At 72.0% G+C, this 113,217-nt stretch carries 116 protein-coding genes, 1 tRNA gene and 1 pseudogene (1 of these 118 only partly in view); 34 read left to right on the forward strand and 84 right to left on the reverse strand.

Annotated features, from left to right (window positions below; all coding sequences use genetic code 11):
* Positions 1-128: 128 nt before the first annotated feature.
* Complete coding sequence (locus AB1673_01965; GenBank protein MEW6152742.1) at positions 129-383, forward strand: site-specific integrase; 255 nt, start codon at positions 129-131, stop codon at positions 381-383.
* 137 nt (positions 384-520) lie between these two features.
* Here AB1673_01965 and AB1673_01970 read toward each other — a convergent pair.
* Positions 521-694 (reverse strand): annotated as a pseudogene (locus AB1673_01970) (TMEM165/GDT1 family protein).
* Between the two features lie 61 nt (positions 695-755).
* On the opposite strand from AB1673_01970, the gene AB1673_01975 reads away from it, so the two are divergent.
* Complete coding sequence (locus AB1673_01975) at positions 756-965, forward strand: hypothetical protein (GenBank protein ID MEW6152743.1); 210 nt, start codon at positions 756-758, stop codon at positions 963-965.
* A gap of 37 nt (positions 966-1,002) precedes the next feature.
* On the opposite strand, the gene AB1673_01980 is transcribed toward AB1673_01975, so the two are convergent.
* The 3 genes from AB1673_01980 to AB1673_01990 are packed head-to-tail and all read right to left on the reverse strand — an operon-like array spanning position 1,003 to position 4,939.
* Positions 1,003-2,268, reverse strand: coding sequence for an MFS transporter (locus AB1673_01980; protein MEW6152744.1), 1,266 nt, complete (start codon positions 2,266-2,268; stop codon positions 1,003-1,005).
* A gap of 2 nt (positions 2,269-2,270) precedes the next feature.
* A complete protein-coding gene (locus AB1673_01985) occupies positions 2,271-4,721 on the reverse strand; it encodes a heavy metal translocating P-type ATPase (GenBank protein MEW6152745.1) in 2,451 nt (816 codons plus the stop codon).
* Positions 4,718-4,939 carry a heavy-metal-associated domain-containing protein gene (locus tag AB1673_01990; GenBank protein MEW6152746.1) on the reverse strand — a complete coding sequence of 74 codons (222 nt, stop codon included), beginning with the start codon at positions 4,937-4,939 and terminating at the stop codon, positions 4,718-4,720. Before AB1673_01990 ends, AB1673_01985 begins: the two co-directional genes overlap by 4 nt.
* Before the next feature lie 84 nt (positions 4,940-5,023).
* Between AB1673_01990 and AB1673_01995 the strand changes: the two genes are divergently transcribed.
* A complete protein-coding gene (locus AB1673_01995; GenBank protein ID MEW6152747.1) occupies positions 5,024-5,515 on the forward strand; it encodes a heavy metal-responsive transcriptional regulator in 492 nt (163 codons plus the stop codon).
* 623 nt (positions 5,516-6,138) lie between these two features.
* On the opposite strand, the gene AB1673_02000 is transcribed toward AB1673_01995, so the two are convergent.
* The 5 genes from AB1673_02000 to AB1673_02020 form a co-directional block, all read right to left on the reverse strand.
* Positions 6,139-6,215, reverse strand: a tRNA-Met gene (locus AB1673_02000).
* A 27-nt stretch (positions 6,216-6,242) separates the two neighbouring features.
* On the reverse strand, positions 6,243-9,143 hold the full coding sequence (locus tag AB1673_02005) for a DivIVA domain-containing protein (GenBank protein ID MEW6152748.1): 2,901 nt from the start codon (positions 9,141-9,143) through the stop codon (positions 6,243-6,245).
* Between the two features lie 49 nt (positions 9,144-9,192).
* Entirely contained in the window at positions 9,193-10,425 is a 1,233-nt protein-coding gene (locus AB1673_02010; GenBank protein MEW6152749.1) for a hypothetical protein, read from the reverse strand.
* Positions 10,422-13,034 carry an ATP-binding protein gene (locus tag AB1673_02015; GenBank protein ID MEW6152750.1) on the reverse strand — a complete coding sequence of 871 codons (2,613 nt, stop codon included), beginning with the start codon at positions 13,032-13,034 and terminating at the stop codon, positions 10,422-10,424. Before AB1673_02015 ends, AB1673_02010 begins: the two co-directional genes overlap by 4 nt.
* A 169-nt stretch (positions 13,035-13,203) precedes the next feature.
* Positions 13,204-14,211, reverse strand: a complete 1,008-nt coding sequence (locus tag AB1673_02020) for a PDZ domain-containing protein (GenBank protein MEW6152751.1) — start codon at positions 14,209-14,211, stop codon at positions 13,204-13,206.
* Between the two features lie 550 nt (positions 14,212-14,761).
* Here AB1673_02020 and AB1673_02025 point away from each other — a divergent pair.
* On the forward strand, positions 14,762-15,037 hold the full coding sequence (locus AB1673_02025) for a hypothetical protein (GenBank protein MEW6152752.1): 276 nt from the start codon (positions 14,762-14,764) through the stop codon (positions 15,035-15,037).
* 22 nt (positions 15,038-15,059) lie between these two features.
* Here the strand turns inward: AB1673_02025 and AB1673_02030 are convergent, their stop codons facing one another.
* Positions 15,060-15,725, reverse strand: coding sequence for a class E sortase (locus AB1673_02030; protein MEW6152753.1), 666 nt, complete (start codon positions 15,723-15,725; stop codon positions 15,060-15,062).
* Positions 15,726-15,837: 112 nt separating this feature from the next.
* On the opposite strand from AB1673_02030, the gene AB1673_02035 reads away from it, so the two are divergent.
* Positions 15,838-16,428, forward strand: a complete 591-nt coding sequence (locus AB1673_02035; protein ID MEW6152754.1) for a HEAT repeat domain-containing protein — start codon at positions 15,838-15,840, stop codon at positions 16,426-16,428.
* A gap of 6 nt (positions 16,429-16,434) precedes the next feature.
* Here the strand turns inward: AB1673_02035 and AB1673_02040 are convergent, their stop codons facing one another.
* The 3 genes from AB1673_02040 to AB1673_02050 are packed head-to-tail and all read right to left on the reverse strand — an operon-like array spanning position 16,435 to position 18,193.
* Positions 16,435-17,442 (reverse strand): rod shape-determining protein, encoded by a 1,008-nt coding sequence (locus AB1673_02040; protein MEW6152755.1) that lies wholly within the window; start codon positions 17,440-17,442, stop codon positions 16,435-16,437.
* A 47-nt stretch (positions 17,443-17,489) separates the two neighbouring features.
* Positions 17,490-17,705: a hypothetical protein gene (locus AB1673_02045; protein MEW6152756.1), complete on the reverse strand. Its 216-nt coding sequence runs from the start codon at positions 17,703-17,705 to the stop codon at positions 17,490-17,492.
* An 8-nt stretch (positions 17,706-17,713) separates the two neighbouring features.
* Complete coding sequence (locus AB1673_02050; GenBank protein ID MEW6152757.1) at positions 17,714-18,193, reverse strand: molybdenum cofactor biosynthesis protein MoaE; 480 nt, start codon at positions 18,191-18,193, stop codon at positions 17,714-17,716.
* 101 nt (positions 18,194-18,294) lie between these two features.
* On the opposite strand from AB1673_02050, the gene AB1673_02055 reads away from it, so the two are divergent.
* Entirely contained in the window at positions 18,295-19,482 is a 1,188-nt protein-coding gene (locus AB1673_02055; GenBank protein ID MEW6152758.1) for a trypsin-like peptidase domain-containing protein, read from the forward strand.
* A gap of 58 nt (positions 19,483-19,540) precedes the next feature.
* Entirely contained in the window at positions 19,541-20,716 is a 1,176-nt protein-coding gene (locus tag AB1673_02060) for a zinc-dependent metalloprotease (protein ID MEW6152759.1), read from the forward strand.
* A gap of 53 nt (positions 20,717-20,769) precedes the next feature.
* On the opposite strand, the gene AB1673_02065 is transcribed toward AB1673_02060, so the two are convergent.
* From AB1673_02065 to AB1673_02100, 8 genes are all read right to left on the reverse strand, one after another.
* Positions 20,770-21,195, reverse strand: coding sequence for a HepT-like ribonuclease domain-containing protein (locus tag AB1673_02065; protein MEW6152760.1), 426 nt, complete (start codon positions 21,193-21,195; stop codon positions 20,770-20,772).
* Positions 21,192-21,578, reverse strand: coding sequence for a nucleotidyltransferase domain-containing protein (locus AB1673_02070; GenBank protein ID MEW6152761.1), 387 nt, complete (start codon positions 21,576-21,578; stop codon positions 21,192-21,194). Before AB1673_02070 ends, AB1673_02065 begins: the two co-directional genes overlap by 4 nt.
* Positions 21,579-21,675: 97 nt before the next feature.
* Positions 21,676-22,821, reverse strand: a complete 1,146-nt coding sequence (locus AB1673_02075) for an MFS transporter (protein MEW6152762.1) — start codon at positions 22,819-22,821, stop codon at positions 21,676-21,678.
* Positions 22,822-23,137: 316 nt separating this feature from the next.
* Positions 23,138-24,667 (reverse strand): Ppx/GppA phosphatase family protein, encoded by a 1,530-nt coding sequence (locus tag AB1673_02080; GenBank protein ID MEW6152763.1) that lies wholly within the window; start codon positions 24,665-24,667, stop codon positions 23,138-23,140.
* A gap of 113 nt (positions 24,668-24,780) precedes the next feature.
* Positions 24,781-25,257, reverse strand: a complete 477-nt coding sequence (locus AB1673_02085) for a phosphoglycerate mutase family protein (GenBank protein MEW6152764.1) — start codon at positions 25,255-25,257, stop codon at positions 24,781-24,783.
* A gap of 58 nt (positions 25,258-25,315) precedes the next feature.
* Positions 25,316-25,729 (reverse strand): NUDIX hydrolase, encoded by a 414-nt coding sequence (locus AB1673_02090; protein MEW6152765.1) that lies wholly within the window; start codon positions 25,727-25,729, stop codon positions 25,316-25,318.
* Positions 25,726-27,252 (reverse strand): CYTH and CHAD domain-containing protein, encoded by a 1,527-nt coding sequence (locus AB1673_02095; GenBank protein ID MEW6152766.1) that lies wholly within the window; start codon positions 27,250-27,252, stop codon positions 25,726-25,728. The genes AB1673_02090 and AB1673_02095 overlap by 4 nt, the downstream gene beginning before the upstream one ends.
* Complete coding sequence (locus tag AB1673_02100; GenBank protein ID MEW6152767.1) at positions 27,245-29,371, reverse strand: RNA degradosome polyphosphate kinase; 2,127 nt, start codon at positions 29,369-29,371, stop codon at positions 27,245-27,247. The genes AB1673_02095 and AB1673_02100 overlap by 8 nt, the downstream gene beginning before the upstream one ends.
* 122 nt (positions 29,372-29,493) lie before the next feature.
* Here AB1673_02100 and AB1673_02105 point away from each other — a divergent pair, with 122 nt between their 5' ends.
* Positions 29,494-29,865, forward strand: coding sequence for a helix-turn-helix transcriptional regulator (locus tag AB1673_02105; protein MEW6152768.1), 372 nt, complete (start codon positions 29,494-29,496; stop codon positions 29,863-29,865).
* Here the strand turns inward: AB1673_02105 and AB1673_02110 are convergent.
* The 4 genes from AB1673_02110 to AB1673_02125 form a co-directional block, all read right to left on the reverse strand.
* Entirely contained in the window at positions 29,820-30,572 is a 753-nt protein-coding gene (locus AB1673_02110; protein ID MEW6152769.1) for a response regulator transcription factor, read from the reverse strand. The genes AB1673_02105 and AB1673_02110 overlap by 46 nt on opposite strands.
* Positions 30,573-30,586: 14 nt before the next feature.
* On the reverse strand, positions 30,587-31,849 hold the full coding sequence (locus AB1673_02115) for an ATP-binding protein (GenBank protein ID MEW6152770.1): 1,263 nt from the start codon (positions 31,847-31,849) through the stop codon (positions 30,587-30,589).
* 115 nt (positions 31,850-31,964) lie between these two features.
* Positions 31,965-33,086, reverse strand: a complete 1,122-nt coding sequence (gene pstS / locus AB1673_02120; GenBank protein MEW6152771.1) for a phosphate ABC transporter substrate-binding protein PstS — start codon at positions 33,084-33,086, stop codon at positions 31,965-31,967.
* Between the two features lie 212 nt (positions 33,087-33,298).
* The gene (locus AB1673_02125; protein ID MEW6152772.1) at positions 33,299-33,589 is read right to left on the reverse strand and encodes a hypothetical protein; all 291 of its coding nucleotides are present in this window, start codon (positions 33,587-33,589) and stop codon (positions 33,299-33,301) included.
* Between the two features lie 181 nt (positions 33,590-33,770).
* Between AB1673_02125 and AB1673_02130 the strand changes: the two genes are divergently transcribed.
* Entirely contained in the window at positions 33,771-34,019 is a 249-nt protein-coding gene (locus tag AB1673_02130; GenBank protein MEW6152773.1) for a WhiB family transcriptional regulator, read from the forward strand.
* Between the two features lie 146 nt (positions 34,020-34,165).
* Here AB1673_02130 and AB1673_02135 read toward each other — a convergent pair whose 3' ends face one another.
* The 9 genes from AB1673_02135 to pstS (AB1673_02175) all read right to left on the reverse strand — a co-directional run bounded on the left by AB1673_02135 (position 34,166) and on the right by pstS (AB1673_02175) (position 41,234).
* Positions 34,166-35,230, reverse strand: a complete 1,065-nt coding sequence (locus tag AB1673_02135; protein MEW6152774.1) for a hypothetical protein — start codon at positions 35,228-35,230, stop codon at positions 34,166-34,168.
* Positions 35,227-35,691 (reverse strand): zf-HC2 domain-containing protein, encoded by a 465-nt coding sequence (locus AB1673_02140; GenBank protein ID MEW6152775.1) that lies wholly within the window; start codon positions 35,689-35,691, stop codon positions 35,227-35,229. The genes AB1673_02135 and AB1673_02140 overlap by 4 nt, the downstream gene beginning before the upstream one ends.
* Positions 35,688-36,188 carry a sigma-70 family RNA polymerase sigma factor gene (locus AB1673_02145; protein MEW6152776.1) on the reverse strand — a complete coding sequence of 167 codons (501 nt, stop codon included), beginning with the start codon at positions 36,186-36,188 and terminating at the stop codon, positions 35,688-35,690. The genes AB1673_02140 and AB1673_02145 overlap by 4 nt, the downstream gene beginning before the upstream one ends.
* 88 nt (positions 36,189-36,276) lie before the next feature.
* The gene (tatA, locus tag AB1673_02150; protein MEW6152777.1) at positions 36,277-36,552 is read right to left on the reverse strand and encodes a twin-arginine translocase TatA/TatE family subunit; all 276 of its coding nucleotides are present in this window, start codon (positions 36,550-36,552) and stop codon (positions 36,277-36,279) included.
* An 83-nt stretch (positions 36,553-36,635) separates the two neighbouring features.
* Complete coding sequence (phoU, locus tag AB1673_02155) at positions 36,636-37,295, reverse strand: phosphate signaling complex protein PhoU (GenBank protein MEW6152778.1); 660 nt, start codon at positions 37,293-37,295, stop codon at positions 36,636-36,638.
* Entirely contained in the window at positions 37,292-38,203 is a 912-nt protein-coding gene (gene pstB / locus AB1673_02160) for a phosphate ABC transporter ATP-binding protein PstB (GenBank protein MEW6152779.1), read from the reverse strand. The genes phoU and pstB overlap by 4 nt, the downstream gene beginning before the upstream one ends.
* 51 nt (positions 38,204-38,254) lie before the next feature.
* Positions 38,255-39,172 (reverse strand): phosphate ABC transporter permease PstA, encoded by a 918-nt coding sequence (pstA, locus tag AB1673_02165; GenBank protein ID MEW6152780.1) that lies wholly within the window; start codon positions 39,170-39,172, stop codon positions 38,255-38,257.
* Positions 39,169-40,137 (reverse strand): phosphate ABC transporter permease subunit PstC, encoded by a 969-nt coding sequence (gene pstC, locus AB1673_02170; protein MEW6152781.1) that lies wholly within the window; start codon positions 40,135-40,137, stop codon positions 39,169-39,171. The genes pstA and pstC overlap by 4 nt, the downstream gene beginning before the upstream one ends.
* Positions 40,134-41,234, reverse strand: coding sequence for a phosphate ABC transporter substrate-binding protein PstS (gene pstS, locus AB1673_02175; GenBank protein ID MEW6152782.1), 1,101 nt, complete (start codon positions 41,232-41,234; stop codon positions 40,134-40,136). Before pstS (AB1673_02175) ends, pstC begins: the two co-directional genes overlap by 4 nt.
* 197 nt (positions 41,235-41,431) lie before the next feature.
* On the opposite strand from pstS (AB1673_02175), the gene AB1673_02180 reads away from it, so the two are divergent.
* Positions 41,432-42,313, forward strand: a complete 882-nt coding sequence (locus AB1673_02180; GenBank protein MEW6152783.1) for a glutamate formiminotransferase — start codon at positions 41,432-41,434, stop codon at positions 42,311-42,313.
* Here AB1673_02180 and AB1673_02185 read toward each other — a convergent pair.
* Positions 42,243-42,536 (reverse strand): WhiB family transcriptional regulator, encoded by a 294-nt coding sequence (locus AB1673_02185; GenBank protein MEW6152784.1) that lies wholly within the window; start codon positions 42,534-42,536, stop codon positions 42,243-42,245. The two genes, AB1673_02180 and AB1673_02185, sit on opposite strands and share 71 nt — an antisense overlap.
* Positions 42,537-42,643: 107 nt before the next feature.
* Here AB1673_02185 and AB1673_02190 point away from each other — a divergent pair, with 107 nt between their 5' ends.
* Positions 42,644-43,144, forward strand: coding sequence for an O-acetyl-ADP-ribose deacetylase (locus tag AB1673_02190; GenBank protein ID MEW6152785.1), 501 nt, complete (start codon positions 42,644-42,646; stop codon positions 43,142-43,144).
* Here AB1673_02190 and AB1673_02195 read toward each other — a convergent pair.
* Together AB1673_02195 and AB1673_02200 are read right to left on the reverse strand one after the other, a co-directional pair.
* The gene (locus AB1673_02195) at positions 43,139-45,142 is read right to left on the reverse strand and encodes a VWA domain-containing protein (GenBank protein MEW6152786.1); all 2,004 of its coding nucleotides are present in this window, start codon (positions 45,140-45,142) and stop codon (positions 43,139-43,141) included. The genes AB1673_02190 and AB1673_02195 overlap by 6 nt on opposite strands.
* 9 nt (positions 45,143-45,151) lie before the next feature.
* Positions 45,152-46,552 carry a sigma 54-interacting transcriptional regulator gene (locus AB1673_02200; protein ID MEW6152787.1) on the reverse strand — a complete coding sequence of 467 codons (1,401 nt, stop codon included), beginning with the start codon at positions 46,550-46,552 and terminating at the stop codon, positions 45,152-45,154.
* 56 nt (positions 46,553-46,608) lie between these two features.
* Between AB1673_02200 and AB1673_02205 the strand changes: the two genes are divergently transcribed.
* The 5 genes from AB1673_02205 to AB1673_02225 all read left to right on the forward strand — a co-directional run bounded on the left by AB1673_02205 (position 46,609) and on the right by AB1673_02225 (position 51,483).
* Positions 46,609-47,373 carry a hypothetical protein gene (locus tag AB1673_02205; GenBank protein MEW6152788.1) on the forward strand — a complete coding sequence of 255 codons (765 nt, stop codon included), beginning with the start codon at positions 46,609-46,611 and terminating at the stop codon, positions 47,371-47,373.
* A gap of 44 nt (positions 47,374-47,417) precedes the next feature.
* On the forward strand, positions 47,418-47,867 hold the full coding sequence (locus AB1673_02210; GenBank protein MEW6152789.1) for a transcriptional repressor: 450 nt from the start codon (positions 47,418-47,420) through the stop codon (positions 47,865-47,867).
* Positions 47,868-47,883: 16 nt separating this feature from the next.
* Positions 47,884-49,641, forward strand: coding sequence for a succinate dehydrogenase flavoprotein subunit (gene sdhA / locus AB1673_02215; protein MEW6152790.1), 1,758 nt, complete (start codon positions 47,884-47,886; stop codon positions 49,639-49,641).
* Between the two features lie 5 nt (positions 49,642-49,646).
* The gene (locus tag AB1673_02220) at positions 49,647-50,354 is read left to right on the forward strand and encodes a succinate dehydrogenase iron-sulfur subunit (GenBank protein MEW6152791.1); all 708 of its coding nucleotides are present in this window, start codon (positions 49,647-49,649) and stop codon (positions 50,352-50,354) included.
* Between the two features lie 97 nt (positions 50,355-50,451).
* Positions 50,452-51,483: a hypothetical protein gene (locus AB1673_02225; protein MEW6152792.1), complete on the forward strand. Its 1,032-nt coding sequence runs from the start codon at positions 50,452-50,454 to the stop codon at positions 51,481-51,483.
* On the opposite strand, the gene AB1673_02230 is transcribed toward AB1673_02225, so the two are convergent.
* Positions 51,473-52,207 (reverse strand): hypothetical protein, encoded by a 735-nt coding sequence (locus AB1673_02230; GenBank protein MEW6152793.1) that lies wholly within the window; start codon positions 52,205-52,207, stop codon positions 51,473-51,475. The two genes, AB1673_02225 and AB1673_02230, sit on opposite strands and share 11 nt — an antisense overlap.
* Before the next feature lie 26 nt (positions 52,208-52,233).
* Here AB1673_02230 and AB1673_02235 point away from each other — a divergent pair, with 26 nt between their 5' ends.
* A complete protein-coding gene (locus AB1673_02235; protein MEW6152794.1) occupies positions 52,234-52,752 on the forward strand; it encodes a J domain-containing protein in 519 nt (172 codons plus the stop codon).
* A gap of 268 nt (positions 52,753-53,020) precedes the next feature.
* On the opposite strand, the gene mdh is transcribed toward AB1673_02235, so the two are convergent.
* Together mdh and icd are read right to left on the reverse strand one after the other, a co-directional pair.
* Complete coding sequence (mdh, locus tag AB1673_02240; protein ID MEW6152795.1) at positions 53,021-53,968, reverse strand: malate dehydrogenase; 948 nt, start codon at positions 53,966-53,968, stop codon at positions 53,021-53,023.
* On the reverse strand, positions 53,965-55,164 hold the full coding sequence (gene icd, locus AB1673_02245) for an NADP-dependent isocitrate dehydrogenase (GenBank protein MEW6152796.1): 1,200 nt from the start codon (positions 55,162-55,164) through the stop codon (positions 53,965-53,967). Before icd ends, mdh begins: the two co-directional genes overlap by 4 nt.
* Positions 55,165-55,890: 726 nt before the next feature.
* Here icd and AB1673_02250 point away from each other — a divergent pair.
* The 3 genes from AB1673_02250 (at position 55,891) to AB1673_02260 (ending at position 57,526) form a co-directional block, all read left to right on the forward strand.
* Positions 55,891-56,295: a hypothetical protein gene (locus AB1673_02250; protein MEW6152797.1), complete on the forward strand. Its 405-nt coding sequence runs from the start codon at positions 55,891-55,893 to the stop codon at positions 56,293-56,295.
* A 567-nt stretch (positions 56,296-56,862) separates the two neighbouring features.
* Positions 56,863-57,111 (forward strand): AbrB/MazE/SpoVT family DNA-binding domain-containing protein, encoded by a 249-nt coding sequence (locus tag AB1673_02255; protein MEW6152798.1) that lies wholly within the window; start codon positions 56,863-56,865, stop codon positions 57,109-57,111.
* On the forward strand, positions 57,095-57,526 hold the full coding sequence (locus tag AB1673_02260) for a PIN domain-containing protein (protein ID MEW6152799.1): 432 nt from the start codon (positions 57,095-57,097) through the stop codon (positions 57,524-57,526). Before AB1673_02255 ends, AB1673_02260 begins: the two co-directional genes overlap by 17 nt.
* Before the next feature lie 9 nt (positions 57,527-57,535).
* Here the strand turns inward: AB1673_02260 and AB1673_02265 are convergent, their stop codons facing one another.
* From AB1673_02265 to purN, 4 genes are read right to left on the reverse strand one after another with little or no spacing between them, the layout of a single operon-like run.
* Positions 57,536-58,399: a methylenetetrahydrofolate reductase gene (locus AB1673_02265; protein MEW6152800.1), complete on the reverse strand. Its 864-nt coding sequence runs from the start codon at positions 58,397-58,399 to the stop codon at positions 57,536-57,538.
* Entirely contained in the window at positions 58,396-59,268 is an 873-nt protein-coding gene (locus AB1673_02270; GenBank protein ID MEW6152801.1) for a tetrahydrofolate dehydrogenase/cyclohydrolase catalytic domain-containing protein, read from the reverse strand. Before AB1673_02270 ends, AB1673_02265 begins: the two co-directional genes overlap by 4 nt.
* The gene (gene purH / locus AB1673_02275) at positions 59,268-60,791 is read right to left on the reverse strand and encodes a bifunctional phosphoribosylaminoimidazolecarboxamide formyltransferase/IMP cyclohydrolase (protein ID MEW6152802.1); all 1,524 of its coding nucleotides are present in this window, start codon (positions 60,789-60,791) and stop codon (positions 59,268-59,270) included. The genes AB1673_02270 and purH overlap by 1 nt, the downstream gene beginning before the upstream one ends.
* Positions 60,788-61,354 carry a phosphoribosylglycinamide formyltransferase gene (gene purN, locus AB1673_02280; GenBank protein ID MEW6152803.1) on the reverse strand — a complete coding sequence of 189 codons (567 nt, stop codon included), beginning with the start codon at positions 61,352-61,354 and terminating at the stop codon, positions 60,788-60,790. Before purN ends, purH begins: the two co-directional genes overlap by 4 nt.
* A gap of 105 nt (positions 61,355-61,459) precedes the next feature.
* Between purN and AB1673_02285 the strand changes: the two genes are divergently transcribed.
* Positions 61,460-61,903, forward strand: coding sequence for a hypothetical protein (locus AB1673_02285; GenBank protein MEW6152804.1), 444 nt, complete (start codon positions 61,460-61,462; stop codon positions 61,901-61,903).
* Between the two features lie 15 nt (positions 61,904-61,918).
* On the opposite strand, the gene sucD is transcribed toward AB1673_02285, so the two are convergent.
* The 3 genes from sucD to AB1673_02300 are packed head-to-tail and all read right to left on the reverse strand — an operon-like array spanning position 61,919 to position 64,427.
* Positions 61,919-62,803, reverse strand: a complete 885-nt coding sequence (gene sucD, locus AB1673_02290; GenBank protein MEW6152805.1) for a succinate--CoA ligase subunit alpha — start codon at positions 62,801-62,803, stop codon at positions 61,919-61,921.
* Position 62,804: 1 nt separating this feature from the next.
* On the reverse strand, positions 62,805-63,971 hold the full coding sequence (gene sucC, locus AB1673_02295; GenBank protein MEW6152806.1) for an ADP-forming succinate--CoA ligase subunit beta: 1,167 nt from the start codon (positions 63,969-63,971) through the stop codon (positions 62,805-62,807).
* 3 nt (positions 63,972-63,974) lie between these two features.
* A complete protein-coding gene (locus AB1673_02300) occupies positions 63,975-64,427 on the reverse strand; it encodes a cobalamin B12-binding domain-containing protein (GenBank protein MEW6152807.1) in 453 nt (150 codons plus the stop codon).
* A 17-nt stretch (positions 64,428-64,444) separates the two neighbouring features.
* Here AB1673_02300 and AB1673_02305 point away from each other — a divergent pair, with 17 nt between their 5' ends.
* Positions 64,445-64,972, forward strand: a complete 528-nt coding sequence (locus tag AB1673_02305; protein MEW6152808.1) for a hypothetical protein — start codon at positions 64,445-64,447, stop codon at positions 64,970-64,972.
* Positions 64,973-64,979: 7 nt separating this feature from the next.
* Here the strand turns inward: AB1673_02305 and AB1673_02310 are convergent, their stop codons facing one another.
* Both AB1673_02310 and AB1673_02315 read right to left on the reverse strand, forming a co-directional pair.
* Complete coding sequence (locus AB1673_02310; protein ID MEW6152809.1) at positions 64,980-65,624, reverse strand: hypothetical protein; 645 nt, start codon at positions 65,622-65,624, stop codon at positions 64,980-64,982.
* Positions 65,625-65,647: 23 nt separating this feature from the next.
* Complete coding sequence (locus AB1673_02315; protein MEW6152810.1) at positions 65,648-67,438, reverse strand: hypothetical protein; 1,791 nt, start codon at positions 67,436-67,438, stop codon at positions 65,648-65,650.
* Between the two features lie 92 nt (positions 67,439-67,530).
* On the opposite strand from AB1673_02315, the gene AB1673_02320 reads away from it, so the two are divergent.
* On the forward strand, positions 67,531-68,295 hold the full coding sequence (locus AB1673_02320; protein MEW6152811.1) for a helix-turn-helix transcriptional regulator: 765 nt from the start codon (positions 67,531-67,533) through the stop codon (positions 68,293-68,295).
* Between the two features lie 11 nt (positions 68,296-68,306).
* Here the strand turns inward: AB1673_02320 and AB1673_02325 are convergent, their stop codons facing one another.
* The 3 genes from AB1673_02325 to pcrA form a co-directional block, all read right to left on the reverse strand.
* A complete protein-coding gene (locus AB1673_02325; GenBank protein ID MEW6152812.1) occupies positions 68,307-69,458 on the reverse strand; it encodes a right-handed parallel beta-helix repeat-containing protein in 1,152 nt (383 codons plus the stop codon).
* A gap of 96 nt (positions 69,459-69,554) precedes the next feature.
* Positions 69,555-70,262, reverse strand: a complete 708-nt coding sequence (locus tag AB1673_02330; protein MEW6152813.1) for an MgtC/SapB family protein — start codon at positions 70,260-70,262, stop codon at positions 69,555-69,557.
* Position 70,263: 1 nt separating this feature from the next.
* On the reverse strand, positions 70,264-72,525 hold the full coding sequence (gene pcrA / locus AB1673_02335; protein ID MEW6152814.1) for a DNA helicase PcrA: 2,262 nt from the start codon (positions 72,523-72,525) through the stop codon (positions 70,264-70,266).
* 70 nt (positions 72,526-72,595) lie between these two features.
* Here pcrA and AB1673_02340 point away from each other — a divergent pair, with 70 nt between their 5' ends.
* Both AB1673_02340 and AB1673_02345 read left to right on the forward strand, forming a co-directional pair.
* Complete coding sequence (locus AB1673_02340) at positions 72,596-73,099, forward strand: sigma factor-like helix-turn-helix DNA-binding protein (GenBank protein ID MEW6152815.1); 504 nt, start codon at positions 72,596-72,598, stop codon at positions 73,097-73,099.
* Complete coding sequence (locus AB1673_02345; GenBank protein ID MEW6152816.1) at positions 73,092-74,207, forward strand: hypothetical protein; 1,116 nt, start codon at positions 73,092-73,094, stop codon at positions 74,205-74,207. Before AB1673_02340 ends, AB1673_02345 begins: the two co-directional genes overlap by 8 nt.
* 77 nt (positions 74,208-74,284) lie before the next feature.
* Here AB1673_02345 and AB1673_02350 read toward each other — a convergent pair whose 3' ends face one another.
* Positions 74,285-75,754 (reverse strand): beta-propeller fold lactonase family protein, encoded by a 1,470-nt coding sequence (locus AB1673_02350; protein ID MEW6152817.1) that lies wholly within the window; start codon positions 75,752-75,754, stop codon positions 74,285-74,287.
* Positions 75,755-75,849: 95 nt separating this feature from the next.
* Complete coding sequence (locus tag AB1673_02355; GenBank protein MEW6152818.1) at positions 75,850-77,805, reverse strand: sigma-70 family RNA polymerase sigma factor; 1,956 nt, start codon at positions 77,803-77,805, stop codon at positions 75,850-75,852.
* A 140-nt stretch (positions 77,806-77,945) separates the two neighbouring features.
* Here AB1673_02355 and AB1673_02360 point away from each other — a divergent pair, with 140 nt between their 5' ends.
* Together AB1673_02360 and AB1673_02365 are read left to right on the forward strand one after the other, a co-directional pair.
* Positions 77,946-78,587 (forward strand): hypothetical protein, encoded by a 642-nt coding sequence (locus tag AB1673_02360; protein ID MEW6152819.1) that lies wholly within the window; start codon positions 77,946-77,948, stop codon positions 78,585-78,587.
* A 258-nt stretch (positions 78,588-78,845) separates the two neighbouring features.
* Positions 78,846-79,439, forward strand: coding sequence for a hypothetical protein (locus AB1673_02365; GenBank protein MEW6152820.1), 594 nt, complete (start codon positions 78,846-78,848; stop codon positions 79,437-79,439).
* 158 nt (positions 79,440-79,597) lie between these two features.
* Here the strand turns inward: AB1673_02365 and AB1673_02370 are convergent, their stop codons facing one another.
* From AB1673_02370 to AB1673_02390, 5 genes are all read right to left on the reverse strand, one after another.
* Positions 79,598-79,900 (reverse strand): type II toxin-antitoxin system prevent-host-death family antitoxin, encoded by a 303-nt coding sequence (locus AB1673_02370; protein MEW6152821.1) that lies wholly within the window; start codon positions 79,898-79,900, stop codon positions 79,598-79,600.
* A 25-nt stretch (positions 79,901-79,925) separates the two neighbouring features.
* The gene (gene typA, locus AB1673_02375; protein ID MEW6152822.1) at positions 79,926-81,752 is read right to left on the reverse strand and encodes a translational GTPase TypA; all 1,827 of its coding nucleotides are present in this window, start codon (positions 81,750-81,752) and stop codon (positions 79,926-79,928) included.
* Positions 81,753-81,818: 66 nt separating this feature from the next.
* On the reverse strand, positions 81,819-83,369 hold the full coding sequence (guaA, locus tag AB1673_02380; protein ID MEW6152823.1) for a glutamine-hydrolyzing GMP synthase: 1,551 nt from the start codon (positions 83,367-83,369) through the stop codon (positions 81,819-81,821).
* Positions 83,370-83,854: 485 nt separating this feature from the next.
* Positions 83,855-85,018 carry a GuaB3 family IMP dehydrogenase-related protein gene (locus AB1673_02385; protein MEW6152824.1) on the reverse strand — a complete coding sequence of 388 codons (1,164 nt, stop codon included), beginning with the start codon at positions 85,016-85,018 and terminating at the stop codon, positions 83,855-83,857.
* 130 nt (positions 85,019-85,148) lie between these two features.
* Positions 85,149-86,510, reverse strand: coding sequence for a hypothetical protein (locus tag AB1673_02390; protein MEW6152825.1), 1,362 nt, complete (start codon positions 86,508-86,510; stop codon positions 85,149-85,151).
* A 195-nt stretch (positions 86,511-86,705) separates the two neighbouring features.
* Here AB1673_02390 and ligD point away from each other — a divergent pair, with 195 nt between their 5' ends.
* A complete protein-coding gene (gene ligD / locus AB1673_02395; GenBank protein ID MEW6152826.1) occupies positions 86,706-87,701 on the forward strand; it encodes a non-homologous end-joining DNA ligase in 996 nt (331 codons plus the stop codon).
* On the opposite strand, the gene AB1673_02400 is transcribed toward ligD, so the two are convergent.
* The 4 genes from AB1673_02400 to AB1673_02415 all read right to left on the reverse strand — a co-directional run bounded on the left by AB1673_02400 (position 87,638) and on the right by AB1673_02415 (position 92,497).
* Entirely contained in the window at positions 87,638-88,273 is a 636-nt protein-coding gene (locus tag AB1673_02400; protein ID MEW6152827.1) for a CoA pyrophosphatase, read from the reverse strand. The genes ligD and AB1673_02400 overlap by 64 nt on opposite strands.
* Positions 88,274-88,328: 55 nt before the next feature.
* Positions 88,329-88,493: a hypothetical protein gene (locus AB1673_02405; protein ID MEW6152828.1), complete on the reverse strand. Its 165-nt coding sequence runs from the start codon at positions 88,491-88,493 to the stop codon at positions 88,329-88,331.
* A 12-nt stretch (positions 88,494-88,505) separates the two neighbouring features.
* Positions 88,506-91,889, reverse strand: coding sequence for an SIS domain-containing protein (locus tag AB1673_02410; protein ID MEW6152829.1), 3,384 nt, complete (start codon positions 91,887-91,889; stop codon positions 88,506-88,508).
* 62 nt (positions 91,890-91,951) lie between these two features.
* On the reverse strand, positions 91,952-92,497 hold the full coding sequence (locus tag AB1673_02415; protein ID MEW6152830.1) for a Uma2 family endonuclease: 546 nt from the start codon (positions 92,495-92,497) through the stop codon (positions 91,952-91,954).
* Positions 92,498-92,534: 37 nt separating this feature from the next.
* Between AB1673_02415 and AB1673_02420 the strand changes: the two genes are divergently transcribed.
* Positions 92,535-92,759: a ferredoxin gene (locus tag AB1673_02420; protein MEW6152831.1), complete on the forward strand. Its 225-nt coding sequence runs from the start codon at positions 92,535-92,537 to the stop codon at positions 92,757-92,759.
* 85 nt (positions 92,760-92,844) lie between these two features.
* Here the strand turns inward: AB1673_02420 and groL are convergent, their stop codons facing one another.
* From groL to AB1673_02455, 7 genes are all read right to left on the reverse strand, one after another.
* A complete protein-coding gene (gene groL, locus AB1673_02425) occupies positions 92,845-94,560 on the reverse strand; it encodes a chaperonin GroEL (protein ID MEW6152832.1) in 1,716 nt (571 codons plus the stop codon).
* Positions 94,561-94,563: 3 nt separating this feature from the next.
* Positions 94,564-94,860 carry a co-chaperone GroES gene (gene groES, locus AB1673_02430; GenBank protein ID MEW6152833.1) on the reverse strand — a complete coding sequence of 99 codons (297 nt, stop codon included), beginning with the start codon at positions 94,858-94,860 and terminating at the stop codon, positions 94,564-94,566.
* Positions 94,861-94,999: 139 nt separating this feature from the next.
* Positions 95,000-96,019 (reverse strand): tRNA (adenosine(37)-N6)-threonylcarbamoyltransferase complex transferase subunit TsaD, encoded by a 1,020-nt coding sequence (gene tsaD / locus AB1673_02435; protein ID MEW6152834.1) that lies wholly within the window; start codon positions 96,017-96,019, stop codon positions 95,000-95,002.
* Positions 96,012-96,596 (reverse strand): ribosomal protein S18-alanine N-acetyltransferase, encoded by a 585-nt coding sequence (rimI, locus tag AB1673_02440; protein MEW6152835.1) that lies wholly within the window; start codon positions 96,594-96,596, stop codon positions 96,012-96,014. The genes tsaD and rimI overlap by 8 nt, the downstream gene beginning before the upstream one ends.
* Complete coding sequence (gene tsaB, locus AB1673_02445) at positions 96,596-97,417, reverse strand: tRNA (adenosine(37)-N6)-threonylcarbamoyltransferase complex dimerization subunit type 1 TsaB (protein ID MEW6152836.1); 822 nt, start codon at positions 97,415-97,417, stop codon at positions 96,596-96,598. The genes rimI and tsaB overlap by 1 nt, the downstream gene beginning before the upstream one ends.
* Positions 97,418-97,427: 10 nt before the next feature.
* Positions 97,428-97,913, reverse strand: coding sequence for a tRNA (adenosine(37)-N6)-threonylcarbamoyltransferase complex ATPase subunit type 1 TsaE (tsaE, locus tag AB1673_02450; GenBank protein ID MEW6152837.1), 486 nt, complete (start codon positions 97,911-97,913; stop codon positions 97,428-97,430).
* Complete coding sequence (locus AB1673_02455; GenBank protein ID MEW6152838.1) at positions 97,910-98,545, reverse strand: uracil-DNA glycosylase; 636 nt, start codon at positions 98,543-98,545, stop codon at positions 97,910-97,912. The genes tsaE and AB1673_02455 overlap by 4 nt, the downstream gene beginning before the upstream one ends.
* 69 nt (positions 98,546-98,614) lie before the next feature.
* On the opposite strand from AB1673_02455, the gene AB1673_02460 reads away from it, so the two are divergent.
* Positions 98,615-100,150: a matrixin family metalloprotease gene (locus AB1673_02460; protein MEW6152839.1), complete on the forward strand. Its 1,536-nt coding sequence runs from the start codon at positions 98,615-98,617 to the stop codon at positions 100,148-100,150.
* A 22-nt stretch (positions 100,151-100,172) separates the two neighbouring features.
* On the opposite strand, the gene AB1673_02465 is transcribed toward AB1673_02460, so the two are convergent.
* The 7 genes from AB1673_02465 to rplM form a co-directional block, all read right to left on the reverse strand.
* Positions 100,173-100,715: a hypothetical protein gene (locus tag AB1673_02465; protein ID MEW6152840.1), complete on the reverse strand. Its 543-nt coding sequence runs from the start codon at positions 100,713-100,715 to the stop codon at positions 100,173-100,175.
* Between the two features lie 92 nt (positions 100,716-100,807).
* On the reverse strand, positions 100,808-101,956 hold the full coding sequence (gene alr, locus AB1673_02470) for an alanine racemase (GenBank protein ID MEW6152841.1): 1,149 nt from the start codon (positions 101,954-101,956) through the stop codon (positions 100,808-100,810).
* Positions 101,953-103,443, reverse strand: a complete 1,491-nt coding sequence (locus AB1673_02475) for an NAD(P)H-hydrate dehydratase (protein ID MEW6152842.1) — start codon at positions 103,441-103,443, stop codon at positions 101,953-101,955. The genes alr and AB1673_02475 overlap by 4 nt, the downstream gene beginning before the upstream one ends.
* Position 103,444: 1 nt before the next feature.
* On the reverse strand, positions 103,445-103,810 hold the full coding sequence (locus tag AB1673_02480) for a holo-ACP synthase (GenBank protein MEW6152843.1): 366 nt from the start codon (positions 103,808-103,810) through the stop codon (positions 103,445-103,447).
* Between the two features lie 43 nt (positions 103,811-103,853).
* Complete coding sequence (gene glmM / locus AB1673_02485) at positions 103,854-105,194, reverse strand: phosphoglucosamine mutase (GenBank protein ID MEW6152844.1); 1,341 nt, start codon at positions 105,192-105,194, stop codon at positions 103,854-103,856.
* Positions 105,195-105,222: 28 nt separating this feature from the next.
* Positions 105,223-105,615: a 30S ribosomal protein S9 gene (rpsI, locus tag AB1673_02490; protein ID MEW6152845.1), complete on the reverse strand. Its 393-nt coding sequence runs from the start codon at positions 105,613-105,615 to the stop codon at positions 105,223-105,225.
* A gap of 15 nt (positions 105,616-105,630) precedes the next feature.
* A complete protein-coding gene (gene rplM, locus AB1673_02495) occupies positions 105,631-106,080 on the reverse strand; it encodes a 50S ribosomal protein L13 (GenBank protein ID MEW6152846.1) in 450 nt (149 codons plus the stop codon).
* 56 nt (positions 106,081-106,136) lie between these two features.
* Between rplM and ilvA the strand changes: the two genes are divergently transcribed.
* On the forward strand, positions 106,137-107,339 hold the full coding sequence (gene ilvA / locus AB1673_02500; GenBank protein MEW6152847.1) for a threonine ammonia-lyase: 1,203 nt from the start codon (positions 106,137-106,139) through the stop codon (positions 107,337-107,339).
* A 71-nt stretch (positions 107,340-107,410) separates the two neighbouring features.
* Here ilvA and AB1673_02505 read toward each other — a convergent pair whose 3' ends face one another.
* The 6 genes from AB1673_02505 to AB1673_02530 all read right to left on the reverse strand — a co-directional run bounded on the left by AB1673_02505 (position 107,411) and on the right by AB1673_02530 (position 111,862).
* Positions 107,411-107,920 carry a Uma2 family endonuclease gene (locus tag AB1673_02505; GenBank protein ID MEW6152848.1) on the reverse strand — a complete coding sequence of 170 codons (510 nt, stop codon included), beginning with the start codon at positions 107,918-107,920 and terminating at the stop codon, positions 107,411-107,413.
* A 508-nt stretch (positions 107,921-108,428) separates the two neighbouring features.
* Positions 108,429-109,331, reverse strand: coding sequence for an IS110 family transposase (locus tag AB1673_02510; GenBank protein MEW6152849.1), 903 nt, complete (start codon positions 109,329-109,331; stop codon positions 108,429-108,431).
* Complete coding sequence (locus AB1673_02515) at positions 109,276-109,440, reverse strand: hypothetical protein (GenBank protein ID MEW6152850.1); 165 nt, start codon at positions 109,438-109,440, stop codon at positions 109,276-109,278. The genes AB1673_02510 and AB1673_02515 overlap by 56 nt, the downstream gene beginning before the upstream one ends.
* A gap of 200 nt (positions 109,441-109,640) precedes the next feature.
* The gene (locus AB1673_02520; protein ID MEW6152851.1) at positions 109,641-110,240 is read right to left on the reverse strand and encodes a hypothetical protein; all 600 of its coding nucleotides are present in this window, start codon (positions 110,238-110,240) and stop codon (positions 109,641-109,643) included.
* Entirely contained in the window at positions 110,237-111,190 is a 954-nt protein-coding gene (locus AB1673_02525; protein MEW6152852.1) for a hypothetical protein, read from the reverse strand. Before AB1673_02525 ends, AB1673_02520 begins: the two co-directional genes overlap by 4 nt.
* Before the next feature lie 267 nt (positions 111,191-111,457).
* Positions 111,458-111,862 (reverse strand): hypothetical protein, encoded by a 405-nt coding sequence (locus AB1673_02530; protein MEW6152853.1) that lies wholly within the window; start codon positions 111,860-111,862, stop codon positions 111,458-111,460.
* 72 nt (positions 111,863-111,934) lie between these two features.
* On the opposite strand from AB1673_02530, the gene AB1673_02535 reads away from it, so the two are divergent.
* The 3 genes from AB1673_02535 to AB1673_02545 are packed head-to-tail and all read left to right on the forward strand — an operon-like array spanning position 111,935 to position 112,916.
* Positions 111,935-112,222 (forward strand): hypothetical protein, encoded by a 288-nt coding sequence (locus AB1673_02535; GenBank protein MEW6152854.1) that lies wholly within the window; start codon positions 111,935-111,937, stop codon positions 112,220-112,222.
* Positions 112,223-112,239: 17 nt separating this feature from the next.
* Positions 112,240-112,530 carry a type II toxin-antitoxin system VapB family antitoxin gene (locus tag AB1673_02540; protein MEW6152855.1) on the forward strand — a complete coding sequence of 97 codons (291 nt, stop codon included), beginning with the start codon at positions 112,240-112,242 and terminating at the stop codon, positions 112,528-112,530.
* Complete coding sequence (locus AB1673_02545; GenBank protein MEW6152856.1) at positions 112,527-112,916, forward strand: type II toxin-antitoxin system VapC family toxin; 390 nt, start codon at positions 112,527-112,529, stop codon at positions 112,914-112,916. The genes AB1673_02540 and AB1673_02545 overlap by 4 nt, the downstream gene beginning before the upstream one ends.
* A gap of 153 nt (positions 112,917-113,069) precedes the next feature.
* Here the strand turns inward: AB1673_02545 and AB1673_02550 are convergent, their stop codons facing one another.
* Positions 113,070-113,217 carry the end of a hypothetical protein gene (locus tag AB1673_02550; protein ID MEW6152857.1) on the reverse strand. It continues 455 nt past the right edge of the window, so only the last 148 of its 603 coding nucleotides appear in the window; the start codon falls outside the window, past its right edge; its stop codon occupies positions 113,070-113,072.

Below are 113,217 nucleotides of genomic sequence, written 5' to 3' on the forward strand. Positions count from 1 at the left end.
TGTGAGACGCTGACATGTTGGTGGTCCTCCTTCTCAACTCGGTTGGTTGACACCCCGAGCCTGCCTCACGGCAGGGACGAGGTGGAGGACCGCCACTCAAGTTCTACGACGCTCGGGACAACCTCGCGATCCATCCAGACTCCTACAGCCAGCACTTCCAGCGGCTCGTCGATGCATCGAGCGTCCCTCGCATCAGGCCGCACGACCTGAGGCACACGCACGCCACGATCCTCCTCAATGCCGGCGTGCCGGCGAAGGTCGTGAGCGAACGCCTCGGCCACGCCAACGTGGCGTTCACCATGAGCGTCTACCAGCACGTCCTCCCCGGCATGCAGGCCGACGCTGCCCACATCTTCGCCAAGGTCGTGTTCGGCGACAGCTGACGCTAAATCCGCGACCCCGCGACCGCTGCTTAGACGGGCCCTCGGCATGTCAGCGTCGGTAAAGCGCACGCCGCCACCGCATCATCGGCAGGCTTACGCTGAGCCGCGACGATGCGATCTCGAGAGGGATGTCCACACATCAGCGCTCCGACCACGACCGACATGGCGTGCAGCACGGCCGTCGCCAAGCTGATCCCGACCAGGATCGGATACGGCCGATAGCGGCTCGCGAAGACGAACGCCATGAGTTGGCTGTTGTCGCCGAGCTCCCCGACGAAGATCACTCCGAAGCTCACAAGCAAGGCGAGCAAAGGGGTCGTCCGGGTAGCTGCCCCGAGGAGTGGGGCTGCCTCGACCGGGCATCGACGTGCGATGCCGGTCGAAGGTCTGCTCCTGCTACCGAAGCAGGCCCGGGGACCGGCGCTCGTCACTCATGCCGACCGGCCCACGCTCGGCGAGCCTGCTGACCTGGTCGACCTCTTCCTCGGGAAGGAGGCCCGCTGCGACGTCATGGATGTCCGCATGGGGCGCATGCCGCCGCTCGTGGCCATCGAGCGTGTTCCTGCGACTTGGCGCTCGTGACCCGTCGAGGCAGCGCCCACGTTCCTACTGATTGTCCTTACGTTGAGACGCCCGAGGTGGCCGCTGGTTCCGGAGCACGAACACTTCCCGTCGCCGGACCCGGGGCCAGCTCCGATCGGAAGGCCCCGAGCCCGACGAGCGCCGCTACGACAGCCGCTGCGGCGAAGATCGTGAGCGCAGTTCCGAAGCCGAGCGGTAGCAGTGCCTGGAACACGAGGCTGCCTGTCCCCAAGCCCATGAAGAGCGTGAAGACGTTGAGCGCCATCGCTTGGCCACGGTTCGGGGACAGGTCGGTGACGATCCCCGCGAGAAGCGGCTGGGTGAGGTCGTAGCCCAAGGACAGCAATGCCACCGCGAACACGGCGAGTCCGACGGGGATGGACACCGCAAGGACGCCAGCTGCGATCGCAGCAACCGTGAGTCCCAGCGGTATGAGCCGCGCTCTGCCTCGCTCGTCAGCGAGGCGGCCGACCAGAGGGCCGAGGAGGAAGCCAGGGATCCCGTAGCCCAGTAGGGCGAAACCGATGCCTGCCTCGCTCAGCGCGTAACGGTCGACCAGGTAGACACCGAGCCAGGTGTAGATCCCTGCGTGTAGGACTGCGTTGAACAGCACGTACGCGTACGTCCGTCGGGCGCGTCGAGCTCGCAACAGCGCCAGGTAGCTCCGGGCGACCGCGCGGACTGGCCGAGGCTGAGCCGCTGGACGGTTGCCGAGAAGGCGGCGATGACGCCAGAGCACGGTCAGGACCCCGGCTCCCAACGCCGAGACGATGAGGTACAGGCCCCGCCACCCAACGGCCGGCTCGAGGAGCGCTCCAGCGCTGGAACCGACCGCGATCCCTCCCGCCATGGCGCCGAACACCCATCCGAGGGCGTGACCCCGTCGTTCGAAGGGAAACACGTCGCCGACCAGGGCCAAGGCGATCGGGACGATGCCGCTGGACCCGATGGCGATGAGCGCTCGTGCACCGAGGAAGCCGCCGGCGCTATCGGCAAGTGTCGCCAGGGCAGTCAGCGCCACGAAGGCGCTCATCGACCCAAGGATCACCTGGCGTCGACCGACTCGGTCCGAGAGCGGTCCCCACACCAGCACCATGGCGCCGTACGGGATGAGATAGGCGGGCTCGATGAACCCCATGAAACGCGGAGTGACGTCGAAGATCTCGGCGAGGACGGGGATCAACGGCGCCACCATGAATGCCTGGAAGAACACCAGGAAGGTCGCCGCCGTGAGCACGCGTAGGAGGCGACCAAGCTGCGCTGCTGGCAGTGCGTCCTGACGGCCGTCGCGGCTACCGATCACTGTCAGGCCTCGGAGGCGGCGGGCCCGGTGCGGCCGACGCTGCCGATCGCCTGGAACAGCAACGATGGCCGCCCGCCGAGGGAGTTCACGAAGATCGTGGTGACCGAGAGCGCCATGGCGATCATCGCCCAAACGGGCTGGACGAGCCCGGTCGCGGCGAGCGGGATGCCGATGCCGTTGAACACGAAGGCAAGGGCGACGTTCTGGCGCGTGCGGCGGTAGCTCGACCGGCTGATCTCCCGCGCGGTGAGCACGGCCGAGACGTCGTCGCGCAAGATGATGACGTCAGCCGACTCCACAGCGATGTCGGTGCCGCCGCCCATAGCGATGCCGACGTCGGCCTGCATCAGGGCGGGGGCGTCGTTGATGCCATCACCCACCATCGCCACTCGGTTGCCATCGGCTTGGAGGCGACGAACGATGTCGGCCTTCCCATCGGGCAGCACGGCGGCGTGGACGTCATCGATCCCCACGCGCTCGGCCACGGCGCGCGCTGTCTCGGCATTGTCCCCGGTGACCAGGATGGGCTCCATGCCGACGGCCCGCATCCTCCGGACCGCCTCGGCGGCGTCGGGTCGGAGCTCGTCCCCGAGTGCGACAGCGCCGACGAACACGCCGTCGACGGCGACGGCCGCGACGGTGTGGCCGCCCCGCTCCAGCGGTTCAATGACGGCATCAATCTCGTTCCCTGTGACGTTCCGATCCGCGAGGAACTGCCGGCGGCCGACAAGCACGTGACGACCGCCGATCGTCGCATCGACACCGAACCCGGTGACGGATTCGAAGTGCTCGGCGTCCGCGACGGGGAGGCCGCGAGACCGCGCGGCGTCGACGATCGCCCGAGCCAACGGGTGTTGGGACGGGCTCTCGGCGGCGGCGGCTAGGGCGAGTAGGCCCTCGGCTGAGCCACCGGTGGCCGGCATGACTTCGCGCACGACAGGTCGGCCCTCGGTGAGGGTGCCCGTCTTGTCGAGCACGACCTTGCGAATCTCGCCGAAGGTCTGGAACGCCTCGCCTGTACGCATGATGACGCCTAGGTCGGCGGCTTCGCCGGCTGCTCGCACGATGGCGAGCGGTGCCGCGATCCCAACTGCGCACGGGTAGCCCATGACGAGCACGGAGATGCCGGCGAACACGGCCCGGCGGACGTCGGGCTCTCCGTCGAGCAGCGCGGACGCGGCGAGCCAGGCGACAAGTGCACCGGCCGCGACCAATAGGACCGTAGGCGTGTAGACCCGCAGAACCCGGTCGACGAGGTGGAGGATGCCGGGCTTGAGCGCTCGGGCGTCCTCGACGTGGCGGACGACCTGGGACAAGAAGCTGTCCGCACCGACGCGCACCACCCGCACGACCAAAGTGCCGTCACCATTGATCGACCCGCCGATCACCTCATCGCCGACGGAGCGTTCGACAGGCACGGGCTCGCCGGTCACCAGCGCCAGATCGACGGCGGAGTGGCCGCTCTTCACCTGGCCGTCGACGGGGATTCGCTCGCCGGGCCGGATTCGGACGAGGTCGCCGAGCTGGACTTCTGCGATCGGGACGTCGCGCTCGCGCCCGTCGCGCACGACACGAGCCGTATCGGGTTGCAGGTCGAGCAGCTTCTTGACCGCCTGGCTCGACCGAGTCTTGACCAGCAGGGACAGCCACTCCGAGAAGATGTGGTAGTTCGCGACCAGCACGCTCACCGCGAAGAACGGTGCCGTCGGGTAATCGTCGAGCACGCCGGTGAGGCCGACGATGCCGCCGACAATGCCGGCGAAGGCGCCGACCTCTAACAGGACGTGCTGGTTGAGGATCCCGCGCCGACCCGACTGGTACGCCATGCGCAGGATGTGGGGTGCCACGCCGAACACGACCGCGAGCGCCAGAGCACCGGTAATCCAGCCCGCCGCAGTCTCATCGATGGCCCCCGTGGCGCGGCCGGCGATCGCCAGGGCGGCAGGGGCGACGAGCGCGAACGCTCCGCCAAGCGCGCTGCCTCGGCCCGCGGGGCGCAGGATCGCGTAGGCAACCGGGACCATGAGCACCACGACCGAGGCCGGCACGAGCACCGACCACACACCCGTCACGTTCGCTATGAGAGCGATCGCAGCCAGACTGGCGCCGGCTGCCACAAGGAGGCGCTGACCCTCGCGAACGAGGTCGGCCTCCTCTTCCTCGAAGGGCCGCAGCTTGCGCGGGTCGTAGAGGTCGTAGCCGATGTCGCGCAGGATGGTCAGGATGTCGGCCGGCGCGATGACCCTCGGGTCGTAGTCCACCAGCGCCTGCTCATGGGTGAGGCTCACCGCCACCTTGTCCACGCCAGCCTCGCGACCCAGCGCCTTCTCGATCGTGCCGGTGCACAATGAGCAGTGGAGCCCAGCGATGCGCGCGCGGATGCGGGCGCGGCCCTCGAGGTGGCTCGGCTCCTCCGCCCAGAGCTGCTCCGTGTCCGGCGCAACGGTGCTCATCGCTCGGCCGGGTCGGAGCGTTCATAGCCAGCGTCCGCCAGGCGGCTAGCGATCGTCTCGGCCGTGACGAGGGACGGGTCGTACTCGAGGCGGATCACGCCGCTTTGGTGGTCAGCCTGGACGCTCTGCACGCCGTCGAGGCGGCCGAGAACCGAGGAGATGCGCTGCTCGCATCCGGTGCAGTTCATCCCGGTCACGGTCAGGGAAAGCGGTGTCATGCCATGCTCCTCATGGGGAGAGTGTGCTTGTCTGCACGGTAGACCTTCCATCCGGATGGAAGGTCAAGACTAGAGTGCGGCCTCATGGATGACACCGAGGCGACCCGGCACGAGCCGCCTACCCTTCCGCCTGAAGGGAATGTTGGAACGGAGACGCGGATGCGGATCGGCGAGCTCGGCAAACGGCTGGCAGTGAACCCGAAGACCATCCGGTACTACGAGGGCATCGGCCTGCTCCCCCAACCCGAGCGCACGGCCTCCGGCTACCGCACCTACGACGAGGAGGACGTCGAGCGACTCACCTTCATCAAGGCCGCGCAACGGCTCGGCATCACGCTCGACGAGATCCGCGAGATCCTCGCCTTCCGGGAGAGGGGCGAACGACCGTGCAAGTACGTCCGTCGCGTGCTTCGCCGCGAAGTGGCCGAGATCGACCAGCGACTCGCCGACCTCACTGCCCTTCGGGACGAGCTCGTCGCACTCGAACGAATGGCCGACCAGCTTCCGGAGTCACGGCCTGGCACCTGTGGGCTGATCGATCATGTCCGCCAGCGGCAAGGCGCCCTGCCGACGTAGAGATCGGTCTCGAACCTAGCCGGGTGCTTGCGGGTGGCCGCTGGCTTCGTCGAGCACCTCCGCGAGTAGAGCTTGGGCCCGGCGGTGGATCTCCTGATCGGGCCGATCTGTAGACCGACTTGCCGGACGGGTCGGTGAGGTCCCAGTCGAGGTCGCGGCGTGGCCGGGAACACCAGGCACGCTTCGCGGCAGCCCATCGTGAGATCACGTCAGCTCCACGTGCAGCCTCGTCGGTGAGCGGGTTCGGAAACTCCTTGCACACGTTCGGGCCCCGCTCGGTGAGGCATCCGTGCGACGGCGGGGTTGGTGTCCTCGCCTAGTGCGGAGCCGGCCGATCGCATGACCACCCGTCTCCCGCGCCATGGCGGTCGAGCAGCACCCGCGCGACGACGTTGGTCACGGTGGTCGAGACCGTCCTCCGCGGCGACGGCAACCGCGACGAACGCAGCCGCCAGCCGGACCCCCAGGGCGACAGCACGTGCCCACCCTTCGTGGGCTGTCCCAGGTGTTCCCCACCGCCGGAGCTGCCACTCGTTAGACAACCCGTTAGACACAGCCCGTTTCGGACACCAGAGAGGCCCTCCCCGATTGATCGGAAAGGGCCTCTGACCTGGGCTTCTCGTTGGTGGCGGGGGCAGGATTTGAACCTGCGACCTTCGGGTTATGAGCCCGACGAGCTACCAGACTGCTCCACCCCGCGGCGGTTGTAGCCATGTTAGCACCGGCCTTAAGGGGTGGGGGTCAAGAGGCAGCGGCAGCCAGGGTGGGCGGGTGGGTGGACCTGGCCGGTGGGGTACTCCTCGCCCTTGAGCACGGTGCCGGCCAAGGTGTTGTCGTCGCAGTCGGGGCAAGGGGCGTCGTCGTCGACGACCCAGCGGAGGGTGGACCCCGGCGGATAGGCGGCGTAGGCGCCCCGGGAGAACGCCAGCACGGCGTGGTGGCGCACCAGCGGTTCGATCTCCTGGATGCGCCACTGCCGGTAGACCCCACTGACGGCATCGGAGGCCTCGGGCCCGTCGCCGTCGCCAGCGGCCTGAAGGGCTCGTTCGAGCCGGGCGTGCAGGGGACCGGCCAGGGCCTCGGCCAAGGCACGGGCCACGTCGGCACCGGCCGAGCCCGCCGAACGGGCCTCGCTGGCGCTGGGGTCGGCGAAGCGGACGCCGGCTCGTACCGCGTCCTCCACGACGGCGGTCACTTCCTCGCGATAACGGGCAATCTGGTCAGCTAGGGCCGGCAACGCGGGCGCGGCCCCGGCCCTCCCGCCGCGGCGGAGGCGGTCGAGCACCTCGTTCTGCTCGTCCTGCAGCGTCCTCTTGAGCTGCCGGCCGATGGCATCCTCGGCCGGTTCGAGCAGCTCATCGCGCCGGGAACGGGCGCGCTCGTCCACGACGGAGGCCGGCGTGGGCCGCTCGCTGGCCTCGTTCGGGGTGGCGTCTGCGGCCGGCTCCCGCGGAACGGGGGCGGTGGCACTGGCGGCCCGGGCGTCGGCCCGGTCGGCCTTGATCTGGGCGAACAGGGCGTCCACCCGGTCAGCCTCGGGGGCGGTCGTCGCTCCGGAGGTACCGCTGGCCGACGGTCCCGCGGGCGTGGCGGTGGCCGGCGATGGCGCGGGCGCCGGCCGTACGGGCGGCGATGGCGCGGCCGTGGCGGTGGGGGACGGGGCCCCGGTGGACCTGGCCGTGATGCGGGGTGGGGGCGGCGGGACGGGCCGCGGCAGGATCGAGGGACGGGCGCGAGCCTCCGGCTCAGCGGTCCGGCCTGGGCCGCCGGCCAGAACAGTGAGGGTGCGCCCCGGACCTCCACCACCCGGGTCGCCACCCGGCTCTCCTCCGCCGGGACCGGTCGATCGCCCACCCAGGGCCGTGGGCGGCGTGACGACCGAGAGCGTCGGCCCACCCCGCTGGGAGATCGTGCTGTCGGCCGGGGATGTGGCGGCCAGCGCTCTGGCGGGCACGCCGGCGGCGCTCAGGCCACCGGGCTCGCGCCCTGCTGGTGCATCGGCCGTGAGCCCGGCGGCCGGGTCCCCGGCACCCGTGTTCCGAGGGGAGCCCCTGCCCGTCGGCCCTTCGGCTGGGTGCTCGGTACCCGGGGCCGACGCCCGACCGCCTGCGGGCCATCCCGCTCCAGCCGGCTCGATGGACCGTGTCCCGGCGGGCGGGCCGGCGGGCGGGCCAGCGGGCGGGCCGGCGGGCGAGACGGGGGCCCCAGCGGCCGTCAACGCGAGCGACGACTGGGCGGCGTCATCGGTGTCCGCAGTGTTCGAGGTTGTGGCGGTGCCGGCGGACGCGCCTTCAGGCGGGGGGGAGCCGGCCGGCCTGGACGTGCCCGGGCCCGACCCAGGGGTGCTCAGGGCGGGACCCGCGGGACCGGACGGGCCTGCTGCTGCGGACCCGGCCGCGGCGGCCGCTGTCGTGGCCGCGATGTGAGGGTGGGACGACCCGCCGGGGCCAGTCGTCCCGGCGGGGTCGGACCGCACCTGGTCGGTGGATGCCGCGGCCGCCGGGGGCCAAGCGGTGGCCGGGCGGGTTGGGGACGACGAGGGCGGGCGACTGGAGCGGGCCGGGAGCGGCGCGCCGGCGTCGCGGCCCCCCGCACCACCCGGCGACTGCGGCCCGGTGACCGGGTCGCGACCCCCCGCACCACCCGGCGACTGCGGCCCGGTGACGGGGTCGCGACCCCCCGCACCACCCTGCGACTGCGCCGCGGTGACGGGGTCGCGGCCCGACGCACCGCCCGGCAACTGCGGCCCGGTGACGGGGTCGCGGCCCCCCGCACCGAGGGGCGACGGCCCGGTGACGGTCCCGCGGCCGGCGGAGCGGCCCGGCGGCGCCGAGCCCGGCGGTGGGGGCGGTGGCGGCGGGGGCGGCTCGGGGGCACGGCGCTTGACCTCGTCGGCGGCCAGGCGGGCCTCGACCTCGGCCATCTTCAGTTCCTGAGTGGCCTCGTCGAGGGTGCGGCGCACGAGGGCGTAGGCCGACAGGAGGCGTTCGCGGGCCGCCCTGAGCTGTTCGAGCTGCACCTCGGCCACGTGCCGGCGCCGGGCCAGGTCGGCCAGGACCCGCTCGCGCAGGGCCCGGGCTTCGGCCACCATGTCCCGGCCTCGCACCCGGGCGGCCTGCATCTCGGCCTCGGCGTCGGCCTTGGCCTGGTCACGCAGGGCCCGGGCGTCGGCCTCGGCCGCGTTGCGCAGCTTGGCCGTTACCGAGTCGACCTCGTCGACCCGCCGGGCCAGCAGGCTGTCGGCCTCCGACCGGGTGCGGCTGACCTGGGCCTCGGCGTCGCGGACGAGCCGGGAGGCTTTCTCCTCGGCCTCCTCGCGGATGGCCATGGCCTGCTCGCGCGCCGCCGACAGAAGGCGGGCGGCGTGCTCCCCGAGGGCGTGGGTGAGCAGGTCCTCGTCGAGCTCGGGGTGGTCGGCCCGGGTCTGGACCTCGGCCAGCATCCGCCTCAGGTCGGCCTCCCGCTCGGCTGCACCGGCCAGCTCCTCGCTGACCCGCCGGAGGAACGACCGGACCTCGCCGGGGTCGTAGCCCCGGAAGGTCGAGGTGAACGTACGGGTCGCGACGTTGTCGGGCGTCACCACCGGCCCGGACGTGATTACCCGCTCGGGGTGCATACCGGACACCATCGCCAAGAGCGTACGCCCGCGGCCCGCGAAATCGGTGGAGGGCCCGCCCTCAGCCCCCGAGGGAGCGCAGCAGGCCGCTCAGCGTGTCGACCACGACGTTGAGCGTGTCGTCGACGACGGGGAGCCCGAGGTCGATCGGCCCGCGGTCGGCTCCCGGCACACCGCCTCCCGGGGAGCCGCCTCCGGGCCCGCCTCCCGAGGACGGGGCCGTGGTGGCCGTCGTGGTCGTCGGTGGGCCGGCGGTGACGGTGGTCGGCGGCAGCGTGGTGGCCACGCCCGAGGGGGCCGTGGTCGGGGGGACGGGGCCCACCGACGGGGCCGGGCCGGCCAGCTCGCTGCCCGGGGGGGCGGCGTAGCGGGCGATGGCTGCGTCCACGCTGGCCAGTAGGGGGGCCCGGTCGACGGACTGGTCGAGGGCCACCAGCCCCCACGAGGCGCCGTCGGCGTGGAAGGCGAAGACATCGGCCCAGCGGGTCACGAAGTTGCCCCTCGTACCGGCGACGGCGATGGCCGCGCCGACGAGGACCTCGCCCCCGGGCTGGGCCGGGTCGATGAACGTGTCGTCGAAGGGCTGTTCGGCCAGCCCGGGCAGCAGGCGGCGAAAGAAGGCCGCCGACGTGCCCTCGCCCGCGGACAGCTGGGCCGAGAACCCCCGGCTGAGCGCGGCCAACTGGTTGCCGAGGTCGACGGCGTCACCCAGGAACCGCTGGTCCCAGCGGTCCGAGGGCGACGGCGAGAGCGGCGTGGCCCGGGAGGGCAGCCCGGGCGCGGGGACGGTCACCTGGCGCAGGGCGGGCACGCTGACCGAACGGCCGTCGGACTCCACCCCGGCCGACCCGCGGTACACGGCCACCGAGACCGCCAGCGACCGCGTGACCCTGGCCACCCCCGAGACGGTGACCACGGTCCGCCCCGCGTCCAGCATGGCCTCGGCGCCGTTGCTGGACACCAGCACGTCGCCCGTCAGCAGTTCGGCGCGGGGTTCGGTGCGTCCCGTCGAGGTGGTGGCGAACAGGAGGCGGAGCGACGTGCCGGTCTCGATCTCGACAGCCCGGTCGTCGCCCAGGCCCAGCAACCCCGTCCCCTCGACGAGACGGACCTCCTCGCCCGACCGCAACGTGCGCGCCCCCGTCACCGACACGAGATCACCCTCGAGGGTCGCCACCTCGGCCCGGCCGTCGACGGTCAGGCGCCCGGCGGCCCGGGGCTCCTCCCGGGTGCACGCCCCGAGCACGGTGGTCACCGACAGCGCCACCACGACGACCGCCACCAACCTCCTCACGATGCCCCCTTAGGAGCGCGAGGGCCGGCGGGCAGGACCATCGTGAAGGTGGACCCTTCGCCGGGCTCCGAGTCGCACGTGAGCTCGCCCTGGTGGGCGCGCACGATGCGGCGGACGAAGGCCAGGCCCAGGCCCAGCCCGCCGAACTCCCGGGTGGCCGAACCATCGGCCTGGGAGAAGTCGCCAAAGATCTCGGCCACCTTGTCCCTGGGGATGCCCACTCCCTGGTCGCGGACCGTCACCATGACCAGGGGCCCGGTGCCGTTGCCGGCCACCGAGGCCGAGACGCTCACCTTGCCGCCTTCGGGCGAGTACTTGACGGCGTTGGCCACCAGCTCGTCCACCGAACGCTCGAGGAGCCGGCGGTCGCCCATTATCGGGGGCAGGCCGCGGGCCACCCGGCGGGTGATCTCGTGGCGGGTGTCGACTTTGCCCTTCCACCTCTCGACGACCGTGCCCAGCACCTTGCCCATCTCCACCCGTTCGCTGCGGACCTGGAGGCGGGCGGCTTCGTCGGCGGCCACGCTCACCAGGAGGTCGACGACCCGCTCCAGCTCGTCGGCCCCGTCGATGATCCGGTCGAGGAACTCCCGGGCCTGGGCCGCGGGCACGGCCCGGCTGCGGAGCAGCTCGGCGAAGCCCTTGATGGGTACCAGCGGCGTGCGCAGCTCGTGGCTGATGTTGGCCAGGAACTCGGTCTTCATGCGTTCCACCTGGCGCTCCCGGCGGACGTCGCGCAGGACGTAGACCCCGCCGCCCACCCGCCCGTCGGCCGCCCGCAGGCCGCCCGCGGACAGGGCCACCGGCACCTCGGCACCACCGGCCACCTTGACCACGGCGGCCGCCGACCAGGCCCCGGGTACGGGCTTGGAGAGCCGGCCCCCCAGGTCCTCGCCCTGCTCGGTCCGGATCGAGAGCACGTCGGCCAGCCGGTGGCCCACGACCTGGCCGGCGGCCACGTTGAACAGCTCCTCGGCGGCGTCGTTGAACGTCATCACCCGGCCACCGGCGTCGACGGCGATGAGCGCCTCGCCCATCCCCGACACGACGGCTTCCAAGCGGCCCCGCAACCGGGTCTCCTCCTCGGCCGTCTGGCGTAGCTCGGTGGCCAGGGACTCGATGGACCCGGCCATGGAGTCGAACGAGGAACCGAGCACACCCAGCTCGTCCTCGCTGGTGACGCTGGCCCGGGACGACAGGTCGCCTCGCTGGATCCCCTCGGCGGCGGCCGTGAGCCGGCGCAGCTTGGCCCCGATGCGCTCCCCCACGGCCACGGCCACGAAGAACGAGCCCAGAGCGGCCACCAGAGCGACGACAAAGAGCGTGCGGAAGAGGGAGTTGCGGGTGTTGTCGACGGTCGTCCGCAGGGTCGAGGTGACCACGGCCAGGACCCGGTCCTCGGTCGCCCCGGTGATGGCGACGGCCGCCAGGAAAGCGCGGTCGGTGACCAGCGAGGCCCGCCCGTCACCGGCCAGGGCAGCCAACGCCACCTCCCTCACCGGGCCTTCGTCGAACTGGTCGGGGGGGTGGGACGCGAGCACGCGGTCACGGTCCACGAGGGCCAGCGCGGTGGCCGTATCGGCCCCGAACCGGCCGGTGATGTACTGCACGTCGAGGGGTATGGCGGCCACCACCACGCCGATCAGGCGGTTGCCCTCGGGGCCACCCCGCAGCTCGACGGCGTGCGCCCCCACGACCAAAGCCTGGGTGCCGATCAGTTCGACCACCGAGGCGCTGCTGGGGCGGGGCCTGTCCTCCAAGACGGTGGACACGGCCTGGGACCCCGCCAGCCCGACGGCGTCCACCGCGGTGGTGTTGACCTCGGCCACCACCCGGCGCTGGTCGGTGACATACACCAGCGGAGCGTCACGGCCGCTGACCACCAAGTCGGCATCCACCAGGGAGCGCATCGAGCGCTCGACCTCGGGGCTGCGGACCGGGTCTTGGGAGAGCGGCGCCAGGCGCTCGGCGTCCAGGCTCAGGGCCACGAGCTTGGCGCTCGTGATGGCGTCGCGGTGGGCCGTCGCCTGGATGCTCTCGGCCTCGGCACGGGCGCGGGTGTCCACCCGGCGCACGGCCTCGCGCTCCACGCTGCGGGCGATCACCACGCTCAGGGCCACCGACACGGCCAGCACGACCACCAGGAGAGTGGCCGCCGTGCTCACGGCCACCCGGGCGGGGATCGAGCGCCGGGCGGACACGACCAGGACGGCGCCCAGGCCCAGGGCACCGGCGGCCCTCGCCCAACTGGCGGCGATGTCGCTCTCCAGGGCGGTGGCCCCCTCGGCCGCGGCCAGCAGGCCCAGGGCGACCCACAGCACCCGGCGGGTGGAACGGTCGGCCCGCAGGCTCAGGTTGCCCAGGCCCAGCAGGACGATGGCCACGCCCCTCGCCCCCACCAGCACCTGGTCGTCGGCCTCGGCCAGCAAGGAGCCGTGCATGAAGGCGGCGCCCGCCAGGGCCGTGAACCCGGCTGCCAAGGCGATGCGGCCCCGGGGACCAGCCCCGACCAGGGCCGGCCTCAGCAGGACCACCACGGCACCGGCCACCGCCACCAGGAACGTGGCGAACTCGACGGCGAACCGCAGCTGGGTGGTGGCGTCAGGCACGGGCTGTCACCCGCGAGGGCGCGTGCCAGCGCCCGCTGGCCCCGTGGTCAGCGCCATCACAGCTCCGGTCGCCTTGTCGGGGCGCGGGCTCACGGTTTGCTCTGCCCCCCGGTTCCACTTCCCGTGACTTATCGGCACGCGCCGCAGAGAACTTTAGGGGTACTTCGGATTATTGCCCTGCACCCACCAGGGCGTAGTCCGAGGCGTTGCTCCCGGGCAGTCCGGCGAGGGCCGCCAGGGCCTCCTCGAACGTGCTGACGGCCACGACCTTGAGGTTGCCGGCGTGGCGCCGAGCCTCGGCCTCGTTCTCTTTCGGGACCAGGAACAGCTCGGCGCCCGCCCGCTTCACGGTGACGACCTTCTGGGCCACCCCGCCGACGGGGCCCACGGCCCCGTCCGGGGACACGGCACCGGTCGCGGCCACCCGCGCCCCCCCGGTCAGCTCACCGGGCGTGAGGACGTCCAGGAGCTGCAACGCATAAGAGAGGCCGGCGGAGGGACCGACGACGTCGCCGGAGTCGATGCTGATGTCGAAGGGCAGCTCGACCTTCGTCGAGAGGCGCACGCCCAGCAGGGGGCGGCCGTCGTCCTCGGCCCGCGCCAGGGTGGCGCTCACGTCGGACACGGTCCCGCTGCGGTCGACCCGCATGACGATGGTCTGCCCCGGCTGGCGGGCACGGATGAGCTCGACGGCCTCGCTCGGGTTGCGGACGGGCTGACCGTCGATCCCCACGATCAGGTCCCCGGGCCGGAGCACGGCGGCCGCGGGCGAGCCCTCGGAGACCGACTCCACCACGGCGGCCACCCCGAGGTCGGTGAACCCCAGGCGTTCGAGGGCCAGCAGCTCGGCCGCCGTCTTCGAGTCGCTCATGGCCTCGATGTTGAGCTGGCGGAACTGCTCGGGCGGGATGTCTCCCCTGACCCGCTGCTCGGCGATCAGGTCGGTGTTGGGGTCGAGCAGGCCCACGATGGCGTGGAGCAGGCTCACCCGCTCGCGCACGGCCACGGTGGCGTAGAGGACCTCGCCCTCGGCCGGGAACGTCTGGGTGCCCTCCACGGTGATGACGTCGTTGACCAGGTAGGTCTCGCCCGGGCCCACGGTGTCGTAGGGGACGCGGATCAGACCGGCGGCGATGCCCGCGGCGGCCACCAGGGCGGCCAGCGAGGCGGCCACCACCGAGGCCAGGCTCGGCCTTCCCCTCCCCCGGCGGTCCGGTGGCGGCGGGGGCGCCCACGGAGGGCCGCCGGGGCCGGCCGGACCGCCGCCGGAAGGCGCCGGGGAGGGAGGGACCGGCCGGGGGGACGGCCACGGTGACGTCGAGGTCGGGGACGGCCTGTCACCCCAGGCCGTACGCAGGGGCGAGGCCCCGGGCTCCTCGCCGCCGTCGGGCCCCTCAGTGGCCGATTGACCCCCGCCAGGAATAGAAGGCCACGACGTGGGGTATGACCACGGCGGAGGCGCGCCAGCGGGGCCGCCGTTGGAAGATAAGCGAGGTTGCTCCTGGCCCTTGGGGCCCGGGGCACCTCCCGGTAGGATCGAGTCGCTTGTGTCCACGTTCCTGGTGACCCTCACCGTGGTCGTGTTGTCAATCGTCGGCGCCATCGCGGTGACCGTGAGGGACCCTGCACAGCCTGCCACGCTCCGGTCCTCTCGGCGGCGCGCCCCCGGCGGGAGCAGGCATGCCGGCCATCATGGCCGGCGCACCCGGGACCGTAGGATGCCGCCCGTGACGCGCCCGGCCCCCTCCCGAGGCCCCGACGGCCGGTCCTTCGGGCCCGGCCGTCCCGTACGCCCGTTGGCCGCCTCGGGGGGCGCCACCGCGCCGATGCCCCAGCTCACCGACCAGTGGGCGGCCGGCCCCGTCGGCATCAGCGTCTGGGGCCGTGTGCGTTCGGGCTTCGTCCTCACCGTCCTGCTGGCCGTCATCGGCACGCTGATGGCCGCGGCGGTGGCCGGAGCCGTCGTGTTGTTCGCGCTGGGCCTTCGCTCGGCCGTGTCCTGAGGCCTCCGCCGGCCCCGGTCGTTCAGGCGGTCTCGGTCTCGGGCACCGACGAAACGAAACCCAGGCGCACGACATAGCGCTGGGCCTCGGACCCAGGGGGGTGACAGGCGTAGAGGGTCGCCGTCTTCTCATGGGTCTGGTTGGCGATCCACACCGCCTCGGGCCAGACGACGAAGCTGTCGGTGACCTGGTAGGTGCTGCGCACCCCGTCGACCCGGAAGACGACCTCGTCGCCCGGCGCCAGCTCGTCGACCCGCCGGAAGGGCTGGGAGTGGGTTGACCGGTGGCCGGCGACCACTGCGTTGCCCCGCTCGCCAGGAGTGGCCGAGCCCGTCCAGTGACTGGGGCCGAGGTCGATGTTGTGGAGGGTGACGCCCTGGTACATGCGGTGCACGAGCCCGATCTTGGGGATCTCGATGGTCCCGTACTCGACCACCGGCTCGGGGGCGTAGGAGTCGCGGGGGATCACCACCGGGATGGGGAGCGGCTGGTAAGGGACCGCGGTGGTGGCCGGGGTGTGGCCGAGGGGCTCGGCGCCCCGGGCCACCGTGGTCGAGGGACCGGGCCCGGCCCGGCGGGCATCGCCGCCCGCGCCACAGGCGGGAGCGGCCACGGCCAGGACCACGGCGGCCAGCAGGGCGGGGACGGCGCGGCCCGGGCGTCGACCGGCCGGCCACGGTTCGCGCACAGGCTTCGGGGCTCCTCGGGTGCCGTCCCGCACACCGCCAGCTTGGCACACGCCCCTTGGCGGGCCACGGCGCGCAGGCGGCCGCGGAACCGGCGCGTACGCTCTCGTGGCCATGTCCGAGGCTGCCGACCGCCGCCGAGCCGCCGCCGTGGCTGGTCACCACGGCGATGAACCCACGGCCCGGCGCCTGCTGGCCGACCCCGATGCCGCCGTACGCCAGAGCGCGCTAGGTGCCCTGGTCCGCCTGGGGGCCGCCACGGCCGCCGACGTCGCCGGGGCGCTGGCCGACGCCGACCCCGGGGCCCGGCGCCGGGCGTGCGCGGCCGCCATCGCCTTGGACGACCTCCAGGGGCGGCTCGTAGAACTGCTCGCTGACGACGACGGCAGCGTCGTCGAAGCGGCCGCCTGGGCGCTGGGTGAGCGGGGGGAGGCGGCCTCCGCCGCCGTCCCGGCCCTCGCGGCCGTTGCCGCGTCGCACACTGACCCCCTGTGCCGGGAGGCGGCCGTGGCCGCTCTGGGCGCCATAGGGTCCCCTGAGGGGCTGCCCGCCATCCTGGCGGCCACCGGCGACCGGCCCGCGGTCCGGCGCCGGGCGGTCATCGCACTGGCCCCGTTCGACGGTCCCGAGGTCGAGGCCGCGCTGGCCGCGGCCCGCTCCGACCGGGACTGGCAGGTGCGCCAGGCCGCCGAAGACCTCAGCTGACCCCGGTCAGCGCCCCTCGGCCCCCATGAACAGCGACTTCAGCGACTCGAAAGCCTCCAGGCACTTGCCGGCCCCGAGCACGACGCATTCGAGAGGGGCGTCCACCAGGTGGACGGGCAGGGCCGTCTCCTCGGCCAGCCGCCGGTCGAGGCCGGCCAGCATCCCGCCGCCCCCGACCAGGTGGATGCCCTGGGCGATGAGGTCCTGGGCCAGCTCGGGCGGGGCCATGCCCAGGCAGTCGACCACCGAGTCGACGATGGCCCGCACCTGCTCGTCGATGGCCTCACGGATCTCCTCGGGCGACAGGATGGCCGTCTTGGGCAGCCCGCTCATGAGGTCGCGGCCCCGGACCTCGGCCTTGACCTCGTCGTCCATCACGGCCGCCGACCCGATGGCCAGCTTGATCTCCTCGGCCGTGCGCTCACCGATGGCCATCCCGTACTCGCGGCGCACGTAGGCCTGGATCGAGGCGTCGATGTCGAACGAGCCGATGCGGATGGCCCGCAAGGCCACGATCCCCCCGAGCGAGATCATGGCCGTCTCGGTCGTACCGCCACCGATGTCGACGACCATGTTGCCCAGGGGCTCGTGGATGGGCAGGCCGGCGCCGATGGCGGCCGCCATGGGCTGGGCCACCAGCTGGGCGTCGGCCGCGCCGGCTTGGCGGGCGGCCTCCTTCACGGCCCGGCGCTCCACCTCGGTGATGGCCGAGGGAACGCACAGGAGCACCCGGGGCCGCTGGAAGCGCGACAGGCCGGCCCGCTGGAGCAGGAGGCGGATCATCCGCTGGGTGATGTCGAAGTCGGTGATGGCGCCCTTGCGGAGCGGGCGGACGGCCTGGATGTAGCCGGGGGTACGACCGATCATCTGCCACGCCTGGTGGCCCATGGCCAGCACGTCGTGGGTCTGGACGTTGAGGGCGATGACTGTGGGCTCGTTGAGGACGATCCCGCGGCCCTTGGCGTAGACCAGGGTGTTGGCCGTCCCCAAGTCGATGGCCAGGTCTCTAGCCATGGAGGCCGCTGACGCTCAGGCCCGGCGGCGGGCCGGGGGCCGGCCGGCTAACCAGCGTCGTGCCCTCGGGGAAGGCGCCCGCGCGGCGCCCCCCGCCGGCGGGGCGGGTCGAGGGGCGCTTCGGGCGAGAGCGCGTGAAGCTCACGCTCGAACTCACGTATGTGGGCCTCCATCGAACGTGGGCCGCGGTCGCGCAACCACAGCAGGAGCGCCCCGATGAGGCTCAGCAGCAGGAACGCCAGGAGGAACACGAGGCTGCCCACGTCCGCCCTCAGCTCCCCGTGCCCGACAGCTCGCTCACAGGGTGGTCACAGCGCGACCAGTCCTCCCCTTCCGACCACCGCTCGCGCTTCCAAATGGGCACGGTCGACTTTACGGTGTCGATGCCGAAGCGGGCCGCTTCGAAGGCGTCGTCGCGGTGGGGAGCCGACACCACCACGACCACCGAGACCTCGCCCACGACCATGGTGCCCGAGCGGTGGAGAAGCACTACCCGCCGGACGTGGGGCCAGCGCCGGTGGATCTCGGCCGCGATCGCGGCCAGCTTGGGCCCCACTTCCTCGTCATAGGCTTCGTAGTGGAGCTGGCTCACACCGCTGCGACCTTCGGCGTGATCGCGCACCGTGCCACAGAACAACACGACCGCCCCGCTGGCGGGATGGGCGACGAAACTCAGCGCCTCGGCCACGGGGAGAACCTGATCGGTCAGACCGACCCAATCAGGACCGCGCGCGTCAGCCGACTGTCCCATTGTCGCAATGCTACCGACTTGTCCCCCCAAGACCGTTATCCCGGAGCCACAAGGGCGGGGGCGCGGCCTTCGCGGGAGGGCCCGCCGGTAAGCTCGGGGACATGGAGTTCGTCGAGTCGGACGACGGACCGCCCTTCCGTCGGCCGCCGGCGCTTGACGACCGGGTATGGCGCCACCCGTCCGAGCTGGAGTTCGCGGCCCCCACAGGCCCCAGAACCGTCACCCACCGCACCGTCTGGGCGGTGGCCATCGCGGCTGCCATCGGGGCCAGCCTCCTCTCGACGGGCCTCCTCATCGGGCTGGGTGCGGTGCGCACCGGCGAGCAGGCGGCCGAGCGCACGGTGACGACCGTAGGGGCGGCCACCCCGGTCACGGCCGTGGAGCAGGTGGTGGCCATCGCCGAGCGGGCCCGGCCGGGGATCGTCCAGATCAGGGCCAACCGGGCCGGGTCGGGGGTCAGCGGGTCAGGGGTGATCTTCCGTGAGGACGGCCACCTGTTGACCAACGCCCACGTGGTCGACAGCGCGACGGCCATCACCGCCGTCCTGGCCAGCGGCCGGGAGCTTCCGGCCCGGGTCGTGGGGGCCGACCCCGATACCGACACGGCCGTCCTGAAGATCGACGGAGGCCCGTTCGCCACCACCGAGCTGGGCACGGCCGCCTCTTTGAAGGTCGGCCAGCTGGCCGTGGCCATGGGCTCGCCCCTGGCGCTGGCCGGGGGCCCGTCGGTCACGGTCGGGGTCGTCAGCGCCCTCCACCGCACGGTCCGCACGCGGGGCGGCACCGTCACCCTCCACGACATGATCCAGACCGACGCCCCCATCTCGCCCGGTTCGTCCGGTGGCGCCCTGCTCGACGGGAGCGGGCGGGTCATCGGGATCACGACGGCCGTGGCGGTCAGCGACGTGGGGCCCGAGGGGCTCGGCTTCGCCACCCCCATCGACGTGGCCCGCACGGTGGCCGACGAGATCATCGCCACCGGCCGGGCGACCCATCCCTGGCTCGGCATATCGGGCATCGACCTCGACGGGGCCACGGCCCACGACCTCAACCTCGACGGCGCGGCCCGCATCGTCACCGTGGTCGACGGTGGCCCCGCGGCCCTCGCGGGCATCCAGGAGGGTGACCTGGTCGTCGGTCTGGGCGGACGACCGGTCAAGTCGATGGGCACGCTGGTGGTGGCCCTCCGCCAGCACCGCCCCGGCGACCTGGTGGCCGTGGAAGTGATCCGCGACGGCCACAAGACCGTCCTCAACGTGGTCCTGATCGAGCGGACCGACGCCGACTGACCCCGGGGGCGGCCGGCCCCGGGACGGTTCCGGTGGTCGGTGGGCCTACGATGATGTGATGAGCGGCTCGGGCCCACCCGAAGGCAACCCTTTCGAGGGGTTCCCCCTCTTCGGCGACCTGGCCCGCATGTTCGCCAGCCAGGGACCGGTCAACTGGGACGTGGCCCGCCAGATGTCCATGTGGATCGCGACCGAGGGCCGGGCCCAGGGCAACGTCGAGCCCATGGAGCGCATCCGCCTCGAGGAACTGGCCCGGGTGGCCGACCTGCGGGTGGCCGACGCCACCGGCCTGCCCACCTCGATCGCCGGCGGCGTGCTGTCGGTCCTGCCCGTGAGCCGGGGCGACTGGGCCCTGCACAGCCTCGAGTCCTACCGGCCCGTCCTCGAACGCCTGGCCGCTGCCCTGGGCCGTGACAAGGGCGACGACGAGCCGGGCCCCGACCCGACGCTGGCGTTCATGGGGGACATCACCAAGGTCCTCAGGCCCGTCATGCTGGGCCTGCAGTCGGGCGTGATGCTCGGCCACCTGGCCCGCCACAGCTTCGGGCAGTACGACCTGCCCCTCCCCCGCCGGCCCGCCGACCAGTTGCTGGTCAACCCGGCCAACATGGACGCCTTCGCCTCCGAGTGGGACCTACCCCGCGACGACCTGCGCATGCTCGTCTGCCTCAACGAGATCACCTTTCACGCCGTCCTGGGGCGCCAGCACGTGCGCGCCCGGCTCCTGGGCCTGCTCGACGACTTCGTGAGCCGCTTCCAGGTCGACGTCGACGCCGTCGAGGCCAGCTTCGGCGACCTCGACCTCAACGACCCCAACGCCCTCCAGAAGGCCCTGGGCAGCCCCGAGACCCTGCTCGGGGTCGTCCAGTCACCCGAACAGGAGGCCGTGCGGGAGCGGATCGAGGTGCTGCTCACGGCCGTGGTCGGCTACGTCGACCACATCGTCGAGACCGTAGGTCAGCCTTTGATCGGGTCCTACGGCCGGCTCATGGAGGCCGTGCGCCGCCGCCGGGCCGATGCCACCGACGGCGAGCGCTTCGCGGCCCGCCTGCTCGGCCTGGAGCTGGGCCGCGCCCAGTACGAACGGGGCACGGCGTTCGTGCGGGGCGTGGTCGAACGGGCCGGCGACCCCGGCCTGCGCCGCCTGTGGGAGTCCGAGCGCGAGTTGCCAACCTCGGCCGAGCTCGACGCCCCGGGCCTGTGGCTGGCCCGCATCGACCTGCCCGACGACTGAAGCCGGCCTGTGGGGAGCACGACCCGGTGCCTCCACGGGGCGCCGCCGTGTGTCTACCCCGGCGAGTAGTCCCGCAGGCAGGACAGGAAGGCAAGCAGATCAGGCGGCCCATCCCGGGCGATGGCGTGCACCCGAACGGGGTCGAGCCGCTCATAGCCGTGCACCAAGAGGTTGCGGAAGCCGGCCGCCCGACCCAGTCGCGCAGCGAGCTCAGGCACCAAGATGCCGGCCTCCGCGAGGCGTTGGAACGCCTCGGCGTAGGTCGAGGGGCTGCCTAAGCCCGCTCTCACGCAGGTCGACACGGCGAGGTCGAACACCACCTGGATGGCCTGCCAAAGGTGAAGTACGACGGTGTCGGTCGTCGCCGTCATCGGCCGAAGCTCGGCCGGGTCGTCGGGCAGGTAAGCCGCGACCCGGTCGAGGTGCCGAACAACCGATCCGGCGCGCTCGGCCAGAAGGTCCGGATCGACCCCCTTCATCCCAGTGCCGCCAGTAAGTCGTGGTGCGCGGCCCGCAGGACGGGCTCGACATCGCACCAGAACAAGGTCGCTTCGAGCTGAAAACGCCCCAGCTCGCCGGACCGCCGCTCGAACAACGCGATGCCGTCGCGGGCAGCCCGGAACCGGAGCAGCGCGCTGGCCGAGGCCAAGTCGACCAGGTCCACACGATCGGAGCCGACGGCCGACGTCACGAGCGCACCGATGGCACCGACGTCCGCGGCTGGGCCGGCGAGAAATCCGACGTCCCAGTCCGAGCAGTCGGACGCGTCGCCGCGGGCCCTCGACCCGTGAAGGACGACCAGCCGGACGTCGTCCAGCACCGCACTGGCGCTGAGATGGCGAGCCAGCTCGTCGGGGCTCATGGCGCCCAAGCTACCGTCCGAGGGCGGCCGTCCTTGGCCCGGACTGACCTCGCCATGATCAGACGAGATCGCCGGGATCAGACGATGTCGCCTGGTGTCAGACCACGTCGCGGCGGTGTGTCGCGGCCAGGCCGCCGACGTAGGTGGTGAAGGCGGCGGCCGAAGCCACCGCGATGAGGTCCATCCCGGTGCTGGCCGACAGCGTCAGGACCACGGGGACAGCCGCCCCCACGACCCACACGAGCTGGAACCGGGTCTCGAACCGGGCGAACGTGCGGCCCCGCACAGCGTCGGGAGCGTCGCGCTGCACGATGCTGTCGAAGGCCAGCTTGCCGGCCCCGGCGGCCAGGCCGAGGACCGCGGCCAGGGCGGCGATCGCCCCCAGGCCGCCCGCCCGGGCGGCGAAGAAGGCCGTGACCGTGACCAGGGCCAGAGCCCCGAGCAGGATCCGTTCCTCGCGCAGGTGGCGGCGCAGCCACGGGGCGACGGCCGCGCCCGCGAAGTTGCCGACGACGCTGGTGGCCAGGACCGCCCCGAACCACCACGCCGGGGCGTCCTCGCGCCGGAAGGCGAAGGCCACCAGGAAGGTCATCAGCCCGACCACGGCTCGCAGCACGGCCATGGCCGTGACCGACAGGCGGATGCTGGCCGAGTGCAACTCGGCCTTGGCCACCGGCGACTCGGCGATCGGTTCGTGGGACTTCGGGGGCCGGGCGATGCGGGCGGCCGCGAAAGCAGCCGCCACGAACGCGACGGCGGCCAGGCGCAGCGCCCACGGGCTGCCCAGGAAGCCGATCCGCAAGATGGCGATGCCGGGTAGGGCGACGACGAACCCGGTGACGGCCGACAGCACGGCCAGCCGGGAGTTGGCCTCCACCAGCTCGGAGTTGTCGGCCACGGTGGCCGGCACCAGGGCACTCTTGGTGATCATGTGCGCCTTGGCCAGCACCAGCAGGGCGAACGCCTCGGGGAAGACCCACGCGCTGTCCACGTGGGTGGCCATCGACAGGCACACGGCGGCCCGGCTCACGGCCGCCAGGATCAGCATCGTGCGCCGCCCGCCCCGGCTGCGGTCGAGGGCCGGGCCCAGCAGTGGTGCGATGATCGCGAACGGGGCCATGGTCAGCAGCAGGTAGGCGGCCACCCGGCCCCTGGCGGCCGACGGGGAGATCGAGAAGAACAGCGAGCCGGCCAGGGCCAGGGTGATCAGCGTGTCCCCGGCCACCGAGAGGCAGTGCGTCACCGCCAACCGGGAGAACGGCGACTGCTCGCGCGGGCCGGGGCGGGGCGGGGTGCGCAGTGGCTGCCAGCCGCCCCCCGGGCCGGCCGGGCCGGCCGGACCACCCCCAGCCAGACCACCCCCGTCCGCTCGCCCCGGCCCAGGCCCGGAGCCGGGACGAGGGGGGCGGCGGGCGGGGCCGGGACTGGCCCGGCCGTCGGCCGGCGGGGGTTTGCGGGGCATGCGAGCCCTCAGGCCGGCGCCGGCCCGACGGCGGGCCGCGACCCAGGGCTCGACATCGCGCAATCGTAGGACGGGCCGGGGCCGCCCCGACGCAGCCTCAGCCGGCCAGGACCTCCAGGCGGCGGTCGAACAGCTTCTCGAACAGCTCCCGCTTGCGCCGGGCACCCCAGATGTCGACGTCCACGTCGGCCGAGGACTCCACCGACAGCTTGACCCTGCTCCCGTTGAGATCGGCGCGCACCACCTCCACGCCGCCCGAGCGGCTTCGGTCCAGGCCGTCGGCCAGGCGCAGCAGGGCGGCCAGCTTGGGAACCGTCTGCTGCCACTCGGGACTGAGCGAGGCCAGCGGTTCCCTGGACACCCGGGGGTCGCTGCCCCGGTGGAACCGGCCTAGGGCGGCCAGGGCGGCCACCTCCTCGGGGGAGAAACCCCGGAGGCGGCCGTGCTGGATCAGGTAGGCGGTGTGCTTGTGGTGGGACTCGTTGGACACGTGGGCGCCGATGTCGTGCAGGAGGCCGGCGTGTTCGAGGACCTCCCGGTCGGCCGGGCCAAGGCCGTGCAGGGCCAGGGTCTGGTCGAAGAGGTCCACGGCCAGCCGGGCCACCTGGCGGCTGTGGACCTCGTCCCAGTTGCACCGGCGGGCCAGCTCCAGCACCGAGGCCCGGCGGATGGCACGCGGGTCGCCGCTCCACTCGGCGGCGTCGTGGTGGCCTATGGCATCGAGCACGATCCCTTCCCGCAGCGCCCACTCGCAGACGGTGATCTCCTCGAAGCCGAACAGCTCCATGGCCGTGAGCAGGAAGATCGTGCCCGTGGGGATGATGTCGGCCCGCCCGGCGTCCAACCCGGGCAGCCGCCCCCGAGCGGCGGCGGGCATCGAGAGGATCTGCTCGTGCAGCACCGTGGCCTCGTCGCGGGTGAAGCTCAGCTGGTTCACCGACACCGGGACGGTGCCCGACCGCCGGGCGGCCGCCATCCGGGCCAGGGTGGCCAGGGTGCCGCTGGTGCCGATGACCATGGACGGCTGCCGGGGGGCCACCTCGGCAGCCAGGGGGGCCAGGCCGGCCGTGTAGCGCTCGCGCAACCGGCGCACGTCGCCGGCCGACGGCGGGTCGCCTCTGACCAGCTCGGCCGTCAGGCGGGCCACCCCCAGCTTCACGCTCTGGGACCACTGCAGGCCCTGGCGGTCACCGACCATGACCTCCAGGCTCCCGCCTCCGAGGTCGAAGGCCAGGGCCGGCCCGGGGTCGATCACGATGCTGGCCCGCACGGCCTCGAAGATGAGCCGGGCCTCCTCGGTGCCCGAGATCACCCGGACCTCCACCCCGGCCTCGGCCCGGATGCGGTCGACCAGCTCGGCGCCGTTGTCGGCCTCGCGGATGGCGCTGGTGGCGAAGGCCACGATCTCGTCCGAGCCGGCCGTCTCGGCCAATGACCTGAACCGGGCCACGGTGGCCACCGCCCGGCGGGCGTCGGCCTCGGGCACTCGGCCCTCCCGGGCGACCCCGTCACCAAGGCGCAGCATCTCCTTCTCCTTGGCCAGGGGAGCGAACGTGCCGTCCGCGTGGGCGTCAACCACCAGGAGGTGGAAGGAGTTCGTGCCGAGGTCCAGAGCGGCGATCCGCATCTCGTCAGAAGTTAGGCGCTTGCAGCCCCGGATCGACAACTGCGAGCCGGGCGGGGATAGGGGAGCACGGCGCAGCCGTGCGTCGGGGGCGCAGCACCCGAGGCAACCGGGCGCTACGCGGGAGGGGGGAGGTAGACCCCCCGTACGAACCGGTCGTCAGGCCCGAGGTCGAGGGCCCAGGTCGACCCCTTGGCGCACTTCATCCCCCTGTCCCCCTCCAGGCGCAAGCCGTCGGCCTGCTGGAGGTGGTAGAGCAGCGAGGGGATCACGTCGCCGTGCGAGCACAGCACCCCCGGCCCCCGGGCCGCCACCTCCCGGGCCAGGTCGGCGGCGGCCGCCGCCCAGGCTCCTTCGGCGAGGGCGTCGTGCTCTTCCACCTTCAACCCCAGCCGGCCGGCCAGCACCTCGACCGTCTGGACACAGCGTACGAACGGGCTGGACAGCACCCGGACGGCCCCGCTCCCGGCCAGCAGGTCGGCCAGGGCAACGGCCTGGGCCTGGCCCTTGGGGCTCAGGGGCCGGAGGTGGTCGTCGGGCGACCAGTCCCGACGGTCGCCGGCCTTGGCGTGGCGGACGAGGTAGAGGGCCATTGCCGCCAGAGTAAGCCCACGGCCAGGGCTGCGTTCCCCATAACAGGGGCGACGGGACCTACTCCGGCACAGCCTCGTAGAGGGAGTCGATCACCTCCCGGTCGCGGTCGTAGGTCAGCGCCGCCCGGGCCGCCGGCAGGCTGATCCAGCGCAGGCGGTCCACCTCGGCATTGGCGTGGAACTGGCCTTCGCCGGGCCTCATGGCCCAGTAGCGGACCGTCTTGGGCCGGCCCTGGGCGTCGACGTAGTGACTGGTGGCCAGCTCCGTTCCCAGCTCGCAGTGCAGTCCGGTCTCCTCCCACACCTCACGCAGGGCGCCGGCGCGGTCGTCCTCCCCGGCCGCCAGCTTGCCCTTGGGGAGGGTCCAGTCGTCGTAACGGGGGCGGTGCACCAGCAGCACCTCGACGCCGCCTCCGGGCCCCCGCCGCCACACCACGCCGCCCGCGGCCCGGACCGTCCGGCCCGGGTTCATCGCGGAGGCAGCCAGGCCCGCAGCTTCGGCTTGTCGGCCTTGACCCACGCCGCCCGCCACTGCCTCCGGCACCGGGCGGCGTCGGCTCGCTCGAGGGCGATCAGCTCGCCCAGGGCCAGGGCCTGGGTCACGTCGGCGCCGTCGACGGCGTGGCGCAGCCACTGCTCGGCCACGATGGCGTCGTTGTGGTCACCGAGGACGCCTTGCACCCCGGCCATGGCTGTCGCGAACCGGCGGGCGGGCTTGCCCATGGCGGGCACCACCGCCTCGGCCGCGTAACGCGCCCGCTTGGACAGAATGCGCACGGCGTGCAGGTCGTCGTCGGGCGGCGCCGGAGGCAGGGCGCGCACGGCCTTGCGCAGCTTCCGCCACGACGTGGCCACCAGCGCCGGGAGCATTTCGTGGGCCGGCTCGGCAGCCACCTCCTCGACCAGGACCGGGGCCTGGGCGGCGGCCACCAGCCGGTCGAGCAGGATCACGTAGCGGGGTGAGGCCATGGCTTCGAGAAGCCGGGTGCGGGCCACCTCCCTCTCGTCGGCCAACCTGCGCAGCACCGGCGCGAAACCGGCGGCATCGACCTCAGGCAGGTCGGCAGCCTGCTTGCGGAGGCGTTCGCCCAGCACGTCAGCGTCGCGCACTCCGCCCAGCAGGTCGGCGAACCAGCTCAGCTCCTCCCGGAGGGGCTCGGCCCAGTCGGGGTCGAGCAGGGGCCGGAAGGTGCGTAGGTCGGACCGCAGCCGCCGGGTCCCGACCCGCGCCTGGTGGACGTCCTCGGGGTCGTCGCCCAGACGCACGCCGGCGTCGTGCACGAGCACACGGACGACCGAGCCGGCGATGGCCGCCTTGACCACCTCGCCGGCCGTCGGACGGTCACCCAGGCGGTCGACCCGCACCTCGGGCGGGGCCGCAGCCCGCGCCCCCAGGGCCCGGACCACCTTGGGGGTGGGGTCGGGCGCCCCGGCACCGGCCCCCCGCAGCCGGGCCACCACGTCGTGCAGCAACCCGTTGGGCGCCCGCCCGTCGATCTCGGCCTCGACCTCGCGGAAGCGGGCGGCCACCCGCCGGCCCTCCAGCACAGTCACCTCGTCGTCGACGATCTCGGCCAGGCGGTGGCCTTCTTCGTCGCGCAGGGCAAAGCCCCGGCGCCGGGTCCGCAGGCGGGCCACGACCACCAGGGGCGAAGTTCTCAGGAAGGCCCTGACCAGGTCGCTGACCGCGGGCGGCGGGCTGCCCGGTCCTCCCGGCACGGGCACCTCCCGGCGGACGAGGGCGGGCCCGTCCTCCCCCTCGGGCAGCTTCACCGTCCACCCCCCGCCTCCGTCGCCGCCCCGGAAGCGCACGGTCACCCCCCAGCGAGCCAGGCGCAGGTCGGCGGTGTCGTAATAGACGGCGTCGAGCGTGCGAGGGGTCAGGGCCTCGGTGACCACCCCTTCGGCCAGGCCGTCGAACGAAGGGAGCGTGAACCCGGCGAAGGCCGCCAGCTTGACCTCCCGCTCGGTGGCCCCCCGGCGGCCGTCAGCCACGGGGCTCGGGGGACCGCCGGCGGCGGGCCCGCTCGTAGGCCAGCTCCTGGAGGCGCACATGGGAGCTGAGGCCGACCACTGTCTCCACCTTCTCCCACCGGCCGTCGCCGTCGAGCCGCCAGGCCAACACGTCGTCGGCCAGGTTGACGTCGAGGATCTCCTGGAGGCGGGCCTTCAGCTCGGGCCGCTCGATGGGAGCTACCGCCTCGACGCGACGGTCGAGGTTGCGGGGCATGAGGTCGGCGGAGCCGATGAAGAAGCGGCGGTCGTCCCGGGGCCCGAAGGCGAAGATCCGTGAGTGCTCGAGGAACCGGCCGACGAGCGACCGCACCCGGATGTTGTCGGACAGCCCGGGGACCCCGGGCCGCAGGCAGCACGTGCTGCGCACGATCAGGTCGATGTCGACCCCGGCCTGTGACGCTCGGTAGAGGGCCTCGATCACCGTCGAGTCGACCAGGTTGTTCATCTTCATGACGATGCGCCCGGCTTGTCCGGCCTCGATCTCGCCCTCGATCAGTTCGAGGATGCCCGACCGTAGGGTCACCGGGGCCACCAGCAACTTGCGGTACTCGACCTGGCGGCTGTAGCCCGTGAGGTAGTTGAACAGGTCGGTCAGGTCGGCGCCGAGGTCGGGGTCGGCCGACAGCAAGCCGATGTCCTCGTAGATGCGGGCCGTCTTGGAGTTGTAGTTGCCCGTGCCCACGTGGCAGTAGCGGCGGATGCAGTCGGGCTCGTCCCGCACGACCAGGGCCGTCTTGGTGTGGGTCTTCAGCCCGACCAGCCCGTACACGACGTGGACACCGGCTTCCTCCAGGGCCTTGGCCCAGGTGATGTTGGCTTCCTCGTCGAAGCGGGCCTTGAGCTCGACCAGGGCGGCCACCTGCTTGCCCAGCTCAGCCGCCCGGATCAGGGCCTTGACGATCGGGCTGTCGCCCGAGGTTCGGTAGAGGGTCTGCTTGATGGCCAGCACGTGGGGGTCGGTGGACGCCTGCTCGATGAACGCCTCCACCGAGCTGGCGAACGAGTCGTAGGGGTGCTGCACCAAGACGTCCTGGTCACGGATCGTGGCCAGCAGGTCGACGGCTGCGCCCTCGGCGTCGACCAGGCGGGGCTGGGTGACGCCCACCCACAGGTCGTCCTTCAGCTCGGGGCGGTCGAGGTCGTGCACGGCCATGAGCCCCCCCAGCTGCAGGGGGCCGTCGACCACGTAGACGTCGTCGGGCCCCAGCTCGAGCTCACGCATGAGCAGCTCGCAGACCTCGGCCGACATGCGGCTGTCGACCTCTAGGCGAACCGCCTCGCCGAACCGGCGGCGCCGCAGCTCGACCTCGATGGCGGCCAGCAGGTCGTCGGCCTCGCCCTCCTCCAGGGACAGGTCGGCGTTGCGGGTCACCCGGAAGGCGTAATGCTCCTCGATCTCCATCCCCGGGAAGAGCACAGCCAGCCGGGCGGCGATCACCTGCTCCAAGGCCACGAAGCGCTCGCCGTCGGGGGTGACGATGAACCGGGGGAGCGACGGGGGGACCTTGAGCCGGGCGAACCGGCGCTCGCCCGTGCTCGGGTCAACCACGTTGACCGCCAGGTTGAGCGACAAGTTGCTGATGTAAGGGAACGGGTGGCCGGGGTCGACGGCCAGGGGCGTGAGGACGGGGAAGATGCGCTCCTCGAAGACCCGCTCGAGGTAGGCCCGGTCGTCGTCTTCGAGGGTGCCCCAGTCGGACAGGACGATCCCGGCGGCGGCCAGGCCCGGGGCCACCCCGCCCAGGAAGGTCGAGCACATGCGGTCCACGAGGTCGACGACCGCTCCCCGGATGACCCTGAGCTGCTCACTGGGCGTGAGGCCATCGGGGGAGGTGGGAACGAGGCCGGCGGCCACCTGGCCCTTGAGGGCCGCCACCCGCACCTGGAAGAACTCGTCGAGGTGCTCGCTGACGATGGCCAGGAACTTGGCCCGCTCCAGCAGGGGCTGGGCCGGGTCTTCGGCGATGGACAACACCCGCGCGCAGTAGTCCAGGAAGGACAGCTCGCGGTTGAAGAAGCGGCTCGTGCCCTCGGGCTCCCCGGCGGGCACCGGGACGGCGGCCTGGCTCGCTGGCTCACGTTCGAGGTCGACGCCCATCGGTCTGAGAGTAGTTCGCAGACCCGGGGCCCGGGGCCCGGTAACAGGCGCGAAACCCTGGCGTCGCACAGGGTTCGCCTGCCGGCCGCCGGGCCGTAACCCACCGTCCCTAAGGTCGGACCATGATCAGGCCACACCCATCCCGAGAGCTACCCAAGCACTACCTTCAGGCCGCACTGCTCATGCTCATTGAGGACCAGCCGGCCTATGGCTACAACCTGCGCGACCAACTCGGCGCACTGGGCGTCGAGCAGCACGACTGGGGCCAGCTCTACCGCACCTTGCGGGGCCTCGAGAAGCGGGGGCTCGTCCTGTCCTGCTGGGAGACCTCGGAGGCCGGGCCGTCCCGGCGGACCTACCACGTCACCGACAAGGGCCGCACGCAGTTGGCCCTGTGGGCCGGGGGCATGGCCGCCGCCCAGCCCTTCGTGGCCACGTTCCTCGCGCGTTACGGGGCCGACGGCGAGATGGCGTCGGCCGCCGAGTCCGCCTGAGGGCGGGCGGGCGCCGCCTCGTACTTGTAACCCAAGCCCCGGATGGTGGTGATCCGGGTGGGCGCCGACGGGTCGTCCTCGATCTTGGCCCTCAGGCGCTTCACGTGCACGTCGAGCGTCTTGGTGTCGCCCACGTAGTCGTGGCCCCAGACCCGGTCGATGAGCGTGTCGCGGGTCAGCACCCGCCCGGCGTTCTCCAAGAGCAGCTCGAGGAGCTCGAACTCCTTGAGCGGGAGGCTCACGGGGTTGCCGCGGACCGATACCTCGTGGCGGGCCGGGTCGAGCACGACGTCGCCCACCGCCAGCACGGGGCCCTCGGTCGGCTCCTCGGGGCGGGGCGCCCGGCGCAGCGCAGCCCGCATGCGGGCAACCAGTTCCCGCAGCCGGTAGGGCTTGGGCACGTAGTCGTCGGCCCCCACCTCCAGGCCGACCACGGTGTCGATCTCGGAGGTCTTGGCCGACACCATGATGATCGGCACCTTGGAGCGGGCGCGCACCTCACGGCACACGTCGAGGCCCGAGACCCGGGGGAGCATCACATCGAGGAGCAGGACGTCGGGCTTCACGGCGTCGAACAGGACCAGGGCCTCCGCCCCGTCGCGGGCCACGACCACCCGGAAGCCCTCCCGCTTGAGCCCCACGGTGAGGGCGTCGACGAACGACTCCTCGTCCTCCACGACCAGCACGGTGATCTCGGGATCGCCCATAGCCTGTTCCTCCCTTACCCGGCTTTGGCCGACTGGCCTTGCAGGAGGGCGGCCGGGCCTGTGGGCAGTCGCAGCGTGAAGGTCGAACCTTCCCCTTCGGCCGACTCCACCTTGATGTCGCCCCCGTGGTTATTGGCCACATGGCGGGCGATGGCCAGGCCGAGGCCGGTCCCTCCCGTGTCTCGGCCCCGGGCCCGGTCGACCCGGTAGAAGCGCTCGAATATCCGCTCCAGGTCCTGGTCGGGGATGCCGATCCCGTGGTCGCGCACCCGCAGTTCCAGCCAGTGGCCGTCGGTGCGTCCCCCCACCTCGACGGTCGAACCCCGGTCGGAGTACTTCACGGCGTTCTCCATGAGGTTGTAGAGGGCCGACACCAACTGGCGGCGGTCCCCGAGCACGGTGAGGGTGTGCGGCGGCTCACCGATGCGGATGCGGATGCCCCGCTGCTCGGCCGCCACCCGCACCCGTTCGGCCGCTTGGGCTACGACCAAGTGAACGGCCACGGGCTCACGGGTCGGGGTCTCCTCGGACTCGATGCGGCTGAGATCGAGCAGGTCGTCCATGATGCGGGCCACCCGCTGGGCCTCGGCCTGGATGCGTGACGCCAAGCGGCTGACGACCTCGGGGTCGTCCTCACCGGCCACCGTCTCGGCCAGCAGCCCCAGGGCGCCGACCGGGGTCTTCAGCTCGTGGCTGATGTTGGAGACGAAGTCCCGCCGCACCGCCTCGAGGCGCACCTTCTCCGACACGTCCTCGATCACGGCCATGGCCCCGATGCCCCGCCAGTCCGACTCCAGCGACCGCACCCGGATCTCGAGGGTCTTGCGAGGAGGCCCGTAGAGCTCCAGCGACTCCGACACCTCGTGGCCCTCCACGGCACTTTTGAGGAGGCGGGTGACGGCCTCCTGGGCCAAGACCTCGGGCTGGCCCGACCCGAGGAACTGCTCGGCGGCCGAGTTGCGGTACACGACCTCGCCCTGCTCGTTACACACGACGATGCCCTCGGGCACCATGCCCAGGGCCAGCTCCATCCGGTCACGGCCCTGGCGGGCCTCGTCGGCCCGGCTCATAGATGCCCCGGCGGTGCGCTCCAGGCGGGCCAGAGACCTCTCGATGCCGCCCCGGCCCTCGAGCTCCAGGCCCTCGTCGCCCATGCGGGCGCTCAAGGCCAGCACCCGCCGCACCGTGGCCCGCCGGGACCGCCGGGCCAGGACCAGGAACCCGACGACCACCACCGCCGCGGCGACCACCGCCACGGTCGGGATCGTCAGCTCCATCGGGCCCACGATACGGGGGCGGCGGTGCGCCGGCGCGCCACCGGGGGCACCGGAGGCCCGGTCCCGCCCCGACTTTGCCGGGCGTTCACCCCGAGTTCACCTACTGCCGGCCCGCCTACTCCTCGGGGCCTTCTGGGTCTTCGACCTCCAGCGGACGGTCGACCGCGGCCAGCGCCGTACCCGCGAACTGGCGGGGCACGGGGCCATAACCCAGGGGCTCGGCGTAGCGCTGGCCCTCCGTCAGGGCCCACGAGACGAAGTGGCGTAAGGCGTCCGTTCGGGCGGGATCGGGCCCCGTCCTCTGGTAGACGACGTAGGTGAGGGTGGACAGGGGATAGGCCCCCGGGGCCTCGGGCGTGAACAGCAGGGTGGCAGCCAGCGAGGCGGGCCGCAGCGTCGCACCGGCCATTGCCGCGTTCACCGCCGCGGGTGTGGGCTGCAGGTAGCGGCCCGATCGGTTGCCTAGGGACGCCACCGGGGCCGAGGCGGCGCGGGCATAGGCCAGGGGCGCGTAACCGATGGCGCCGGCAGTGGCGCCCACGGCCGCGACGACGGCCGCCGGGCCGGCCGCCCCCTGGCCCCGGGGGAACGGGGGCGTGGCCGACGAGCCCAGCGCCCATCCCCCGGGCGCGGCCGCCTGCAGGTAGGAGGTGAACACCTCCGTCGTCCCGGACGCCTCGGCGGGGAACACGACCCCGATGGCGAGGCTGGGCAGGCGAGCAGCCGGGTTGTCGGCCCGTATGGCGGGGTCGTCCCACCGCTGGGCCCGTCCGGAGAAGATGGCACCCACGGTGTCGGGGGACAGCCGTAGTTCGGGCACCCCCGGGAGGTTGTAGGGCAAGGCGATGGCGCTGGTGGCCCACGGGACGTGGACGACCTCCTCGCGCCCACCGAGCTCGTCCTCCTCGGCCACCGTGAGCGGAACGTCGGTGGCCAGGAAGTCGGGACCGGGGGCTCCGAACCGAGAGGCCGCCGCCACGGGCACGAGGGGCTCGAAGGCGACCGAGACGGCGGGGGCCACCAGGCGGTAGTCGGAGGCCCACGCCTGCACGAGGGGTTCGACCAGTGACGAACCGACCCCGGCCAGGGCGGCCACGTCGTCGGCCCCGACGGGCCGCACCGGCCCTTCGAGGACCGACGGGGTGACCTCGGGGCCACCGTCCAGGCACGCCCCGGCAAGCACGGCTAGAAGAGCCAGCAGGACGGCCATCGCCCGCGTCCGGACAGGACGGCGCACCGCGTCAGCGCCTATCTGTCCCCGGGGGGCGGGGACCCGCCCGGGCTCACGAGGCGCGCAGGCCGGGCAAGCGCCTAGTTACCTCGGGGGCTGCGCCCCCGACGCACGGCTGCGCCGTGCTCCCCCATCCCCGCCCGGCTCGCTGGCGCTCGCGCGGTCGGAGGCGCTTGCCGTCAACAACAGGCTGTCGACCCGTCGGGCCGGGCAAGCGCCTAGACCGTCCCATCGTCGAGGTCGTCGTCAGGCACGCCTAAGTCCCAGTCGAGGAGCAGGACCTCACGCTCGGCGTCTCGTACGACCCGCTCCCGGTTCCGCCGGAACTGGGGGTCGTGGGGCGGCAACAGGAGGAGGCGGGCCAGCGCCCGCTGCCGGAACTCCTCGATCACGTTGCGGTCCCCGAAGCTGGAGACGACGTCCCAGTGGGGGGCCACCGGCCCGAGGTAGACGATGCGGACGTGGCCCCTGGGGGGCTGCTGTTCGGTTTCTTCTGCGGTGTCGGCCATGGCAGGCCCGAGGCTACTTCCTCGTGCCCGGGCCGGAAGCCGATCCGGGCACACCCTCGCCTACGTAGGAACAGACGAACGTGATTGCTCATGACGTTGCCGGGTAACGCTCAGGAGAAACACAGGGAACCGGACGAAGGTTGCCACCGTTGATGTACGTGGGGGCCAGCAAGGAGGTCCAATGGACACGGAATGGATGGCGGAAGGCAACTGCCGGCGCGAGCCGCCCTCTGTCTTCTTTCCCAGCGACGGGGTGGGGGTCGAAGTGGCCCGCCGCATCTGCGCGACCTGTCCCGTGAAGCTCCCGTGCCTGGAGTACGCGCTGGCCAACGGTATCGACCACGGCGTCTGGGGCGGCGCTTCCGAGCGCGAACGCCGGCGCATCGCCCGGCGCCGCCGCCTCGAGCGCGCCGGCCTCGTCGCCCGCTGAACGCCCCCAAGACCCCCACCGCCCCCACCGCCCTGAACCGCCCTGAACCGCCCCTGAAACCTGCGCGGGAATCGTGGGCGTTTTGCCCACGATTCCCGCGCAGGTTTCGCGTGGTTTCGCGTGGTTTCCCGTGGTTTCCCGTGGGGTCAGGCCGCGAAGGGCTGGACCAGGGCCCGGCAGACCTGGCGGAGGCGGCGCAGGAACGGTGACGGCGAGCCGGCCAAGGGCAACGAGGCTGCAGCCGGGAGCAACTGGGCCAGGGGGGCGTCGCTCAGCGCCGTGTGGACGGTGCCGCCACCTTCCCAGGTGACGATGTGGCCGCCGGCCCACGCCAGGTGCGAGCCGCGGTGGTCCCCGACAACCACCGGGTCGCCCGCCGGGCCCTTGCCCCGGTCGAGCCGGCCCGGCTGCTGGAAGACCGAGAGGTCGTAGAGGCCGTCGCTGTACACCACCTGGGCGACGCCGCCGCGCTTGTACACGCCCACCAGCCGGTAACCGCCGGCCAGCGTGGCGGGGGCTGAGACGCTCGAGGGCACCTTGGTGGCGGGCACCACCTCGGGGGCGGCGTCGAACACCCGGGTGGGCACGGTGGGCACCGTCGCCTCCCCGATCGTCAGCGTCTCGAACTCGACGACCCGCGTGGGTGACGGCCCGCCCGCGAACTGCTCGCGCCGCAACAGCAGACCGGTCTCGTCGTCGAGTGACAGCCGCTCGAGCAGCACTCCCCCGTGGCGGACCTCGACGACTCGGGTCGAACGGCCCACCACCGGCTCCCCGCCGTAAGAAGTGAGCTGGTACTTCGTCCTGAGGGCGGGCCGGCCCGCAGGTGCGCTGCCGGGCGGCGAGAGCAGGTCCCACCGGCCGCCGGCGTGTTCGACCAGGCGGGCCCCCTCGGAGGCCAGCACCTGGTTGCCACCCCTGACCAGCACCGCGCCGTCGCCGCCTTGCACCAACAGGGATTCGCTGTGGCGCCGGTCTCCCTCGCTCCAGGTCACCCGAAGGGCGCCGACGAAGGCCACCTCGGCGGCCGCCTGGCCGGCGGCCTGGAGGGGCTGCTCGTCGAAGCCCGCCGGGGGAGCGGTCGAACCGGCAGTCAGGGGCGACGCGACGGTGACGGAGGCCACCACCGCCACCACTGCCCCCACCGCGGCCGCCAACGGGACGCGGGCTACCGCGACGCGGGCCGGGGGCCGCCGGGGCGGCGTTGTCACCGGCTGAAGGTCACGGGGACGCCGATGGGCGCCAGGCCGCTGAGGGGGTCGCTGCCCAGGGATGCACCGGTGACGTGGGCTTCCACGAAATGGCTGACGGGCGTGGTGACGGGCGGCTCCGAGGGCGAGGCCAGGCCCAGCAGCACCACGGCGGCGGCTGCGCTGGCCGCGAAGGCAGCCACGCCCACCCGGGGCGACGACCACGGCCAGCGAGCCGTTCCCAGGCCCCGCCGCTCGTCGCCCAGCAGGCGTTCGTAGAAGCCGAACGGGGGCTCGACGGGGGGCAGGCCGCGCACCCAGGCCCGTACCCGGCGGACCGACTCCAGTTCCAGCGCACAGTCGTGGCACGCCTCCAGGTGGCGCCTGGCGCCGGCGTCGGCCCCCGGGGACAGCTCGCCGTCGAGCAGGCCCGAGAGCAGGTCGCCCAGGTGGTCAGGCCCATCGGTACCACCGGCCGTCACGCCAGGGCCTCCCTCAGCAGGGCCCGGGCACGGTGCAGGCGGCTGCGCACCGTTCCCACGGGAACGTCCAGGGTGTCGCTGATCTCCTGGTAGCTGAGGCCGACGACGTCAGACAGCACGAGGGTGGCCCGGTAGCCGGGAGGCAGGGCCCGTACGGCCTCCTGCACGTCTTCGGGCAGGGCCTCGGAGGCCAGCACGACGTCGGCCGCGGGCGATGGCGGCGTGACCCGCTCCGGCTGGTCGGGCAGGGGCTCGGCCGGCCGGCGCCGGCGGCGGCGGGCATCGTCGAGGAAGGCGTTGGTGGTGATGCGGCTCAACCAGCCCTCCATGGAGCCGGGCCGGTAGGTCTTGAGGCCCTTGTGCACCCGGAGCAGCACCTCCTGCACGAGATCCTTGGCGTCGTCGTCGTTGCCGGTGAGGCGGTAAGCCACCGTGTAGAGGAACCGCCCGTACTTACGGGCGATCTCCTCCCAGGATGGGACCTCCTCCCCGGTCATAGGAACGACGGCGGCCGCCGCCCGGTTCCCGGGACCGACGGCAAGGTCCCGGACGCCACCGGGCAGATAGGCCCCCAGTGCTCCGCCCTCAGGCTGTAGGGGGCTGGTCCTTGCGGGCCTTGGCCTCGCGCTCGGCCAGCATGGCGTCGAGCTCGGCCTTGGTCATGGTGACCTTCTCGTCCGGGTCGGGCTGGTCGGCGGCCGCGCCGTCGTCGCCGTCGCGAGCGCCCTCGCTGACGCCCTTCTTGAACTCCTTGGACGCCTGGCCCACCGAGCGGGCCAGCTTCGGCAACTTCGTGGACCCGAACAGCAGGAGGATCACGACGAGCAGGATGATCAGCTCTGGGGCTCCGATGCTTCCCATGGTCCTCCCAGGCTACAGGCCCCGGCCGTGATGCCGAGGTCGTCTTCGGCTCACAGGCCGTTCCGGCCCCAGGCTGGGCACCGTCATCGGACCTCGGCGGCCAGCGCTCCCGGGTCCCCAGTCAGAAGGTAAGCGACCCTCTCGCCCACGATCACCGCGTGGTCGGCGATCCGCTCGAAGTGACGGCCGGCCGAGTGGGCGTAGAGCACGAGCCCGCTCGCCCCGGGCGAGCCCTGGTCGAGCAGGTGGCGCACCAGCCGCCGGTAGCAGTCGTCCAGCACGTCGTCGCGCGCCTTGAGCTGGCGGGCCCTCACCAAGTCCTGGCCCGTCCAGGCCCGTCGCGACTGCACCAGCAACTCGATGGACAGGTCGGCCATGCGACCCAGCAGGGTGAGGCTGTGGGGCTCCCGTTCCCACTCGGCGATGGCCACCTTGGCCACCGAGACGGCCCGGTCGCCCGTCTTCTCGTAGTCGGAGATGACCCGCAGCACAGCCATGAGGAACCGCAGGTCGTGGGCCACGGGGGCCTGCTGGGCCACGAGCTGGTAAGCCCTCTCCTCGAGGGCCACGAAGAGCCGGTCGATCTCGTCGTCGCCGGCGATGACCCTCTCGGCCAGCTCGGGCCGGTCCCCAACGAGGGCGGCGGCGGAATCTCTCACTGCGTCCTCGGCCATCCCGCCCAGCGCCCCGACGTCGACCCGCAGGGCATCGAGGGCCTCGTCGAAGTGGGCCCGGCCGCTCAACCGAACCGGCCGGTGACGTAGCTCTCCGTGCGCTCGTCGGCCGGCCCGGTGAAGATCTTGTTCGTACGGTCGTACTCCACCAGGATCCCTGTGCGGGTGTCGGACTTCTCGTTCACCTCGGCCGTGAAGAAAGCCGTCATGTCGCTGACCCGGGCCGCCTGCTGCATGTTGTGGGTCACGATCACGATCGTGTACTCGTCTTTGAGCTCCTGCATGAGGTCCTCGATGCGGACGGTGGCGATGGGGTCCAGAGCCGAGCAGGGCTCGTCCATGAGGATCACCTCGGGCTCGGTGGCGATGGCCCGGGCGATGCACAGCCGCTGCTGCTGGCCGCCCGACAGCGAGGTGGCGGGCACCTTCAGGCGATCTTTGACCTCGTCCCACAGGGCGGCCTTGCGCAGGCAGCGCTCGACCAGCTCGTCGAGGCCCTTTCGCTGGCCGCTGATGCGGGGCCCGAAGGCGACGTTGTCGAAGATCGACTTGGGGAACGGGTTGGGCCGCTGGAACACCATCCCGATCCGCCGCCGGACCTCGACGGGGTCGACCGCGGGGGCGTAGAGGTCCTCACCGTGGTAGGTGACCTTGCCTTCGACCCGAGCCCCGGGGATCATGTCGTTCATGCGGTTGAGGCACCGCAGCAGCGTCGTCTTGCCGCAACCCGAGGGGCCGATGAAGGCCGTGATCTTGCCCTTCGGGACCGTGAGGTTCACGTCACGAAGGGCGCGGAACGACCCGTAATACACGTCGAGCCCCGAGACTTCGAAGACGACCGCCTCTTCCTTCGAGGCATCCGCCGGGGCCGGGCCGGGGGCGGGCACAGCCACGTCGGGCTTGCGCACGGCTACATCGAGGGGTGCTTCACTACTCATCTCGTCCTCGTCCCCCTGCTCCTCGGCCTCCAACGTCACTCCTCGCTCCTAGCCCGCGGCCGTCGATCCCAAGACTGCCTAACGTAGGTGTCATCGCTTCGTCGAGAACCTCGACGAGATGAGCCGCCCGAGGACCGTCAACACCAGGACCAGCACGATCAGGGTGAGGGCCGCGCCCCAGGCCCGGTCCTGGGCGGGCAGGAACGGCTGCTGGGCGTTGGCGAAGATCTGGGTCGACAGCGCGGTGTTGACACCCTCGAAGAGGCTGAGATTGAGGGTCCTGGCCGCCCCGATGGTGAACAGCAGAGGCGCCGTCTCCCCAGCGGCCCGGGCGATGGCCAGCAGCGCGCCGCTGGTGATCCCGGGCAGGGCCGCGGGCAGCACGACCGTCAGGATCGTGCGCGAACGGGTGGCCCCCAGCGCCGCGCTCCCCTCCCGAAGATCGTTGGGCACGAGCTTGAGCATGGCCTCGGTGGAGCGGATGACGATGGGCAGCATCAGGGCGCCCAGGGCCATGGCCCCGGCGAAGCCCGACTGACCGAAGGTGATGACCCACACCGTGTAGATGAACAGGCCCATGACGATGGACGGGACCCCGGCCATCACATCGCTGAGGAAGCGGACAGCCGCAGCGAACCGCGACCCCTTGCCGTACTCGTTGACATAGACGGCCGCGAAGACCCCCAGGGGTATCGCCATGGCGGCCGCGCCGAGGGTGATCAGGAGCGTCCCCACGATCGCCGGGCCCATTCCCGGGCCCGGCCGGCGAGAGCTGACGGGGATGTCCCTGGTCAAGAACGGGACGTCGACGATCGCCCCGCCTTTGCGGATGACGTACATCAGCACGAGCCCCAGGGGCACGGCGGCGATGACCACCGCCCCGCAGATCAGCAAGGTCGCCAGCCGGTTGCGGTAGCGCCGACCGGCCGAAAGGGTCGATACGAGCCTCGCCCCGAGCCCAGGGGCCAGAGGTGCCCCGGGTGCGGGCCGGGTGCCGGTGGCGGTCATCGCAGGCCTGCCAGACGGGCCTCCTGGCGGGCCACGATGGCTCGGGCGATCAGGTTGACGACGATGGTCATGAGGAACAGCAGCACCCCCAGACCGATGAGCGCCGAGCGGTGTAGACCGCCGGCCTCCCCGAACTGGTTGGCGATGACGGCCGCCATGGCGTCGCCGCTGCCGAAGATCCGGGCCGTGAGCTGGGGGCTCGACCCGATGACCAGGGCGGCCGCGATCGTCTCCCCCATGGCCCGGCCCAGGCCCAGCATGACGCCCCCGATGACCCCGTCGCGGCTGTGGGGGAACACCGCCCCTCGGATCATCTCCCACCGCGTCGACCCCAGGGCCCAGGCCGCCTCCTTGAGGCTGCGGGGGACGGTGTCGAACACCTCGCGGCTGATCGAGGTGACGATCGGGGTGATCATCAGGGCGAGGATCATCCCGGCCGTGAACAGGCTCTTGCCGTTGACCGGCCCCGAGAAGATCCCGCCCACCAGTGGTACGGGGGCCAGCACCCGGGAGACGTCGTCGTAGAAGCTCACGATGACCGGGGCCACCACCAGCAGGCCCCACAGACCGAACACCACCGAGGGGATGGCGGCCAGCAGGTCGATCAGGTAGACGACGGGCTGGCGCAGCCACCGGGGGGCGATCACCGACACGAACAGGGCGATCCCGATGCTGACAGGCACGGCCAGGGCCAGCGCGATGAGCGAGATGAGCATGGTCCCGCTGATGAAGGCCAGGGCCCCGTAGATGTCCTGAGAGGGGGCCCAGCGGGAGGAGGTCACGAAGCTGACCCCCTCCGCGCTCAGGGCCGGCCAGGCCCGGTTCGTCATCGTGAAGGCGATGAGTGCCAGCACCACGAAGACGGCCGCCCCGCTCAGCCAGCTCCCGAGGTGGAACGCCCGGTCCGCCAGGCGCCGGCGGTTGCCGAGGAGGCTGGCCCGGGGCGGGAGCCGAGTGGCCGTCATGGGGCCGGGACGACGATCTCGTTCACTTTCTGCAGTGCCTTCTGCTGGAGGCTCACGGGCAGGCGAGCGTAGTCAACGTCCTCGGCCAGCTCCTGGCCCTCGGTCAGCATGAAGGTCAGGAAGCCCTTGAGGGCCTCGCCCTTGGCCCGGTCGGTCTGGTTCTTGTAGACGAGGACCCACGTCGGGGCTGAGATCGGGTAGGAGGTGGCCCCGTCGGCGTTCAGCGGGTTGTACGTGAGGTCGGCATTGACCGGCACCCCGTCGAGGGCCGCCGAGGTCGCAGCCAGGGTCGGTGTCACCGGCTGGCCCGCCTTGTTTATGACCGAGGCGAACTTGAGCCCGCTGGCCTTGGCGTCGGCCAGGTCGACGTAACCGATGGCGCCGTTGGTGGACTGCACGATCTGGGCCACGCCGGTGTTGCCGTTGCCCGCCTGGGTGTCCGTGGGCCACTCGACGGTGGAGCCCGAGCCCCTGGTCCAGACGTTGGGCGCGGCGGCCGCCAGGTACTTGGTGAAGTTCTCGGTGGTACCGGAGCCGTCGGAGCGGTGGGCTACCACGATGGGGGTCGAAGGCAGCGACACACCCGCGTTGGTGGCCGCGATGGCGGGGTCGTTCCACACGGTGACTTGACGCTGGAAGATCCTGGCGATCGTGTCGGCGTTGAGGGACAAGCGGTCGACCCCGCTCAGGTTGTAGGAGACGGTGATGGGGGCCACGACAGTGGGGAAGTACAAGAACTCACCTTTGTACTTGGGGACGTCGTCCGCCCTCACCAGGCCGTCGCTGCCTGCGAAGTCGACGACACCGTCCTGCAGGTTCTGGCGCCCGGTGCCCGATCCGCCGCCCGCGTAGTTGACGGTGACCGCCGGCTGGGCGTCCTTGAAGGCCAGGATCACCTCCTCGTAGAAGGCCCGCGGGAAGGTGGCACCCGAGCCGTTGAGGGTGGCCGCCGCCAGCTGCACCTGAGATGGCCCGCCCCCGCCCGTGCCGCCCGAGCCCGCGTCGCCACCGCCGCTGTCGCCGCAGGCCGCCGCGACCAGCCCCAGGCAGACGATGAGCGCCGGGGCCGCCAACCAACCATGTAACCGTCGCTTCACTTGTGCCACCTCTCCGAGGGCCAAGGGGCCCGATCGCGCCGGGACATCCGATCGCTCCCCAAGGTAGGGACCGCCCGTGAACGACCCCGGTACGTCAGGTGAACGCCGGTTGAACGGCGGGCGAACGGTTCGGGCGCCGGCGTGGGGCCCGGGGCCGGCGTGGGGCCCGGGGCCGACGTGGTGCAGGCTTGATGGCCATGGCCAGAGCCCCCGCGCTGCTCGAGTGCGTGATCAACGTGAGCGAGGGTGCCGACGGCGCCGTCATCGACGCTTTGGTGGCCGCCGCCCAGCCCTGCCTGCTCGACGTGCACAGCGACCCCCACCACCACCGCTCGGTGCTGACCCTGGGCGGGCCAGGGCCGGAGGTCGAGGAGGCGGCCCGGGCGGTCACGACTGCGGCCGTGGGGCTCATCGACCTGGGCCTCCACGTCGGCGCCCACCCTCGGCTGGGCTCGGTCGACGTCGTGCCGTTCGTGCCCCTGGCCGGGGCAACATTGGCCGACGCCGTCGCCGCCCGGGACCGGTTCGCGGCCTGGGCCGGCCGCAAGCTGGGGGTCCCGTGCTTCGTCTACGGGCCCGAAAGAGGCCTCCCCGAGGTGAGGAGGCTGGCCTGGTCGGCAATCACGCCGTCGGCCGGGCCGGCCGTGGCCCATCCCCGGGCGGGGGCCATCTGCGTGGGGGCACGGCCCGTACTGGTGGCCTACAACCTCTGGCTGGCCCCGTCTGCAACCCTGGCCACTGCCCGGTCGATCGCCGCCGACCTGCGGTCACCGACGGTTAGGTCCCTGGGCCTCGACCTCGGGGGCCGGGCCCAGGTGTCCTGCAACCTCGTCGAGCCGGCGTCGACCGGCCCGGGCGACGTGTACGACTTCGTGGCCGCCCGAGCCCCGGTGGAGCGGGCCGAACTGGTCGGGTTGGTCCCCGCGTCAGTGCTCGAGGCCGTGCCCCCGGCCCGCTGGGCCGAGCTCGACCTCGACGCCGACCGGACGATCGAGCACCGCCTGGCCGTCAGGCCGAGGCGGCCGGGCGCCGGGTCAGGGAACGCTGGCGGCGCAGGCGGCGCCGCTCCCGTTCGCTGAGCCCGCCCCAGATGCCGAACTTCTCCCCGTTGACGAGGGCGTACTCCAAGCAGTCCTGCTGCACCACGCAAGCCCGGCACACCGCCTTGGCCTCGCGCGTCGACATGCCCCGCTCCGGGAAGAACAGGTCTGGATCGACTCCGAGGCAGTTGGCCTGAACTTGCCAGCTCCGGTCACCGACGTCGAAACGGTGGCCCCGCCGCCCGCTCGCTGCTACCTCCATCGGTGGGCCTCCCCTCATGTGATTGGCACCGATGTAATTACAACTGTGTGAGATCATTGCCCCGCAGGGGCCCCGCGCGCAACCCGTAAGTCGGAAAATGGCCACTTATGCGTCTCGAAGCAGCCCGAACTGACATAACCCGAGAAGCGGTCGACGCCGTCGTGAACGCCGCCAACGAGGCCCTGGCCGGCGGTGGCGGGGTCGACGGGGCCATCCACCGGGCCGCCGGGTGGGTGGAGATGGCCGAGGCCTGCCGCCGGCTGGGGGGCTGTGCCACGGGCGACGCCAAGCCCACCCCCGGCTTCGCGCTGGCCGCCCGCTGGGTCATCCACACCGTCGGCCCCGTCTACCGGGGTGGGCACGAGGGCGAGGCCGAGCTACTGGCGTCCTGCTACCGCCGCTGCCTGGAGGTGGCCGACGAGCTGGGTGCCCGGTCGGTGGCCTTCCCGGCCATCTCGACGGGCGTCTACGGATACCCGGCCGACGAGGCGGCCACCATCGCCGTCCTCACCCTGGCGGCCACGCCCACCGAGGTCGAGCTCGTCCGCCTGGTCGCCTTCGACGAACGCACGCTCTCGCTCTACGAGGCTCGGCTGGGCACCCTATGAGGCCGGGCGGCGCCTGAGCGTCGGGCGGTTGTCGAGGAAGTCGAGCAGAACGTAGCTGCCGAGGCTGCCCGGTGTGGTCACGAACACCCGGCCCCGGTTCACAGCCGCCACCTGGCGGACGAACGCCTCCAGCCGCTCGGTGGCGTCGAGCAGGAAGGTGTTGATGCGGATCCCCTCGGCCGTGCAGCGCAGGACCTCAGCCATGGTCGCCTCCAGGGTCTGGCGCGCCGGCGGGTAGTGGAAGAAGACGTCGCCCCCGGGCCTGGTGTGGGCCGTCGGCTCGCCGTCGGTGACCAGCAGCACCTGGCGGGTACCGCCGCGGTGGGCCAGCATCCGGCGGGCCAGTTGGAGGGCGTGCTGGACATTCGTGCCGTACACGAAGTCCCACGACACCTCGGGCAGGTCCTGGGGGCGCAGCTCCCGGGCCACCTCGCTGAAGACCACCAGGCCCAGGTAGTCCTGGGGGAACCGGGACGAGATCAAGGCGTGCAGGGCCATAGCCGTCTTCTTGGCGGCCAGGAAGTTGTCGCCCATGGGCATCGACAGCGACAGGTCGAGCAGCAGGACCGTCGACGTGCGGGTCAGGGCCTCGGTGCGGGCCACCTCGAAGTCCTCGGGACGGAGGCCGACGGGCACACCCGGCCCGGCCCGGGCCACGGCGTTGCGCACGGTGCGCTCGATGTCGAGCTCGAAGCGGTCGCCGTACTCGTAGGGCTTGGTCTCGTAGGTGGCCTCGTGGCCCGCGCCCGCCCGGTCGACGGCGTGGCCCCCGAAGCGGTCGGGCGCCAGGCCGGCGAAGAGGTCGGCCAGGGCCTTCTGGCCCAGCCTCCGCATCCCGTGGGGGGTGAGCTCGGAGCGCCCCTCCTTGCGGGCCACCAGTCCGGCTTCCTCCAGTGCCCGCCCCAGGGCGGCCAGGCGGTCGAGGTCGGCGGCCGCGTCCGCGCCCAGCAGCGCGCGGGCGGCGTCGAGGTCGACCTCGGAGAGCTGGGCGGGGGTGGCCGCGTTGACCAGGAGGTTCTCGAGTTGGTCGAGCCGGCTCAGCTCGCCCATGAGCGCGGCCGCCTCGGTCATCGACAGGGGGTCGTCGCCCTCGAAGCCATATCCCTGGCCCCACCCCATCTGCGGGAAGGCGGCCTGGAGGTTGCGGCCCAACTGGTCTACCTGCCAGCGCAGGTCGACGTCGTCGAGGAGCTGGTCGGAGAGGGCCTGGAGCTGGGCCCGCTGCTCGGGTGACATCGAGCCGAGGAGCGACTGCATGGCCGCCATCTGGCGGGCCATCTGCTCCAGCAGCTCGTCGAGGGAACGGGGGTGCCCGGGGAAGAAGTCGCCGTAGCGGTCCATGAACGCCTCGAAGTCGGGCTCCTCACCCCGGGCCCGCTGGTCGAGCATGCGGTTGAGGGCGGCCAGCATGTCCTTGAAACGGGCCATGTCCTCGGCCGACATGGCCTGCATGGCCCCGGCCATCTCGTTGAACCGGCTAGCCAGCAGCTGCCGTCGCAGGCGGTCGAGGAGCCGCTCGAAGCGGGCCTCGGCGGGCGCCGACGTGAACTGGTAGCGCCTGAGGGCGTCCACCTGGCCGGCCAGGTCGGCGGGCAGCAGGTCGAGCTCCAGGCGGCGCTCGGCCGCGGCCGCCTCCCCGTTCTCGCGCCGGCGGCTGTCACCCGAGGCCCGGGCTTGGCGTTCGGCGTCATCGACCGCCAGCCGCTCCTCGTCGACGATGTCCCGCAGCTCACGGGCGATCTCTTCGTAGACGCCGCCCAGGTCGTAGCGCTCGAGGGTGCTCCGGCGGCGCTCGCGCAGCCGTTCGAGCAGGTCCCGCAGGCCCTGGACGTGGCGCCCGTCGTGCTCGAACCCGCCCTGGAGCAGGCGGCGCAGGGCGGCGTTCACGTCGCCGTGGTAGAGCAAGTCGTCGGCCACCGCGTCCAGCACGTCCTGGCCGGCGAGCGCGGGCACGGCCTGGGTGCCGTCCCAGCGCGAGTAGCGGTGCCGGCCGCCCATCTACAGCCCCTAGCCCCGGCCCCGGTAGGTCGCCCGCCCGGCCACCGCGTCCTTGTTCAGCCGGCGGCTGAGGTGGAGGCCCTCGAGCACCAGCTCAACGGCCGAGGCCACCGCACCCGGGCTCTCGCCCTCCACCAGACCCGCGACGGCCCCCCGGAGCTGAGGGAAGCGGGCCAGGACCTTCTGGTACTCGGGCGAGGCCACGTCCTCTCCCACCTCGACCGTGGCGCCGCCCTCGAAGTCCGACGTGACAGTTCCGAGCCCGACCACCCGCTGGCGGAAGACGGCGTGCACCGCCGAGCTGACCAGCTTGGCGATCACGTCGTCGGCCTCGGTCCCGTCGAAGGTCTCGATCTCCAGCTTGCCGGCCGTGGACGCCACCACTGCCCCAAGGTCGCTGACCCGGGGCACGGCCACGGCCTCGCCCAGCCGCAGCGCCCGGCGCACGGCGTTGGCCACCATCGTCTCGAAGTTGGCCACCGACAGGCGCACCGAGACCCCCGAACGCTGGTTGACGTTGGGGTGGCGCCTGGCCTGCTGGCTGATCGTGGCCACGATCTCGGCCATGAAGCCGGGCACCTCGACCCGAGGGCCGCCCCCGCCCGTGGCCGGTGCCCGCCACTCCTGGTGGACGACGGCCAGTTCGGTGGCCGAGTCGGGCGGGTAGTGGGTGCGGACCTGGCTGCCGAAGCGGTCCTTGAGAGGCGTGATGATGCGGCCCCGGTTGGTGTAGTCCTCGGGGTTGGCCGACGCCACCAGCAGGACGTCGAGGGGCAGGCGCACCTTGTAGCCCCGCACCTGGACATCGCGCTCCTCCAGCACGTTGAGCAGGCCCACCTGGATGCGCTCGCTCAGGTCGGGTAGCTCGTTGATGGCGAAGATCCCCCGGTTGGTACGGGGCACCAGGCCGTAGTGGAGGGTGAGCTCGTCGGACAGGTAGCGGCCCTCGGCCACCCGGATGGGGTCGACCTCGCCGATCAGATCGGCGATGGACGTGTCGGGGGTGGCCAGCTTCTCGCCGAACCGCTGCTGGCGCCCGACCCACTCGACGGGGGCCTCGTCGCCCAGTTCGGCCACGACGTCGCGGGCGTAGCGCGACACCGGGTGATAGGGGTCGTCGTTGATCTCCGAGCCGGCGACCACCGGCACCTCCTCGTCGAGCAGCTCGACCAGGGCGCGGATGATGCGGGTCTTGGCCTGGCCCCGCTCGCCCAGCAGGATCACGTCGTGGCCCGCCAGCAGGGCGTTCTCCAACTGGGGCAGCACGGTGTCGTCGAAGCCGAGCACGCCGCTGACCAGGGGCTCACGGGCGGCCACCCGGCGGGCGACGTTGCGCCGCACCTCCTCTTTGACGGGCACCGACTGCCAGCCCGAGCGCCGCAGCTCGCCGAGGGTCGTGGGGCGCGACATGGCGATCACCGTACCGGCCGCCTCCTGGTTGTGGTCCCCGCCTACTGTGGCGGGCCGTGGAAAGGGCCCTCGCCTACGTGATCGGCGTGATCCTGCTGTGTGACCTCGCGGTGGTCGGCGTCCACCTGCTCGACGAACGCACCTCGCTGGTCAGCGGCGTGCCGGCCGTCGAGCGCCGGGGCCCGGACGAGGTCGAGGTCGTGCCCGGCGAGGGCCAGGCGTTCGTACGGGGCACGGCCGAGCGGGTGGTCGCCGAGCAGGCCCAGGTCCAAGCCCTCAAGACGCCCCTTACCATCACCGCCGTCGAACGGGGCGAGGGCCGCCTGGAGATCGAGCAGGCGATCGTGGGGGGCCGCCGGGTGACGATCTCGTGGGACGGGGGCACTCCCCTGCCCCTGTCCGGCGGGGGCGAACTGGTGCTGGGGGCCACCTACGTCGAGGTCGGGCCCGAGGGGGTCATGTACCGCCTCGACGGCGCCCCCCGGCGGTTCACCGCCGGCACCTACACCGCGGGCGCGGCCGTGGGGGTCGGGGAGGCAGGCATCGCCGCCCCCCGCGACAGCGTGCGCTTCACGGCCGACGACCAGACCGTGCTGGTGTCCCGGGGAGGCGTGGTCGTACGTCGCGACCCGGCACCCCTCGACCTGCTCGGGCCGGGAGCCGTCCTGGTCGAGGGCTCGCTCGACGTCCAGTGGCCCGACCGGCGCCAGGAGGTGACCAGAGTGACGTTCGACGGGGGCCCGTACCGCGTGACCGTGACACCAGGCGGTGGGCGTACGAGCATCGACGCCATCTTCCAGGGCCGGCTCGACATCGCCTGAGGCCCGGCCCGGCACTCGCCCCGGCCCCGGTAGGCTGGCTCGCCGTGCCGTCCGACCTCCAGACCACCGAGCTGCATGACACCGCCACCACTCGCCTGCGCACTGTCCACCAGCGCTACACGCCCGGGCGCCAGGCCCTCGTCGACGTGCTGGCCGCGGCCGGGCGGCCGCTGTCGATACCCGAGATCCTGGCCACCGGCTCGTCGGTGCCCCAGAGCTCGGTGTACCGCAACCTCACGGTGCTGGAGCAGGCCGGGGTGGTGCGCAAAGTCCAAGGTGGTGACGAGTTCTCCCGGTTCGAGCTGGCCGAGGAGCTGACCAGCCATCACCACCACCTCGTGTGCCAGTCGTGCGGGTCGGTCGACGACTACACCGTGCCCCCCCGCTTCGAGCGCACCATGGCCAAGGCCATCGACGAAGTGGCGGCCCGGACCGGCTTCCGTACCGACTTCCACCGCCTCGACCTCGTAGGCACCTGCTCACGCTGCGCCTGAGCGGGAGGACCTGGCTGTGAGCGGAGGGCCCCCCACAGTCCACCACCACAGCTACGACGCCGTCATCGTCGGCGCCGGAGGCGCGGGCCTGCGGGCCGCCATCGAGTGCGCCGGGCGCTGCCGCACGGCCGTGATCACCAAGCTCTACCCCACTCGCTCGCACACCGGCGCGGCCCAGGGCGGCATGTGCGCGGCCCTGGCCAACGTCGAGGAGGACTCCTGGGAGTGGCACGCCTTCGACACGGTGAAGGGCGGTGACTACCTCGTCGACCAGCCGGCGGCCGAGATCATGTGCCGCGAGGCGGTCGACGCCGTGATCGAACTGGAGCACTTCGGCCTGCCCTTCAACCGCACGGCCGACGGGCGCATCGACCAGCGCCGCTTCGGAGGCCACACCCGCAACCACGGCGAGGCGCCCGTGCGCCGGGCCTGCTACGCGGCCGACCGTACGGGCCACATGATCCTGCAGACCCTCTACCAGCAGTGCCTGGCCCGGGGCGTCGACTTCCACGACGAGCTCCAGGTGCTCGACCTGGCCTTCGGGAGCGGCGGTGAAGTGGCCGCGGTGGTGGCCTACGAGCAGGCCACCGGCGACCTGCACGTGTTCGCCACCCGGGGGGTACTTTTCGCCACCGGCGGGTTCGGGAAGATGTTCAAGGTCTCGTCCAACGCCCACACCCTGACGGGCGACGGCCCCGCCCTGCTCCTGCGCCACGGCCTGCCCTTGGAGGACATGGAGTTCTTCCAGTTCCACCCCACCGGGATCCACAAGCTCGGCATCCTCCTGTCGGAGGCGGCCCGGGGCGAGGGCGGCATCCTGCGTAACGCCGAAGGCGAGCGGTTCATGGAGCGCTACGCCCCCACCGTGAAAGACCTGGCGCCGCGCGACATGGTCAGCCGGGCCATGCTCACCGAGGTCCGCCAGGGCCGGGGGTGTGGCGAGGACAAGGACTACCTCCACCTCGACCTCACCCACCTGCCGCCCGAGCAGATCGACGCCAAGCTGCCCGACATAGCCGAGTTCGTCCGCACTTACCAGGGCCTCGAACCGAAGACCGACCTCGTGCCCATCCAGCCGACGGCCCACTACGCCATGGGCGGGATCCCCACCAACGTCCACGCCGAGGTCGTGCGGGACGCGGCCGGAACCGTCGTCCCCGGCCTGTTCGCAGCCGGGGAGTGCGCGTGCGTGTCGGTGCACGGGGCCAACCGCCTGGGCACCAACTCCTTGCTCGACATCGTCGTGTTCGGCCGGCGAGGGGGAGCCCGGATGGCCGAGTTCGTGGCCGGCGCGGCCCAGCCGGAGGTACCCGACGACACCGCCGGACCGGTGGCGGCCACCATCGAGCGCCTCAAGGCGTCGAGCGGCCCCGAGAAGGTGGCCGACGTGCGCTCCGCCCTCCAGGCCGAGATGACCGACAAGGCCTCGGTGTTCCGCACCGGGGAGTCGCTGACGGCCGCCCTGGCGACTATCGAAGGCCTGCGCCACCGCTACCGCGACGTAGCCATCGACGACAAGGGCGACCGCTACAACTACGACCTCACCGAAGCCCTCGAGCTGGGCTTCCTGCTCGACCTGGCCGAGACCGTGGTGGTGGCTGCCCTGGCCCGCACCGAGAGCCGGGGGGCCCACTTCCGCGACGACCACCCCAACCGCGACGACGCCCACTGGATGCGCCACTCGCTCGTCTCGAGGGGCCCGGACGGCCGCCTGTCCCTCGCTTACCGGCCTGTCGAAGGCGGCCAGTACCAGCCGATGGAACGGAAGTACTGAGCCCCGTGAAGGTCGCGGTCAACCTGCGCGTCCTGCGCTTCGACCCCGAGGTGGACAAGGCCCCCCATTGGGAGTCCTACGCGCTGGAGATGGACGACGGTGACCGGGTGCTCGACGCCCTCCACGAGGTGCGCTGGCACCACGACGGCACCTTGGCCTTCCGCCGGTCGTGTGCCCACGGGGTGTGCGGCTCCGACGCCATGGTGGTCAACGGCCGCAACCGGCTGGCCTGCATCCTGCTCATCCGCGACGTCGGGCCCGACATCACCGTCGAGCCCATGCGGGGCCTGCCCGTGGTCAAGGACCTGGTCGTCGACATGAGCACCTTCTTCGAGCAGTACCGCTCGGTGCAGCCCTGGCTCAAGGCCGACCCGCCACCCCCGGGGAGCCGCGAGCGCCTCCAGTCCCCCGAGGAACGGGCCCGGTTCGACGACACCACCAAGTGCATCCTGTGCGCGGCGTGCACGACGTCGTGCCCGGTGTTCTGGACCAACGAGCAGTTCGTGGGGCCGGCCGCCATCGTCAACGCCCACCGGTTCGTGTTCGACTCTCGCGACCAGGCCAAGAGCGAGCGCCTGGCCGGGCTCGGAGGCCGGGACGGGGCGTGGGGCTGCCGCACGGCGTTCAACTGCACCGAGGCCTGCCCCCGCCACATCAAGGTCACCCAGGCCATCGAGGAGGTCCGGCGGGAGACGCTGCGCGGCGGCGATTGAAAAAGGGGACTGGGCCGGCGGGGTCGAACCTGTTGGGCCAGGGAGGGGGCTGGGGCCCGGGGCAGTTCGGGCACGGGGAAACAGCCTGTAATCGAACGTGCTCATATCAATCGAAGAGGACCGCGACGCCCGCCGGGACGCGGTCTCGGTCCAGCGCCACCTGCCCCCGAGGCCGTCCCGGCCCGGGGTGCGGGCCCTGCCCACCGGCCACCTGCGCCTGTGGGCCGCGGCCACCGTCCTCACGCTGGTGGCCTCCACGGTGGCCATGTCGCGGATCGGGTTGCTGGGCTTCGCCCTCGGCCTGGGGCCGGGCCGGGTAGCGGCCGAGGCCGAGGCCGCCACCGTCGAGCTGCCGCCCAGCCTGCCCTTTGGCAAGGGCATGTGGATGTGGCAGCCCGACAAGTCCGACGGGGGCGACGTGGGGGCCATCGTGGCCCGGGCCCGGGAGGTGGGCCTGACCCACATCTACGTCCGCACCGGGTCGTCGTGGAACGGGTTCTACGCCGGCCCGTTCCTCGACCAGGTGCTCCCCGCGGCCCACGCGGCCGGTATCCGGGTCTACGGGTGGGACTTCCCGCGGCTCATCGACACCGGCGCCGACGTGGCCCGGGCGGCCGAGGCCATCAACTACCGCACGCCCGACGGCCACCGCATCGACGGCTTCTCGGCCGACATCGAGACCCGATCCGAGGGCACCCACATCAATGCGGCGGCGGCCACGGCCTACGGCGACGGCCTGCGGGAGGTGGCCGGGGAGGGCTACCCGCTGATCGCCACCGTGCCCCGCCCGTCGAACTGGACCAAGGCCATCTTCCCCTACGCCGAGGTCGTGGCCCGCTTCGACGCCATCGCCCCCATGGTCTACTGGCTCAACCGCCAGCCCGACACCGACGTGGCCGGGGCCATGGCCGACCTGGCCCAGTTCGGCAAGCCCATCTTCCCGGTGGGCCAGGCCTACGACGGTGCCCCCGAAGGCGGCCGCCCCGGCGTGCCTCCGCCCGACGAGCTCCAGCGGTTCATGCGCACGGCCCACGAGCACGGGGCCCAAGGCGTGTCGTTCTGGTCTTGGCAGGCGGCCGACCAGCGGGCCTGGGACACCATCCGCGACGCCCCCGAGTTCAGCCGCTGAGCTTCTCGAACCAGGCCAGACCGCCCCCCGGGGCCCGGCACAGGGCCCGCGCCAGCCGGGCCGTCCGCCCGCCCGGCCCGGGCACCAGGACGGGCGCCTGGTAGAGCGGCTCGGGCCACTCGACCATCCCCCGCCCGTCCAGCCGCACGAGCGCTTCACCTGGGCCGCCAGGACCAGAGCCTTGCCACCAGTCCCGCTCGCCCCACCGGTGGGCCCGCCGGCCCGTGCCGTCCACGGCTAGCCGCTCCCGGCCGACGAGGACCTCACCGTGGACGGCGCACGCCTGGCCGTAGGACCCGGGACCGTCCACCTCGGGCTCGGGCGCGTCGGGCTCCCAGCCCAGGTCGAACCCGAGCGGTAGCGGCAGGCCCCGCTCGTCGCCCACCGCGTCCTGCGGGTCGTCGAAGGCGACCGCGAAGGCCTCCAGGCCGACGCTCCAATGCTCGAACGGTTGCTCGCAGTACGCCTCGGCCCACAGCCCCGGGGCCCTGATCTCCAGGCCGGGAGGCCGGGGCGGGTCGACGTCGTGCTCGCGCACCAGCACGTAGGGCCGGCCCTGGCCCACCACCGCGGCCCACCACCACGCTCGCCCGTCGGCCGGCCGCACGGCCAGGCGGGCATAACCGGCCAGCAGGCCGTCGGCGGCCACGAAGTCGAACGACCACGACTCCTCCCAGTGGGGGCCGGGCCCGGGCGGGTGGGGGGCTTCGTCGATCGCGTCCAACACGGTATGGGCCATCATGGTCGGCGATGCGGACCCACTACGAAAAGCTGGGCGTGGCTCCCCACGCCAGCCATGACGAGGTCCGCCGGGCCTACCGCCGCCTGGCCCAGCGCCACCACCCGGACGCCAACCCCGGGGCCGAGCCCGAGGCCCGGGCCCAGATGGCGGCCATCAACGCCGCCTGGGCCGTGCTCGGGGACCCCGACAAGCGCCGGGCCTACGACCGGGCCATCGGCACGACCCCCCGCCCGCAGTACTGGTCACCGGACGGGGACGGCGGCGAGGGCGACGGCGACTGGTCCGACCCGCTGGCCCACCTGCACGAGGACGACGTCCCCGCCCGCAAGTCACGGCCGTCCGATGTCCTGATCGGGATACCCGTGCTGCTGTTCGTGGTCGTGCTGGCCATGTTCAGCTTCAGCCTCATGTCCCAGTCCGAGGGCCTGCGCACGGCCTCGCTCATGATGGCCCCGGTCACCCTGGGATCGTTCGTGGCCGCCCCGCTGTTCATGATGCTGCGCTCGCGGGGCCGCGACGACCGCTGAGGACGCCTCCCAACCCCCAGCACGTGGCTTCCATCGACAGGGCCCGGGTGGACGGCTACCGGCGGGCGCCTCAGGGTGGGGCGACTTCGACCGTGACGAGTGGGGGGACCCGGGAGGGATGGTCACCGCGCTGAGCGTCGAGATGATGCGTGCCCAGGCCGCCGAGGAAGCCCAAGGCGGTGAACGACCGTGGTGAGATGAGACGAACGTCTGCTGCTTGGACCACCCAGAGTGGGGACGGCGCCTGGTGCTCGTCCTCACCCGTGGTTCAGCCGGCCAGCGCGACGGCCTCCTGCTGCTTGGCCCGCACGGCCTCGGCGGCCGCCCGCAGGGCGGCCAGCTCGTCGTCGGCCAGGTCGAGCTCGACGACCTTGGAGACCCCCGACGGCCCGAGCACGACGGGCACCCCGAGGTACACGCCGGAGATGCCGTACTGGCCGTCGAGCCATGCGCTGACCGGGAGCATCTCGCCCTCGCCTGTCACCACGGCCCGCACCATGGCCTCGGCGGCCGCGGCCGGCGCGAAGTAGGCCGAACCGGTCTTGAGCAACCCGACGACCTCGGCCCCGCCGTCGCGGGTGCGGGCCACGGCCGCGTCGATGGCGGCTGCGTCGAGCACGTCGGCCAGCCGCTTGCCCCCCACCCAGGCCAGCGACGGCACGGGCACCATCGTGTCGCCGTGGGACCCCAGGGTCATGGCCTTCACCTCGGCCGGCTCCACCCCGGCGGCCTCGGCCAGGAAGTGGCGGAACCGGGCGGTGTCGAGCACCCCGGCCTGGCCCATCACCTGGCCACGGGGCAGGCCGGACACCTCAGCGGCCAGGGCGGTCATCTCGTCGAGGGGGTTGGTCACCACGATGATCACCGCCTCGGGGGCCACCTCCACCAGCCGGCGGGTGACCTCGGCCACGATCCCGGCGTTGGTCTCCAGCAGGTCGGAACGGCTCATGCCCGGCTTGCGGGGGACCCCGGCCGTGATGACGGCCACGTCGGAGCCGGCCGCCTCCTCGTAGCGGTTGGTACCGACGACCCGGGTGCGGAACCCGGTGATGGGCCGGGCCTGCATGAGGTCGAGGGCCAAGCCCTGGGGCCGTCCCTCGACCACGTCGGTGAGCACGACCTCGGAGGCATACCCGGCCTCGGCCACCCGCTGGGCCAGGGTCGAGCCGTAGAAGCCCGCCCCCACGACCGTCACCTTCACCGCCCCGGCGCTCACAGGCGCTCGATGATGGCCGCCGCCAGCTCCGACGTGCGGACCTCGGTCGCCCCCTGGGTGAGGCGTGCGAAGTCGTAGGTCACTATCCCGTCGCCGATGGTGGCTTCCAGCGCCCGCACGATCTCGTCGGCCGCCTGCTGCCAGCCCATGTGCTCGAGCATCAGCACCCCCGACAGCAAGAGCGACCCGGGGTTGACCTTGTCCTGGCCGGCGTAGCGGGGCGCCGTGCCGTGGGTCGCCTCGAAGACGCCGTGGCCCGTCACGTAGTTGATGTTCCCCCCCGGGGCGATGCCGATCCCCCCGACCTGGGCGGCCAACGCGTCGGACGCGTAGTCCCCGTTGAGGTTCGTGGTGGCGATCACGTCGAACTCGTCGGGCCTGGTCAGCACCTGCTGGAGGAAGATGTCGGCGATGGTGTCCTTCACCAGGACCCGGTCGCCGGGCTGGCCCCCGCAGTCGTCCCACGAGACGGCCTGGCCCGCGAACTCCTCGGCCGCCACTTCGTAGCCCCAGCGGCGGAACGCCCCTTCGGTGAACTTCTGGATGTTGCCCTTGTGGACCAGGGTCACCGACTTTCGGCCCCGGTCGACCGCATAGTTCAGCGCGGCCCTGACGAGGCGCTTCGACCCGGTGACCGAGATCGGCTTGAGCCCGATCCCCGAGTCCTCCCGCACCTGCCAGCCGAGCTCGTCGCGCACGAACTCGATCAGCCGCCGGGCCTCGGGCGTGCCCTGCTCGACCTCCATCCCGGCGTACACGTCCTCGGTGTTCTCCCGGAAGATCACCATGTCGACCTTCTCGGGGTGGAGCACGGGCGAGGGCACGCCCTTGAACCACCGCACTGGGCGCAGGCACACGTAGAGGTCGAGGAGCTGGCGCAGGGCCACGTTGAGCGAGCGGATCCCGCCCCCCACCGGGGTCGTCAGAGGCCCCTTGATCCCCACGACGTGCTCGCGAAAAGCCGTCACCGTCGCCTCGGGAAGCCAGTCGCCGGTCTCATCGAAGGCCTGCTGGCCGGCCAGCACGGGCATCCACGCGATCTGCTTGCCGTGGCGGGCCACGGCCGCGTCGATTACCGCCTGGGTGGCCGGCCAGATGTCGACCCCGATCCCGTCGCCCCGGATGTAGGGGACGATGGGCTCGTCGGGCACGCTCAGCCGGCCGTCACCATCGACCGTGATCTTCTCAGGAGCCATCCCGGCAGGTTAGTGAGACCCCCGGGGGCCCATCCCCCGGATGCCGGCGCAGACCATGGTCCACCGCACGAACGGACTCGGTCCAGGGGACGACCAGCTCACTAACCAACTAAACAATTATTGGATTGGTTGACGGGCCCATCTCGCGCTGATATCCTCTGACCCAGTAAGTTCTCTTATGGGCGGTTCTCTGATGGGCGGTTCTGTGTGAAGGGTTGGCGCCCGCTCCCTCCCGCCCATTTCGATCGGTCGGATATCGCCGTAGCAGCACATCGGCGTGTCAGCCGGGCTGTTCTCCTCGCAGTCACGCTGATTGCACTCGGTGTCTGTTCAATCTTGGTACATCGCTCTATCGGCGGGGGGCTGACTCTGGCGGCACAGGATGGGCGTTCCGCTCCTTCAGCGGGAGCTGCTGATCGATTGGGATGCGGGTCCGAACTGCCGGTGACCATCGCAGTCCCGTCCGGCTTCTCGGGTCCACTCATCGGACCTAGTCCGGATGGATCACGTGAGCCGGCAGATTCGCAACTCGTGATCAACTGGATCTCAACTACCGGCAGCATGGAAGCCAGGTGGCCCGCGGATCCCGGTACGCCCACTCTCCCGGCCTCACAATCCACTCGTGCAATATCTCGGGCCTCAGTTCCTGAATCACTTCCTGGAAGGTCCATGGCTCAGGTGATCATTTCACTTGACGAGCTACGCACGTCCTGTCGTAACCTCCAAGTGAACCTTTTCGACACCAGCCCTGAGCGTCTCGCGCGGTTGCTCGGCCAGATCGAGCGTAGACCGTTGGAGAGCGGCATCGCCTTGGTCATGGCATCGGAGCACCGCGAGGAGCCGCCTCCCGTCGCGCTTTGCACGACCCCGCCTGGAGTTGCGCCGCCTCCGAACCTCTCAGGCCGGCCATCTGATCCTCCGGTGTACTCATCACCTCAGGAGGCTCTGCACTCCTTCCTTGAGGACAGACAACACCTTCTTCGGTTCGGCTACACGGAGATCCATCTCCCGGACAGGTCCATCGTCTACGGCGTCACGGCTCCGTCATCACCACGCTTCGTCACTGTTATCCGGGTAGTTGAGGAGGCCGATCGGTGGGCCGTCGCGGAGTGGGAGGCCAGTGGGTGTTGAGCACATCAACCTGCCATAAGAAGCTACCCCAAAGGCGGTTCGCGAAGACTTCAGCGTTTGCCGTAGCGATGCTGTTTGCAGCATGTCTCCATACTGCTAGGCTCCCCTCGGCCGAAGCTACCTGTCACTATTCGGTCGGCCCGCTCACCGTCCACTCCGTGTACTTCGGCACGACGGTCGCCACTGAGTCGGTGTGGTATAGCGGAACATGTGACTGGGATAACTTCTATGCAGGTGGCATCTATGATCCCGTGACTGACGGAAGTTGTGCCTACGTCTGGTACTACGACTCCGGGTACTCGGCGACGCAGGGTTACTCTTGCACGACGAATGGTTGGTCGTACTACTCCTACACCGATGTGAACAGTAACTACTACGTCAATTTTGACCTAGGAACCACTTATCACTACGACTGCTGCTACACAAATGAGGGCTTCTGATGACATGAAGGAGCGCACCCGGTCCCGCCACAGACCCCTGGTGGGTGCGCACCAACCGGCCGAGCACCGCCGGTGATGAGCTTCGTTCGCATCATGGTGCATCACCTTTAGTGGTATTCTGGTTGCCATGATGGTATCGATTGATCGGGCTGGCCGGGTGGTCATCCCCAAGTCGGTGCGAGACCGGCTCGCCCTGGACGCGGGAACGGAGCTGGAGCTCCAGGTGGAGGGCGAGACGATCCGCATCGAGCGTCGATCAGGGGGCGGTAGGGCGCTGGAGTGGGTGGAGGGACGCCCGGTGTTCCGACGGTTGCCCGGCCAGCAACCCCTCACCGATGCCGACGTGCAGGGCCTGCGCGATGCCGACCAGCGCTGAGGCCGGGGCGGGATGGGCTGTCGACACCAGCGTCGCCGTCGCCTACCTGGACGAGGCGCATGCGGCCCACGAGGACTGCGTCCGAGCGGTCGCCCGCCGGTCGCCGGTCCTGGCCGGCCATGCCGCTTTCGAGTGCTATTCAGTCCTTACGCGATTGCCCGGCTCGGCTCAGGTCAGCGGGCTGGATGCAGCCCGGGCCCTCAACGCTGCCTTCGGTGAGCCCTGCTGGCTCGCAGCCGAGGAGCAGGCCGAGCTGCTCGGGGCCCTGGCCACACGAGGCGTGCGGGGCGGCTCCACCTACGACGCTCTCGTCGGCGAGGCCGCTCGACGCCGAGGGCGCACGCTCCTCACCCGCGACCGGCGGGCGGCGCGCACCTACGACTTGCTCGGGGCGGCGCATGAGTTCGTCGAGTGACGTGCCGGTTCAGCCGGGCGTGAGGCCCAAGTTGGCGTAGATCTCTCGGGTCGCGGTGGATCGGTTGAGCGTGTAGAAGTGAAGGCCGGGGGCACCGGTGTCGAGCAGGTCGCGGCACAGCTCGGTGGCCATGACAATGCCCTCGGCCCGCACCGCCTCGGGGTCGTCCCCGGCCGACTCCAGGCGGGCCACCACCTCGGGTGGCACTTCGGAGCCCGAGAGCTGGGCCATGCGCTGGACGGCCTTGAGGTTGGTGATGGGCATGATGCCGGGCAGGACGGGCTTGCGCACGCCCCGCTGGGCCAGGTCGTCGACCAGCCCGGCGTAGTCGTCGAGGCGGAAGAACAGCTGGGTGATGGCGAAGTCGGCCGCCTCCAGCTTCTCGGCCAGGCGGTCACGGTCGAAGGCCCGGTCGCCGCCCGAGGCCGGGTGCAGCTCGGGATGGGCGGCCACCCCGATGGAGAAGCCCCCGATGGCCCGGGCCAGCTCGACCAGCTCGATGGCGTGCTTGAGCTCGCCTACGCCCGGTTCGCTGTCGGGGGGCGGGTCGCCGCCCAGGGCCAGCACGTTCTCCAGTCCCGCCTTGCGGAAGTTCACCAGGATCTCGGCCAGGTCGAGCCGGGTGTGGACCACACAGGTCAGGTGGGCCATGGGAGTCAGCGTGGTGGTGCGCAGCATGCCCGCCACCAGGTCGTGGGTGCGCTGGCGCGACGCGGCCCCGCCCCGGTAGGTGACCGACACGAACGACGGGTCGAGGGGCTCCAGGTCGCGCAGGGTCCTCACCAGGACGGCCTGCTCCTCGTCGTTGCGGGGGGGGAAGAACTCGAACGAGTACGTCCTGCCCGCCATCAGCAGGTCGGCGATGCGAGTCATCGGCGCACTCCCGTGGCCGCCCGGGCCTCGGCCAGCTCGACGGCGTTGCGCAACAACATGGCACGCGTCATCGGCCCCACACCGCCCACCCGGGGCGTGATCCATCCGGCCACATCAGCCACGGCATCCTCCACGTCGCTCAGCACCTTGCGCCCGTCCATGGTCACGCCCGCCCCCACGACCGCCGCCCCTGGTTTCACCCAGTCGCGCTTGACCAGGCCGGGCGAGCCGGCCGCGGCCACCAGGATGTCGGCCTGGCGGGTGTAATAGGCCAGGTCTGCCACCCCCGTGTGCACGACCGTGACCGCCGCGTTGGCGTGGGGCCGCTTCAGGGCCAGCAGGTTGGCCAGGGGGCGGCCGATGGTCAACCCCCGCCCGATGATCACCACGTGGCGGCCCTCGATGGGCACGCCATGGCGCACCAGCAGCTCGCAGATCCCGGCCGGGGTGCACGGGACCGTGCCCTGGGCACCCTGCACGAGCTTGCCCAGGTTGACGGGGTGGAGCCCGTCGACGTCCTTGGCCGGGTCGACGGCCAGCAGGGTGGCCTGCTCGTCGAGGTGGCGGGGCAGGGGCGTCTGCACGAGGAACCCGTCGACGGCCGGGTCGGCGTTGTAGCGGTCGATCACCTCGGCCAGTTGCTCGGCCGGGGCGTCGGCCGCCAAGTGCTCACCGAAAGAGGCGATGCCCACCTCGGCGCAGTCCTGGTGCTTGAGGCGGACGTAGGCCGCGCTGGCCTGGTTGTCGCCCACCAGGACGGTGCCCAGCCCGGGCCTGACGCCGACCTCGACCAGCGCGGCCACTCGGGCTGCCAGCTCGGAGCGGATCGCGGCGGCCACGGCCGAACCGTCGAGCAGCTCGGCCCCCATCAGTGGCGGAACTGGCGCTCGCCCGTGAACACCAGGGCGATGCCGTGCTCGTCGGCCGCGGCGATGACCTCGGCGTCGCGGACGCTCCCACCCGGCTCGATAACGGCCGCCACCCCGGCCGCGGCCACGGCGTCGAGGCCGTCGCGGAAGGGGAAGAAGGCGTCGCTGGCGCACGCCCCGCCCTTGGCCCGGCCGGCCGCCTTGCGCACGGCTATCTCACCGGGGTCGACCCGGTTCTGCTGGCCGGCCCCGATGCCCACGGCCATGCCGTCGGCCGCCAGCACGATGGCGTTGGACTTCACGTGGGCACACACCCGCCACGCCAGTTCGAGGTCGACCCATTGGTCGGGGGTCGGCCGGGCCTTGGACACGACCTGCCAGGCGTCGCGGCCGGCCCCGAACCGGTAGGGCTGTTGCACCAACCAGCCGTCGCCCACCGGGCGCAGGTGGAGGCCCTCGGCCGGCGGGGCGGGCGCAGCCAGCAGGCGGGTGTTCTTGCGCTTGGCCGCCAGCAGGGCGACGGCCCCGTCCGACCACTGGGGGGCGATCACCACGTCGGCCTTGGGGTTGGCCGCCATCTCGGCCGCCAGCTCCTCGTCGACCGCCCGGGTCAGGGCCACGATCCCGCCGAAAGCCGACATGGGGTCGCACTCGAAGGCCCGCTCGTAAGCCACGGCGACGGCATCGGCCACCGCCACCCCGCACGGGTTGGCGTGCTTGATGATGGTCGCCACCGGGCGGTCGCCCAAGCCGGCGGCCAGGTCGTGGGCCAACCGCCAGGCGGCGTCGGCGTCGACGACGTTCAGGTAGGACAGCTCCATCCCCCCGAGCTGGCGGACCGACGACCAGAAGTCGTCGGGCCTCCCCATGGCCCGGTAACGGGCCCCGGCCTGGTGGGGGTTCTCGCCGTAGCGCAGCTCGCCGGCCCGCTCCAGGGCTAGGTGCAGGGTGGGCGGCAGCGGTTCCTCGTGGGTGGGGGCGGGCGTGAGCCACGTGGCGATGGCCGCGTCGTAGGCCGCCGTATGTGCAAAGGCGGCCCGGGCCAGGCGCCGGCGGGTGGCCGCCGGCAAGGCCCCGGCGGCCCGCAGTTCGTCGAGGACTGGCCCGTAGTCGGCGGGGTCGACCACCACGGCCACGTGGGCGTGGTTCTTGGCCGCGGCCCGGACCATCGTGGGTCCACCCACGTCGATGGTCTCGATCCCGGGCCGAGCCACGAACGGGTACAGGTTGCATACGACCAAGTCGATGGCCCCGATCCCGTGGGCCTCCAGGTCGGCCAGGTGGGACGGCTTGGAACGGTCGGCCAGGATGCCGCCGGCGATGGCCGGGTGGAGGGTCTTCACCCGGCCATCGAGCATCTCGGGGCTGCCCGTGACGTCCTCCACGGCGGTAACGGGCAGGCCCGCGTCGACCAGCGCGGAGGCCGTGCCACCGCTGGCCACCAACTCCCAACCGAGGTCGTGAAGCCCGCGGGCCAGGTCGTCGAGCCCGGTCTTGTCCCACACCGACAGCAGCGCCCTCACCGAGCCTCCTCCATGTCCTCGACGAACCGCCTGATGGTCTCGGGGTACAGCCGGTGCTCGACCACCTTGATGCGCTCGTGCAGGGTCTCGACGGTATCGCCGGGCATGACGGCCACCGCCTCCTGGGCCAGTATCGGCCCCGAGTCGACGTCGACGGTGGCCACGTGCACGGTCACCCCCGTCACCTTGACACCGGCGGCCAGGGCCTCCTCCACGGCGTGCCAGCCCGGGAAGGCGGGCAGTAGGGCGGGGTGGGTGTTGAGCACCCGCCCGGGCCAGGCGTCGTGGACCTGCTTGGACAGGATCGTGCCGAAGCCGGCCATCACCACCACGTCGACGTCATGGGCCTCCAGAGCCTCCACCACCCGCTCGGTATAGGAGTCACGGTCGAACCCCGGGCCGAAGCTGTCGCGCCGCACGACCACGCTGGGCAGGCCGTGGGCGGCGGCCACCTCGGTGGAACGGCAGGGCCGGTCGACGACCACCACGACCACCGGCAGCCCGGCGGCGAGGATCGCCTCCAGGTTGGTGCCGCTGCCTGATGCCAGTACCCCGATCCTCACGGTCGTGAAGGCACCGTACCAGTGCGGCGGCGCAGGACAGGGCCGCTTTCCCGTTCGGCTCCGACGTGCTCTACTGATGCCCGCGACCTGGGACTTGGGGGGAACGTGGACCTGAGCAAACTCACCAAGGGCGAGAAGATCGTCCTCGCCACCGGGGTGCTCCTGGTCCTCGACCTGCTGTTCCTGCCCTGGCACAGGGTCGAGCTCGGCCCGGTCCTGGGCGTCAACCTCCCCTCTATCGACATCAAAGCGGTGGAGGCGCCCAACGGCGGCTACGCGGTGATCGCCGTGATCCTGTCCCTGGTGATGGCCGCCCAGATCGTGGCGGCCAAGTTCACGGCAGCCAAGCTGCCCACGCCCCCCGTGCCGTGGCCCCAGGTCCACCTCTACGCCGGCTTCGCGGTCGCCGGCTTGGTCGTGCTCAAGCTCCTGGTCGAGACCACCGCTCTCGGCCCCGGCGCCTGGCTGGGCGTCCTGCTGGCCGGCGGCGTGGCCTACGGCGGCTTCACCATCAGCAAGGAACCGAGGACGTCTCCAGGCGTCGTATGACCTCGGTCGGCGGGCTTACCCGGAACCGAGCACCTCGGCCATGCGCCGGCCCAGGTCGGACGGGCTGGCGACCACGTGGGCGCCGGCCTGGCGCAGAGCCTCGACCTTGGGGGCTGCCCCACCCGACCCGCCCGACACGATGGCGCCGGCGTGGCCCATGCGCCGGCCCGGTGGGGCGGTGAGACCGGCCACGTAGGCCACGACCGGCTTGCTCATCGACTCGGAGATGAAGCGGGCGGCCCGCTCCTCTTCGTCCCCGCCGATCTCGCCGATGAGGATGACGGCCTCGGTCTCGGGGTCGTCCTCGAACGCTTCCAGGCAGTCGACGAACCGGGTGCCGGGGAACGGGTCACCCCCGATGCCCACGCACGTCGTCTGGCCGATGCCCTGGCGGGTCAGCTCCTGGAGGGCCTGGTAGGTGAGCGTGCCCGAGCGCGACACGATGCCCACCGGCCCCCCGGCGGTGGCGATCTCGCCCGGTGTGATGCCCAGGTTGGCCCGGCCCGGCGAGATCACGCCCGGGCAGTTGGGCCCGACGAGGCGGGTGGCGGGCAACTCGGTGGCCAGGCGATCGACCAGCCGTAGCTCGTCGTGGAGGGGGATGCCCTCGGTTATGCACACCACCAGCCCGATCCCCGCCTCGGCCGCTTCCAGCACGGCCGCGGCCGCCATGCGGGCGGGCACGAAGACGAGCGAAGCCGAGGCGCCGGTCTCGGTCACCGCTTCGGACACCCGGTCGAAGACGGGGATGCCCTCGACGTCGGTCCCGCCCTTGCCGGGGGTGACCCCGGCCACGACCTGGGTGCCGTAGTCGCGGTTGCGCAGGCCGTGAAAGCGGCCTTGGCTGCCGGTCAGCCCCTGGACGACGACCTTGGTGTGCTCGTCGACGAAGATGCTCATGTCATCGACCACCACCGGCCTGGCTTGCACCGGCCGCCAGTTCGACGGCTGCCTGGGCGGCGTCGAGCATCGTGGGACGGGAGACGAGCCGGGGCGACTCGTGACCAGCCAGCAGGGCCCGGCCCTCCTCGGCGTTGGTGCCGTCCAAACGGACGACGATGGGGCTGCGCAGCTCGACCCGGTCCAGGGCGTCGATGATCCCCCGGGCCACCTCGTCGCAGCGGGTGATCCCGCCGAAGATGTTGACCAGCACGGCCTGCACCCGGTCGTCGCTGTCGACCACCTCCAGGGCGGCGGCGATCACGTCGGCGCTGGCACCGCCGCCCACGTCGAGGAAGTTGGCGGCCGACCCCCCCACCTGGTCGACGACGTCGAGGGTGCTCAGCACCAGGCCGGCCCCGTTGCCGATCACCCCCACCGTGCCGTCGAGGCCCACGTAGTTGAGCCCCCGCTCCCGGGCCCGCCGCTCGCGCTCGTCGTGCCACTCGGCGGTGGCCCAGCCGTCCCACTCGGGGTGGCGGAAGCGGGCGCTGCCATCCAGGGTGACCTTGGCGTCGAGCGCCACCAGACGGCGGTCGGCGGTCACGGCCAGGGGGTTGACCTCGACCAGCTCGGCGTCGCCCTCGGTCAACGCCCCGAACAAGGCCACCAGCATGTCGGCCGCCTGGTCCCCGACATCAGCCGCCAGCCCGGCGGCGTCGACGATCGCCTGGGCGTGGTCCCGGCTCAGCCCCGTCGAAGCGCTCACCCGCTCACGCACGATCGCTTCGGGCTCCGCGGCCGCCACCTCCTCGATGTCGACCCCCCCTCGGGCCGACAGCAGCACCAAGTAGCAGCGATTGCCACGGTCGACGGTCAGCGAGGCGTAGTACTCCTCGGCGGGCACCGTCCCCCGCTCGACCCAGACCCGGTGGACGGTGTGACCCTTGATGTCCATGCCCAATATGGACCCGGCGTGGGTCGCCAGCTCGTCGGGGTCGTGGGCCACCTTGATCCCCCCTGCCTTGCCGCGGCCCCCGGTGCGGACCTGGGCCTTGACGGCCACCGGGTAACCCAGGCGGGCCGCCTTGGCCAACGCCTCCTCCACGGTATCGGCCACCCCGCCCGAGGGGACCTCGACGCCGTGGCGAGCCAGGAACTGCTTGCCCTGGTACTCGAACAGGTCCATGAGTCAGCCCGCTCCGCCGGGCGGCGATGCCCGTTCCGACAGGCGGTCGTGGCCGTCCTCGGCGGCGTCGAGGGCCTCCTCCAACCACTGGCAGATGGTGGCCAGGCTGGTGCCCGGAGTGAAGATGGCGGCCACCCCCATGGCCTCCAGGGCCTTCACGTCGGCTGCCGGGATGATGCCGCCCCCGAACACGACCACGTCGGCCGCCCCGCCCTGGCGCAGGAGATCGAGCACCCGCGGGAACAGGGTCATGTGGGCACCCGAGAGCAGGGACAGGCCGACGGCGTCGGCGTCCTCCTGGATGACCGTGGCCGCCACCTGCTCGGGAGTCTGGTGGAGGCCCGTGTAGATGACCTCGAACCCGCCGTCGCGCAGGGCCCGGGCCACCACCTTGGCCCCCCGGTCGTGGCCGTCGAGGCCCGGCTTGGCGACCACGACCCGGTAGCGACGCTTCACACGCGCATACTAGGCGGGTGACCTCTCGGCCCCCCCAGTCGCCCCGCCGGCCCCCCAAGACGACCACGGTCGTCCTGATGGGCATCGGGGGGGTCGTGGCCGGGGTGCTCATCTTCCTGGTGGTGCTCGCCATCGCCGGTCCCAAGTCGACCGAGCAATCGGAGTCGGCCCGGTTCAAGGTGGGGCCTGCCGAACGGCTGGCCCCCACGGTGGAACGCGACGGGCCTCTCCTGTTCCAGGACCTGCTCGGCCGCCAGCGCGACGTCTACGTACAGCGGGTGGCCGACGACGACTGGCGGGCCTTCGAGGCCCGCCCTCCGGGGGCTCCCAGGAGCTGCGTCCTGGAGTGGCAGCGGCAGTCCGCCACGTTCGTCGACCCGTGCTCGGGGGCGACGTTCCCGGCCGACGGCCAAGGGCTGGTGTCGTTCCCCACCGAGATCGACGACAACGGCGTGGTGGTGGTCAACCTCCTGGCCCCCGTCGACCCGACCACGACCACGACCACCACCACGACAACGCCGACCCCTTCCGAGGGGCCCGGCTGACCAGGGTTCAGCGCGGGCCGGGGCGGCGGACCCGCGCGGCCCACTGCCACACCCGGCTGAGCTGGCGGATCGACGGCGCCTCCCACTCCATCGGCCGGTTGCCGGTGGTGATGTTCACGGGTTCGATGCCGGCCGCTTTGGCCATCGCCCGGCGGTGACGCAGCCAGCGCCGCGACCGCGGGTCGGGCCGCACCGGCGACTCGGGGCCCAGCACGCCGGCCAGCCCTTCGGACTCCACGTACTCGATCAGCCGCTCCACGTCGGCCCGGGCGATGCCCAGCGAGGGAAGCTCGCCCGGCGGGGGGACTTGCCGGCGCCAGTTCTCCGGGTGCAGGAGCACGTCGACCAGGGTGCCCACCGAGTCGATCTCGTTGCGGCTGAAGAACAGGTCGGCCTCGGCCTTGGCCATGCGGTGGCGCAGCCCGTCGTGCAGCGAGTGGCCGGTCACGACGACGATCAGGGGCCGCCTGGCGGCCGCCGCAGTTGACTCCCGGACGCGCCTCACGACAGCCACCCCGGGGAACTGGTCGCCTGAGCGCCTCTCGTCGGCGGCGTCCACGACCGCCACGTCGACGGCCGGCCACCCAGCCCACGCAATTGCCTCACCGTGCCCGATGGCCGCCACCATCTCGATCCCGGGTACACCCTCCAACGCCTTGACGAGCCCCAGCCGGGTCAGCTCGTTGTCGTCGACGATGACAACGCGACGAAGTCGGGCTCCTGGTCCAGTGATCTCAGCCGTAGGTCCACCTCCTCCAGCCGGGTTTCGACATGCTCGGCCAGACGGCCGTCGAGCTCGTGGCGCACCTGGTCGAGCTGGCGGTGGGCGTCGTCGCGGGCCTCTCGGACCAGGTCGGCCACCGACCGGCGACCGTCGCCGAACGCCTCCTCGATCGCCACCCGGTCGTCGCTGCGTGACTGCCGCTCGTAACGCTCGGTGGCCTCAGCAAGCAACGTGCTCATGCGCCGGCACGCCGGGAACACGCCGACGAACGACAGCATGACGGCCGCGAAAGGGCGCAACTGAGCGGGGCCGGGGCTCAAGAACATGGCTGCCGCGCCGCTCCCGGCGAAGCCCGCCAGCAGGAGGCCCAGACCGGCAGGGCCGAGCCGGTACCAGTAGAAGCCCCCGAGATATGCCAGCAGCAACATTCCGGTGTTGACGTAGACCGGTAGACCGTCGTCGGTCCAGGCCGCCGTGGCCGACAGGGAACCCACGACCGTGATGGCGACGCAGACCACTACCGCCACTCCCAGCACAGCCGGGCGACCACCCCGCCCCCGTCGTACCAGCAGCCGGTGGGCAGCCCAGCTCCCGAGGACGCAGAGCCCGGCCAGGGCGACCACCACCGCGAGAGGCGGGAAACCACCTCCTTGAGAGTTGAGGGTGAGGCACTGGGCGGCGATGAACAGGAAGGTGGCGGGACCGGGGTCGACGACCCGGGACCGGGCCGCGGGGTCGGCCGGAACGGTGACTACCTGAGGACCGAAGTGGATCACCAGTGGGGCACCGGGGAGGCGGGAGGCGCCGTGGGGGGCCTCGACCCGGGCACGTACGCAGCCCCGCAAGCCTGAACGATCGAGGTAGTCGGCGATCCAATCGGCCTGGAACGAGGTGACCAGCGTCGTGCCCGCACCCTCCTCGAGGCTCAGCTCGACCCGGCTCTGCAGGTCGGGGTGGAGGTTGTAGCGCCGCTCCCACTCCATCAGGGCGACCTGGAGGTACACCGCCTGGGCCTTGGTCGTCTCACCCAGCTCGGCCTTCCAACCCGACGCCAGCCGGGACAGCGCCGACCCCGCAGGCGGCCGGCCCAGGGCGGGGACCACACCCTCGATGGAGTCCACCACCGAACTGGCCCCCATCGCCACCGCGTTCTGGCCGGCCACGAACGCCCGGCGCACCTCTGCCGCCCTCCGCTCGGCTCGTTCCTCCTCGGCCTCCCGGTAGAGCCGCCGGCAGTAGGTCTCGCCGACCACGCCTACCCACACGCCCAGGACCAACCACAGGAAGGTGAACGGCAGCACCGGCAGATCGGCCACCAAGCGCACGGGCACGACAACTGCCATCAGCGCCGCCGGTATCGCCAGTGCCCGAGGGCCCAGGCGGATGCCGCCTTCGGTGGCGAGGGGCACGGCCGTCAGCAGGGCCCCTTCGTACAACCCGCTGGGCGGCAGTGGAGACAGGCTCCAGAAGGCGACGTCGATCGAGTCCATGACGAGCCGCCAGCCCAGGCCGAACCGGTCTGACCGCCGGAGGACCTGCCAGACGATCAGGTCGAGGATGACGAACACCGGCAGTGCCCAATGCCAGATGCCTGCCCCTGCGGTCGCCGGGCCCGATGGGTTCACGAGCAGGTTGGCCCGGTGGCACAGCCGCCAGCCGATGTGGATGGTCGCCCGCGCGTCGAGCAGGGCGCGAGTGGAGAACACGTCCCAGCGCTCGCCGCCCTTCAGCCGCCGTTGCACGCCGGAAGTATGCCAAGGGCGCGCGGTTCTCGCTCTCGAACCGGCGCGGCCTGCCGGCTCATACTGCCGACGTGGGGGAGGAACTGGCGCGGGTGCTCAAATCCAGGCGCCTGGAACTTGGGGTTCGCCAGGCGGCCATGGCACGACGGGTGGGCATCAGCGCCAGTTACCTCTCCCGTCTCGAAGGGGCAGCTTGGCTGCGGGGCGGGCCGTGGCCGTCCGACGGCGTGCTGCGAGCCCTGGCCCGAGCACTACAACTCAGTTCGTCGCGCCTGATCGACCTGCGCGACACGGCGCGCGGCAGTAGCGACACGACCCGCGGCGAGGGCGTACAGAGAACGGCGGCCGAGCCTTATCGGGTCGCAATTGGCAACGACGCCGCCTACCGGATGGCCCGCCGGACGCTGCAGAACACCGGGCCGGGAACCTTCCTGCGGGCTGCCGACGTGGCGGCCACCGACGCCACGCCATCGCCACCCGACGATCACGCCGCCAGCCCCTGGTCAGCCATCGGGGCGAAGCTGGCTCGCGACCCGGGCGCGGTCCTCCACCGGGCCGTCTTCGCTGGCCCCGCCCGCCTGGACACAGTTCACCGGAGGACCGACGTGCTGGCCGGGGGCCGCCAGCCAGAAGAGGTCGGCAACCTCGTCACCCGGTTCTGCACGCGCAACCCGGTGTCGCTGGAACTGTTCATAACCGAGGGCGAGGCCTTCGTCGGCCTGCCGGACCTCGCCGGTGGTCACCTCCGGGCCGCCATCGTCATCGACGACCCCGATCTGGTGGCCGCCCTGCGGGCCTGGTTCGACGAGACCATCTGGGAGCCGGCCCGCACCCAAGGCCGGCTCCCGGCCGAGTAGTCAGGGCGCGGTCAGCACGCGACGTTGGCGGTGCACTGGCCGAACCCGTTGCCGAAGGCCCTGTTCCCACCGAGGTCAGTGGCACCGGCGGTGGCGAAGATGCCCCACTGCCCGTTGCTGTAGGCGATGTTGCGCCTCAACGAAGTCGACGACGACGAGACCCTGATCCCGTCGAAAGAGTTGAGGCTGGTCACGTTGTCCTCGAGCCTCGTGGCCGTGGGACCGCTCTCGACGAAGACGCCGAACTGGCTGTCCTGGACGCGGTTGGCCGAGACCACTGTCCCCGAGGCGGTCGTCCTGACGAGCACGCCCTGGTTGACCATGCTGACCCGGTTGCCGTTCACCGTCGTGCCCGTGCTGGCGTTGACAGTGACCCCGGCCCCCGAGGTCCCGCCGCCGTCGATGGTGTTCGACCGGACCAGGGTGTCCGACCCGTTGATGATCGAGATGGCCGACGAAGGGGACAGGGACGCGAACCCGTCGACCCGGTTGCTCAGCACCTGGTTGCCCGAGAACGGGCCGAACGTGCTGGGCGTGGGCCCGAGAGCGATGGCCGAGCGCCCCACCCCGTTGAAGGTGTTGGAGCTGATCACGTTGTTGTGCCCGAAGAAGAAGATGCTGCTGCCTTCTCCGCCGCTGAAGGTGTTGAAGCTGACCTGGTGGCCACTCCCGGCCATCTGGATGCCACTGAAGCGGGTCGTGCCCGTGATGTCGTTGCCGATGATCCGCACGTTGGTCGGGCTGGTGTCCGTGCCGAAGACGCCGATGCCCATGGCGGTCCGCTCGACGGTGATCCCCGACAGGAAGGCGCCCGAGCCTTGGACCCCGATGCCGACGTTGAACCCCCGGACGGTGCCGTTGCGGACGGTGACGTTCGCCCGGTTGAAGCCGATCGCCACACCCTGGTTGCCGGGCGTCCCGGGGGCGTCAGGAGCGATCGTGCCGCTAATCGTGTGACCACCGAGGTTGAGCGTGACCCCCGAAGCACCGATGTGCAACCCGTCACCCGCCGGGCAGTGCAGGTCTGAGGTCAGTGTCGTGCTCTTGGTTATGACCGAGCCGCACGCCACGTTCGCGCCGGCAGGCGACACCGCCACCAACGCCGTACCCGCTGCGGCCATCAATGCCGCCGCGACCGCCCTGCCGGACCGTGTGTTGATCATGAAGTCCCCCCCCGCCGCCCGCCTTGGGCCGCGCCGTGTTCTCATCACACCACGGACGAGCCGTTGCCTCCAGGAAAGGTTGAGGAAAGCAATGTGTCAGCCGAGGTTGACCTCGGCGACGTCGTCGCGGACGGCCAGGGCCTCGATGACCGTGTTCAGGTCGGTGCCGGGCGGGCCGACCAGATCGGCCTGCACGACCGCCCCCTCCCGGCGGTTGTCGACCGAGAGGTCCTGGAGCTTCAGGTCGTCGAGGACCATGAGGTCGTGGAGCACACCAGCGGGGTTGGACCCCTCGCGAAGGGTGACGACCAGCGTGCCTCGGGCCCGGGAGAACTTACGCAGGATCAGGTCGCGGGGGGCGCGCAGCCCGAGCAGGCTGAGCAGCAGAGCGGCGGTGGCGATGGTGGCCGCCACCAGGCTGCCGACGCCCGCGGACAGCCCCACGGCGGCCGTGACCCACAGGCTGGCGGCCGTGGTCAGGCCCCGGACGCTGGCCCCGTGCTTGAGGATGGCCCCCCCGCCCAGGAACCCGATCCCGACCACGACCTGCGACGCCACCCGGGTGAGGTCGACCTGGTAGTTGCTGTCGGCCCGAGGCTGGATGTAGGCGTCGAAGCCGTGGACCGATATCACCCCGAACAGGGCCGCCCCCAGGGCCACGGCGATGTGGGTGCGCAGCCCGGCGTCCTGGTGGGCCAGCTCCCGCTCGGCCCCGATCAGCCCGCCCAGCCCGACAGCCGCCGCCAGCCGGCCGGCCACCTCCAGGTCGCTGACCGCCGGCTGGACCAAGCCGAGAAGGTCCACCTCAGGCCCGCTTCAGCGGAGCCCAGGCCAGCAGGAACCGCTTCTCGCCCACGCTCGGGAACCGCACCACGGCCTCTGCCTTGTCTCCCTCTCCGATGATCTCCAGGATTACCCCCTCCCCGAACTTGCCATGCACGACGTCCTCCCCGACCCGCAGCCCGAGCTGCTCCCCGCCCGTGGTGCGCACGGGCGGGGGCGATGCGCGCCGGCCCGCGCCGCCGCCCATGGCCGATTCGACGATCCGGTCGCGGCCCCCTCCAGGGCGGCCGTAGTCGCGGCCCCGGTCGGCCCACCCGCCCGACGTCGACCGCCGGCGGCCACCGCCGGCCAGGGCCAGCAGGTGATCGGGGATCTCCTTCAGGAACCGGCTCTCGGGGTTGTAGTTGGTCTGGCCGAAGAGCTGGCGGCTCCAGGCGTTGGTCAGGGCCAGCCGTTTGCGGGCCCGGGTGATGCCCACGTAACAAAGCCGGCGCTCCTCCTCCAGCTCGGCCGGTTCGGTGAGCGAGCGGGAGTGGGGGAACACGCCGTCCTCCATGCCGATCATGAACACGGCCGGGAACTCGAGGCCCTTGGCCGTGTGCAGGGTCATGAGCACGACCATCGAGTCGTCGTCGGTGAGCTGGTCGCTGTCCGCCACCAGGCTCACACGTTCCAGGAACCCGGCCACGGTGGCATCCTCGCCGGCCTCGGCGGCCGCCTGCTCGTACTCGGTCGCCCCCCCGACCAGCTCAGCCAGGTTCTCCAAACGGCCGTGGCTCTCGATGGTGTCGGCCGCCTCGAGCTCGGCCGCGTAGCCGCTGCGGGCCAGCAGGGTCTCCAGCAGCGAGGCCGGGCCGCCGTCGTGGGCCCGCAGCTCGTCGAGCAGGTTGACGAGCTGGCGGATGCCCCCGAGCGCCTTGCCCGACACGCCCGCCGACTCGGCCTTGAGCAGCGAGTCGGCGAACGTGGCCCCCTGGGCCGCGGCCCACGCTTCCAACCGGCCCACGCTGGTGTCGCCGATCCCCCGCTTGGGCACGTTGAGGACCCGCCGCAGCGAGACCTCGTCGGACGGGTTGGTCAGCACCCGCAGGTAAGCGAGGGCGTCCTTGATCTCCTTGCGGTCGTAGAAGCGGGTGCCGCCGATCACCCGGTAGGGGATGCCGACCCGCACCAGGTGTTCCTCCAGTACCCGGCTCTGGGCGTTGGTGCGGTAGAAGACGGCCATCTCGCCCCACCGCATGGGCTCGCCCTCATGGAGGCGGAACATCTCCTGGGCCACCCATGCGGCCTCGTCGTGCTCGTCCTCGGCGTGGTAGCGCTGGATCAGCTCGCCCCCGACCTGTTCGGTCCACAGGGCCTTGGGCTTGCGCAGCAGGTTGTTGGCGATCACCGAGTTGGCGGCGTCGAGGATGGTCTGGGTGGAGCGGTAGTTCTGCTCCAGGACGATCAGGGTGGCGTCGGGGAACTTGTCCTCGAACTCCAAGATATTGCGGATGTCGGCGCCCCGGAACTTGTAGACCGACTGGTCGCTGTCGCCCACCACGCAGATGTTGCGGTGGGTGCGGGCCAGTTGGACGACGATCTCGTTCTGGGCCTGGTTGGTGTCCTGGTACTCGTCGACGAGGATGTGGCGGAAGCGCTCCTGGTAGGTGGCCAGCACGTCGGGGTGGCGGCGGAACAGCTCGACGGTCACGACCAGCAGATCGTCGAAGTCCATGGCGTTGGCGTCGCGCAGGCGCTTCTGGTACTCCCGGTAGACGTCGGCGATGCGGCGCTCGAAGATGGTCCGGGCCCGGTCGTGGTAGGCGTCGACCCCGACCACCTCGTTCTTGGCCGCGCTGATCGTGCCGTGCACCGACCGGGGCGGGAACTTCTTGGGGTCGAGGTTGAGGTCGCGCAGCACGTAAGCGGTCAGGCGTTCGGCGTCGGCCTGGTCGTAGATGGTGAACTGAGACGTGTAGCCGAGGGCGTGGGCGTCGCGCCGCAGGATGCGCACGCACGCCGCGTGGAAGGTCGAGACCCACATGCGCTGGGCCACCGGGCCGATCAGGCGCCCGACCCGGTGCTTCATCTCGTCGGCCGCCTTGTTGGTGAACGTGATGGCCAGCACCTCGAAAGGCGACACCCCCTCGTGGCGGACCAGCCAGGCGATCCGGTTGGTGAGCACCCGGGTCTTGCCTGACCCGGCCCCGGCCACCACCAGGAGCGGACCGCCGGGGTGGGTGACGGCCTCCCGCTGGACCGGGTTGAGGTGGGCCAGCAGGTCGGCTTGGGCGTCGGGCATCGGCCTTCAGGCTACCGGCGGGCCACACTTGTCCCTGAGGACCCAAGGAAACGGTCAGGTCGTGACTCATATGGGCATCGACACCAACTTCGAGACCTGGTACCGCACCGAACACCCCCGGTTGCTGGCCGCCCTGGCCGTCGTGGCCGGGGACGTGGAGGTGGCGCGCGACCTCACCGCCGAGGCCTTCGCCCGCGCCCTCGAGCGCTGGGACAGGGTGTCGGCGATGAGCTCGCCCGGAGGTTGGACCTACCGGGTCGCCCTCAACCTCCTCCGCCGCCGGGCCCGGCGGGCCACCCTCGAACGCCGCCTGCTGCTGCGCCTGGCCCCTGCCCCCGGCCCGGTCGCCCTGCCGGCGCCGGCCATCGAGGTCTGGGAAGCCGTGACCGCCCTGCCCCCCCGCATGCGCACCGCCCTCGCCCTGCGTTACCTCGGCGGGCTCACCGAGGCCGAGGTGGGCGACGCCATGGGCATCACCCCGGGCACGGTGGCCAGCACCCTCCACGACGCCCGCCGCCGCCTGGCGGTGCTGCTTGCCCCCGCCTCTGCCACCCAGGAGGTTTCCCATGGCTGACCACGAAGTCGACAACCCTCTGGCTGTCCTGGCCGACCGGCCCCTAGCCCCACCCCCGCCCCTGGCCGAGATCGAGGGGCGGGCTTCTCACCGCCGGCGGCGCCGCTGGGCCACCCGCAGCGGCGGCGCCCTCGTGGCCGTCGTCGCCCTGGTCGCCGGCATAGTCACCCTCGCCCCCGACAGCGAGCAGACCGTCCACACCGCCGGGCCGGCGGCCGCCGGCGACGCCGCCCTTTCCGGGCCGTCGGGCATCTTCGGCAACCGCGCATCAGGTGAGGAGACCGTCGTCCACGAACTCGAGGCCGGAGGCCGGCGCTGGCAAGTCGTCGCCGTCGCTCGGGACCAGAGCGCCCTCTGCCTCGCAGTGAGCTCGGACGACGGCCACGGCCGGGGAACCTGCTGGGATGTCGGTGCCGTGCCCTTGCAGGCGTCCGTGACGGTCGTCCCCGACGGCCCGGCGTTCGTCACCGGGCTGGCTAGCGTCGAGGTCGAGTCTGTCGAACTGCGATCGGCTCCCGGCCGCAACCTGCTCATACCATTCGGGCCCGAGTTCCCTGGCGGCTTCGTGGCCATCGTCGTACCCGAGGGCCTCTCCACGGTGGAGCTGCGGGCCTCGACCGGCGACCGCCCGGCCTTCACGGTGACCCTCGACGTGCCCGACCCGGCGATGGCAGCACCGCCGTCCACGGTGGCCCGGGAGGTCCCGCCCGCGCCGCCCACCACGCCAGCCGTCCCGCCGACCACGGTTGCACCCCCGCCGACGACCGCCCCGCCCGTCACGTCCCCACCGGTGACGATCGCCCCTGCGCCCGGGGCGAAGCGGGTCACGGTCGACCCCGACGCGGTCCAGCTCAACCCCATGCCGTTCACCGAAGCCGGGCCCATCGGGCCCCAGACGGTGGCCGTGCGCTACTGGGCCGGGGTCGAACCGTGCACGCTGCTCGGCCGGGTCGACGTGGTCGAGACGGCCACCACGGTGACCATCACCGTGTGGGTCGGGGGCACGACCCAGCTCATCGCCTGCACCGCCCAGGCCGTCTATTACGAGACCCTCGTCGAGCTGTCGGCCCCCCTCGGCAACCGCACGATCGTCGACGGGGCGGCCTGAGGCAGCCCGACAGACCGGCCCCCGCAACAGAGCGCCCCCGTCGCTGGGGGCGCTCTGTTGCGTGACGCCATTGAGGCTCAGCAGGTGACCTGCTGGTCGCCGGGGTGGCCGCCGGCGTCGCAGTCGTCGGCCCCGTCGCCACCGACGAGGCGGTCGGCACCGAACCCTCCGAGCAACACGTCGTCGTCGACGCCGCCGTTGAGGTCGTCGTCGCCGGCCCCGCCCGAGAGCACGTCGTTGCCGGCGCCCCCCGACAGCCTGTCGTTGCCCGTCCCCCCGCACAGGATGTCGTCGCCGTCGCCACCTGACAGGTCGTCGTCACCGCCGAAGCCGAAGATGACGTCGTTACCGCCCATGCCGGCGATCCTGTCCGCGCCGGGTGTCCCGTAGATCACGTCGTCGCCGGGGGTGCCGACTGTCACCACCCCGGGCTGGGCGGCGATGTGATTGCCGGGCAGGGTGCCGAACGGCGGCGGGTAGGCACAGATCGAGCCGGGCCCGCCGATGAGGCCGGGCGTGAAGGCGATCCCCTGGGGCGTGTCCTCGGTGGCGTAGGTGGCGATGACCGTATTGGTCGTCACGTCGATCACCGAGACGGTGTTGGAGTTGAGGTTGCTGACCCACACCTGGCTGCCGTCGGGGGTGGTGGCCGCGTTCTGGGGCGTGCTGCCGACGGCGACGGTGGCCACGACCTGTCCGGTGGTGGTGTCGACCACCGACACGTCGTCCGACCCGGTGTTGGCGGTGTACAGCGTCGACCCGTCAGCGGTGATGGCCAGGCCGGCCGGCGCCGAGCCGACGACGAAGAAGTCGGCCACCGTGTCGGTGGTGGTGTCGATGACGGTCACCACGTCGTTGGTCAGGTTGGCCGTGTAGACCCGGCTCCCGTCGGGGGACATGAGGATCTCGGCCGGCGTCAGCCCGACGAAGGGGATCACGGCCAGCGGCTGGAGGGTGGCGGCGTCGATCACCGAGACGTTCTCGGAGGACTGGTTCAGCACGTAGATCTTGGTGCCGTCGGGAGTGACGGCCACCCCCACCGGGCTCAGGCCGACGGGCACGGTGGCGAGCACCGTGTTGGACGCCGTGTCGATCACCGACAGGCTGTCGTCGCCCGAGCTCGGCACGTAGACCGTCGTTCCGTCGGGGTGGGCCTCGACCGCGAACGGGCCGTCGCCGACGGCGACCGTGGCTATGACCGTGTTGGTCGTGGTGTCGATCACCGACACGGTGTTGCCCAGGTCGTTGGCCACGTAGGCCCTCAGGCCGTCGGGGGTCACGGCCACGTCACGGGGACCAGCTCCCACGGGTATCGAACTGATCGCGTTGCCGTCGCCGTCCATGACCAGAACCGTGTCACTCCAGAAGTTGGCGACGTAGGCGAGCGAGGCAGCCGCCCGGGCCGGGCTCACGGCCATGGCGATGGCCAGCAACGAGCTGACCATCGAGGCCAGCACGGCCACCGCGAGGGCACGCAAGCCCCGGTAGCCAGGGGCCCGGTGGCCAGCCGTCCGGTGGGGACGGGGGGCGGCGGGCTGGACGTTCATTCTGCAACCTCCTGGTTCGTCGCCCGCCGGTCGCGGGCTTCCGTCCAGGAGAGGACCAGGCCGCCGCCACCTTGCATCTTTCCCGAGGGAAGTCGTCAGCCGGCGGCGCGGCAGGTCTCGACGGTGACGGTCTGGTCGGGGGAGCGGCCCGTGGCGCCCCACTCGTCGGTGGCCTCGACCCACCACGTCACCGTGCCGGCGGCGGTGAACGGGCCGAGGCGCCCGCTGTAGGCCGTGGGCCCCTCGGCATTGAGGGCCGACGACCCGCCCCCGCCTGAGGCGTCCCGCCAGCGCAGGACGGCGGAGACGATGGCCGACTCGTCCTCGACCGACGCGGCGACGGGAGCGGCCGTGGGCGACCGGCCCGGGCAGGCGGGGAGCCTCAGCCCGCCGGGCCCGGCGGTCACTCTCACCACCGGGGGCCGCACGACCCGAGCGGACAGCCCGACCGAGCCGCGGCCGCCGTCGGAGCCGACCTCGACCTCGCCGGCGGCGTCCCCTTCGGGCAGCGACGCCCGGGCCAGGCGTACGGCTACCTCGACCGAACCGCCCGGTTCGAGGCGGCCGTTCGAAGGCACGAGCGAGAACGCCGCCGGGCCGGCGGTGGCCGTCCAGGCCAGCGGGCCGTCGCCGTCGTTGGACACGGTGAACGTCCGCTCGGTGGCCGACGGCCCGAAGTCGACCGAACCGGCCCCGAGGCGAAGCCGGGGTGTGCCGACCTGGCCGGGGCCGGGCCCGGTGGTGGGCCCGCCGGCCACGGCCGTCGTCGGGCTCGGGCCGGGACCGGGGCCGGTAGCCGGCGAGACGGGTCCCCCAAGATCAGGGGGAAGTGTCTGCCCAGCCGGGGGACCGGAGCCGTCAGGACCCTCCGCGGCCGGCAGTGCGGTGGCCGCCGGCCCGCCAGCGGGACCTGTCGCGGTCGCGCCCGCCGACCCCCCGACCGAGGTCGTCGGGCCGCCGGCGGCCACCGGTAGTGGTCCGTCGTCGCCACCAGGGCCAAGGAGTACGAGCCCCAGGATCACCAGCACGACGGCGGCCACTGTGGCCAAGGCGACCCAGGCCCGGTGGCGGCCGCCGTCGGCGTACATCGACGGGGGGAAGCCGGCTTCGTCCGCCGTCCACCCCCCCGCCCCCGGCTCGGTAGCCGGCTCCACAGGCGGGTCAGCGGGCGGCTCAGCGGGCGGGTCGGCGGGCCCGGCGGCGGGCCCGGCGTCCGGCGGCCCCGGCCCGGGCTCGGCCGCCGGCTCGGCGACCCCCGGCTCCCCGGGACCGAACGCGATCAGGTCGAGGTCGCCCAGCACCCAGTCCCGCACGCTGGCCGGCGCGGGAAACAGGGGCATGGCGCCCAACAGGGCCAGTGGGCTGGCCATCACCCGGCGCCGGTCGCCGCACACGTCACAGCCATCGACGTGGCGGGCCACCCGCTTGCGCACGAGGGGCGAGTAGCGCCCGTCCCACCCCTTGAGCACCCGGGCCAGCTCGGAGCAGTCGTCTCGCCCGTGGCGGGCGACGAGGAGGGCGCCCAACGACCGCTCGACCTGGTCGCGAAGGCGGCTGAGCAGCACGTAGGCGTGGCTGGGCTCCACCCCGACGGCCTCGGCCAGCTCCTGGCCCTCCAGCCCCTGGCGCACGTTGAGGTCGAGCAGCACCCGGTCGCGCTCGCTCAGGCCGGCGGCCGCGTCCCACACCAGCCGCACCGCCTCCTCCTGGCGGACGGAGCGGTCGAGCTCGGCGTCGTCGGTTGGGCTGGCCCCGCTCATCTCGCCGACGTCCTCGGTGGGCTGCTGGCGGCCCCGGGCCTTGGCCCGGCGCAGGGCCTCGTGGCGGGCGATGGCGAACAACCAGGGCCGTAGTCTCGACGGGTCGCGAAGCTGGTCGAGTCGCTGGGCGGCGATGCAGAAGGCGTCGTGGAAGGCGTCGGCCGCCTCGTGGCGGTCGCGCAGGATCGACCAGCAGAAGTCGTGCAGCCGGTCGCCGTAGCGGTCGTAGATGGCCGCCAAGGCGGCGCGGTCGCCCGTCCTGGCACTGAGCACGAGTGCGGCGTCGTCCATCGCGTCCTCCCCAGCCTCGCAGGCCTCGGCCTCGCTTTCACGAGAGTGGGAGCGGTCGCCAGGGAAATCCTTACGAAAACCGTTAGCTCGCCCCGGGCCGGGCCCTCTCACCGGCAACACCAACCCGAGAGGAGCCCGAAATGACCGAGACCCGCCAGCGCACCTTCGTCATCGCCATCGTCGCCGTCGCCCTGGCCGCCGCCCTGGCCGCCGGGGTGTTGCTAGGCCGTTCGGCCGGAGGGGCCAGCGCCGCCACCAGCCCCCAGACCACGGGGCCCGGCCCGACAGGGCCGATAACGGCCCCCCCAACCGGCGAGCCGGTCTTCGAGTCGGTCGCCCAGGCCCAGCCCGCCCCCCAACCCTCCCCCCAGCCCCAGCCTGCGCCCCAACCCGTCCCCCCGGTCCAGCCCGCCCCCCAGCCCGCCCCGGAACCCGCCCCCCAGGCCGGGCCCGGCATCCTGGTCGTCGCCCCCAACCACGTCGCCCTGGCCCAAGGTCAGTGGACGGCCCAGTTCACCGTCGCCAACGTGGGCGAGAGCGCGCTGTCGTGGTTCGCCGTGGGTGTGCCGTCACAGGTCGGCCTGTCGGCGTACAACGGTGTCCTCGCCCCGGGGACAGAGACGACCGTGACGGCCACCGTCGCCCACACAGCCCTGGCCCAGGGACCGTTCAGCCTCAAGCTGCACATCTCGGCCAACGACACCGCCGACTCGGTCACGATCACCGGCACCAAGCAGGTCAAGGTGGCCGTCCCCCTCGGCCCCCAGGTGCTCAAGCCCTGAGAGGCCGGTCGAACCAACGCTCATGACCGGGCCACGTCGTGGCCCGGTCATGACGCGAAGCGTCTCCGCAGACCCGTCGAGAACGTCGGCGATCACTTCACTTTGACGATCGCCGATCGGCTCGTCGGGGGACACAGCGGCAGCCCAGTAGCCGGGACCGTCGGCCGGGGGCGACAACTTTCCTGACTTTGCCTGTTGCCTCGTGCGAAAGACCATGATATTTACTAGGTAGTGCGTAGGCGGAAGGTCTGGCGGACCTTGGCGGTCGGCGTGGTGGTAACGGTGGCGGTGGCCACCGGTTGCTCCAACGGCGCTCAACCCCAGTCGGCGCCCGTCCAGGGGGCCACGGTCCCCACCGCCGCCCCCACCACGACCACCACCAACCCCTATGCCGTCCCCGACCAGATCGACGCCGCCTACGTCAACCGCGTCCTCGCCGGCCTCGACGCCATCGAAGGCGACATCTTCCGCGAGGTACGCGCGACGAAGAACCTCACCCCCGAGATCGTCCACCGTGTCGGGGCTCTCTATACGAACCTGACTGCAGCAGGAGTTCTGGTCAACGTATACCAGGTGGGCATGGCACTTGACTTTAGTGGCTATGTCGACAACCCAGGTAATGCCGTTACCACCGTCACCGAGATGCTCACCACCCGCTCGACATGCGTTTACGTTCGTGGACTTCGAGATCAGAAGGCTCGTGCACAGACGCCTTCGGCTGCTCATGAGGTATGGATTGCACTAAGACCGAAGCCGCTTGACACTCTCAATCCGATCGGCTGGGGTTACCAGTACAACGGAAGCACCGTAGAGCGCCAAGCGCCACCGACAAACCCATGCGACGGCTTCTAGCCACGGCCTGGGCCCTCGTAGCTCTCGGAACAGTCTCCGTGCCGTGGGCTTCGGCTGCGCAGGACACGCCGAGCCCGCTCGATTAAACGAGATGCTTCGTCGATCCATCCGACCCGAGGTACATGATCTGTGTAGGTGGCCAACGGATCTACGTGGGCTCACCCGGCGAAAGTCCCACTTGGCCGCCGGACGGGTGGGCGCCCTACAACGCGGTCGTCATGGGGGGCGTGGTCGAGCACATCGGACCGGCGGGCATGCTCAGCCGACCATGTCGGGTCGGTCGGCACTTCGAAGACCAGTGCCATCTCGTGGCCTTTGCGCCACCGGCGGCGCCGAACGGGGACGAGACGAGCGGCCGCCCGCCCGGCCACGGTGATGATTATCTCCTCGCCGCCTTCGACACGACGAACTAGCTCCGATGCCTGCTGGCGCATCTCCCGAGGCCCTACCGTGTCGCTCACCCTGGCGGCGCCCGCCGCCTTCAGCTCAGCGTTTGGAGAGGCGGCGGCGGTCGGGTTCGGCGAGGACCCGTTTGCGCACCCGGATCGAGGTGGGGGTCAGCTCGACCAGTTCGTCGTCGCTGATCCACTCCATGGCCGACTCGATGGTCAGCACCTTGGGGGGGGTCAGCTTGATGGCGTCGTCGGCCGCGTGGGTGCGGATGTTGGACTTCTGCTTCTCCTTGCTGACATTGACCACCATGTCGCCGGGCCGGGCGTTCTCCCCCACGACCATGCCCTCGTAGATCTCGTCGCCGGGAGCCACGAACAGCTCGCCCCGGAGCTGGAGGTTGTCGAGGGCGTAGGCCACGGCCACGCCCCGGCGGTCGCCGATCATGGCCCCTCCCCGGCGGCGGGGCAGCTCGCCGGCCCAGGGCATCCAGCCCCGGTGGCGGGTGTGGAGCAGGGCCGTGCCCCGGGTGGCGGTCATCAGCTCGGAACGCAGGCCGATCAGGCCCCGGGCGGATATCTCGAAGGCGATGACCGTGCGACCGGGGTCGCCGGGGCGCAGGTCGGTGACCGTTCCCTTGCGGGGGGCCAGGGCCTGGCTGACGGTGCCCACGTGCTCGTCGGGCACGTCGACGACACCCTCCTCGACCGGTTCGTGGCGCTTGCCGTCGATCTCCTTGGTGATCACCTCGGGCTGGCTCACCTCCAGCTCGTAGCCCTCCCGGCGCATCGACTCGATGAGCACCGCGAGCTGCAGCTCGCCCCGCCCCGCCACCTGGAGGACATCGGGCGAACCGGTGTCCTCGACCTGGATGGCGACGTTGCCCAGCACCTCGCGCGCCAGCCGCTCCCGCAGGTGGCGTGAGGTGACGTACTTGCCGTCCTTGCCGGCCAGGGGCGACGTGTTGGTGCCGAACGTCATACGCAGGACGGGTTCGTCGACGGTCAGGCGGGGCAGGGGGTCGGGGTCGGCGGGGTCGGCGAAGGTGTCGCCGATCTCGACCTCGGGGAACCCGGCCAGCACGAACAGGTCGCCGGCGGTCAGCTCGGCCGCCTCGGTGCGGCCCAGGCCGTCGACGGCCAGGAGCTGGGCCGGCCGCTTGGCCGCGGACACGCCGTCCTGGTGGAGCAGCACCACCGTACGGGCCGAGCGGAACGTGCCCCGCATTACCCGCCCGATGGCCAGCCGCCCCAGGTAGTCGGAGGCGTCGAGGTTGGTAACCAGGGCCTGGAGCGGGGCCGCCGGGTCGCCCATGGGGGCGGGCACGGTACGCAGGATGGCATCGAGCAGCGGCCCGAGGGTGGCGTCGGGTGCGGGCATCCCCACCCCCTCGCACGCCCTGCCTTCGCGGGCCACGGCCGAGATCACCGGGAACTCGATGTGGTGATCGGGCACCTCGAGGTCCATGAACAGTTGGTAGATCTCGTCGAGCACGTCCTCGGCCCGGGCGTCGGGGCGGTCGACCTTGTTGAGCACGACCACCGCCGGCAGGTCGGCGGCCACCGCCTTCGACAGCACGTAGCGGGTCTGGGGCAGGGGGCCCTCGGCCGCGTCGACCAGCAGCAGCACCCCGTCGACCATGGCCAGCGCCCGCTCGACCTCACCGCCGAAGTCGGCGTGCCCCGGCGTGTCGACCAGGTTGATCTTGACCCCCTGCCAATGGACGGAGGCCGCCTTGGCCAGGATCGTGATGCCTCGTTCGCGCTCCTGGTCGTTGGAGTCCATGACCCGCTCGACCACCGCCTGGTGAGCTCGGAAGACGCCGGTCTGGCGTAAGATGGCGTCGACCAGCGTGGTCTTGCCGTGGTCGACGTGGGCAACGAGGGCGACGTTGCGTAGGGCTAAGGGTGCTGCGGGGTTCACTCCGTAACACTACTGGCCCCTGAGGTCCCTCCCCGCCGGCCTTCGATCCTCGAACGGCCCGGGGCGCTACTCCCACTCGATGGTCCCCGGCGGCTTGGCGGTGATGTCGAGGGCGACCCGGTTGACGCCCGGCACCTCGTTGATGATGCGGCTGGACAGGCGGTCGAGCAGGTCGTGGGGCAGGCGGGCCCAGTCGGCGGTCATGGCGTCGTCGCTGGTCACCGCCCGGATCACCACCGGGTAGGCGTAGGTGCGCTCGTCGCCCATGACCCCGACGGTGCGCACGCCGATCAGCACGGCGAACGCCTGCCACAGCTCCATGTGCAGGCCCGCCTTCTTGACCTCCTCGACCACGATGGCGTCGGCCCGGCGCAGGGCTTCCAGGCGGTCGGGGGTGACGGCCCCCACGATGCGTACGGCCAGCCCCGGCCCCGGGAAGGGCTGGCGCCACACGATGTCCTCGGGCAGGCCCAGCTCCTCGCCCACCGCCCGCACCTCGTCCTTGAACAGGTTGCGCAGGGGCTCGACCAGCTCGAAGTTCATGTCGTCGGGCAGCCCGCCTACGTTGTGGTGGGACTTGATGCGGGCCGCGTCCTTGGTGCCCGACTCGATCACGTCGGGGTAGAGGGTGCCCTGCACCAGGAAGCGGGCGTCCTGGAGGTCGGCGGCCACCTCCTCGAACACCCGGATGAACGTCTCGCCGATGATCTTGCGCTTGCGCTCGGGGTCTTCTACGCCGTCCAGCGCCTCCAGGAAACGGTCGGCCGCCTTGACGTGGACCAGGTCGACGCCGAACTGGCGACGGAACGTCTCCTCCACCTGCTCGCCCTCCCCGGCCCGCATGAGCCCGGTGTCGACGAACACGCACGTGAGCTGGTCGCCCACCGCCTTGTGGACCAGGGCGGCGGCCACCGCCGAGTCGACCCCACCGGACAGCCCGCAGATGACCTTCTCGCCCCCGACCTGGGCCCGGACCTGCCCGACGGCCTGCTCGATGATCGAGGTCATCGTCCACCGGGGGCGGCACCCGCACACGTCGTAGAGGAAGTGCTTGAGGATCTCCTGGCCCCGGGGCGTGTGGGCCACCTCGGGGTGGAACTGCACGCCGTAGATCAGCCGGTCGGGGTCCTCCAGGGCGGCCACCGGCACGACCGGTGTGCGGGCCGTGACCCGGAAACCGGCTGGGGGGGACACGATCGAGTCGCCGTGGCTCATCCACACGTCCTGGGTGGTGGGCAGTTCGCCGAAGAGCACCGAGCTGGCGGTCACCTCGAGCACGGTGCGGCCGTACTCGCCCACCCCGGTGCGGGCCACCTCCCCACCCAACTGCTGGGCCACCAACTGGGCTCCGTAGCAGATGCCGAGCACGGGCACGCCTGCGTCATAGACCGACGGGTCGATCGAGGGTGCCCCCTCCACGTGGACCGACGCCGGCCCGCCGCTGAAGATGATGCCCGCCGGGCGCCGGGCCAGCATCTCGGCCACCGGCATGTGACGCGAGACGATCTCGCTGTAGACGTGGGCCTCGCGCACCCGCCGGGCGATGAGCTGGGCGTACTGCGCACCGAAGTCGACGACCAGCACGGTGTCGTGAGCGGAACTGTCTCGGTCGGCCATAGACCAGCCTAGCCCGCGCCCTGAGCGCGGGCTGGTCCTCGGCAGTCGCCTGGGCGTAACCCGCGCCGAACATCCGAAACGCCAGTGTCACCGGCCGCAAGAAGACCGAGTACCGGCAGCGGGGCGTGGGCGAGCTGTGGCTGGTCGACACCGAGCCCGACCGGTGCTTGTCTACAAGGGCGACCAGGAGCTGGTGCCGGGCCGGGGCGACACGCTCACCACGGCGTTCATGCCAGGGCTGACCATCGACGTCACCGAGCTGTTCGACCGCTGAGGCCATCACCGAGGGCTGACCTTCGTCGCGATCGCAGGACGCGGCGCCGCGCTGGCTCGAACTACTGCGGGCGCAGTGGCTCGGGCCCAGGGGCGATGGCTAGAACCATCTCGGAACCGGCGGCTCCGAGGCCGGCTTCCTGTCTCCGGTCGGTTCGGCGGAGCCCGTTGGGGGCCCCGGCCCCCCGACCTGGAACTAGCGACGGGCGAGGTTACGAACCCATCCCGACGCCCTGGGAGCGCTGCAGGTTCTTGCCCTCGGTCTGGAGGGCGGGGGCGACCATGACCTCGGCCTTCTGGAACTCCTTGACCGTGCCGTAGCCGCAGGTGGCCATGGACGTGCGCAGGCCTCCGCACAGGTTGAGGCGGCCGTCGTTCTCGTGGGCGGGACCGACGAGCACCTCGCTCAGCGTCCCCCGGGGGGTGGTCTTGACCCGGGCGCCGCGGGGCAGCGTGGGGTGGAAGGTGGCCATGCCCCAGTGGTAGCCCCGGCCCGGGGCCTCGTGGGCGGCGGCCAGGGGTGAACCGATCATGACCGCGTCGGCCCCGCAGGCGATGGCCTTGGCGATGTCGCCCCCGGTCGACATGCCGCCGTCGGCGATGACCTGCACGTAGACGCCGGTCTCGTCGAGGTGGCGCATGCGGGCCCCGGCGGCGTCGGCGATGGCGGTGGCCTGGGGCACGCCCACCCCGAGCACGGCCCGGGTCGTGCAGGCGTGGCCCGGTCCCACCCCCACGAGCACCCCCACAGCCCCGGTGCGCATGAGGTGCAGGGCCGTCTGGTAGGACGCACAACCACCCACGATGACCGGGATCTCCAACTCGCGGATGAACCGCTTCAAGTTGAGGGGCTCGACCGTCTTGGAGACGTGCTCGGCCGAGACCACCGTGCCCTGGATGACGAGCAGGTCGAGCTCGGCCTCGAGGATGGCCTTGGAGAACTGGGCCGTGCGCTGGGGGGTGACCGAGGCGCAGGAAGTGACCCCCGCCTCTTTGATCTCGCGGATCCGCCTACCGATCAGCTCCTCCTTGATCGGCTCGGAGTAGATCTCCTGCATGCGCAGGGTGGCCTTGTCGGTGGGCAGCTTGGCGATCTCGTCGAACAGGTCCTCGGGGTCGTCGTAGCGGGTCCATAGGCCTTCCAGGTTGAGGACTCCCACGCCCCCGAGGCGGCCGATCTCGATGGCCGTGGCCGGCGAGGTGACCCCGTCCATGGCCGCGGCCATGACCGGGAGGTCGAACGTGTAGGCGTCGATCTCCCAGGAGATGTCGACGTCCTCGGGGTCACGGGTGCGCCGGCTGGGCACGATGGCGATGTCGTCGAACCCGTAGGCCCTCCGGCCCGACTTACCGATCCCGATCTCGACCTCAGCCACCCTGCATCATCCTTTCCACGACCAGACGGCTCGACCGGTCCCGGGGGGCTCCCCTTTCCCGACCGGCTCGCACAGACGCCCACAGTACCGGTGGGCCGGTCCCTTGTCGGCGACCGCCTGTACCCCCCGCTCAACGGCGGTTGGGCCTGGGCCGCGGACGGGCATGGGCGGTGGCGGGGGTGGCCGGCCGGCCCAGTTCGGCCTTGGCCAGAAAGATCCGGGGCACGGCCATGAGCCCGATGGCGGCCGCCATGGCGAAGGCGGCCAAGGCCATCTTGGTGTCCTCCCACGAGGACCCCCTGACCCCCTCGTCGGGCCTCTCGGTCACGTACAGCCCTCGCGGGCCGACGGCCACCAGCCAGTCGGCCAGAACGGCCACCCCGGTCACTCCGCCCACGTCCGCCGTGGTGTCCGGGACCGGGCCGGGCGGGACGAACCGGGCCACCACAGCCATCGGTCGCCGAGCGAGGTCGACAACCACCAGGCCGGCGGGCCCGGCGGCCGCGAACGCCATCTCCCCGCTGGCCACCACCCTGCCTGGCCATCCGCCGGCCCCGGCGACATCGACGGCCGGCCCGGCGCTGGCGCCGGGCCCGGTGACATCGAAGGCGGCCCCGGCGGCGGCCAGGTCGTGCACGGGGCCGGGGGCCCGGCCGGGGTGCAGTTCGACGGCCACCAGGGCGGGAAGATCGCGGCAACCCGGGGCGGCAAGAAGGACCACGGTGTGGTCGGCTACGAGGGCGGCCGTCAGGTGCCGGGCGGGGCCGAGGGGGGCCTCGGCTTCTACGGGTGACGGGCCCGAGATGTCGAGCGGCCACACCGGTCCCCCGTCCACCGTCACCAGGGCCTGTTCGCCTCGGTCGAAGGTGTGCACGGCCCCGGCCCCCGCCAGCCCATCGCACACCACCGGGGAGGCCCCCGCCGCCCGGACCACCCACTCCCCCTGGGCGAGGGGATCGGCCGGTGCGGTGATGTCGAAGGACTGCACCGCGCCCGGAGAAGCCACCACGGCCACCGCCCGGCCGTCGCGCCGCACCGATACCGAGGCGGCGGCCGCCCCTTCCCCGAAGACCGACAGCAACACGGGGCCATCCGGGTGGCTCAGGTCGTAGAGGCGCACTGCCGGCGCCGTCACATCCTCGCCCCCACAGCCCTGCCCGCCCACGGCCACTGCGGCCACGGTGCCCGAGAACGTCGGTGAAGCCAGACGCGCGGTCGCCAACGACAGGGGTGGGGCCGGCAGGTCGATGGTGGCCACCGGGCGGGGCCGGCGGCGGTCCGCCACGTCGACCACGACGACGGCCGGAGCCGGGCAGCCCACGCCCACCACGGCAAGCGTGCCCACGGCCGCCACCTCCCCGTTGGGGGCCAGCGGGGCGAGGTCGAGGTGGGCGTACAGGGCCAGGTCGTCGACCGCCGCCGCGGCCGGAGCGGAGGCCGCCGGCGAGGCCGACGACCACAAGATGGTGGCGGCCACCAACCCGAGGAGCACACCCGCTTTCGGTGCGCTCGGCCGGCACGGCGGGCTCGGCCGGTTCGGCCGGTTCGGCCGGGTCGGCTGGGTCGGCCGGCCCGGCGTGCCCGGTGGGTTCGGCGCGGGCCCGGGCCAGACCCGCATGGGCCGAGGGTACCCGCCGCTGGCCTCGCCGGTCGTCGTCGCACCGGGGCCCGCCGCTACGGTGGCGCCATGGACGTGGAGGCCGCCGGGCGCACGCTCACGATCAGCCATCCCGACAAGGTGTTCTTCTCCGAGCGAGGCGAGACCAAGCTCGACCTGGTCCACTACTACCAGGCGGTGGAAGGCCCGCTAATGGCCGCCGTCGGGGGCCGGCCGGTGCTCATGCAGCGGTTCCCCAACGGGGCCGACGGCCCGTCGTTCTTCCAGAAGCGGGTGCCCGAGAAGCGGCCCGACTGGGTGCAGACGGCCGTCGTGAGCACCCCCAATGGCACGACCTCGGACGCCCTGGTGGCCGCCGACCTGGCCCACGTGTTGTGGGCCGTGAACCTGGCGTGCCTGGGTTTCCATGTGTGGCCGTCGCAGGCCGACGACCCCGACCACGCCGACGAGCTACGCATCGACCTCGATCCCACTCCGGGGGTGACCTTCGCCATGGTCCAGGAGGCGGCCGCCGAGGTGCGGGCCCTGTTGGGCGAGCTGGGCGTCGACGGCCGTCCCAAGACCACCGGCAACCGGGGCATCCACGTCTATGTCCGCCTCCAGCCCCGGTGGACGTCCTACGAGGTGCGGGCCGGGGCCGTGGCCGTGGCCCGCGAGTTGGAACGCCGCCGGCCCGACCTCATCACCGCCGCCTGGTGGAAAGAGGAGCGGGGCCGGCGGGTGTTCGTCGACTTCAACCAGAACGCGCCCCACAAGACGATCTTCGGGGCCTGGTCGGTGCGTGCCCGCCCCGGGGCCCAGGTGTCGACCCCGTTCCCGTGGGACGAGTTGGCCACCATCGACCCCGACGCGCTGACGGTGGCCAACGTGCCCGCCCGGGTGGCCGCCGGCGGGGACCCGTGGGCGGGCATGGACGCCCCCGCCCAGTCACTGGAGCCTGTCCTCGCACTGCACGAACGCGACCGGGCCAACGGCCTGGTCGACGCCCCGTGGCCCCCCGTCTACCCCAAGATGCCCGGGGAACCGTCCCGGGTAGCCCCCAGCCGGGCTCGCAAGAACCCATGAGCGGCCACCACCTCTGACAGGAGCTGGTGGAGCACCCGGGCCGTCATCCCCCACACGGTGTCCTCGCCGAGGTCGAAGAAGTACATGGGCCGACCGTCCCACACCTCCTGGCGGGCGGCGACCAGCAGGTCGGCCAGGGCCACATCGAACACTTCCTCCACCTCGGCTGGCGCGGGCACAAGCATGGGCCTGGCCGCCACCAACCCCACCACCGGTGTCACCGTGGCACCCGTCGAGCGAGCGACGACCGGGTCGAGCCAGCCCAGCACCTCCACCGCGGCCGGGGGCAGGGCCAGCTCCTCGTCGGCCTCGCGCAGGGCGGTCTCGACAACCCCTTCTCCGGGTTCGACCCGGCCTCCGGGGAAGGCCATCTCCCCAGGGTTGTGGGCCAGGCCCGCGGCCCGGCGGATGAGCACGACGTGGGGCCGGCCAGCGCGAGAGTGAACCGCCACCAGGGCAGCCGCGAAGGCGGGAGGCGGTGCCTGGCCGGCACGGTGACGGCCCTCGAACACGCGCCTAACAGCGGCCATGTCGAGGCACAGCTCGTCAACGGGGACGCCGGCCCACGCCATGGCCGCGCCCGGCAGCGCGCCCGGCGGGCGGGGGATGGCCTGGCGGCTCAGGGGGTCAGGGCCCGGGCGTCGCCGGGGCGGCGGCCGCCAGGCTCTCGAGCAGTTCGCGCATGCCGGCCGTCTTGAGGTTGCCCATGACCCGCCCGGGTGGGGTCTCACCGCGCTCCCACTCCATCCAGGCCGCGAGGAGCTTGTGGGGATCGGGGGGTGGACGGTCCATGATCGGTGCAGGTTAGCCCTGCCGCCGCCACTTCTCGGCCAGAACGTGCACGGGCTCGGTGAGCAGGTCGACGATGGGGACCTGGCCGAGCACGGCGACGTCGAACGAGGGCTCCCGCTCGGTCACCGCGTCGACCAGCGCGTCGTAGCGGTCGAGGTAGCCCCGTAGGACCGCCTCGGCCGCGTCGGCCGCCAAGCGTTCGTGGAAGCGGGCGTGTACCAGGGTGATGCCCGTCACGTCGCCCTTGATCTCGGGCACGATCACGACCGTGCGCTGGTCGGCTCCACCCCGGGCCACTATCACGTCCCGCAGGGTGGCGGCCCGCCGCTTGGAACCCCGCAGGCGGGGGTCGCTGTCGGTGCGGGTCGGGATGTCGCGGGCGATCCCACCCCGGTCGACCACCGAGACGGTGGCCTCGTCGTCGACCCCCTCGACCAGGTAGCGCGTGTGGCCCAGGACCTCGGCCACGGCCCCGTCGAGCCCGATCAGCGAACGCAGCGAGCGGTAACCCAGACGGTCGCGTGGTGCGCCCGCGGCCAGCACGGCCTGCACCAGGGGATTGGCGTAGAGGGCTTCCTCGGAGCGGGAGATACCCACCGTCACGGTCTTGGCCTGGTGCTTGATGGCGTCCACCGGCCGGGTCAGCTCGCCGATGGCCAGAGTGAGCGCATCGGTCAGGTCGGCCAGGAAGGCCGTCGGGGTGGCCACCCGCCCCGTCCCCGCCTCGTAGTCCTCCAGGCCCCGCTCGGACGTGGCGTAGCCCACCATGGTGGCCACCCGCACGGCTGTGCTCGCCTCCAGGTGGCCGTTGTAGGCCCCAGAGCGCAGATCGCGGAGGAACGTGGCCGCCGGAGGCCCGGCCATGGGGCCCAGGCGGTCGAGCAGGTCGAGCCCGTCGGGGCGGCCGAGGACGGACTCGACCGCGGCCCTCACCTCACGCAACGGGCGGGCCTGGGCGTCGATCGCCAGCGCCGCCTCGTAGCCGAACAGGTGGCCGGCCATGGCGGCCACCACGAACGACAGGGCGGGCTCCACGGCGGGCACCGAAAGCACATCGAGGGTGGCGTCGAACCGGCTCTGACCGTCGTCGGCGATCACCACCGGGGCCGCCTTGTGGGCCCGGTAGATGGCCACCTCCTTGGCCACGTCGTCGGCGTTGGTGCCCGACATGCCGGTGGCGCACACCACGATGAGGGGCTCCGAGGACAGGTCGATGTGCTTTTTGTCCTCGGTCTGGTCGCAGGCGATCGACTTGTAGCAGAGCTCGGACAGCTTGATCCGCAGCTCCTGGGCGGCGATGCGGTTGGGCCCGTTGCCCACCACCGCCCAGTAGCGACGGGACGGGGCATGGCGCTGGGCGGCGGCCGCGATCGCCGGCCGGCGGGCCAGCACCTCGGCCATGGCCGCCGGCAACCCGGCCAGGCCCTCCAGGAGCGACGGCGGGACCCGGCCGTTGGCCCCCAGCTCGTCGGCCAGGGCGACGGCCAGCAGGGCGCCCGCGGCCACCTGGGAGTAGAACGCCTTGGTCGAGGGGACGGCCATCTCCACGTCCCGCCCGTCGGACGTGTAAAGCACCCCGTCGACCTTCTCCACCAGGTCGCTGTTTCGCCGGTTGACGATCCCGATCACGGCCGCCCCCCGGGCCCTGACCATGTCGACCGTGCGGTTGGTGTCGGTGGTGGTGCCCGACTGGCTGACAGCCACCACCAGCGTCCCCGACATGTCGTCGGCCAGCCCGAAGCCCGACAGCTCGGTGGCCAGCGTGGCCTCGACGGCCACGCCCGTACGGGCCACCAGGGGGGCGAGCACGGCCGTGAGGCTCTGGGCCGCCACGGCCGCCGTCCCCTGGCCCATGGCCACCACCCGGGTGATGGCACCCGACCGCAACCGGGCACGGAGGGCAGGGGGCAGGGCCTCGTCCCCGAGGGAAACCGTCCACCGCCCGCCCTGGCGCACCAGGCGGCCCCGGAGGGTCTTCTGCACCGAGAGGGGGGCCTGGGAGATCTCCTTGAGCAGGAAGTGGGGGAAACCGCCGCGGTCGACATCGCGGGTGGTGATCTCGGCGGTGCGCAGGTCTGCGCCGCCCAGCGCGATCGCGGTCCCGTCGTAGGACCGGCGGGTGACGCCCGAGAGCTCCCCCGCCTGGTCGGCGTCGAGAACCACGACCTGGCCGGGGACCGGCCCTGACTCGCCGTCCATGCGCACGTAGGTCGACGTCTCCTCCACCAGCCCGTAGGGTTCGCTGGCCACCACGAACTCGTCCTCGGCCAAGCCCACATACAGGGCCTGGCCGCTGCCCCGCAGGGCGAGCAGGAGGCGGCGAGGCTCGTCGCCACTGGCGGCGGCCACCGCCACCGAGCCGTCCAGGGCGCGGGCCGTGCCCAGGAAGGCGTCGTCGAGGGCGAGCCCGCCCGCCAGCCGGCGGGACAGCATCACGGGGATCACCTTGGCGTCGGTGGTCACCTCGACGGGCACGGCCACGCCTTCGGCCAGCTTCAGGGCCGGGTAGTTGTCGACGTCGCCGTTGAGGGCCCCGACGACGTAGGGCCCAGTGGCCCGCCCCTCCTCCTCGTGGTTGAGGGGGTGGGCGTTGGCCTCCGAGATGATCCCCACGCTGGCCCACCGGGTGTGGCCCAGCACAGTGGCCCGGGCCGTGGGGGCGGACAGGGCCAGGCGCAGCAGCGCGTCCGAACGCACGGCCTCCCTCAGTCGCCGGGTGTTGTCCCCCAACTCGCCGATCTCGGCGGCCGCCTTGTAGACGAAGGCCAGATGGGGCCCGGGGGCACGCACGGCCAGTGACGTGAACAGGGCGTCGCCCAACCGACCGTCGACCAGGGCCCGGACCTCGGGGTCGTCGAGGTCGAGGCCGTGCCCCTCGACCAGGACGTGGAGGCCGGCCGAGTCGCGGCCCCGGACCTCCAGCCGGTCGATGGCCGACAGAGCGACCTGGACGGACGTGTACGCCTCGATGGCTGCGTCCCCGGCACCCGCGCCGGCCAGGTCGGCCACCGCCGCCGCGGCCCGCAGCCGGTCATGGCGCACCGCCCACAGGGCGTCCTTGAGCTCGACCAGGGTGGCGTTGACATGCTCGGTCTCGGCGGCCGCCAGGGTGTCCACCCCGGAGTCGAGGCGGTCCTCGGTGGCAACCACGACCGCCTCCAAGGACGACAACCGCTGGGTCACGGCGTCCACTAAGTCGGGAGCCCCGAGGAGGGCCTTGACCCCAGGCACGCCCCGCAGCAGCCGGTCGGCGGTCGCCACCTGGCGGGCGGCCTCGGCCAGCCCGCCCGGCCGGCCCGCGCAGGCGACTGCTTCGTCCAACAACGCCGTCAGCTCGCGGCCGCTCGGCGGTGGGCGGCGGCTGGGACGGCGAAGGACGGCGACGATGCCGCACATGGTGACCTGAGGCTAACCGGGCCCGGCCCGCTCGGGGCCCCGGGCCGGGCAAGGACCAGGGCTCATGCCAGGATGTCCTCGGCGGTGAGGACGAGGTCGGGCAGGGCGTCCACGGGCACGGGCCCGGCCCCGGTCACGATCTCGGGGACCTGCCCGGGACGGTAGAGCTCCACGGACCCGCCGTCGAGGTCGACGAGCCACGACTGGCGAACACCGTGGCGGGCGTAGAGGGGCATCTTGACAAGACGGTCGTAGGCGCCGGTCGACCAGGAGACCTCGACGACGAGCAGCACGTCGGCCACCTCCGGGTGGTGGCTGGCGTAGTAGTCCGCCCGCGGTACCAGCAGAGCGAGGTCGGGCTGAGGCTGGGACAGGTCGCCTAGCCTTATCGGGTTCTGCACGCTCACCACGGCGAGGTTCCCGGTGCGATCGCTTAGTAGCCGATTGACCCGGTTCACACAGGCGGCATGGCGAGAACCGATGGGCGCCATCTCCACGACCTCCCCGTCGACGAGCTCGACCCGGTCGTCGGGGCCAAGGATGCCGGCCTCGCCCATCCGCTCGTAGTCGCCGACGGTGAACTTCCACCGTGGAACCGGGATCGCCACGCCGACCAGCCTACCGGGGGACGGTTAGCCTCGGGCCGTGGCCGAGGTCGAGGTCGAGGTCGAGATCAGGGTGAGCCGGGCACGCTGCATCGCGTCCAAAGCGTGCGTCAACACTGCTCCTGGGGTGTTCGCCCTCGACGACCAGCGGGTCTCCACGGTGGTCGACCCAGCCGGTGAGGCCTTGGCCACGGTGATCGAGGCGGCCGAGATGTGCCCCACCGGGGCCATCTCGGTATGGAAAGGCGACCAGCAACTGGCCTAGGAGGCTGGTGCCGCCTCGGCGCGCCGCGCCGAGGCGAAAGACGCCAGACTCCTGAAGGCGGCCCCCGAGAGAGGGCCGCCTTCGGTCACATCCCGAGGCCGCCCATACCTCCCATACCACCCATGCCACCCATGCCACCCATGCCACCCATGCCGCCGCCCATGGCCGACATCGACCCCTCGAGGGACGACGGGCCGCGGGCCGGGATGTTCTCGGGCTTGTAGACCTCGGGCTTGTCGGTGATCAAAGCCCGGGTCGTGAGCAGTATGCCGACCACCGAAGCGGCGTTCTCGAGGGCCGAGCGGACGACCTTGGCGGGGTCGATGATCCCCGCCTTGACCAGGTCCTCGAGCTCGCCGGTGGCGGCGTTGAGGCCCACCGGACCGCTCTTCTCCTCGACCTCGGCCACCAGCACCGGGCCGGGAAGGCCGGCGTTGAGGGCGATCCAGCGCAAGGGCTCTTCGAGCGCCCGGCGCACGATCGAGATGCCGACGGCCTCGTCGCCTTCGGCCTCGAGGGCGTCGACCGCACCCCTGGCCCTGACAAGGGCGGTGCCACCACCGGCCACGATCCCTTCGTCGATGGCGGCCCGGGTGGCGGCCACGGCGTCTTCGATACGGGCCTTCTTCTCCTTGAGCTCGACTTCGGTGGCCGAACCCACGCGGATGACAGCCACCCCGCCGGCCATCTTGGCCAGGCGCTCGGTCGACTTCTCCTTCTCCCACTCGCTGGTGGCGTCGTCGATGATCCGGCGAATGAGGTTCATCCGCTTGCGGACCTCCTCCTTGTCACCGTGCCCCTCGATGATCGTGGTCTCGTCCTTTGTGACCCGCACCTGCCGGGCCCGGCCCAGCATGTCGAGGGTGACCGTCTCCAGCTTGAGGCCCAGGTCCTCGGCGATGACCTTGCCACCGGTGAGAATGGCCACGTCTTCGAGGAGCTGGCGCCGACGGTCGCCGAACCACGGGGCCTTGACGGCCACCGACTGGAACGTGCCCCGGGTGCGATTGACGACCAGCGTGGCCAGGGCCTCGCCCTCCACGTCCTCGCCGACGACCAGGAGGGACTTGCCGGCCCCCATGACCTTCTCGAGGGTCGGCAGCAGGTCGTTGACCGAGCTGATCTTCTTGGGGTAGAGCAGGATGTAGGGGTCGTCGAGCACGGCCTCCTGGCGCTCCTGGTCGGTGACGAAGGCCGGGGACAGGAAGCCCTTGTCCCACTGGAGGCCCTCGACGAACTCGATGGTCATACCCGCCGTGTGCTTCTCCTCCTCGACGGTGACCACGCCCTCTTTGCCGACCTTCTCGATGGCGTCGGCGATCAGCTCGCCGATGGCGGCGTCACCCGCGGAGATGGCAGCCACGTGGGCGATGTCAGCCCGGCCTTCGACATCTTTGGCCTGGCTCTTCACGTCGGCCACCACGGCCGCCACCGCCCGGTCGATGCCGTGCTTGAGGGCCAGCGGGCTGGCCCCGGCGGCCACGTTGCGCAGGCCCTCCCGCAGCATCGACTGGGCGAGGACCGTGGCCGTGGTCGTGCCGTCGCCGGCCACGTCGTTGGTCTTGATGGCCACCTCCCGCACGAGCATGGCGCCCATGTTCTCGAAGGGGTTCTCGAGGGGCGTCACCTCGCGGGCGATGGTCACACCGTCGTTGGTGACCGAGGGCGCGCCGAACTTCTTCTCGAGCACGACGTTGCGACCCCGGGGGCCGAGGGTCACCTTGACGGTGTCGGCCAGCTTGTCGACCCCCTTCTCCAGGCTCCGCCGGGCGGCCCCGTCGAACCTGAGGATCTTCGGCATGGGCTAGTTGCCGCCGTTGATCGCCAGGACGTCACGCCCGTTGAGGATCAGCAGGTCCTCGCCGTCGATGGTGATCTCGGTGCCGCCGTACTTCGAGTAGACGACGACGTCGCCCACCTTGACGTCCATGGGGATGAGCTCCCCGGACTGCTCGGACCGGCGGCCCGGGCCTACGGCCAGGACCTCGCCCTGCTGGGGCTTCTCCTTGGCGGTGTCGGGGATGACGATCCCGCTGACGGTCGTCTCCTCGGCCTCCCGGGGACGGACGACAATACGATCGTCGAGGGGCTTGAGGTTCATGCGGCGTCGACCTCCATGTGGGGTGCCTGCGGCTCGTTCCGCCGGCAGGGCGTTAGCACTCTCCGGTATCGAGTGCTAACGATACCCGCCCCAGGGCAGGGCGGCAACCGGCCGGGGCCTAGTCAGCCGAACAGCCCGGTCAGACGAGCCGGAGGTTGGGCGAGGCTCCCACGTCGAGGGGCGTGGGACCGTCGGACTGGTAGCGCCACCAGGCGGCCGCCGCGATCATGGCCGCGTTGTCGGTGCACATCGACCGGCTGGGCACGAACGCCCGCAGGCCGGCCATCTCGCACTCCTCCACGATGCGCCGCCGCAACAGGGAGTTGGCCGCCACCCCACCGCCGATGCACAGGGTGCTCACGCCCGTCTCGTCGGCCGCCCGCAGGGCCTTGGCCACCAGCACGTCGACGGCCGCGGCCTGGAAGGAGGCGGCGATGTCGGCCACGGCCACCCCGGGGTTGGCCCGCACGTAGGTGACCACCGCCGTCTTGAGGCCACTGAAGGAGAAGTCGAGCCCGTCGTTGAGCATGGGCCGCGGGAAGCGCACGGCCGTGGCGTCGCCCTCCGCGGCGATGCGGTCGATGGCCGGACCGCCCGGGTAGCCGAGCCCGAGGAAGCGGGCCACCTTGTCGTAGGCCTCGCCCACGGCGTCGTCGACGGTCGTACCCAGCAGCCGGTAGCGGCCGTGGCCCTCCATGAGGACCAGCAAGGTGTGGCCCCCCGACACCAGCATCACCACGGCCGGCAGCTCCAGGTCGGGCTCTTCCAGGAAGGAGGCGTAGAGGTGGCCCTCCATGTGGTCGACCCCGATGAACGGGACACCCCACACCAGGGCCAGAGCCTTGGCCGCGCTGATCCCGACGAGCAGGGAGCCCACCAGGCCGGGCCCCACGGTGGCCGCCACCGCGTCGATGCCGTCCCCACCGAGGCCGGACTCGACCAGCACCTCGGCCACCACCGGGGTCAGCAGTTGGACGTGGGCGCGGCTGGCCAGCTCGGGCACTACTCCCCCGAACCGGGCGTGCAGGTCGATCTGGCTGGAGACGACCGAGGACACCACCGACGTGCCGTTGGCCACGATGGCGGCCGCCGTCTCGTCACACGACGTCTCGATGCCGAGGACCAGGAACTGGTCGTGCGCCCGGTGGGCCTCAGCCACGGGACGGCCCCCCGTCGTCGTAGAGGGTCCGGCCCGGCACGGTCGCTTCCACGGCGTCGAGCCGTTCGGCGAAGGCCGGCTGGTCCACGTCTTCTGCCCACATGATCAAGGCGTCCTCGCTGCTCTCCACGTAGTAGTTCTTGCGCACGCCCGCGGGACGGAACCCGAAGGCCCGGTAGAGCTCCTGGGCGCCCTTGTTGCTCATGCGGACCTCCAAGGTGAGCGCCTTCACCTCCCGCCTCACCGCCTCCCGGGCGGCCACCAGCATGAGCCGGGTGCCGATCTTGCGCCGGTGCCAGTTGACGTCGACGGCCAGGGTCGTGATGTGGCCCTCGTCGGCGCTGACCATCAGCCCGACATAACCGACCACCAGGCCGTCGACCCGGGCCACGAAGTAGGCCCGGCTGCTGCGCAGGGCCAGTTCGCTCATGAACAGGCTCACCGACCACGGGCGGTTGTGGGTCTCGGACTCGATCCGGGTCACCGACCGCAGGTGGCGGCGGCGCATGGGCACCACGTGGACGACGAGGTCGGGGGGCACGGGCGCCGGCCGGCGGTCGTCGCGTGCCCTGACCATCAGCCCGCCTCCGCCACGGGCCCGTCGTCGCCGGTGTCCTCGCCGGTGTCGTCGCCGGTGTCCTCGCCGGTGTCGTCGCCGGTGTCCTCGCCGAGGGGGGCCGGCACCCGCCGGGGCTCGCGGCCCCAGCCGGCGGTCGCCTCCCAGTTGATCTCGGCGTCGGTGCGGCGCAGGTAGAGGGGCTCGAGGCGCGAGGGCGATACGAACTCCTCGCGCAGGGCCCGAGCATGGGCCAGTGCCACCAGGGCCGAGGCCGAGGGGTGGACGTTGGGCGGTCCCGCCACCTCCCCTGGGGCCACGGCGTCGAAGTCCTCCTGGTACCGCAGGGCACCGTCGCCCACGAGCAGGGCGTCCTCCCCCCGGGCCAGCAGTTCGGAGACGAGGTCGGAGGGCTTGCCCACCTGATTGCCGGTCAGGCACTGCACCCCACCGGGGACCTGGCGGTAGAACCCGTAGAACAGCTCGCCCCGGCGGGCGTCGATAGCCGGGACGATGAGGCGGTTGCTGTAGCGGGCCGCGAAAGCCAGCAGGTCGAGGCTCGACACCCCCACCATGGGAAGGCGCAGGGCCTGGGCCAGCGTCTTAGCCGTGGTCACCCCCACACGGAGACCGCTGAACAGGCCGGGGCCGATGTCGACGGCGATGGCGCCCAGCTCGGACAGCTCCACGCCCGCCTGCTGGCAGACGAACTCGATGGAGGGCACCAGGGCCTCGACGTGGCGGCGCCGGCGGGCGGCGTGGAAGGAGGCCAGCACCCCTTCGTGCCCGCCGATGGCACAACCGACCTGCACGGAGGCCGTCTCGATACCCAGGATCAACACGGGCGGGCCGTCAACCTTCCGGTGCCCACCGCGACAGCGCCTCCCTGATGGCCCGCAACCGGGGCGGCCATGTCGGGCCCACGGCCGCCAAGGAGAGCTCACGCTCGTCGTCGCCCTCGCCCGGGCCGATCCGCACCCGCAGGAAGTCGGGGGGTAGGGCCGGGGTCACCACGTCGCCCCACTCGACGAGGGTGACGGCGTCCTCGTCGAGCAGCTCGGAGATGCCCAGGTCGACCAGCTCCTGCATGCGGTCGAGCCGGTAGACGTCGAGATGGACCATGGGCAGGCGCCCTTCGTAGGAACGTACGAGCACGAAGGTGGGGCTGGTCACCGGGCCCTCCACCCCAAGGCCCCGGGCGAAGCCCTGGGCGAAGGCCGTCTTACCTGTGCCCAACCCGCCCTCGAGCACGATCAGGTCTCCGGCGCGGGCCAGCGCGGCCAGGTCGGCGGCCAGCGCCCGGGTGTCGTCGACCGACTTGGTGCGCGCCCGGATCATCCCAGGAGCCTAGGGGCCGTGACCACGGTCGCCTCCCGGCCTGCCGTGCCCCCGGGACCGGGCCCAGCGACGGGCCGGGGTGCGATGAGCAACTTCTTGGCCCGGACCAGGTCGGCCCGCATCTGGGCCTCGGGCTCCCCGCCGCCCCGAAGCACGGCCGCCGGGTGGAAGGTGGGCACCAGCGTGCGGCCGGCGGCCAGGTAGGAACGGCCCCGGAGCCGGGTGATCCCGTCGGTCGTGCCCAGCAGCAGCTTGGTTGCGAAGTTGCCGAGGGTGACGATGACCGTCGGGGCCACGAGCTCGACCTGGGCCGAGAGGAAGGGCCGGCACGCCTCGATCTCGGCGGGCAACGGGTCACGGTTGTTGGGCGGCCGGCACTTCACGACGTTGGCGATGTAGAAGTCGGCCCGGGTCATCCCCATCTCCTCGGATACCAGCCGGTCGAGGAAACGGCCCGATCGGCCCACGAAGGGTTCACCCTCGCGGTCCTCCTGTTCACCGGGGCCTTCACCCACGAACATGAGGTCGGCGGTCGGGTTGCCCACGCCGAACACCACCGTGGTCCGGCCCTTGTGCAGCGGGCAGCGGGTGCAGGCCAATGCCTCCCGTTCGACCTCAGCCAGCACCGGCATGCCCTGATGCTAGTTCCGGCTCCGAGCGCGGCCCCCCGCAGGGGCCTGACGGTGGCTACCCTGGCGCCGGTGGGCCTGAACGGATCCTTGAGCGCGTCGGCCCTGACAGTCGTACCGGGCGAGACGGTGGTGTTCGAACTACGCGTCACCGATGACGGCGCCGGCGAGGGCACCGCTGGGCAACCGGTGGTCCTGAAGGTGGGCGGGCCCGGGCGGCCCTTCTCCTACATCGTCCCCGAGACGGTCACGATCGCGGCCGGGGGGAGTGAGACCGTCCGGGTCGGCTTCCGCGTGCCCCGCACGTCGGTGCCGGCCGCCGGTCCGCTCCCTTTCGACGTCCGGGCCGAGGGCCTGGGCATCGTCTTGGCCGAGGGGGTCGTCGATGTCGCCCCGTTCAGCATCCTGTCGGCCACCATCGACCCCGTCGAGGTCAGCGGCCGGGGCCCGGGCCGCCACACGGTGACCGTGTCCAACCGGGGCAATGCTCCCGTCAACGTGACGCTGGCCGCCTACCCCGGCGAGGGGATCGACGTGCGGGTCGACCCGCCCGTGGTGGTGCCCTCCCCCGAAGGGTCGGCCTCGGCCACCGTCGAGGTGACCCCTAAGTCCCAGCCGTTCACGGGCGACACCCGGACGTTCGAGTTCAAGGTCGTGGCCACTGCCGAGGGGGGCAAGCCCGTCGAGGTCGGCGGCCGGCTGGTCCAGCAGGTGGCGGTGGCCACCCGGAAGGTGGTGGCCTCGGGCGTGGTGGTGGCCGTGCTCGTGCTCGCCCTGGTGCTCGGCCTCACCGTGTTCAACGGCGGTTCACCGTCGGGCTCGGCCCAGGCCCCCGAGGTGGAGAACGTGGCGGCCAACGACGCCTGCCCGGCCGAGGGCCGCCGCGACAACTACGGGGTGAGCGGGATGCGCCCCGAGGACATCCCCCGGCTGCCCAACGCCTACTCGTTCCTGCACGTCATGGAGGACGGCTGCACGCCGGTGCGCTTCAACCCGTGCGAGCCCGTCCACTACGTGCAGAACTCGGCCCTGGCCCCGCCCACGGGGGCGGCCGACGTGCGGGAGGCGTTCGCCAAGCTGTCCCGGGCCACGGGGATCACCTTCGTCGACGACGGCGAGACCGACGAGGTGGCCCGGGCCCGCAGCAACCACTACCTGCCCGAGCGCTACGGCGAGCGCTGGGCACCGATCCTCGTGTCGTGGACGCGGTTCCCCAGCCAGGGCAACGACCCGACCATCCAGGCCGTGGGACGGGGCATCGGGCACCGGGTGGGCGACGTGCTGGTGTCGGGCCAGCTCAGCCTGAACGTCGACGCCGTCACCGACCGCGAGGCCCGCACCCCCCTCGACGGCGGCTTCGGCCCCGAGATCGGCAGCGGCGTGGGTGCCATCGGGCCCAAGGGCGTCACCTGGGGAAGGATCATCCTCCACGAGCTGGCCCACGTGATCGGCCTGGGCCACACGCGCGACAAGGGGGCCATCATGTACCCCGAGTCGGCCGAGCAGACGGGCCGCCCGTCGGAGTTCCAGCAGCCCGACCTCCAGGGCATCCGCTACCTGGGACGGGAGATGGGCTGTCTCGCCACACCGCCCGTCCCGGGCGCGTAAGCGGTCTCCCGGGCAGGCCCCCCTACGACTCGGGCAGGTCGAGGGCAGCCAGCACCCGGTCGACCTCGGCTTGGCGAGCCGGGTTGGGTGCCGACGTGACGACCTGGTAGCGGCGGACAGCCGTGTCGACGAAAAAGGTGGTCCTCGCGCCCTCGCGGGACGAGTACGCCGGCCGGCCCGTCAGGGTGGTCTCGGTGTAGTCGGCGGCCGCCGGGCCGAACGTGGTGGCCATGAACTCGGCCAGGTCCAGGTGGTCAGGGTCGCGCCAGCAGACTTGTACGAAAGCCTGGTCGGCAGCCTCTCCCCCGCTCGTCACCGCCGCATTGCACACCGCTCCGGAGGAGAACGGGGTGGACACGACCTCCGCTCCCGGCCCCCAGCCCTCGGGGTAGGTGAGGCGGACGTTGTCGGCCGGAGGTGAGGTGGGCCGGGTCGGCAGGAAGGTGGGGGCCGGGGCCGTCGTCGGTGCGCCGCCGTTCACCGGGCCCAGCGGGTCGTCAACGTCGTCGCTCCCGCCGCACGCCACCCCCACCGCCAGCCAGCCCACGGCCGCCAGCGCCACCACTCTTGTCCTCACTCCTGGTCCCGGCACGAGACCTGACCCTACTTGGGTGGCTGGAAAGCCCGGTCCGGGCGGGCACCGGACGGGACGAGGGGCTATCCCAGGTACGTCCGGGGCACCCGGGGACCGATACCGCAGAGCACGTCGTAGGCGATGGTCCCCACCCTCTCGGCCCACTCCCACGGGCCGATGCTCTCCCCGCCCTGTGCGCCGAGCAGGACCACGTCGTCGCCCGGCCGCACCCCGCGGTCGTCGCCGCAGTCGACCAGCACCTGGTCCATGGTCACCGCCCCCGCGATCGGTCGGCGGCGGCCCCCGATGAGCACCTCGCCCCCGGTTACCCCCAGCCGCCAGGGCACGCCGTCGGCGTAACCGATCGGCACGGTGGCCACGGTCGCGGTGTGGGCCGGCCGGTACCGCAGCCCGTAGGAGATGCCCTCGTTGGGGGCCACCTCCTTCACCTGGGACACGCGCGCCCGCAGGCTCAGCACGGGCCGCAGGCCGAGGGCGGGGGCCAGCACCGGGCTCGGGGCCTGCCCGTAGATGGTGATCCCGCAGCGGACCATGTCGTGGTGGCCCTCGGGCCGGGTGAGCATGGCCGCCGAGTTGCAGGCGTGCACGAGGCGAGGGCGCCCGGCGACCTCCGAGAGCTCGTCCAGGGTGGCCGCGAACCGCCCGAGCTGCTCGGAGGTGAACGGGTTGTCGGGGGCGTCGGCCGTGGCCAGGTGGGTCCACAGGCCCTCCAGGTCGAGCTCGGGCCGGTCCCGCACGGCCAGTCCCAGCTTGACGGCGTCGGCCGGGGCCGCGCCCACCCGGTGCATGCCGGTGTCCACCTTCACGTGGACGGCGAGCGGCCGGCGTTCCTTGCCGGGGGCCGAGGCGGGGCGCCACCGGGCGGCGGCCGCAGCCAGCGCCTCCAGGCCCTCAGCCGTGTAGACGGTGGGCGTCAGGCCCAGGGCGACGACCTCGTCCATGGCCTCGGGCGGAGGCTCGGAGAGGAGCAGGACCGGGGCCTCGATGCCGGCGTCGCGGAGCACGGCCCCTTCTTCGACCAGGGCTACGGCCAGCCATGTGGCGCCCGCCTCCAAGACCGCCTTGGACACCGGCACCGGTCCGTGGCCGTAGGCATGGGCCTTTACCACCGCACACAGGACCGCCGGTCGTGCCTGGGCCGCCAACCGGGCGGTGTTGTGACGGACCGCCCCGAGGTCGACCTCGGCCCAAACCGGCCGTACGGACGTCACCGGGTACCTCGGCCGGGATGGCCCGGGGTCGTTGCCGGGGCGGGCCGCTCGGAGACCGCACCCCGGACGGCGGCTGCACCCCGGACGGCGGCATGGGGAGTGGCCGGCCAGGTCGGGGCCGTAACCCCTTCGTCCCCGCCCCGGTCGGCGGACAACACCGATGGGAGCAGATCGAGCAGGTCGCCGGCCACCAGGCCCCGGGCCGGGCCGAGGCGGGCGGCCGCCCCGTGGGCCCAGGCGGCCAGGCCGGCGGCCTCCAGGGGCTGGAGACCCTGGGCCAGAAAGGCGCCGATGACCCCGGCCAGCACGTCGCCCGTCCCGGCCGTGGCCAGCCGGGCGTCCCCGGCGTTGGCCCACAACGACCGGCCGTCGGGGGCGGCGACAATCGTGGTCGAGCCTTTCAGGAGCACGGTCGCACCGGTGCGGCGGGCCAGGTCGGCCACCGCCCCCAGCCGGTCGGGGCCGGGGGCCGAACCCGTCATCCTCCGGAACTCGCCCTCGTGGGGCGTGAGTACGGTCCCGTGGCTGCGACCAGACACCACCGATCGGGTGGAAGCCACGTCCCCCAGGGCGTAGAGGCCGTCGGCGTCGACCACGACGGGCACGGGGGCTTGGGCGACCAGCTCTCGGGCCGACCGGCCGGCGTCGTCGGTCCGGCTCAAGCCCGGGCCGACGACGAGCGCTTTGGCGCGGCCCAGGTCGTCGAGTACGGCACCGGCCCACCCGGTGGCGGGCACGGTCCGGCCCACCACTTCGAGGTAGCGGGGCGCGGGCGGTTCCCCCGGTATGCCCAGCCTCACCGTGCCCGCCCCGGCCCTCAGCGCCGCCCGGGCGCACAGGTGGGCGGCCCCGGCCATGCCCGGCGACCCGGCCAGCACCCACAGGGCCGTGGCCCACTTGTGGGTGTGGCGCGGCCGGTCGGCCAGCCAGCCCAGCTCGTCCGGCCCCACCAGCCAGGCCGAGGCCGAGGACACGTCGAGCCCTATGGGAGCCACCTCTACCGTCCCGGCCAGGTCGGGCCCGGCGCCGATGAGCAGGCCCGGCTTGAGGGCGGCGAAGGTGACGGTGTGGGCGGCCCGCACCGCGCCCTCGCACGCCGTGCCCGTCAGACCGTCCACGCCCGAGGGGATGTCCACGGCCAGCACGGGGGACCCGCCGGCGTCAGGCGCTACGTAGTCCCCCCGGAACCCCGTCCCGTAGGCGGCGTCGACGACCAGGTCGGCCCGCACGTCCGCCGGCGCAACGGCGGCCTCGTAGATCGCCACCCTCGCCCCCCGGCGGGCCAGCCGGGCGGCGGCCGCTCGCCCGTCGGCCCCGTTGTTGCCCTTGCCCGCGACCACGACCACCCGGCGTCCATACCCACCGCCCAGCATCTCCATGGCGGCCCGGGCCACGGCTGCCCCGGCCCGCTCGACGAGCACCCCCACGGGCTCGGGGGCGGCCTCGTCGATGGCCTGCATCTCCGCGGGCGTGACGATCGGGACCACCTCAGGTGGCGACGGCCACGGCCTGGGCGACCGAGTCGGTGTGGGTCAGCGACAGGTGCCAGCGCTCGACTCCGGCCTGGCCGGCCAGGGCCAGGGCGGCTCCCCGCAGCACCAGGCCAGGCGCCCCCGAGGGGGCCGAGACCACCTCCACGTCGTGGAACCCGAAGGCCCCCAGTCCCACCCCCAGGGCCTTCATGACGGCTTCCTTGGCCGCGAACCGAGCCGCCAGGCGGGGAGCGGGGTCTCGCCAGCGCTGGCCGTAGGCCAGTTCGCCGTCGGTGAACAGGCGGGCGGCGGCCGACGGGCGGCGCTGCAACAGTTGACGGAACCGTTCCACGTCGACGGCGTCGATCCCGATGCCAAGCACGGACGCCAAGGCTACCGGGGGACCGAGGGCAGCAGGCCGCCGGTCAGGGAGCCTCGCCCAGAGCCCGCAGGGCCGCAGCGCACAGCCGGTCGCACGCCGCCCGGGCCTCGGGGGCCGAGGGCGCCTCCACCATGACCCGCAGGAGGGCCTCGGTGCCGCTGGCCCTGACCAGGACGCGGCCCCGACCGTCCATGGCCGCCTCGACGGCCCGTACCTCAGCCCACAGGCCGTGGGCGCCGTCGAGGTCACGCGAGGCGACCCTCACGTTGCGCAGCACCTGAGGCCGCCGGGTCATGACCGAGGCCAGGTCAGCCAGGGACCGCCCTGTCCGCCTGACGGTGTCGAGCACGTGCAGGCCGGTGAGCAGGCCGTCCCCGGTGGTGGCGTGGTCGCGGAAGATGACGTGGCCCGACTGCTCGCCCCCCAGCGACCAGCCGCCCTCCTCGAGGGCTTCGAGCACGTGGCGGTCGCCCACGGGGGTGTCGACCACGGCGATGCCATGGGCGGCCATGGCCTCTCGGAACCCGAGGTTGGCCATGACCGTGACCACGACCGTCGACTCCGAGAGCCGGCCCCGTTCGGCCATGTCCACCGCGCACAAAGCGATGATCTGGTCGCCGTCGACCAGTGCTCCGGTGTGGTCGACGGCCAGAACCCGGTCGGCGTCTCCGTCGAAGGCCAGCCCGGCGTGCGCGCCACGGGCGACGACGGCCGCCTGGAGGTCGGCCGGGTAGGTCGAGCCACACCCGTCGTTGATGTTGCGCCCGTCCGGGGACGCCGACAGCACCTCGACCTGCGCCCCCAGGCCGGTGAACAGCGCGGGACCGAGCTCGCTGGCCGCGCCGTTCGCACAGTCCACGACCACGTGCAGCCCGTCGAGGCGTCGGCCCTCTATGGCCCCGGCCAAAGACTCGAGGTAAGGCTGGTGGTCGGTGCGGCTCGAAGTCCGCCCCAGCCCCTCGCCCACCGTGGCCCCCGGGCGGGGCCCGGCGGCCAGCAACCGGTCGAGCTCGTCCTCGAGGCGGGACTCGGTGGCCGACGCCAGCTTGCGCCCACCGGGAGCGAAGAACTTCACCCCGTTGTCGGGGAAGGGGTTGTGGGAGGCGGACACCACCGCGGCCGGCAGCCCGTCGGCGGCCGACGCGTAAGCGACCCCCGGGGTGGGCACGACCCCGAGGTCGACTACGTCGCACCCCTCGGCCATGAGCCCCGAGGCCAGGGCGGCCATGACCAGCGGCCCCGACCACCTCGTGTCCCGCCCGACGAGGAACGGCCCGGGGCCCAGCACCCGGGCCGCGGCCCGGCCCAGGGCCACGAGCAGTTCGGGCGTCAGGTCGACGTTGGCGACGCCCCGGACACCGTCGGTGCCGAACCGGAGGGTCACCCTGGGGGCCGGACCGTGACCGGCGCGGTCAGCGCTTGGAGTACTGGGGAGCCTTGCGGGCCTTCTTCAGGCCGTACTTCTTCGACTCCTTCTCGCGGGCGTCGCGAGTGAGGAACCCGCCCTTTTTGAGCTGGGGGCGCAACTCGGCGTCGAGCTCGACCAGGCCCCGGGCGATCCCCAGGCGAAGGGCCCCGGCCTGGCCCGACACACCGCCGCCGTCGATGGTGGCGTCGACGTCGTAGACCTCGTTGGTCGAGGTGGTCCGCAGCGGCTCGGTCACGATCATGCGGTGGGTCTCGGTCGGGAAGTAGTCGGTGATCGGCCGCTTGTTGACGGTGATGTTGCCGGCGCCGGGGCGGAGGCGCACCCGGGCCACCGCCTGCTTGCGGCGCCCGGTCGTCTGGCAGAGAGGCTTGGGCATGTCTTGTTCGTCCTTCTACGACCGGGCCCGGGCATGGGCGATTTCGAGGGGCTGGGGGAGCTGGGCGGCGTGGGGGTGCTCCGCGCCCTTGTAGACCTTGAGCTTGCGGATCATCTGGCGCCCCAGGGGGCCCTTGGGCAGCATGCCCTTGACGGCCCGGCGGATGGCCTCCTCGGGGTCGTTGGCCAGGATGTCGACGTAGCCCCGGCGCTTGAGCCCGCCCGGGTAGCCGGAGTGGCGGATGGCCTCTTTCTTCTCTGCCTTGCCCGACGTGAGCACGACCTTGGCCGCGTTCACCACGATGACGTGGTCGCCGGTGTCGATGTGGCGGGCGAAGATGGGCTTGTGCTTGCCCCGCAGCAGCTTGGCCACCTCGGTGGACAGGCGGCCCAGCACCAGGCCGTCGGCGTCGACGACGTGCCAGGCGCGCTGGATGTCGGCAGGTTTTGGCGAGTAGGTACGCACGCGTGCTCCTCTTGTCGGCGGCGTGCCAACGGCGAGAGTCTACCGTGCGTTACGGCATGATCACAGTGGCCGACCTGACTGAGGCCCGGGAGCGGGTGAAGGGGGCCGTCCGGCCCACCCCGCTCGACCGCTCCGACACGTTCAGCCGCATGTTCGGACGGCCGGTGGCGCTCAAACCCGAGCACACCCAGCGTACCGGCTCGTTCAAGATCAGAGGCGCCACCAACCGCATCTCCCGCCTCGCCCCGGGCACCGAGGTGGTGGCCGCGTCGGCCGGCAACCACGCCCAGGGAGTGGCCCTGGCGGCGACGCGGGCGGGGCTGGCATCGACGATCTTCATGCCCCGGGGGGCGGCGCTACCCAAGGTGGAGGCGACCGCCAACTACGGGGCCTCGGTGCAGCTGGGCGGCGACACGGTCGACGACGCCATCGAGGCGGCCCGGGCCTACGTGGCCAGCCGGCCCGGAGCAGTGTTCGTCCCGCCTTTCGACGACCCCCTCGTCATCGCCGGCCAGGGAACGATCGGCCTCGAACTGGTCGAGGAGGCCCCCGACGCCGAGGTGGTGCTGGTCCCCGTGGGCGGGGGCGGGTTGGTCTCGGGTATCGCCGCCGCCCTCGCCTTGGCCGGCGGGCGCCGTGCCCGGGTGGTCGGGGTCGAGGCCGAGGGGGCGGCGTCGCTGGTGGCCTCACTGGCCGCCGGCCGGTGCGTGGCCGTCCCCACGGTGACGACGATGGCCGACGGCATCGCCATCAAGTCCCCCTCGCCACTCACCCTGGCCCACGTGCAGGCCTACGTCGACGACGTTGTGACCGTCTCCGAGGACGACATCAGCCAGGCCGTGGTGCTCCTGCTCGAACGGGCCAAGGCGGTCGTCGAACCGGCCGGTGCCGTGGGCCTGGCGGCCCTGCTGGCCGGCAAGGTCGGGGGCAGCGGGTTGGCCGTGGCCGTCCTCTCGGGTGGCAACGTCGACCCGTTCCTGCTGATGCAGCTCGTCAACCGGGGGCTCTCGGCGGCAGGCCGGTTCCTCGTGCTGCGGGTGCTGCTCCACGACCGGCCCGGGGCCCTGGCCGCCCTCACCGCCGCCGTTGCCCGCCTCGGCCTCAACGTCCTCGCAGTCGAGCACCACCGGGCCGGCCTGGTCCTCCCCGTGGCCGACGTCGAGGTCGTGCTCACCCTCGAGACCCGCGACCCCGACCACCGTGACGAGGTCGTCACCGCCCTACGAACCGCCGGCTACCAGGTCGACCTCGTCGGCTGATGCCCTCCCCCAATGTCATTGAGTAAAAGTGAACCTCTCCGGTACATTTTTACTCACTCCCAGCGGCCCGCCTACGGCCAGGGCAAGGCCTGGGAGATCTCCTTGGCGGAAACCGCGAGCAAGGTCGACCCCGCTGAAGTGACCAGGTGCTGCCCGTCGCTCACGTAACACTCGACCGTCCGCTTCGTGGGGTCCACCACGATCAGCTCGGTGGCTCGCCTGGCATAGAAGGCGAACTTGTCGTAGGTCTCGTCGTCGGGCGAGACGATCTCGATGACTACGGCCACCGTTGGCACCCACGTGCCCGTCGGCCGCTCCAGGTGATAGCCGCCGTCGGGTACGCGATAGTCGTTGGGCTGGCCCAGGTTGAACGCTGACGTGCCGACCAGCCCGGCTGCTTTGGCCCGCGGGCCGAGGAACAGGGCGAGGGCGTGGTCGAGAACGGCGAGCGGTCCCCCCGGCCCTGGCGCCATGTGGTAATCGCCCTCCCAGATCTCGTCGTAGCGGTCGATCCCCAACGCGTGGCGGCGGGCGATGATCGCCTCCACATCCGGGTTCGACCCGATCACGACCGTCCTCATCAGTCCCGATGGTACCGAGGCCACCGACCTCACCAGTCATTCCTGAAGGAGCGCCCCAAGTCAAGAGGCGCGGACTCGAAGAGTTCGCACCTCTGCCCCCGGAGGGCGCCGGTTCAGCACCGAGTTCGCCCTTGAGGTGCGCGCCAAGCAGCCCCCGGTCGGGGGCAGTTGTGATGAAAAGGGCGGTCAAGGCCGGCCGTAGGCCGCCCGCAGGGGAAGCCTTGACGGCCCGGTCATGCGCCCGGGGACAATGGATGTCGAAGCCCCCCAGGGCTTCGTGCTCGCCCTTTCCCTTTCAGGTCAGGGACGCGTTGCGGATCTGCTCCAGTGACCAGGCAGGCTGGTAGGGGGCACCGCCGGCGGGAACCGCTTGCCGGTCATTCCTTCGCCGCGCGGAGCGGCATGGAGATCTTCGACCGCAGCGAGGGAGGGCTCAATCAGACGCTCGGCCTCGCCCGCAGGGGGCCATGACTGGTAGCGAGCTCGCCCCCGGGCTGCGCCCGGTCCCTCACCCCTCGCCGGCGGCCAGGCAACGGATCTCTCCGTCGCGCAGGCCGAAGTAGACGAGGGCGAGAAGCTTGCGTGCCGCCGCCACGATCCCGACCTTGCGGCCTCGCCGCCCGGCGATGCGCCGGTAGTCGGCCTGGAGCTTGGTGCCGCCCCGCTGGCGCTGGACGGCCTCGACGGCGGCCCAGCGCACCAGGCGGCTGCCCTGCTTTGTGATGTGGCCCCGCTGCACGGTCGTGTCCGACTCGCGGTGGCGCGGGGTGAGGCCGGCCCACGACGACAGCTTGTCGGGGCCGTCGAAGCGCCCGACGTCGCCGATCTCGGCCACGAACACCGACCCCAGCACGGGCCCCACGCCGGGGATGCGCTGGATGGCCCGGTAGCCGTCGTGGCCGCCCAGGGCGGCGGCCACCTCGCGGTCCAACATGGCCACCTCCCGGTCGTAGAGCTCGATCAGGTCCCGCAATGACTCGACCCGCACGGTGTAGGCCCGGGCCAGGGGGACGGTGTCCAGCAGCGCCCGGCCGGCGACGCCGAACAGGTCGCTCATCGGGACGGCCACGCCCTCTTTGGCCAGCACGGCGTGGACCTGGGACTTGAGGCCCGAGCGCAGCGCCACCAGCTTGGCCCGGTAGCGCACCAGCTCCCGCAGCTCCCGCAGCTCGGGTGGGGCGACCCAGGCCTCCGCCAGCCGGCCGAGGCGGAGCAGGTCCACCAGGTCGGTGGCGTCCCGCTCGTCGTTCTTCACCCGCCGGTTGCCCCAGTTGTTGCCGAGGGGGTGGGCGAGGTGGACGTTGGCGCCCGCCTCGCCCAGCAGGTCGGCCAGCCAGTACCAGCCGTAGGTGGCCTCAAGCACGACCTCGGGGTCGGGGCCGGCCTTGGCCTGCTCGGCGGCCAGGGCCAGGTGGGTCGTTGGTGATGCGCACCGTCTCCAGCGTCTCGCCCGCCGGCGTGCGGCGCACGATCGCGCTGCGGCGGCGGTGCAGGTCGATGCCGACGTACTGTCGTTCCATCGGGGCCTTCCTCCCTTGTTCGGGGGTTGTGGAAGACCCGAGTGTCGCGACACTCACCTGCTCGGGGCGAGCGGACGCCCCGTCCTTCTTCTTCGCCGCGGACTTCGTGGCCATCCGACCGACTCCTCGATGTCCGGCGTCCGGCCGGTCGTATTCAACCGGGCCGTCACGCGAGGGCGACGCTGCGCTCCTTCATGGCATCAAGCTCTGAGCGGGGGGAGGGCCACCACGAGGTCGGGCATCTCCTGCGCGAGGTACTCTGCGTTCCTGGCCTCCAGGTAGCCCCGGCGGAAGAGCATGACCGTCCCGAGCCGCAGCTCGCCCAGCTCAACGCCGTCCTCCTCGCTCTGCAGGTCAGTCCAAAGGACAAGGCCGAGCTCGTGGAAGTAGATACTGTCGTCCGGTGTCGGCGTAGAGTCGTCGTCCGGCCGGCAGGCATAGACAAGGTCCTCGATGGGCCCGGTAGGACCCCACGGCTGGTAGCCGGCCTCCACCAAGCACTCGGCCGCCGAACGCATCGTCGGACCATTCAGCCGGCAGTCCCCGACGACCGGCGGGTACTCGGTAGCCCCTATGAACTCTATGGCTTCACACCACCAAGCCGGACTAGAGAACTCGAGCAGGACGGGGAACCCCCCTTCGAACAAGCAAGTGCGAGTCATAGTCTTGTCCGTCGCGCTCCGTCGAAGGACGTGGGCCGATAGGCGGCGGTCGATCTCATCGATGGTGTCGCCGAACCTGACCCAGCCGACGGCGGGGATCTGGATACCTTCGAAAGGAACAGCCGGGTAACCCGTCACGTGACGGTGAAATGGACGGGGATCGTTGCTGTTGCCCCGCTCGGTTCTCGGAAACAAACCTGCCAGATACCCGGTGACCGCTCGACCCTGCCCGTCGTGTTGGGGATGAAGCCACTCGAGCTGGACGTGCGGGGGTTGGGATTAGCGTTGACCACGTTGAACATACAGGCGTGAGCATCATGGCCTGGCTCGCCCTGGGCATTAGCGGTCACCAGGAAGAACTGGCGGCTCGCTCGGGCCCCGGTAGCGAAGGCAGTGATCAAAGTCCCCGGTGGGCCGTCACCCTGGCTCCCTAGTTCCCCTTTCAAGCACCTGAGGAACCGCGTCTCGATGTGCTCGCGAGCCTGGTCAAGGGCGGCGTTGTAGCGCCCATCCGGGAACTTGGCACGCAGGTCGGCGTCGTCCATATTGAAGGCTCCAAGGAGGTCACCCTGTGCAAGCTTGGCGCGCTGAGCTGACCGATATGTATCGGACTCTGTGTGGCTGCCCCAGCTCCCTGTAGCATAGTGGTCTGCCCTCTTCATTACGATGATTGGGCGGCAGGTCTTCACCAGCGGTTTGCCCTGGAACTTCCAGTCGCTAGGGTATGCCATGTGGGCCGGCACGTGGTGGCGTTCGCACCCGGCAGGCACCGTTGGGAAGTACCTCTGAAGGCCCCCGGAGTAAGGCCCATCGCACTCCCCGGACTGGTCCTCGATGGTGACATGGCCGCCGGGAGAGCACTCGCTGGCAACAGTGGCGTACACGTGGGCAACACCGAGTGCGGCCGCCAGCGGGATGTAGACGATGACATCGAGCACGCCGTTCGCATCGGTGATGAAGTCGGTAAGGTCATCCTCCTCCGACGTAAGGAGTGCGCCTGCCAGGCAGGCGACGCCGGCAGCCGTCGCTAGCGCGTCGCGTATCCGGACGTTGTACTCCCGGTTGGGGCTCAGGCCAGTGAAATGCACCTTGAGCTCCTCGCCCGGCCCGACGGTGGACGGAGCGAGCGGGGCAGTGGGCGTCGTGGCGTACCACGTGAACCCGACCGGGACGGTACATGCCCACGCCGTCGAAGCAACCGCCAGCAGGACGCTACAGGTAGTTATGCCAGCTTTCGCCAGGAGCTTTCGCCAGGAGCTTTCGCCAGGAGCTTTCGCCAGGTGCCTTCGCCATTGTCGCCGTCCTCCTGCGTAGTGGTTAGCTACGACAAACCGTAGGCGTGTTCTCCGTCGTCGTCAACTGTCCCCAGGGGGGCAGACGATCTCCCAGAGGCAGAGGCCGTGGGGTGGGGCGACGCGGGCGGCCGACGAGCGCTGGCGGGCGCGGACGATCGAGGCCATCTCGCCCGCCCGGCGCTGGCCGGAGCCCATCTCGACGATGGTGCCCACCACCGAGCGGACCACTTGCTGGCAGAAGGAGCTGGCTTCGATGTCGAAGCGCAGCACGCCGTCGCCTAGGTCGACCCAGCGGGCGTCGGTGACCCGGCGCGCCATCGAGTAGCTAGGTGTGCCCTTGGGCACCCGGCGGAACGAGGTGAAGTCGTGCTCGCCGATGAGCGGGTCGCTCGTCAGGCGCATGGCGGCCAGGTCGAGCTCCTTGTCGACGTGCCACGACGTGGCCGCCAGGAACGGGTCGGGCACCGGCTGGTTGAGGACCGTGTAGCGGTAGCAGCCGGGCGATGCCCGAGCGGCAACGCGACCCCTCCCTGCTCATTGCAGCTCGTCAACCGGGGCCTGTCGGCCTCGGGCCGGTTCCTGGTCCTGCGGGTCCTCCACTCCACGACCGCCCTGGCGCGCTGGCCGCGCTCAGCGCTGTGGTCGCCGACCTCGGGCTCAGACATCCTGGCCGTCGAGCACCACCGGGCCGGCCTCGTCCTCCCCGAGGCCGACGTCGAGGTCGTGCTCACCCTCGAGACCCGCGACCCCGCCCACCGCGCCGAGGTCGTCACCGCCCTACGAACCGCCGGCTACCAAGTCGACCTCGTCGGCCGAGGTACATGAGGTGGATCGTTGGTGTAATGGTGTACTATTACACCATGGCCCTCAACATCAAGAACGCCGAGGTCGAACGGTTGGCCGGTGAGGTCGCCCGCATGGCCGGTGAGACCAAGACCGAGGCGGTGCGCCAAGCGCTGCTCGACCGCAAGGGCCGCCTGTCGCGACGGGCCCACATGGCGGCTCCGGGCACCCGCGCCCGCCGGTTCCTCGAGGCCGAGGTCTGGCCATGCGTTCCGGCCGCCGAGCTCGGCCGGCGGCTGACATCAGGCGAGGAGGACGCCATATTGGGCTACGGCCCAGGCGGGGCGTGATCGTCGACACGTCCGCGCTGGTCGCCGTCGTCGTGCGGGAGGACGGCTTCGAGGCGGTCCTCGACAAGCTCTCGGCCCCGCCGTCGGCCCCCGGGATAGGCGCCCCGACCGTCGTCGAGCTCGGGATCATCCTCTCCGCCCGGCTCGGGAGAGATGCCCGCGACCTGGTGGCGACGCTCCTTTACGAGCTCGACATTGCCGAGGTCCCCTTCGGGGAGGCCCACTGGCGCGAAGCCGTGGGGGCGTTCTGGCGCTACGGCCGGGGCCGCCACCCGGCGGCGCTCAACTTCGGCGACTGCCTGAGCTACGCGGTGGCCCGCCTGGCCGACCAGCCACTCCTCTACGTCGGCGACGACTTCGGTGCCACCGACATCCTCGCCGCCTGATGCTGAACCGACCCACGCGCGCTCCACGGCAAGGGATCTCGACGCCCTCGAAAGGGACAGCCCGGTAACCCGTCACCCGAAAGCCCTCGGCAGCGGTCCGCTCACCGAGCGATCTTTCAGTCCTCCGCGGGCGCGTCTGTTCTTGCACAAGGGTCAAGAACTCGGTGACGGCGGGAGGGCCACCACGAGGTGGGGCTTCCCCTGCACAAAGTACTTCGCGTTCAGGGCTTCCAGGTAGCCCCGGCGGAAGAGCATGACCGTCCCCAACCGCAGCTCGCCCAGCTCGACCCCCCCCTCCTCG

Source organism: Actinomycetota bacterium, from assembly GCA_040754375.1.
In the GTDB taxonomy this organism is placed as follows: Bacteria; Actinomycetota; Acidimicrobiia; order Acidimicrobiales; family AC-14; genus JBFMCT01.

Bases quoted from the DNA above. Each gene is read 5' to 3' on its own strand.
- AB1673_01975 (MEW6152743.1), top strand. From the start codon at position 756: ATGCCGGTCGAAGGTCTGCTCCTGCTACCGAAGCAGGCCCGGGGACCG.
- AB1673_01985 (MEW6152745.1), bottom strand. From the start codon at position 4,721: ATGAGCACCGTTGCGCCGGACACGGAGCAGCTCTGGGCGGAGGAGCCG.
- AB1673_01990 (MEW6152746.1), bottom strand. From the start codon at position 4,939: ATGACACCGCTTTCCCTGACCGTGACCGGGATGAACTGCACCGGATGC.
- AB1673_01995 (MEW6152747.1), top strand. From the start codon at position 5,024: ATGGATGACACCGAGGCGACCCGGCACGAGCCGCCTACCCTTCCGCCT.
- AB1673_02005 (MEW6152748.1), bottom strand. From the start codon at position 9,143: ATGGTGTCCGGTATGCACCCCGAGCGGGTAATCACGTCCGGGCCGGTG.
- AB1673_02035 (MEW6152754.1), top strand. From the start codon at position 15,838: ATGTCCGAGGCTGCCGACCGCCGCCGAGCCGCCGCCGTGGCTGGTCAC.
- AB1673_02040 (MEW6152755.1), bottom strand. From the start codon at position 17,442: ATGGCTAGAGACCTGGCCATCGACTTGGGGACGGCCAACACCCTGGTC.
- AB1673_02050 (MEW6152757.1), bottom strand. From the start codon at position 18,193: ATGGGACAGTCGGCTGACGCGCGCGGTCCTGATTGGGTCGGTCTGACC.
- AB1673_02055 (MEW6152758.1), top strand. From the start codon at position 18,295: ATGGAGTTCGTCGAGTCGGACGACGGACCGCCCTTCCGTCGGCCGCCG.
- AB1673_02060 (MEW6152759.1), top strand. From the start codon at position 19,541: ATGAGCGGCTCGGGCCCACCCGAAGGCAACCCTTTCGAGGGGTTCCCC.
- AB1673_02065 (MEW6152760.1), bottom strand. From the start codon at position 21,195: ATGAAGGGGGTCGATCCGGACCTTCTGGCCGAGCGCGCCGGATCGGTT.
- AB1673_02070 (MEW6152761.1), bottom strand. From the start codon at position 21,578: ATGAGCCCCGACGAGCTGGCTCGCCATCTCAGCGCCAGTGCGGTGCTG.
- AB1673_02080 (MEW6152763.1), bottom strand. From the start codon at position 24,667: ATGCGGATCGCCGCTCTGGACCTCGGCACGAACTCCTTCCACCTCCTG.
- AB1673_02085 (MEW6152764.1), bottom strand. From the start codon at position 25,257: ATGGCCCTCTACCTCGTCCGCCACGCCAAGGCCGGCGACCGTCGGGAC.
- AB1673_02090 (MEW6152765.1), bottom strand. From the start codon at position 25,729: ATGAACCCGGGCCGGACGGTCCGGGCCGCGGGCGGCGTGGTGTGGCGG.
- AB1673_02100 (MEW6152767.1), bottom strand. From the start codon at position 29,371: ATGGGCGTCGACCTCGAACGTGAGCCAGCGAGCCAGGCCGCCGTCCCG.
- AB1673_02105 (MEW6152768.1), top strand. From the start codon at position 29,494: ATGATCAGGCCACACCCATCCCGAGAGCTACCCAAGCACTACCTTCAG.
- AB1673_02110 (MEW6152769.1), bottom strand. From the start codon at position 30,572: ATGGGCGATCCCGAGATCACCGTGCTGGTCGTGGAGGACGAGGAGTCG.
- AB1673_02115 (MEW6152770.1), bottom strand. From the start codon at position 31,849: ATGGAGCTGACGATCCCGACCGTGGCGGTGGTCGCCGCGGCGGTGGTG.
- AB1673_02125 (MEW6152772.1), bottom strand. From the start codon at position 33,589: ATGGCCGACACCGCAGAAGAAACCGAACAGCAGCCCCCCAGGGGCCAC.
- AB1673_02130 (MEW6152773.1), top strand. From the start codon at position 33,771: ATGGACACGGAATGGATGGCGGAAGGCAACTGCCGGCGCGAGCCGCCC.
- AB1673_02145 (MEW6152776.1), bottom strand. From the start codon at position 36,188: ATGACCGGGGAGGAGGTCCCATCCTGGGAGGAGATCGCCCGTAAGTAC.
- tatA (MEW6152777.1), bottom strand. From the start codon at position 36,552: ATGGGAAGCATCGGAGCCCCAGAGCTGATCATCCTGCTCGTCGTGATC.
- pstA (MEW6152780.1), bottom strand. From the start codon at position 39,172: ATGACCGCCACCGGCACCCGGCCCGCACCCGGGGCACCTCTGGCCCCT.
- pstC (MEW6152781.1), bottom strand. From the start codon at position 40,137: ATGACGGCCACTCGGCTCCCGCCCCGGGCCAGCCTCCTCGGCAACCGC.
- AB1673_02180 (MEW6152783.1), top strand. From the start codon at position 41,432: ATGGCCAGAGCCCCCGCGCTGCTCGAGTGCGTGATCAACGTGAGCGAG.
- AB1673_02185 (MEW6152784.1), bottom strand. From the start codon at position 42,536: ATGGAGGTAGCAGCGAGCGGGCGGCGGGGCCACCGTTTCGACGTCGGT.
- AB1673_02190 (MEW6152785.1), top strand. From the start codon at position 42,644: ATGCGTCTCGAAGCAGCCCGAACTGACATAACCCGAGAAGCGGTCGAC.
- AB1673_02195 (MEW6152786.1), bottom strand. From the start codon at position 45,142: ATGGGCGGCCGGCACCGCTACTCGCGCTGGGACGGCACCCAGGCCGTG.
- AB1673_02200 (MEW6152787.1), bottom strand. From the start codon at position 46,552: ATGTCGCGCCCCACGACCCTCGGCGAGCTGCGGCGCTCGGGCTGGCAG.
- AB1673_02235 (MEW6152794.1), top strand. From the start codon at position 52,234: ATGCGGACCCACTACGAAAAGCTGGGCGTGGCTCCCCACGCCAGCCAT.
- icd (MEW6152796.1), bottom strand. From the start codon at position 55,164: ATGGCTCCTGAGAAGATCACGGTCGATGGTGACGGCCGGCTGAGCGTG.
- AB1673_02255 (MEW6152798.1), top strand. From the start codon at position 56,863: ATGATGGTATCGATTGATCGGGCTGGCCGGGTGGTCATCCCCAAGTCG.
- AB1673_02260 (MEW6152799.1), top strand. From the start codon at position 57,095: ATGCCGACCAGCGCTGAGGCCGGGGCGGGATGGGCTGTCGACACCAGC.
- AB1673_02265 (MEW6152800.1), bottom strand. From the start codon at position 58,399: ATGACTCGCATCGCCGACCTGCTGATGGCGGGCAGGACGTACTCGTTC.
- AB1673_02270 (MEW6152801.1), bottom strand. From the start codon at position 59,268: ATGGGGGCCGAGCTGCTCGACGGTTCGGCCGTGGCCGCCGCGATCCGC.
- sucD (MEW6152805.1), bottom strand. From the start codon at position 62,803: ATGAGCATCTTCGTCGACGAGCACACCAAGGTCGTCGTCCAGGGGCTG.
- sucC (MEW6152806.1), bottom strand. From the start codon at position 63,971: ATGGACCTGTTCGAGTACCAGGGCAAGCAGTTCCTGGCTCGCCACGGC.
- AB1673_02325 (MEW6152812.1), bottom strand. From the start codon at position 69,458: ATGATCAACACACGGTCCGGCAGGGCGGTCGCGGCGGCATTGATGGCC.
- pcrA (MEW6152814.1), bottom strand. From the start codon at position 72,525: ATGCCCGACGCCCAAGCCGACCTGCTGGCCCACCTCAACCCGGTCCAG.
- AB1673_02340 (MEW6152815.1), top strand. From the start codon at position 72,596: ATGGGCATCGACACCAACTTCGAGACCTGGTACCGCACCGAACACCCC.
- AB1673_02345 (MEW6152816.1), top strand. From the start codon at position 73,092: ATGGCTGACCACGAAGTCGACAACCCTCTGGCTGTCCTGGCCGACCGG.
- AB1673_02350 (MEW6152817.1), bottom strand. From the start codon at position 75,754: ATGAACGTCCAGCCCGCCGCCCCCCGTCCCCACCGGACGGCTGGCCAC.
- AB1673_02355 (MEW6152818.1), bottom strand. From the start codon at position 77,805: ATGGACGACGCCGCACTCGTGCTCAGTGCCAGGACGGGCGACCGCGCC.
- AB1673_02360 (MEW6152819.1), top strand. From the start codon at position 77,946: ATGACCGAGACCCGCCAGCGCACCTTCGTCATCGCCATCGTCGCCGTC.
- guaA (MEW6152823.1), bottom strand. From the start codon at position 83,369: ATGGCCGACCGAGACAGTTCCGCTCACGACACCGTGCTGGTCGTCGAC.
- ligD (MEW6152826.1), top strand. From the start codon at position 86,706: ATGGACGTGGAGGCCGCCGGGCGCACGCTCACGATCAGCCATCCCGAC.
- AB1673_02400 (MEW6152827.1), bottom strand. From the start codon at position 88,273: ATGGCGTGGGCCGGCGTCCCCGTTGACGAGCTGTGCCTCGACATGGCC.
- AB1673_02405 (MEW6152828.1), bottom strand. From the start codon at position 88,493: ATGGACCGTCCACCCCCCGATCCCCACAAGCTCCTCGCGGCCTGGATG.
- AB1673_02410 (MEW6152829.1), bottom strand. From the start codon at position 91,889: ATGTGCGGCATCGTCGCCGTCCTTCGCCGTCCCAGCCGCCGCCCACCG.
- groL (MEW6152832.1), bottom strand. From the start codon at position 94,560: ATGCCGAAGATCCTCAGGTTCGACGGGGCCGCCCGGCGGAGCCTGGAG.
- groES (MEW6152833.1), bottom strand. From the start codon at position 94,860: ATGAACCTCAAGCCCCTCGACGATCGTATTGTCGTCCGTCCCCGGGAG.
- rimI (MEW6152835.1), bottom strand. From the start codon at position 96,596: ATGGTCAGGGCACGCGACGACCGCCGGCCGGCGCCCGTGCCCCCCGAC.
- tsaE (MEW6152837.1), bottom strand. From the start codon at position 97,913: ATGATCCGGGCGCGCACCAAGTCGGTCGACGACACCCGGGCGCTGGCC.
- AB1673_02455 (MEW6152838.1), bottom strand. From the start codon at position 98,545: ATGCCGGTGCTGGCTGAGGTCGAACGGGAGGCATTGGCCTGCACCCGC.
- rpsI (MEW6152845.1), bottom strand. From the start codon at position 105,615: ATGCCCAAGCCTCTCTGCCAGACGACCGGGCGCCGCAAGCAGGCGGTG.
- ilvA (MEW6152847.1), top strand. From the start codon at position 106,137: ATGATCACAGTGGCCGACCTGACTGAGGCCCGGGAGCGGGTGAAGGGG.
- AB1673_02505 (MEW6152848.1), bottom strand. From the start codon at position 107,920: ATGAGGACGGTCGTGATCGGGTCGAACCCGGATGTGGAGGCGATCATC.
- AB1673_02515 (MEW6152850.1), bottom strand. From the start codon at position 109,440: ATGGAACGACAGTACGTCGGCATCGACCTGCACCGCCGCCGCAGCGCG.
- AB1673_02540 (MEW6152855.1), top strand. From the start codon at position 112,240: ATGGTGTACTATTACACCATGGCCCTCAACATCAAGAACGCCGAGGTC.